This window comes from Planctomycetia bacterium (assembly GCA_021413845.1).
Lineage (GTDB): Bacteria > Planctomycetota > Planctomycetia > Pirellulales > PNKZ01 > PNKZ01.
This window is the reverse complement of sequence record JAIOPP010000094.1, coordinates 1-115,343: the sequence shown is the minus strand read 5'-3', so window position 1 is coordinate 115,343 and position 115,343 is coordinate 1. Positions and strand designations below refer to the sequence as shown.

Annotated in this window: 95 protein-coding genes, 2 tRNA genes and 1 pseudogene (1 of these 98 running past the window's edge); 49 read left to right on the top strand and 49 right to left on the bottom strand. The window is 60.0% G+C overall.

Features of this window, described 5'->3' with window-relative positions:
* A protein-coding gene (locus K8U03_17355; GenBank protein MCE9606659.1) for a DUF309 domain-containing protein crosses the window boundary here: on the top strand, positions 1–224 show its 3' portion. Its footprint begins 190 nt before the window's first position; 224 of the gene's 414 nt are visible here — the last part of the coding sequence; its start codon lies off the left edge, out of view; its stop codon occupies positions 222–224.
* Positions 225–256: 32 nt separating this feature from the next.
* On the top strand, positions 257–967 hold the full coding sequence (locus K8U03_17350) for an LON peptidase substrate-binding domain-containing protein (GenBank protein MCE9606658.1): 711 nt from the start codon (positions 257–259) through the stop codon (positions 965–967).
* Between the two features lie 41 nt (positions 968–1,008).
* On the opposite strand, the gene K8U03_17345 is transcribed toward K8U03_17350, so the two are convergent.
* The 18 genes and pseudogenes from K8U03_17345 to fliG form a co-directional block, all read right to left on the bottom strand.
* Positions 1,009–1,464, bottom strand: a complete 456-nt coding sequence (locus K8U03_17345) for a flagellar protein FliS (protein ID MCE9606657.1) — start codon at positions 1,462–1,464, stop codon at positions 1,009–1,011.
* 40 nt (positions 1,465–1,504) lie between these two features.
* Positions 1,505–4,162 (bottom strand): flagellar filament capping protein FliD, encoded by a 2,658-nt coding sequence (gene fliD, locus K8U03_17340; GenBank protein ID MCE9606656.1) that lies wholly within the window; start codon positions 4,160–4,162, stop codon positions 1,505–1,507.
* Positions 4,163–6,895: 2,733 nt separating this feature from the next.
* Positions 6,896–7,269, bottom strand: a pseudogene (locus tag K8U03_17335) (flagellin).
* Between the two features lie 687 nt (positions 7,270–7,956).
* The gene (gene csrA / locus K8U03_17330) at positions 7,957–8,184 is read right to left on the bottom strand and encodes a carbon storage regulator CsrA (protein MCE9606655.1); all 228 of its coding nucleotides are present in this window, start codon (positions 8,182–8,184) and stop codon (positions 7,957–7,959) included.
* Positions 8,185–8,327: 143 nt separating this feature from the next.
* The gene (gene fliW / locus K8U03_17325) at positions 8,328–8,768 is read right to left on the bottom strand and encodes a flagellar assembly protein FliW (GenBank protein MCE9606654.1); all 441 of its coding nucleotides are present in this window, start codon (positions 8,766–8,768) and stop codon (positions 8,328–8,330) included.
* A gap of 182 nt (positions 8,769–8,950) precedes the next feature.
* On the bottom strand, positions 8,951–12,280 hold the full coding sequence (locus K8U03_17320; protein ID MCE9606653.1) for a hypothetical protein: 3,330 nt from the start codon (positions 12,278–12,280) through the stop codon (positions 8,951–8,953).
* A 61-nt stretch (positions 12,281–12,341) separates the two neighbouring features.
* Positions 12,342–14,042 (bottom strand): flagellar hook-associated protein FlgK, encoded by a 1,701-nt coding sequence (gene flgK / locus K8U03_17315; GenBank protein ID MCE9606652.1) that lies wholly within the window; start codon positions 14,040–14,042, stop codon positions 12,342–12,344.
* A 131-nt stretch (positions 14,043–14,173) separates the two neighbouring features.
* Positions 14,174–14,665: a flagellar protein FlgN gene (locus K8U03_17310; GenBank protein MCE9606651.1), complete on the bottom strand. Its 492-nt coding sequence runs from the start codon at positions 14,663–14,665 to the stop codon at positions 14,174–14,176.
* Positions 14,666–14,737: 72 nt separating this feature from the next.
* Positions 14,738–15,073 carry a rod-binding protein gene (locus K8U03_17305; protein MCE9606650.1) on the bottom strand — a complete coding sequence of 112 codons (336 nt, stop codon included), beginning with the start codon at positions 15,071–15,073 and terminating at the stop codon, positions 14,738–14,740.
* A gap of 63 nt (positions 15,074–15,136) precedes the next feature.
* Positions 15,137–16,186, bottom strand: coding sequence for a flagellar basal body P-ring protein FlgI (locus tag K8U03_17300; protein ID MCE9606649.1), 1,050 nt, complete (start codon positions 16,184–16,186; stop codon positions 15,137–15,139).
* Positions 16,187–16,243: 57 nt separating this feature from the next.
* Positions 16,244–16,915 (bottom strand): flagellar basal body L-ring protein FlgH, encoded by a 672-nt coding sequence (locus K8U03_17295; GenBank protein ID MCE9606648.1) that lies wholly within the window; start codon positions 16,913–16,915, stop codon positions 16,244–16,246.
* On the bottom strand, positions 16,912–18,015 hold the full coding sequence (gene flgA, locus K8U03_17290; GenBank protein MCE9606647.1) for a flagellar basal body P-ring formation chaperone FlgA: 1,104 nt from the start codon (positions 18,013–18,015) through the stop codon (positions 16,912–16,914). Before flgA ends, K8U03_17295 begins: the two co-directional genes overlap by 4 nt.
* 15 nt (positions 18,016–18,030) lie before the next feature.
* A complete protein-coding gene (gene flgG, locus K8U03_17285; GenBank protein MCE9606646.1) occupies positions 18,031–18,837 on the bottom strand; it encodes a flagellar basal-body rod protein FlgG in 807 nt (268 codons plus the stop codon).
* A gap of 42 nt (positions 18,838–18,879) precedes the next feature.
* Positions 18,880–19,626, bottom strand: a complete 747-nt coding sequence (gene flgF / locus K8U03_17280) for a flagellar basal-body rod protein FlgF (GenBank protein MCE9606645.1) — start codon at positions 19,624–19,626, stop codon at positions 18,880–18,882.
* A 288-nt stretch (positions 19,627–19,914) separates the two neighbouring features.
* Complete coding sequence (gene hemC, locus K8U03_17275) at positions 19,915–20,868, bottom strand: hydroxymethylbilane synthase (GenBank protein MCE9606644.1); 954 nt, start codon at positions 20,866–20,868, stop codon at positions 19,915–19,917.
* 41 nt (positions 20,869–20,909) lie between these two features.
* Positions 20,910–21,716 carry a ComF family protein gene (locus K8U03_17270; GenBank protein ID MCE9606643.1) on the bottom strand — a complete coding sequence of 269 codons (807 nt, stop codon included), beginning with the start codon at positions 21,714–21,716 and terminating at the stop codon, positions 20,910–20,912.
* Positions 21,717–21,723: 7 nt separating this feature from the next.
* Positions 21,724–24,318: a DNA mismatch repair protein MutS gene (gene mutS, locus K8U03_17265; GenBank protein ID MCE9606642.1), complete on the bottom strand. Its 2,595-nt coding sequence runs from the start codon at positions 24,316–24,318 to the stop codon at positions 21,724–21,726.
* A gap of 95 nt (positions 24,319–24,413) precedes the next feature.
* On the bottom strand, positions 24,414–25,409 hold the full coding sequence (gene fliG / locus K8U03_17260) for a flagellar motor switch protein FliG (protein ID MCE9606641.1): 996 nt from the start codon (positions 25,407–25,409) through the stop codon (positions 24,414–24,416).
* A 408-nt stretch (positions 25,410–25,817) separates the two neighbouring features.
* Here fliG and K8U03_17255 point away from each other — a divergent pair, with 408 nt between their 5' ends.
* Positions 25,818–26,888 carry a PilZ domain-containing protein gene (locus K8U03_17255; GenBank protein MCE9606640.1) on the top strand — a complete coding sequence of 357 codons (1,071 nt, stop codon included), beginning with the start codon at positions 25,818–25,820 and terminating at the stop codon, positions 26,886–26,888.
* A 9-nt stretch (positions 26,889–26,897) separates the two neighbouring features.
* Here the strand turns inward: K8U03_17255 and K8U03_17250 are convergent, their stop codons facing one another.
* From K8U03_17250 to K8U03_17240, 3 genes are read right to left on the bottom strand one after another with little or no spacing between them, the layout of a single operon-like run.
* Positions 26,898–27,389 carry a 6-pyruvoyl tetrahydropterin synthase family protein gene (locus K8U03_17250; protein MCE9606639.1) on the bottom strand — a complete coding sequence of 164 codons (492 nt, stop codon included), beginning with the start codon at positions 27,387–27,389 and terminating at the stop codon, positions 26,898–26,900.
* A 19-nt stretch (positions 27,390–27,408) separates the two neighbouring features.
* On the bottom strand, positions 27,409–28,296 hold the full coding sequence (locus K8U03_17245) for a triphosphoribosyl-dephospho-CoA synthase (protein ID MCE9606638.1): 888 nt from the start codon (positions 28,294–28,296) through the stop codon (positions 27,409–27,411).
* Positions 28,297–28,304: 8 nt separating this feature from the next.
* Positions 28,305–29,177 (bottom strand): alpha/beta fold hydrolase, encoded by an 873-nt coding sequence (locus tag K8U03_17240; protein ID MCE9606637.1) that lies wholly within the window; start codon positions 29,175–29,177, stop codon positions 28,305–28,307.
* A gap of 412 nt (positions 29,178–29,589) precedes the next feature.
* On the opposite strand from K8U03_17240, the gene ppk1 reads away from it, so the two are divergent.
* The 9 genes from ppk1 to K8U03_17195 all read left to right on the top strand — a co-directional run bounded on the left by ppk1 (position 29,590) and on the right by K8U03_17195 (position 38,289).
* Positions 29,590–31,761 carry a polyphosphate kinase 1 gene (ppk1, locus tag K8U03_17235; protein ID MCE9606636.1) on the top strand — a complete coding sequence of 724 codons (2,172 nt, stop codon included), beginning with the start codon at positions 29,590–29,592 and terminating at the stop codon, positions 31,759–31,761.
* A gap of 210 nt (positions 31,762–31,971) precedes the next feature.
* Positions 31,972–33,225: a hypothetical protein gene (locus tag K8U03_17230; protein ID MCE9606635.1), complete on the top strand. Its 1,254-nt coding sequence runs from the start codon at positions 31,972–31,974 to the stop codon at positions 33,223–33,225.
* Positions 33,226–33,239: 14 nt separating this feature from the next.
* Entirely contained in the window at positions 33,240–34,001 is a 762-nt protein-coding gene (locus tag K8U03_17225) for a Uma2 family endonuclease (GenBank protein MCE9606634.1), read from the top strand.
* Positions 34,002–34,046: 45 nt separating this feature from the next.
* Positions 34,047–35,105: a TIM barrel protein gene (locus tag K8U03_17220; protein MCE9606633.1), complete on the top strand. Its 1,059-nt coding sequence runs from the start codon at positions 34,047–34,049 to the stop codon at positions 35,103–35,105.
* A 13-nt stretch (positions 35,106–35,118) separates the two neighbouring features.
* Entirely contained in the window at positions 35,119–35,379 is a 261-nt protein-coding gene (locus K8U03_17215) for a DUF4160 domain-containing protein (protein ID MCE9606632.1), read from the top strand.
* Positions 35,380–35,394: 15 nt separating this feature from the next.
* Positions 35,395–35,682, top strand: a complete 288-nt coding sequence (locus K8U03_17210) for a DUF2442 domain-containing protein (GenBank protein MCE9606631.1) — start codon at positions 35,395–35,397, stop codon at positions 35,680–35,682.
* Positions 35,683–35,759: 77 nt separating this feature from the next.
* Positions 35,760–36,608, top strand: a complete 849-nt coding sequence (locus K8U03_17205) for a sugar phosphate isomerase/epimerase (GenBank protein MCE9606630.1) — start codon at positions 35,760–35,762, stop codon at positions 36,606–36,608.
* Positions 36,609–36,656: 48 nt separating this feature from the next.
* Positions 36,657–37,484: an SMC-Scp complex subunit ScpB gene (locus tag K8U03_17200; protein ID MCE9606629.1), complete on the top strand. Its 828-nt coding sequence runs from the start codon at positions 36,657–36,659 to the stop codon at positions 37,482–37,484.
* Positions 37,485–37,908: 424 nt separating this feature from the next.
* A complete protein-coding gene (locus K8U03_17195; protein MCE9606628.1) occupies positions 37,909–38,289 on the top strand; it encodes a gamma-glutamylcyclotransferase in 381 nt (126 codons plus the stop codon).
* On the opposite strand, the gene K8U03_17190 is transcribed toward K8U03_17195, so the two are convergent.
* Both K8U03_17190 and K8U03_17185 read right to left on the bottom strand, forming a co-directional pair.
* Positions 38,282–38,755 (bottom strand): SRPBCC family protein, encoded by a 474-nt coding sequence (locus K8U03_17190; protein ID MCE9606627.1) that lies wholly within the window; start codon positions 38,753–38,755, stop codon positions 38,282–38,284. The genes K8U03_17195 and K8U03_17190 overlap by 8 nt on opposite strands.
* On the bottom strand, positions 38,752–39,678 hold the full coding sequence (locus K8U03_17185; GenBank protein ID MCE9606626.1) for a TIGR01777 family oxidoreductase: 927 nt from the start codon (positions 39,676–39,678) through the stop codon (positions 38,752–38,754). Before K8U03_17185 ends, K8U03_17190 begins: the two co-directional genes overlap by 4 nt.
* Positions 39,679–39,829: 151 nt before the next feature.
* On the opposite strand from K8U03_17185, the gene K8U03_17180 reads away from it, so the two are divergent.
* A complete protein-coding gene (locus K8U03_17180) occupies positions 39,830–40,477 on the top strand; it encodes an isoprenylcysteine carboxylmethyltransferase family protein (GenBank protein MCE9606625.1) in 648 nt (215 codons plus the stop codon).
* Between the two features lie 30 nt (positions 40,478–40,507).
* Here K8U03_17180 and K8U03_17175 read toward each other — a convergent pair whose 3' ends face one another.
* Together K8U03_17175 and K8U03_17170 are read right to left on the bottom strand one after the other, a co-directional pair.
* A complete protein-coding gene (locus tag K8U03_17175) occupies positions 40,508–43,480 on the bottom strand; it encodes a dehydrogenase (GenBank protein ID MCE9606624.1) in 2,973 nt (990 codons plus the stop codon).
* 160 nt (positions 43,481–43,640) lie between these two features.
* Positions 43,641–46,658, bottom strand: a complete 3,018-nt coding sequence (locus tag K8U03_17170; GenBank protein MCE9606623.1) for a c-type cytochrome — start codon at positions 46,656–46,658, stop codon at positions 43,641–43,643.
* Positions 46,659–46,872: 214 nt separating this feature from the next.
* On the opposite strand from K8U03_17170, the gene K8U03_17165 reads away from it, so the two are divergent.
* Entirely contained in the window at positions 46,873–48,072 is a 1,200-nt protein-coding gene (locus tag K8U03_17165; protein ID MCE9606622.1) for an aldose 1-epimerase family protein, read from the top strand.
* Positions 48,073–48,299: 227 nt separating this feature from the next.
* Complete coding sequence (locus tag K8U03_17160; protein MCE9606621.1) at positions 48,300–49,568, top strand: DegT/DnrJ/EryC1/StrS family aminotransferase; 1,269 nt, start codon at positions 48,300–48,302, stop codon at positions 49,566–49,568.
* A gap of 81 nt (positions 49,569–49,649) precedes the next feature.
* Here the strand turns inward: K8U03_17160 and K8U03_17155 are convergent, their stop codons facing one another.
* The 6 genes from K8U03_17155 to K8U03_17130 all read right to left on the bottom strand — a co-directional run bounded on the left by K8U03_17155 (position 49,650) and on the right by K8U03_17130 (position 54,737).
* Complete coding sequence (locus K8U03_17155) at positions 49,650–49,919, bottom strand: hypothetical protein (protein MCE9606620.1); 270 nt, start codon at positions 49,917–49,919, stop codon at positions 49,650–49,652.
* A gap of 46 nt (positions 49,920–49,965) precedes the next feature.
* Positions 49,966–50,490 (bottom strand): HYExAFE family protein, encoded by a 525-nt coding sequence (locus tag K8U03_17150; GenBank protein MCE9606619.1) that lies wholly within the window; start codon positions 50,488–50,490, stop codon positions 49,966–49,968.
* A 41-nt stretch (positions 50,491–50,531) separates the two neighbouring features.
* Positions 50,532–51,863, bottom strand: coding sequence for a histidine--tRNA ligase (gene hisS / locus K8U03_17145; GenBank protein ID MCE9606618.1), 1,332 nt, complete (start codon positions 51,861–51,863; stop codon positions 50,532–50,534).
* A gap of 63 nt (positions 51,864–51,926) precedes the next feature.
* A complete protein-coding gene (locus K8U03_17140) occupies positions 51,927–52,403 on the bottom strand; it encodes a YkgJ family cysteine cluster protein (protein MCE9606617.1) in 477 nt (158 codons plus the stop codon).
* Positions 52,404–52,552: 149 nt separating this feature from the next.
* On the bottom strand, positions 52,553–53,818 hold the full coding sequence (locus tag K8U03_17135; GenBank protein ID MCE9606616.1) for a beta-ketoacyl-[acyl-carrier-protein] synthase family protein: 1,266 nt from the start codon (positions 53,816–53,818) through the stop codon (positions 52,553–52,555).
* A gap of 37 nt (positions 53,819–53,855) precedes the next feature.
* Positions 53,856–54,737, bottom strand: coding sequence for a fatty acid desaturase (locus K8U03_17130; GenBank protein MCE9606615.1), 882 nt, complete (start codon positions 54,735–54,737; stop codon positions 53,856–53,858).
* A gap of 784 nt (positions 54,738–55,521) precedes the next feature.
* Between K8U03_17130 and K8U03_17125 the strand changes: the two genes are divergently transcribed.
* Positions 55,522–56,379 carry a formyltetrahydrofolate deformylase gene (locus K8U03_17125; GenBank protein MCE9606614.1) on the top strand — a complete coding sequence of 286 codons (858 nt, stop codon included), beginning with the start codon at positions 55,522–55,524 and terminating at the stop codon, positions 56,377–56,379.
* Positions 56,380–56,405: 26 nt separating this feature from the next.
* Here the strand turns inward: K8U03_17125 and K8U03_17120 are convergent, their stop codons facing one another.
* The gene (locus tag K8U03_17120) at positions 56,406–56,879 is read right to left on the bottom strand and encodes a peroxiredoxin (protein ID MCE9606613.1); all 474 of its coding nucleotides are present in this window, start codon (positions 56,877–56,879) and stop codon (positions 56,406–56,408) included.
* Between the two features lie 386 nt (positions 56,880–57,265).
* On the opposite strand from K8U03_17120, the gene K8U03_17115 reads away from it, so the two are divergent.
* From K8U03_17115 to K8U03_17070, 10 genes are all read left to right on the top strand, one after another.
* The gene (locus K8U03_17115; GenBank protein MCE9606612.1) at positions 57,266–58,540 is read left to right on the top strand and encodes a DUF1552 domain-containing protein; all 1,275 of its coding nucleotides are present in this window, start codon (positions 57,266–57,268) and stop codon (positions 58,538–58,540) included.
* Positions 58,541–58,617: 77 nt separating this feature from the next.
* Positions 58,618–61,098: a DUF1592 domain-containing protein gene (locus K8U03_17110; protein MCE9606611.1), complete on the top strand. Its 2,481-nt coding sequence runs from the start codon at positions 58,618–58,620 to the stop codon at positions 61,096–61,098.
* A gap of 38 nt (positions 61,099–61,136) precedes the next feature.
* On the top strand, positions 61,137–62,192 hold the full coding sequence (locus K8U03_17105) for a class I SAM-dependent methyltransferase (GenBank protein MCE9606610.1): 1,056 nt from the start codon (positions 61,137–61,139) through the stop codon (positions 62,190–62,192).
* A gap of 414 nt (positions 62,193–62,606) precedes the next feature.
* A complete protein-coding gene (locus tag K8U03_17100; GenBank protein ID MCE9606609.1) occupies positions 62,607–64,247 on the top strand; it encodes a tetratricopeptide repeat protein in 1,641 nt (546 codons plus the stop codon).
* Positions 64,248–64,486: 239 nt separating this feature from the next.
* Positions 64,487–65,344: a carbon-nitrogen hydrolase family protein gene (locus K8U03_17095; GenBank protein MCE9606608.1), complete on the top strand. Its 858-nt coding sequence runs from the start codon at positions 64,487–64,489 to the stop codon at positions 65,342–65,344.
* Between the two features lie 703 nt (positions 65,345–66,047).
* Positions 66,048–67,088, top strand: a complete 1,041-nt coding sequence (gene folK, locus K8U03_17090) for a 2-amino-4-hydroxy-6-hydroxymethyldihydropteridine diphosphokinase (protein MCE9606607.1) — start codon at positions 66,048–66,050, stop codon at positions 67,086–67,088.
* A 26-nt stretch (positions 67,089–67,114) separates the two neighbouring features.
* Positions 67,115–67,984 (top strand): pantoate--beta-alanine ligase, encoded by an 870-nt coding sequence (gene panC / locus K8U03_17085; protein ID MCE9606606.1) that lies wholly within the window; start codon positions 67,115–67,117, stop codon positions 67,982–67,984.
* 62 nt (positions 67,985–68,046) lie between these two features.
* The gene (locus tag K8U03_17080) at positions 68,047–69,363 is read left to right on the top strand and encodes a prolipoprotein diacylglyceryl transferase (GenBank protein ID MCE9606605.1); all 1,317 of its coding nucleotides are present in this window, start codon (positions 68,047–68,049) and stop codon (positions 69,361–69,363) included.
* Positions 69,364–69,544: 181 nt separating this feature from the next.
* A complete protein-coding gene (locus K8U03_17075; protein MCE9606604.1) occupies positions 69,545–70,099 on the top strand; it encodes a sigma-70 family RNA polymerase sigma factor in 555 nt (184 codons plus the stop codon).
* 110 nt (positions 70,100–70,209) lie between these two features.
* Positions 70,210–72,855, top strand: a complete 2,646-nt coding sequence (locus K8U03_17070) for a hypothetical protein (GenBank protein MCE9606603.1) — start codon at positions 70,210–70,212, stop codon at positions 72,853–72,855.
* Positions 72,856–72,888: 33 nt separating this feature from the next.
* On the opposite strand, the gene K8U03_17065 is transcribed toward K8U03_17070, so the two are convergent.
* The 3 genes from K8U03_17065 to K8U03_17055 all read right to left on the bottom strand — a co-directional run bounded on the left by K8U03_17065 (position 72,889) and on the right by K8U03_17055 (position 74,987).
* Positions 72,889–73,449 carry a hypothetical protein gene (locus tag K8U03_17065; protein MCE9606602.1) on the bottom strand — a complete coding sequence of 187 codons (561 nt, stop codon included), beginning with the start codon at positions 73,447–73,449 and terminating at the stop codon, positions 72,889–72,891.
* A gap of 156 nt (positions 73,450–73,605) precedes the next feature.
* Positions 73,606–74,145 carry a hypothetical protein gene (locus tag K8U03_17060; protein MCE9606601.1) on the bottom strand — a complete coding sequence of 180 codons (540 nt, stop codon included), beginning with the start codon at positions 74,143–74,145 and terminating at the stop codon, positions 73,606–73,608.
* A complete protein-coding gene (locus K8U03_17055) occupies positions 74,142–74,987 on the bottom strand; it encodes a PCRF domain-containing protein (protein ID MCE9606600.1) in 846 nt (281 codons plus the stop codon). Before K8U03_17055 ends, K8U03_17060 begins: the two co-directional genes overlap by 4 nt.
* Positions 74,988–75,398: 411 nt before the next feature.
* On the opposite strand from K8U03_17055, the gene K8U03_17050 reads away from it, so the two are divergent.
* From K8U03_17050 to floA, 3 genes are all read left to right on the top strand, one after another.
* Positions 75,399–78,899, top strand: coding sequence for a hypothetical protein (locus tag K8U03_17050; GenBank protein MCE9606599.1), 3,501 nt, complete (start codon positions 75,399–75,401; stop codon positions 78,897–78,899).
* 93 nt (positions 78,900–78,992) lie between these two features.
* Positions 78,993–80,135: a tRNA 2-thiouridine(34) synthase MnmA gene (gene mnmA / locus K8U03_17045; protein ID MCE9606598.1), complete on the top strand. Its 1,143-nt coding sequence runs from the start codon at positions 78,993–78,995 to the stop codon at positions 80,133–80,135.
* Between the two features lie 147 nt (positions 80,136–80,282).
* Positions 80,283–81,290: a flotillin-like protein FloA gene (gene floA, locus K8U03_17040; protein MCE9606597.1), complete on the top strand. Its 1,008-nt coding sequence runs from the start codon at positions 80,283–80,285 to the stop codon at positions 81,288–81,290.
* Here the strand turns inward: floA and K8U03_17035 are convergent.
* Positions 81,287–82,081, bottom strand: coding sequence for a DUF3050 domain-containing protein (locus K8U03_17035; GenBank protein ID MCE9606596.1), 795 nt, complete (start codon positions 82,079–82,081; stop codon positions 81,287–81,289). The genes floA and K8U03_17035 overlap by 4 nt on opposite strands.
* A 122-nt stretch (positions 82,082–82,203) precedes the next feature.
* Positions 82,204–83,904: a glycoside hydrolase family 88 protein gene (locus K8U03_17030; GenBank protein ID MCE9606595.1), complete on the bottom strand. Its 1,701-nt coding sequence runs from the start codon at positions 83,902–83,904 to the stop codon at positions 82,204–82,206.
* Positions 83,905–84,274: 370 nt separating this feature from the next.
* Here K8U03_17030 and K8U03_17025 point away from each other — a divergent pair, with 370 nt between their 5' ends.
* Positions 84,275–84,565, top strand: a complete 291-nt coding sequence (locus K8U03_17025) for a hypothetical protein (protein ID MCE9606594.1) — start codon at positions 84,275–84,277, stop codon at positions 84,563–84,565.
* Between the two features lie 147 nt (positions 84,566–84,712).
* On the opposite strand, the gene K8U03_17020 is transcribed toward K8U03_17025, so the two are convergent.
* Entirely contained in the window at positions 84,713–85,300 is a 588-nt protein-coding gene (locus tag K8U03_17020; GenBank protein MCE9606593.1) for a redoxin family protein, read from the bottom strand.
* Between the two features lie 167 nt (positions 85,301–85,467).
* On the opposite strand from K8U03_17020, the gene K8U03_17015 reads away from it, so the two are divergent.
* Both K8U03_17015 and K8U03_17010 read left to right on the top strand, forming a co-directional pair.
* Positions 85,468–85,541: transfer RNA gene (locus K8U03_17015), tRNA-Arg, on the top strand.
* Between the two features lie 115 nt (positions 85,542–85,656).
* Entirely contained in the window at positions 85,657–86,505 is an 849-nt protein-coding gene (locus tag K8U03_17010; GenBank protein ID MCE9606592.1) for an aldo/keto reductase, read from the top strand.
* A 283-nt stretch (positions 86,506–86,788) separates the two neighbouring features.
* Here the strand turns inward: K8U03_17010 and K8U03_17005 are convergent, their stop codons facing one another.
* Positions 86,789–87,421, bottom strand: coding sequence for a hypothetical protein (locus K8U03_17005; protein ID MCE9606591.1), 633 nt, complete (start codon positions 87,419–87,421; stop codon positions 86,789–86,791).
* A gap of 326 nt (positions 87,422–87,747) precedes the next feature.
* Between K8U03_17005 and K8U03_17000 the strand changes: the two genes are divergently transcribed.
* Entirely contained in the window at positions 87,748–88,401 is a 654-nt protein-coding gene (locus tag K8U03_17000) for an SOS response-associated peptidase (GenBank protein ID MCE9606590.1), read from the top strand.
* Between the two features lie 11 nt (positions 88,402–88,412).
* Here the strand turns inward: K8U03_17000 and K8U03_16995 are convergent, their stop codons facing one another.
* Positions 88,413–89,234 carry an NYN domain-containing protein gene (locus K8U03_16995; GenBank protein MCE9606589.1) on the bottom strand — a complete coding sequence of 274 codons (822 nt, stop codon included), beginning with the start codon at positions 89,232–89,234 and terminating at the stop codon, positions 88,413–88,415.
* A gap of 97 nt (positions 89,235–89,331) precedes the next feature.
* Positions 89,332–89,559, bottom strand: a complete 228-nt coding sequence (csrA, locus tag K8U03_16990) for a carbon storage regulator CsrA (protein ID MCE9606588.1) — start codon at positions 89,557–89,559, stop codon at positions 89,332–89,334.
* Between the two features lie 295 nt (positions 89,560–89,854).
* Between csrA (K8U03_16990) and K8U03_16985 the strand changes: the two genes are divergently transcribed.
* From K8U03_16985 to K8U03_16970, 4 genes are read left to right on the top strand one after another with little or no spacing between them, the layout of a single operon-like run.
* On the top strand, positions 89,855–90,253 hold the full coding sequence (locus K8U03_16985) for a hypothetical protein (GenBank protein ID MCE9606587.1): 399 nt from the start codon (positions 89,855–89,857) through the stop codon (positions 90,251–90,253).
* A 40-nt stretch (positions 90,254–90,293) separates the two neighbouring features.
* Positions 90,294–90,623, top strand: a complete 330-nt coding sequence (locus K8U03_16980; GenBank protein MCE9606586.1) for a DUF3817 domain-containing protein — start codon at positions 90,294–90,296, stop codon at positions 90,621–90,623.
* 15 nt (positions 90,624–90,638) lie between these two features.
* Positions 90,639–91,316, top strand: a complete 678-nt coding sequence (locus tag K8U03_16975; GenBank protein MCE9606585.1) for an adenine nucleotide alpha hydrolase — start codon at positions 90,639–90,641, stop codon at positions 91,314–91,316.
* Positions 91,313–91,642: a TfoX/Sxy family protein gene (locus tag K8U03_16970; protein MCE9606584.1), complete on the top strand. Its 330-nt coding sequence runs from the start codon at positions 91,313–91,315 to the stop codon at positions 91,640–91,642. The genes K8U03_16975 and K8U03_16970 overlap by 4 nt, the downstream gene beginning before the upstream one ends.
* 12 nt (positions 91,643–91,654) lie before the next feature.
* Here the strand turns inward: K8U03_16970 and K8U03_16965 are convergent, their stop codons facing one another.
* Together K8U03_16965 and K8U03_16960 are read right to left on the bottom strand one after the other, a co-directional pair.
* Positions 91,655–92,650, bottom strand: a complete 996-nt coding sequence (locus K8U03_16965) for a S8/S53 family peptidase (GenBank protein MCE9606583.1) — start codon at positions 92,648–92,650, stop codon at positions 91,655–91,657.
* A 70-nt stretch (positions 92,651–92,720) separates the two neighbouring features.
* Positions 92,721–94,172 carry a DUF1501 domain-containing protein gene (locus tag K8U03_16960; GenBank protein MCE9606582.1) on the bottom strand — a complete coding sequence of 484 codons (1,452 nt, stop codon included), beginning with the start codon at positions 94,170–94,172 and terminating at the stop codon, positions 92,721–92,723.
* 303 nt (positions 94,173–94,475) lie between these two features.
* Between K8U03_16960 and K8U03_16955 the strand changes: the two genes are divergently transcribed.
* The 3 genes from K8U03_16955 to K8U03_16945 all read left to right on the top strand — a co-directional run bounded on the left by K8U03_16955 (position 94,476) and on the right by K8U03_16945 (position 97,571).
* Positions 94,476–95,267, top strand: a complete 792-nt coding sequence (locus tag K8U03_16955) for a helix-turn-helix transcriptional regulator (protein MCE9606581.1) — start codon at positions 94,476–94,478, stop codon at positions 95,265–95,267.
* A gap of 247 nt (positions 95,268–95,514) precedes the next feature.
* The gene (locus K8U03_16950; GenBank protein MCE9606580.1) at positions 95,515–95,823 is read left to right on the top strand and encodes a hypothetical protein; all 309 of its coding nucleotides are present in this window, start codon (positions 95,515–95,517) and stop codon (positions 95,821–95,823) included.
* Between the two features lie 245 nt (positions 95,824–96,068).
* On the top strand, positions 96,069–97,571 hold the full coding sequence (locus K8U03_16945; protein MCE9606579.1) for a DUF1501 domain-containing protein: 1,503 nt from the start codon (positions 96,069–96,071) through the stop codon (positions 97,569–97,571).
* Between the two features lie 30 nt (positions 97,572–97,601).
* Here the strand turns inward: K8U03_16945 and K8U03_16940 are convergent, their stop codons facing one another.
* Positions 97,602–99,860 carry a serine/threonine protein kinase gene (locus K8U03_16940; GenBank protein ID MCE9606578.1) on the bottom strand — a complete coding sequence of 753 codons (2,259 nt, stop codon included), beginning with the start codon at positions 99,858–99,860 and terminating at the stop codon, positions 97,602–97,604.
* A 126-nt stretch (positions 99,861–99,986) separates the two neighbouring features.
* Here K8U03_16940 and K8U03_16935 point away from each other — a divergent pair, with 126 nt between their 5' ends.
* Positions 99,987–100,592 carry a sigma-70 family RNA polymerase sigma factor gene (locus K8U03_16935; GenBank protein MCE9606577.1) on the top strand — a complete coding sequence of 202 codons (606 nt, stop codon included), beginning with the start codon at positions 99,987–99,989 and terminating at the stop codon, positions 100,590–100,592.
* A gap of 17 nt (positions 100,593–100,609) precedes the next feature.
* On the opposite strand, the gene K8U03_16930 is transcribed toward K8U03_16935, so the two are convergent.
* Positions 100,610–101,470, bottom strand: coding sequence for a hypothetical protein (locus tag K8U03_16930; GenBank protein ID MCE9606576.1), 861 nt, complete (start codon positions 101,468–101,470; stop codon positions 100,610–100,612).
* A 161-nt stretch (positions 101,471–101,631) separates the two neighbouring features.
* Here K8U03_16930 and K8U03_16925 point away from each other — a divergent pair.
* The 3 genes from K8U03_16925 (at position 101,632) to K8U03_16915 (ending at position 104,173) form a co-directional block, all read left to right on the top strand.
* Positions 101,632–101,704, top strand: a tRNA-Val gene (locus K8U03_16925).
* Between the two features lie 323 nt (positions 101,705–102,027).
* Positions 102,028–102,525, top strand: a complete 498-nt coding sequence (locus K8U03_16920) for a GAF domain-containing protein (protein ID MCE9606575.1) — start codon at positions 102,028–102,030, stop codon at positions 102,523–102,525.
* A 247-nt stretch (positions 102,526–102,772) separates the two neighbouring features.
* Entirely contained in the window at positions 102,773–104,173 is a 1,401-nt protein-coding gene (locus K8U03_16915) for a DUF1501 domain-containing protein (GenBank protein ID MCE9606574.1), read from the top strand.
* A gap of 116 nt (positions 104,174–104,289) precedes the next feature.
* Here the strand turns inward: K8U03_16915 and K8U03_16910 are convergent, their stop codons facing one another.
* Positions 104,290–104,799, bottom strand: a complete 510-nt coding sequence (locus tag K8U03_16910; protein MCE9606573.1) for a hypothetical protein — start codon at positions 104,797–104,799, stop codon at positions 104,290–104,292.
* A 43-nt stretch (positions 104,800–104,842) separates the two neighbouring features.
* The gene (locus tag K8U03_16905) at positions 104,843–105,448 is read right to left on the bottom strand and encodes a hypothetical protein (GenBank protein ID MCE9606572.1); all 606 of its coding nucleotides are present in this window, start codon (positions 105,446–105,448) and stop codon (positions 104,843–104,845) included.
* Positions 105,449–105,702: 254 nt separating this feature from the next.
* Between K8U03_16905 and K8U03_16900 the strand changes: the two genes are divergently transcribed.
* Both K8U03_16900 and K8U03_16895 read left to right on the top strand, forming a co-directional pair.
* A complete protein-coding gene (locus tag K8U03_16900; protein ID MCE9606571.1) occupies positions 105,703–106,968 on the top strand; it encodes a CinA family nicotinamide mononucleotide deamidase-related protein in 1,266 nt (421 codons plus the stop codon).
* A gap of 358 nt (positions 106,969–107,326) precedes the next feature.
* The gene (locus K8U03_16895) at positions 107,327–108,748 is read left to right on the top strand and encodes a cytochrome B6 (GenBank protein ID MCE9606570.1); all 1,422 of its coding nucleotides are present in this window, start codon (positions 107,327–107,329) and stop codon (positions 108,746–108,748) included.
* Between the two features lie 9 nt (positions 108,749–108,757).
* Here the strand turns inward: K8U03_16895 and K8U03_16890 are convergent, their stop codons facing one another.
* Positions 108,758–109,171: a hypothetical protein gene (locus tag K8U03_16890; GenBank protein MCE9606569.1), complete on the bottom strand. Its 414-nt coding sequence runs from the start codon at positions 109,169–109,171 to the stop codon at positions 108,758–108,760.
* A gap of 160 nt (positions 109,172–109,331) precedes the next feature.
* Between K8U03_16890 and K8U03_16885 the strand changes: the two genes are divergently transcribed.
* Both K8U03_16885 and K8U03_16880 read left to right on the top strand, forming a co-directional pair.
* On the top strand, positions 109,332–109,751 hold the full coding sequence (locus tag K8U03_16885) for a methionine-R-sulfoxide reductase (GenBank protein MCE9606568.1): 420 nt from the start codon (positions 109,332–109,334) through the stop codon (positions 109,749–109,751).
* A 52-nt stretch (positions 109,752–109,803) separates the two neighbouring features.
* Positions 109,804–110,760, top strand: coding sequence for an RluA family pseudouridine synthase (locus tag K8U03_16880; protein MCE9606567.1), 957 nt, complete (start codon positions 109,804–109,806; stop codon positions 110,758–110,760).
* Positions 110,761–110,764: 4 nt separating this feature from the next.
* Here K8U03_16880 and K8U03_16875 read toward each other — a convergent pair whose 3' ends face one another.
* Entirely contained in the window at positions 110,765–112,387 is a 1,623-nt protein-coding gene (locus K8U03_16875; GenBank protein ID MCE9606566.1) for a sialate O-acetylesterase, read from the bottom strand.
* A gap of 283 nt (positions 112,388–112,670) precedes the next feature.
* Here K8U03_16875 and K8U03_16870 point away from each other — a divergent pair, with 283 nt between their 5' ends.
* The gene (locus tag K8U03_16870; protein ID MCE9606565.1) at positions 112,671–115,331 is read left to right on the top strand and encodes a LamG domain-containing protein; all 2,661 of its coding nucleotides are present in this window, start codon (positions 112,671–112,673) and stop codon (positions 115,329–115,331) included.
* Positions 115,332–115,343: the final 12 nt, after the last annotated feature.

The following is a 115,343-nucleotide window of genomic DNA, read 5'->3' as shown; positions in this document are numbered from 1 at the left end:
GCGCTAAGAAGGTTTTTTACGGAAGTTGCGGGTATCTCGAACCGTATCGCCCAACTTACCTGGGGCTCGATGTCGATAAATTCGTTACTCAGTTGAAGACTTGCTTCGCTCCCATCGTGGCGAGCACCGAAGAGTTTCCGAAAGTCGAGATCGATCCCGAGCTGATTCCCGAGATTCATCTCGATCCGCCGCCAGTCGTAGCCGAAACGGAAGAAGCCTCTTAGACCGACGATCGTATCCGAGGCGACGAGCCACCATGTCCGACGACGCCATGTCGTTTCACGCCGAAACCTTCGCCGGAAAGGTGAGGCTGTTTCCGTTGCCGAACTTGGTGATGTTCCCGCACGTCTTGCAACCGTTGCACATCTTCGAGCCCCGCTATCGGGCCTTGCTCGAAGAAGCCCTCGAAGACGACCGGCTCATTGCGATGGCGGTTTTATCTCCCGGGTGGGAGAAGCATTACGAAGGCCGACCGAAGCTCCGACAGACGGCATGCCTCGGCCGGGTGCTTACGCATCAGCGCGTCGAGGGCGATCGATACAACATCCTGCTGGCCGGCTTGCGGCGCGTGCGGATCGTTCGCGAGCTGCCCCCGGAGAAGATGTTTCGCGAAGCCGACGTGGAACTGCTCGACGACGCTTATCCGGCCGAGTTCGCCTCGGAACGCCCCGCGGCTCAGCATCGGCTGCTCGAGCAATTTCGCCGCTTGCTGCCGAACATGCCCGAGGTGCATCAGCAACTCGAAGAACTGCTCTGTACGGACGTCTCGCTCGGGATGCTGACCGATTTGATTTCCTACACGATGCAACTCCCGATCGAAACGAAAGAGCTGCTGCTGCGAGAAGCGAACGTCGATCGACGCTGCGAGATGCTCTTGAAGCTGATGGCGGAACAGCCGACCGGCAAAGGAAAAGCCGGGGGGTCTAGCCGCGGCTTGCGTTGGCCGCCGGATTTCAGCGCCAATTGATTTCAGCGCGATCAACGAAGCGTGACCGAACGCTTTCGCGACTAGGCCTCGAACGAGAAGCCGCTGGAGACGGCACTCGAATCGAAAGCAAGATGGGGCGCCGGCGCGCTGCTCGGCTTTTTAGCGGCGGCGTTTTCTACCGCCATGCGCCAGGTTTCGTGTTCGACCGCCAGCACGCGAATGGCCCCTTGCAGCGCTCCGAGATCGTCTTTCAGATGCGCATCGGAGAGCGATCGCAAGATGAAGCCGTAAATGGCTTGGCACTTGTCCACCAGCTCCGGCGCCAAATCGCGGCGCATGGCACACAGAATCTCGGCGATGATCGCTTCGGCATGAGCGAGATCCGCGCTGGCTTGAATGGGAGAGTTCTTCAACAGAGACTCTTCCGCACGCCGGGCGTCGCGCAACGCCGCGTCGACGAGCATCCAGTGCAGCTTTTGCGGCGACGCCGTTTGAACCTGGTTTTCGAAATAGGTGTTGCCGGCGGTGTGCGACATAGCTGCTTAAGGTCGAAAGGGAAATATCGAAATCGAGACGTTACGAGCTGGAACTCGAAGAACTGGAGTTGCTGGAGCTACTGGAACTCGTGAGACTCGCCAAGGAGTTTTGTTGCGACTTCAACGTCGCCAGAGTCTTTTCCAACAAGAGAAACTGATTCGCTAAGCGAGTTCGTTTGCTCTCGATGAGCACGTTCAAATCGTCGATCCGCGACTGGAGCGAGGTTTGCTGCGCATCGAGTGCATCGATCTTATGGAACAGAATTCCGTTCGCTGCGTCGACGTAGCTCTTGATCGACTTGCCGACGGCGGCGGCTACACCGGTATCCGTCGAGCCGAAAAAGTCTTTCACGCCGTCAGGGTCGGATGCCAGCTTGGCACGCAACACGGATTCGTCGAACGTGAGCTGCCCCCCGGTAAGCTTGAGGCCGATTTGCGTCAAATTGTTGATGGAGCCGCCGCCGTAGCGCCGGCCCGCGAGATCTTGCAGCATCGAACGCAAGCCGACGGCGACCTGATCTCCTTGGAGCAAGCCGGCCGTGGTCGTCTCCGAATCGAAGCTGGTCTGGTCTTTAAGATTGCTCGAGATCGAGTTGTAGCCGGTCACGAAGTTGTTGATCGCGGCCACGAGCGAGTCGCCGTTCTCCGTAACGTTGACCGTAACGTTCGAGGCCGAAGCGGCCGTGATGTCGATCGACACCCCGGCGACGACCGAGGTAAACGTGTTCGACGACGACGAAAACACGACCGGCGAAGAACCGTTGCCGCTCAATTGCAACACGGCGTCGAGCCCGCTTTGCGACTGCGTGAGGTTGAGCCCCGTCGTTCCGGAGTCGATGACGACCCGTCCGGCCGCTCCCCCCTGCTTCGTACCGACGAGGAGTTTGTAACCTTCGGATCCCCCCGTATTGAAGACGGAGGCTGAGATCGGCGCGCTTCCCGCACCGATCTTTTGCACGACGTCGTTGAGGGTGTCGTCGGCATCGATCGTGATCTTGTCGACGAACGCGCCGTCGATCGTGGGGGTCCCGGTTCCGCGCAGATGCAAGTCGGCCGCGGTCTTGCCGCCCAGCAAATCGGTAACGCTCAGCGATCCGCTGCCGACGGAATTGTCGGTCAAGAGGATTCCGTCGCCGGTTGCGTTCAACGACGCCGTCACATCCGCGGCCCCGGCATTGATGCCGAGGATCACGTCGCCGATCGTCTTATACGAGGTTCCCGAGATATTGAGGACCGTCGAAGTGCCGGACTTGTCCGTGATCTTAAACTGGCCGGCGGAAATTCCCGCGCCGCCGTTAAGACCGGACAGCGCCGTGTTGTCGTTGATGTAGGCGGCATGGAGATCGCCGGTCTTTATACTCGCCAGTGCGACGTCGCCCGCGATATGTAGATCGGTCGCGGAGGTTCCCCCTCCGACATCGGCGATGATTAGGTTGGATGCCGACAAGCCGGTCGTGTCGGAGATCGTGAGGCCGTGCCCTTGGGTATTGATCGCGGCTTTGATTCCTAGGCCTGCGCCGTTGATCGCCGTAACGACTTCGCTCAGGCTCTGGGCCGTCGAGAGAGCGACGGTCGCCGTCGCTCCGCTACGATCGGTGAGCTGAATCGAGCCGGGAGTCGCAACCCCCTGGCCGCCGTTGAGATTCTTGACGAGCACGGAGCCGAGACCGGCGAGCGTGCGGGTTCCCGTAAGCACGCCGCCGGCTTGTTCCGTGCCGAGGATTCCGAGATCGCGCGCGGCCTTGCTGCCGTTTCGTTCGCTTACCGACAGCGTACCCCCACCGCCGGTGTTGTCCGTCAGCACGAGCTTGTCGCCGTCGGCGCTGATCGCAGCGGTCACTTTGCCGGAGTTTTCGCTGTCGCCGTTGATCGCGGTCAGCACATCTTGAATGGTCTTGGTCGTCGAAATGTTGACGTCGACGGTCGTGCCGTCTTTCAACGCGATGCGAAAATCATCTTGGCTGCCGCTACGTCGAACCCCGAGCCCGTCGTTGAGCGTCGAAAGCTTCGTATCGGGCCCGAGCTTGACGATGTCGCTGCCGATTTTTTGCGAAGCATTGAACGAACCGGCGATTCCGAGATCGGTCGCGGTCTTGCCGCCGCCGATTTCTTGGATCGTGAGGTTCGCCGTCGTTTGGCCCGATTGGTCGGTGATGACCAAGGAATCGCCTTGCAATGAAGCGGTGACGGCGGCCACGCCGTTTTCGTTGATCGCCCGCACGACGTCGCCGATCGATTGCGTGGCGCTCAGATCGACGACCGCGGCGATTCCGCTCCGATCGATAATGCGGATCTTTCCGCGTGCGACTCCCGCCCCGCCGTTGAGCGCATCGAGGGAGACGTCCGTATCGACGAAGCCGCCGCGCTTGACCGAGATCGTCCCGGCGCCGACCGCAGCGGTCGTGGCGTCGCTGTAACCGGCCGAAGTGAACCGCTGGCTCTGAGCAAGCCTCACGGGCCGAAAGCTATATGAGCCGACGACCGCCGCCGAGGTCGCGGTGGCTTGGAGCGCCGCCGAGTTGGAGCTCGACGCGACGCGCGAATTCAGCACGCTCGCCTTGCCGAACTGAGCTACCGACAACGAGAGCGAAACCAGGCTCGCCGAGATTCCGGTATAAGCGGCCTGCTGACTTTTGCGGTTCGTAAGATCGCTGGTCAGCAACGTCACCGGCTGCTTCTCGACCGCGATCACACGCATACGAACCGGCCGTGCAATGCTAGCACGCCGTTAGTCTGCGGCGACTCTTCCTTACTTATCGACGGTTCGGACCTACGGGAACAAAAAAACGGCAGGCGAGGAACGAATCCCTCGCCTGCCGCAGTATAAAACGTCGGGTTACGACGAGGCTTAACGTCCGAGCAGCGACAACACGCTTTGCGGAGCTTGGTTCGACAGAGCCAGCACATTAGTACCGGCTTGAACCAAAATCTGCGACCGCGTGAGAGCGGCGGTTTCTTGAGCGAAGTCCGCATCGCGGATGCTGCTCTGAGCCGACGTCACTTGTTCGAGCGACGTTTGCAAGCTGCGGATGTTGCTGTCGATCGCGTTCTTCTGCACCGCACCGAGCTTACCGCGGAGCGTAGCGACTTGGCTGATCGCTTGTTCGACGAGCGAAGCGGCGTCGGACAGATCGGCCTTGTCGAGCGAATCGGTTCCGCCGGTTCGCAAGGACGACAGGCCCTTGTTCCCCGTCGTCGTGTAATCCCGTCCGAGCGTCTCTAGGTCGAGCGAAGTGATGTTGATATTCACTTGGTTCGCGTAGTTGACGGAAGGGCCGATTTGGAACAAGGCACCACCGGTCACATCGAAGCTGTTCGACACGTTCGGGTTCGCACCGGCGACGGTCGCCGTGTAGGTTCCCGAGTTGTTGAACGCGGTCACGTCGGCGGCTTGCGTCGCAGCCGAAGCGATGATGCTCACGGCCCCGCTGCTGCCGGCGGTCGTCGAACTCAACACGATGTCTCCGGTCGCTCCCGTCGTCGTGGCGGTTACACCCGAAGTCGTGCTGCTCTTGTTGATGAGGTCGACCAAGACGCGGCTGTCGCCCTTGAGGGCGGCAGCGTTGACGCCGGTGATCGAGGTCGTAACTTGCGAACCGTTGACGACGCCGGTCAGCGTGAAGCTGATGGTGTCGGTTCCGGTGCCGGTCAAGTTGCCCAAACCACCCGAGCCGGTCGCGGCAAACTTCAACGTCGTCGTCGCGGTGACCGACGGGGTGAGCGTCGGATCGACTTGAGCGTCGAGGCTGATCGAGCTGTCGGTATAGCTGATCTTTTCGCCGATCGCGGTGAAGGAACCGGTCGAAGCCGAGGTCGAGATCGTACCCGCGGCGTCCTTCCCGGCGACGACGGTACGCGATGCCGCATTGTTGAGCAGCGAGATATCGGACGAGTTCGACGCAGCCAAGGCGTTGATCGTCACGACACCGGCACTACCGAACTTGGAAGCACTCAGTTTCACGTCGGCACCGAAACCGGAGCCGGTCGCGGTGAGCCCGGTTTGCGTGCTCACGCTGTTGATCGCGTTCTTCAAGGCCGTCGAATCGTTGATGACGGCATCGTTGTTGAACGTGATCACCGCACGACCGAGGTCGCCGATGAGTTCGAGCGTCGTCGTGTTCGACGTGCCGTCTTGACCGGTGACCGTCGACTTGGTGCCGGCGTTGTTGAGCAACGTTTGATCGGCACCCGAGGCCGCAACCGAAAGGCCGGCGGTCGAAGTGCTGCCGATCCCTTGCGACGTGAGCACCAAGTTACCGGTGTTGCTGACCGTCGCCACGACGCCCGTGCTATCGGTACGGGTGTTGATCAAGTCGGCGAAGGCGGTGATGCCCGCATTGCCGGTGAAGTTGTTGTTGATGATCACGTCGTTACCGGTGAGGCCACCGGCGGAGAGAGCGGCGGTCGAAACCGTCGCGCTGCCCTTGTTGCCGGTGATCGTGAACACGGTGGTCTTCGTGCTCAACGCACCGTTGCTACCGGCGGCGCTGGCCGTCGAACCGCTGATCGCGGCGTTGAATTCCGCGACGTCGGTGTTCGTGCCGGCCGTGTTGGTACCGGTCGAGACACCGGTGCTGAAGATCGTTTGATCGCCCGCAACCGCAGTACCGCCGACGTTGGAGATCGCGATCGCCGTGTTACCGACGGCGCTGTTGGTTAAGCTGATGTCGGCACCCGCACCGCCGGCCGTAGAGGCAGTCACGCCGGTCGAACCGGTCCATGCGTTGATCGCCGTCTGCAAGGCAGTGCTATTGGCCTTCAAAGCGGCGGCCGAGACCGAAATCGAGTGAGTACCGAGGTTACCCGTGATATCGAAGGTAATCGTTTCGGCGGCGGCGGCGGCGATGGCCGTGAAGCCCGAGCCCTCGATCGAAGCGGTCGAGATCGTACCGGCGTAGCTTCCGGCGGTGGCATTCAAAGTGGCAATCGTCGAAGTCGTACCGACACGACTCGTCGTCAAGGTGAGATCGCCACCGGCACCGGAGCCCGACGCGATGACACCCGTTTGGGACGCGACGGCGTTGATCGCCGTGGTCAAGACCGACGTGTCGGCCTTAGCGTCAGCGACGTTGACCGAGATGGATTGCGTGCCGAGGTTGCCCGTGACGTCGAACGTAATGGTGTTCGCACTGGTGCCGTTCAAATCGGCAAAGCCGGTCGCCCCACCTTCGATCACGCGGCTGAACTTCGTCGAACCGGTCGACAGCGAGTTCAAGCTGCTCGTCGCGGTCGAGAGATCGAAGTCGTTCGTGACGACCGTGGTCGTCGTGCGGGTCGAGGTGCCGACCGAGAGGTCGAGCAAGCTGCCTGCGGCGCCGGTGTTGAAGTCGGTGCCCTTGAAGCTGACCGATTTCTTCGTGGCTTCTTGCGTGACGTTCAAGGCAACGTCGTTCGCGGCGCTCGCGGTGTGGAGCGATGGATCGAACGAGTTGATCGTGATGTCGGTCGGGCTGTTGAACGAGCCCAAGCTACCCGAGACCGAGAAGCTCTTCGAGCCGTTGAGCAGTTTCTGCCCGGCGAAGACCGTGGTCTGCGAGATACGAGTGATCGCGTCGAGAGCGTTATCGACTTGAACTTGATTCGCCGCGATTTCGGCTGCGGAGACCGCACCCTTATTCGCCGACGATTGCACGAGCGTACGGACGTCGGAGAGCAGCGAGCTCACTTCGCCCAACGCAGCATCTTACCGCTGTTGATTCGTAAGCCCGTGGAGAGACGCGTCAACGCCGTCCCCAACGAGTCGTTCGCACGCTGCAAACTGTGCTGCGCTGTGAGCGAACTGAGATTCGTGTTAATGCGCGTCATGCCGGACACCCCTAAAATAAAAGAGACTCGGTTTTTTTACTTCAAGCCGATCCGGATGCGGGGAGAGCGCCCATTCGACTTGCTATTTTTGTCGCGTCCTCGACCTCTCAAGGCCGCGACTCACACTTCTGTATCATCGCTTGTCCGCGGGGAGCGATTTTCGCGGCCTGTTGCCGCCGAAACGCTGCCGGGACTTGCATGTCACTGATACCATAGGTCGTGATTTAGCACGGAGTAATTTTCTTTTTCTGCTCGATCTGGCCTAAGCGATACAGCCGGAATAATCGTGAACGCTTAGGAGCCGTCGAGGAACGAACCGCGGTGCATGCGCACGCTAAACAGCAGTAAACCCACGGCAATTTGCATTTTGCCGGCACGCATCCGAGGCCGACGAGAGAGGAGCCGAACCCGCTTCGCACAGTAGCGTGCTTGGTTAAATACTCGTGAACCGCCAAGACGAGTCGGATCGGCTGCCGAGTAGCAACTCGATCGCTAACTACTGGATCGGTCGCCCGCAAGCCACGGCCACGCGGCTCGTGAGAGTGCGACAAGCAAAGACATGTCGCCGAGCCGAAGAATAACTACATCGACCTGCGCGATGATCAAAGTAGCGCGCAGCCAAAGACGAGAACAGGCAAAACGCTTGCGCGTCCCTCTTCATTCACGATCGGTAACGCCGAGGCGGCGCTATTTTACGTCGGTTCGACCGACGTTGCGGGCATCCTTGGGCTCAAGACGACTGGCGCGAAGGTTTTCGCGTTGGATCGCCTCGTAGACCTCTTGCCGATGCACGGTGATCTCGGTCGGCGCGTTGATACCAAGCCGTACCTTATCTCCACGTATATCGACGATCGTGATAACGATGTTATCACCGATGATGATGCTCTCGTCGCGTTGTCTCGAAAGCACAAGCATCGTCGGCTCCTTCCTGGGACATCAACCCATTAAACTTTACGGCTTCGTCGAGCGGCAGAACTTGCCGGCGACGCAAGCGTAGCTCACAGGTCGTGTTCGGCAGAACAATCGTCTTTAGTTAAGGGGGGAGAAAGAATGAGCGATTATGCACTCTTCTTCAAAAGCGACGGCGCTGCGGGCAGTAGGTATTGCAACGGATGATCGTCGTTCGCCACGACCTGGCGACCATGGCGCGTGCGCACATTGATCACGATCGGTGCCTTCAAGTTCAACGTCAAGCTTCCGTCATGCCGCGAGACCGTCACCAACACCTGCGACTCTTCCATGTTGACCAGATCGATCGAGGCCATTTCGCTGCGAAACGTCCGAAATCGGTAGTCGGGTACGAATCGACGCGGGCTCACGACCGCCAAGGCGGTCTCCGAGCGCGTCGTGCATTGCAACCAGCCGAGCGCCTCGTTCGAAGCATCGGCCAAGAGAATCCATTGCCGGCAATCTTCCAGTCCGACGAAGCCGGTCCGAAACGTCAGAATATCTTCCGGTTCCACCGTCAGAGTGCCGAATCGGGTCGTGCGAATTTGCATCATCTCGAGATCCTCCACAACGACGGCGAATGACGGGCGAAATCGAAGCGCCGTACCTCGCTACCTTGTCTTGTTTCGGCCGGCTGCGAACTCTTTCGATAGGAATACCGGTGCGATTGGTCGAGTCATTACAACCACTTCGCAGGCCGACTCGATCGCACCCGACTACTTAAGCGAAAGGCCTAAAGAAAATCCAATAATGTCGACTTGGTCATCGCCGCCGAGACCCGCAACGAAGCTTCGTACGCCGCTTGTCGCGTCGCCATTTCCGAAATCGCGCCGACGACGTCGACTTCGATTTCCGTCGAGACCGCGCTCTTCAGCGAGATGCTCTCGAGCGAAACGCGGCTCTGCAGAGCATCGATCGCTTTCATCCGCGCTCCGAGATCGGCACGCGAATACCCAAGTTTATCGGCCGAAGCATCCAGCACGCCGATCGCACTCTGCAACTGATCGAGGTTGCCGCTTTGGATCGCAGCGCGCAATTGCATCAGCGACGTAAACACGCCGTCGACCTGTTGCAAGTTGCTATCGATGCCCGTGAGAACGTCCGCGGTTCCCCCCGCCAGAATCGCATCGGCGGGCAAGGTTCCCAGCGTGCCGGAGCCGTTGTTGGTCACGCCTCCGTCCGTCGGGGCAAGCGAAGCGCGGAAGCGTGGGTCGCCGGCCAACAGATCGACGATGTCTTGCGCCGTCGTCGTCGCGGGGTCGACGTCGAGCGTGAGGACGCGCGTCGAGGCGTTGTAGCTCGCGGAATTGTTGCCGCTCACGCCGTCGTCCGCAAACCGCACAGTTACGCCGTTGAGCGACGCCCCGCTTTGGGCCGACGAAATAATCAGATTGTTGTTCGAGCCGGCCGACGCGATCGCGATCGATGCCGGAGTGCCGACCACCGCCGAGCTGTTCGTCGTGTCGCTATTGGGGATCAGCCCGAGATCTTGCGCGGCGGAGCTGGTGCCGAGCCGGGTGATCGAAAAGGTCGCTGATCCCAACGGCCCGTCGTTTAAGAGCGAGATCCCATTGCCGAAGTCGGCCAATTTTGCCACGACCGGCGCACTGCTCGCCCGATTGGCGGCGTTGTTGTTGATCAGATCGAGCACGTCGCCGATCGTGCGTGCCACGTCTTTCCCACCGTCGAACGCCACGACGCCCGTAGCGGCAAGGTTCCCGCTCCCGTCGTTCGTATTGTCGCTCGATTTGTCGAGACGGACGGCGAACTGGGCGCTCAAAGTCGCGTTTTGCGACAGCAAGTCGCTCGCTTGTTGGGCCGTGAAGCCGGCCGCGAGATCGACATCGTACCGCAACGTGTTCCCGACGAGTGAGACGGTGTTGCCGCCGCCCGTGCCGCTGTCGACGATCTGGACGCTGAATTGATTTCCGCTCAGACCCGGCGCCACGCGACTAAACAGCAACGCACTATTCGCACCGACTCCTGCGACCCGCCCCGCGGCCGCATTTCCGTTCGTCAGGTTGACGTTGTAGGTCGTGCCATCGCGGCTGGAGATCGCGAAGTCGTCTCCGACCGTGGCGACATCGACCCCTTTGCCGTTGTTCAAGGAGTTGAGCGCCGTCGAAGTGGTCGAGGTACGAACGCCGAGTTGCGTCGCCAGGGTGCCGCCGTTCTCACCGATCGAGAACTTCGAGCCGCTCAGACGCGAACGGATATCGATTCCGGTTCCGGTCGCATTCAACGAAGCCAAGACTTGCGCGCCGGAACCGTTGACGGCGTTCAGCACATCTTCGACGGTCGTCGCATTGCTCAGATCGATCGTGAAGGTTTGCCCGCCGTTCACGATCTGCAAGCCGTGCTGTAAGTCGAGATTCTCACCGGAGCCGCCGCTCATCGTCGCCACGGCCGTGGTATCGCTATAGGAGTCGAGCAACGTTCCCTTGCCGTTTCCTGCTTCGCTCGGATCGGATTTCGCGCTGAACGTTCCCTCGGCGTTGATTGCAGCGGCGGCTTGATTCGCCGTCGTTTTGCCCGCTTGGATATGCACGACCAAAGTCGAGGCATCGCTTGCCGTCGCGTAGGTGTTTCCCGCGCCGCCGGTGTCGGCCGCGGTCAACACATACGAACCGCTGCCGTAGGAAGTGGTCGTCGCCGTGAAGGGGCCGCCGCCGGTGTTAATCGCCGACAACGCCGCCCCGACCGTCGTTCCCGTTTCCACCGAGATCACATAAGTCTTCGCGTTCGCATCGTAAGTCGTTTGCGTGCCGAGACCATCGATCGCACGAACCTGCACCGACGCGGCAACGCCGTTGTATGCGGTTCCGGCCGTCACTGCCGTCAGTTGAATTCCGTTATCGACCCCCGGCCGGCCGGGGAACTTGAGCACCGCGGAAGCGTTCGTCGGCGTCGTCAGATACTGCGCGAACTCGTTACCGGAGGTGATTCCCGGATCGGCCTGGAACCAATTGTCGTCGACGTATTTGACCTTCACGCCGTTGAAGTCGGCACCCGACCGATTGGCTTCGATGAGCAGATCGTTGTTCGCGCCGGTCGCCGTCACATACCCTTGGGCGCGAGTGCCCAAGATATCGCGAACCGGCGTAACGAGAGAAAGGCGCGGGCTCAAATCAGCCCCGACGAACGGACCTGCCCCCGTCCCCAGCGTGCGTTTGATCCCTAACGAAACCGCGGTCGTACCGCCGCCGACTTCATCGATGGTCAGGTTGCCGCCGCTCAACGTAATTTGCAACCCTTCGTTCGTGACGCGTGCCGTCAGGGTTCGGCCGGGAGGAGGATTCGATTCGAGCAAGCGAGCCACGTCTCCCAACGTCGCCGCGCCGGCGATGTTGACGACGCTGGTCTTCGTGCCGTCGGAAACTTTGATGCTTCCGGTTCTCACTCCGGCGCCGCCATTGAGATCGACGAGCCGCGTATCTCGCGTGACCACGGGGTTTAGATCGGCGATGCCGAGCACGGCTTGCGAAAACGCCCCGAAAGCTTGATTTCCCGTCACGTTCGTGGAAAAAAGCTGATTGATGTCGGAGAGGGCCGACAAGCTATTATCGTTGCCGACGTACGCGATGCCGTTCGTGGTTCGCTGAAAGGGCGCCGATAATGCCTGAGAACCTGCGAATAAATAACGATCGCGAAACGTCTGGTTGGCCGTAACCAATAGCCGGCTGACCGCTTGATCGACCTCGGCGAGCGCGGCTTGTCGTTCCTGCGAGCTGACGTTATTGCCCGTTACCGACAGAGCCGTGGCACGCAACTCGCTCAACATATCGGCAACGCTGCCGAGCGCATCGTCCGACGCGCTCAGATACGATTGATTCGTGCTCAGGCTCGACGAAACCGTGTCTTTGCGCTCCAACAAGCTTTGCAGCGTGATCGCGCGGGCAGCGGCTTGCGCATCGTCGCTCGGCGCCAACACCCGACGACCGCTCGCCAACTGCTGCTGAACCGTGAACAGGTTCGCCTGATTCGTCTGGATCTGCGCTAAGATCTGCGCAGAGATGTACGCGTTACTGAGTCGCGAGGTGGGTGTGGAACTGATGGCACACATGGCTTGATCTAACTAGTGCGTAGCGTGACGAGCGTGGTCCGGTTCGAGCGTTCGGGTATTGCTATAAGTTGCTGAGCAGGTTCAACAGGTCGTCGATAGTTTTGATGAAGCGAGCCGAGGCTTGATAAGCACGCTGATAACCGAGCATCGAGATCGTCTCTTCGTCGATATTCACACCGCTCACGGCCAGCTGCTGTCCGCGCAACGTGTCTTCGAACGTCTGAAACCCGGTCGCCACCGATTTCGCGACCGCGGAGCCTTGCGTCACGTCACCGACGAGCTGTTCGTAGTATTGCGAGATCGACCGGCCATTGGCCGAATCGAGCAGTCGATCGCTGAAGTTCGCCAAATCGACGGCGTTTGCCGTGTCGCCGTCGATGCCCGAACGGCTGGCCGCGAACTTCGACGGATCGCTTTTCACCACGGCATTGATGCCGAGCGTAGCGGCACTCGTGCCGGTGAAGAACGTATTGATTCCAAGCGCCGCTAAGACGCCGGAAGTGTCGTCGCCGAACGAGAAATCCGACGTGGGAGACTGGCTCTTCAAGATTAGCTTCCCGTTCGCATCGATCGATGCCGCGATACCGTCGACGCCGTTCAGTTGGACCGCGAGTTTCGTCAGCGTGGTGTCGTCGTCGTCGAGTCCGTTGAGGTCGATGTTGATACGCGTCGTGTGCGTCAGGTTCGTCTGCTTGTCATGCACGAGCACGTTGAACGAGCCGCTGACCGGTCGATACGCCAACCCCGCCGCGTCGAGCGCTACGTCTTTGTTCAAGACCGGTTGGTCGGCGGTAACTTGGCTGTAGCCGCTGAGCCCTTGCCCCGACGAGAACACCTTGTTGAACTCGAACGCCAACGACTTCGTGAAGTCGTTTAATTTGCCGAGAAAGCCCCCGATGATGTTGTCGCGAGCGTCGACCAAGCCGGCCAACTTGCCCGATGCCGATTGGATCGGCGAATCGGTTTCCGTGATCAAGAGCTTGGCGACGTTGAGTCCGTTTTCTTGGGTATTCTCGACTTTGACTTGGCGATGGACCCCTTCGAAGACGAGAAAGTCGCCGCCGGCGAACACGTTGATCGCGCCACTCGGTTGTTCCTGAGTCTGCACGTCGATGAGTTGCGAGAGTTGCTCCAAAGCCTGGCTACGCTGATCGCGCAAACCGACGGCATCGCTCCCGAGCGAGCCCCCTCCTTCCGCGGTCGCGATCTTCACGTTGAAGTCCGCGATGCGGGTCAGCAGCCGGTTCACGTCGGGCGCCAACTCGATCACTTGATCGTTCAAATCGTCGCGCACTTCCGTGGCGCGCGAGGCCAAGCGATTGATATCGCCGGCGAGCGTCTGCCCCTGCAACACCGCGAGATTTCGTACGGAAACCGAAGCCGGCTGACTCAGCACCTGCGAGATCGCGCCGAAAAACGCGTTCATCGACGTGCTGAGATCGGTGTCCGACAGTTCGTTGATGATTCCTTCGAGTTGCGAATACGCCTGCTGTTGCACATCACCGCCGACGCGATCGGCCGAGGCCGATCGGAGGCGCTCGTTCAGATGCTCGTCGATCCGTTGCTTGATCGACTCGACATCGACCCCGAGCCCGAGCAACAGCCGGCCGACTCGCTGCGTGGCCGCAGGAGTAAGATTCAACTCCGCGCGGCTATAGCCGGGCGTGTTGACGTTGGCGATATTCTGGCCGACGACCTGTAGGCCGATCGACTGCGCCTGAAGCGCATTGCTCGCCAGTTGTAAGCTGCTGAATAGCGACATCGGTCTCGTCACCCATGAATGGTGCCGGCGAGCCGACCGCAATGCCGAACGAAATCAAACGGCGCAGCGCACCGTCGATCTCGCAGCATCCTCAAGCGGTCCCTCGCCTGACGAAGAACCGTAAGCGTTTCCTAAACGGCGCGATTTAACAACGCACCACTTACCGCCGCCGGCTCCTCCTTTCCATATGTCGGACGTAACCGGCCGCCGGTCGCGATAATCTCTAACAAATGTGAGAGATGTAAGAGCGCGCGTTGCGTTACTACCCAATTCGTAAGGCTTTGATGTTGTAATAGACGCGACTTCTCTTCGGCTTGCGAAACCTCGGAGATGAGTTGCCGGCGTTGCTTGCCTTGCAACGATCCCGTCAACGACCGCAAGCTGTCCGACGGAAGACCTTGCGCTCCTGCTCGACCGAGCATTTCGCTGCGACGTTGATAGCACGCGTTCAATCGCGCGCTGAGCGCGAGCTCGACCTCGCCGAGTGCTTGCAGGCCCGCCGTGTCGGCAGCGCCGAGCAAGGCCAGCTTACGGTTCAATACACCCAGCAGTTCGTCTTGCGCAACGGAGAGCTCGTTCAGATACTCAGCCAATTCCGCTTCCCACGAGGTATCGAGCGACATGCGGCAAACGTCCTTATTTGCGAAGCGAAACTACTTTCGAGCGGCGGAATTCGAACCAGCGGACGAGTTCTACTAACTACGATTCAGCGAAAACAAATCGAACATCGGGCCGGTGAATTGCGAGGCCGAGGCTTTGCTCATCTGCTCGGAAAACATTTGATCCAGTTGCTTCGTGAAGACTTCTTCCCCGCGACCGCCGTGCATATACGCCGGCTTGCCGACCGTCTTCCGCATGCTCTCCATCATCTGGCCGAAGAACACTTCGCCGACGAACGAATCGAACGCCGTACGCAACTCCGACTTATCGGCGGTCGAAGCCTTTGCGTTAAGCCGCGTCACATCGTTCTTTCCCGCGATGGCGTCGAACGTCGAAGCTTTGCCCCCGAGAGCGCTGATGGCGGACGACATGCGATATTCCTTTTTCAACTCGAACGAATACTAAGTAACGACCAAACCGGTTCGTATAAGTCCCTACTCGACGATCAACCGCCCATGCAGCTTGCCGTTGCGATCGAGTCCTTTGATGATCTCGATGATGTCCGCGTTCGGCACCTTGACCGCTTGCAAAGCCGCGACGAGCGAGCGGAGCTTCGTCGTTTGCGTCCCGGCCGGATCGATCGGAATGAAACGATCGTTCGGCAAGTTGTTTTCCGTTTCGATCACGATGTTCTTATGGCTCACGACGACCGCGCCGATCTCGACGTCGGCTCCGATCACGATGCTTCCCGCCCGTTCGTTGATCACGACTCGCGCTTCGGTAGCAGGCTCCGACATCGTTAGGCTCATGATCTGACTCACGAACAAGACATAGTCGTCTCGATACTGCGCCGGCACGTTGACGACGATGTTCTGCGAGTTCAACGCTTTCGCCGGGGTCGGCTCGCCCGATTGGATGCTCAATTGGCTATTGATGACTTCGGCTACTTCTTGCGCCACTTCGAAGTCGGCATGGTTCCGATCGAGCACGAGCGTCATCCGGTCGTGATCGATGAACGGATTGAAGAAGTCTTCTTCCAAACGGCAGCCGTCGCGGATCCGACCGACCGTCGGGACTTGCGGATCGTCGATATGAATCAACCCTTCCGCAAAGGCGTAAATTCGCGGGCTATCGATGTCGGGCCCTTGCAACGCGGCGAGGAACAGCCGGCCCCCGACCAAGCTCTTCGCCGCACCGATCGAGCTGACTTGGCAATCGAGTTGGTCTCCTTGCCGTGCCCCACCGGCGGGAACCGTCGCCGTGACCATTACCAGCGCCACGTTCGACGCATCGCGCAACTCGCCGGGCCCTTCCAGCAACGGGCTGCGCATGTATTGCATCACGGTCGCAAGGCTGCGAATCGTCGGGAGATACTTACCTCCGTCGCCGGTGCCTTTGAGGCCGATGACCAATCCCAGGCCTTGCAGCGAGTTCGTTTCTTGCCCTTTCACGCGAGCGACGTCCTTCAATCGAACCGCCGCATGCAAGTCGCTTGGTGCGACGGCGAGAGCGGCGACGATCAGGAGAGCGATTACTTTAGACATCGCGAGGACCTTACTTATGTTCGACGTGAAGAACAAAACCAGACGGAGCGACCTTCTTTAGAACGGCTTAAAGGCGTCGTAGGCTCGCAAAGCCCAGCCACGCTTATAGGCATCGCGAATATGTCCCGTCTCTCGCTTGTGAACGCTCAACTCGGCGATCTTCTCGCTGAAGACCGTGTTGTCGGGCTGAACGTCTTGCCGACGCACGATGCCCGAAAGCGATGCTTCCCAGACTTCGTTGTTATCTTTAACGGAGCCGTGTGCTTCCAGCACGAGGTTGCCGTTGGGGCGAATGTCGACGACGGTCGCCGTGATGTTGAATTGGATGAACGATGCCGTCTCCAATTCCGCATTCGTGCGGAGTGTGCTGTCGAGAGAAGCACGGGCCCGAGGATCGCCGGCCGTTTGCGGAGCGAGCTTGATTCCGAGGCCGTCGAGTTGCACCCAATCGCGCAATCGCGCGTCGATACCGGATTGTTGGATCCGATTCACCTGACCTTCGCTCTGCGATTGTTGCTTCTGCTTGACGAGCACCGTGATCAGATCGTTGACCTGAATCTCGCGCGCCGGGGGCATTTGCACGTAGAGCCAAGAATTCCCTTCGAGCGTCAACGGCCGGCCGGCGACTTGCTGCTGATACAAGCTCGCACGCTGCGCTTGGGCGACTTTTCCGCCGCCGAGAACGGCGAACATCGATAGGGCGACTATGCTCATCACTCGATAAATCATCGGACCTCTCCTCGGAAACCAGGACGACCGGCGATCGCCGCACGCGGCTCCGGCGTGGCCGCACCTTGCGGCACCGCACCTGCCGGATCGGCCGATACTTCCGCTTCTTGAACTCCCGTCACGCGAGCGTAAAACGGTTCGCGATTGCCTAGGGCTTCCACCGTGATCAAGTCGCCGACGCTGCCGTCTTCGCGGGCTCGCACGGTCGTGCGCACTCGCAGGCCCGCGCTCCGAGCGTAGAGCGTCACGGCGTCGCCGCGTCGTACGACTTGCGGTCGGCGGATGCCGTTTCGTCCGAGAATCGTTCCCACAGGAATCGACCATGTCGTCTCATGTCCGATGACGTCTTCCAAGTTATAGAAGGGCTGCGCTCCTTCGTTCACGGAAGTCACAGGCTTCAACGCCACGTCGCCGGCATGAATGATCGATCCGGCAGGTAGGCTCTTCAGCGCCACGACCACGCCCGGCGGCAGCCCGACTTCCGCGTCGACGTCGAAGCGAATCTGCTTGGCTCCTTCTTCGGTCGCCAAAGTAAATCGTTGCTTGCCGGTCCAAGGTTGCATTCCTCCGGCGACTTGCAAGCGACTCCCGTACGTGAGCACCGTGTCGACTTGCTCGTCGCTCAAGGTTGCGGTCACGGTATAAGGTTCGCGGCCGGTCGTTTGCGTGCGGAGGTAACGCAGGACGAACTCGCTCACCGTTTTCTCGGCCCGTTCGCGTTGCGTGCTGCTTGGACGAAACGTCGGCTTATCGACGGCGGCGACCGCTTCGCCGGGCCCGGTGACTTCGATTCGATCGGCTCCGCTGATTTGGTGCGACGAGAGATTGATGCCGCGCATCCACAGAGCGTCTTGCACTTCACGCGCTCGAATAAAGCGCCGGCCGCCGGTCGAAGGAGCCGGGCCGAGTTCGATGGCCCGCAATTGTTCGGTTTGCCAAGCTTCGGCCGCGAATACTTCGGCGATGTCGCCGAGCAACACGACGCCGGTGCGGCAGCGGGCTTGGGCCTTTAAGCGAACTTCGGCTCCGTCCGCTGCGCAAGCGAAGATCGCGAGCGAAGCGAAGAGGAAGGCCGCGAGCGTCGTAGTTCGATTGGTCATTTAATAGGCTGCTTTCTAGAACCGGCGAAGATTCGCTACGAGTTGCAACACTTGATCGCCGGCTTGCACGGCCTGCGAATTCAATTCGAACGAACGCTGCGTCGTGATCAGGTCGATCAATTCGCGGACCGGTTCGACGTTTGATTGCTCCAAAGCACCTTGCCGCATCACGCCGGCTCCTTGTTGCCCGGGGTTCACGAGATTGGCCGAGCCCGACGACTGCGACTCGAGGTAGATCCCTTCCCCTTGCTTGATCAAGCCTTCAGGGTTGATGAACGTCGCGAGTTGCAGCTGGCCCGCTTGTTGGAACTGCGGGTTGCCGACTTGGTTGTACGACACGACCCCTTCCGGGCTGATCACGACGTTCAAGGCATCCTGCGGAATCGTGATCTGCGGCTGCACCGTGCGGCCGGTCTGAGCGGAGCCGGTGACGAGCACTCCTTGCGAATTGAGCGAGAAGTTGCCGGCGCGCGTGTAGACGTTCTGGCCCGTCGATGGATCTTGCACCATAAAGAAGCCGCGACCTTCGATCGCGATGTCGAGCGGGGCGTTCGTCGTGGCGAAGGCTCCTTGCGAGAAGTCGGTCTGCGTGCTTTCCACGCGCGTACCGAGCCCGACCGCGATGCCCGTCGGCGTGAAGTTGCCTTGCGCGTCTTGCGCACCGGGGAGCTTGATTTGGCGATAGAACAGGTCTTCGAAGTTCGCGCGGGCCTTCTTAAACGCCGTCGTATTGATGTTCGCCAGATTATTGGCGACGACGTCGAGCTTCGTCTCCATGGCCTGCATGCCGGTCGCGGCGGTGTACAACGATTGAACGCTCATGTCTTAGCTCACGTCTCGAAGAGAGAGAGAAATCCGTTTCTACTAGCCGACCTTCAGGACACGACTGATCAGAGTGCCGAACATCGAGTCGTGGTTCTTGATCATGTTGACGTTGGCTTCATAGGCCCGCGTCGTTTCGATCATCTCGACCATTTCCTTCACGGCCGTGGTGCCGGAACCTTCAAGCATGCCTTGCGCGACCGAACGAAATTCGTTCGCCAAGGCGGCAACCGGGCCGAGCGGGCGAAACAGGTTCTCGCCGGTTTTTACCAAGTCGCCGAGCGAAGCCGGTTCGGCGATTGCCATCCGTGCCACGCCGTTTTCCGAAGTGATCGTGCCGTCTTCGCTGAACTGCCAAGGGCCCGCGATCACGATCGGCTCTCCTTCTTCGGTGAGAACCGGATAGCCGTCGTTCGTAGCCAGAGTGCCGTCGGGCAACGGCTGAAAGCCTCCTGCGCGGGTCAGCATCTTCTCGCCGTCTTTCTCGACGACAAAGAAGCCGCGACCTTTGATCGCGAAATCGGTCGGAATGTTCGTGCTCTTCAACGGGCCTTGCGAGAAGTCGGTTTGGTTTTGCTTGACCATCACACCGCCGCCGACGTCGTTGACGGTGCCGGCGTGCGGCTGGGCAAGACCTTGATCGATCGCCTCGGCATTGCGCGCTTGGAAGATGGCGAGATCGCGCTTGAAGCCTGCGGTGTCGGCGTTCGCGATATTGTTCGTGATCGTCTCGAGCCGGGTTTGTTGCGCGAGCGCACCCTCGGCCGAGATGTACATTCCGTATGCCATGCTAAATCCGACGACGCTGGTCGTTGCAGGTTGCCCCCCTGCGCGACGACCGACATTTAGCAAGGCTCATGCCGCGAAATGCATTGCGAAAAAGAAATGCCGAAGATCGACACGGGAAGTCGTGATTTCCGGCGTATTCCAAGGTGCGATGCGTCCGGTCGCGATTCCTTCGCACGATGCCGATCGAGCCGGTTCGCAATGCCTGCGGCGAGTTCGGCGTGTCGCGGTGCGCAATATCGGCTGCCGGCAGTCGCAGCACTTCGCTGACGAACGGGCTCGTCGAGAGTGTTATTTCGCTGGTGCGACGTGCCCCATCGCCCCCTCGCGCGAGCCGGCGATGAGCCGCGCTGCACCGTGTGCCAGCAGTTCGTCGGCGACTCGTTGCCCGAGTTCCAGTGCCGCGTTCGGCTCGGACGATTGATGGGCGAAGAGCCGCTCCGAACCATCCGAACGCAACACTACGGCGCTAAGATGCAGGCGGCCGTCCGGCTCGACGCGCCCCCAGGCCCCGATGGGAGCCAAGCAACCGCCGCGCAGCGAATGCAACAGATGCCGCTCCGCGACAACCGCGCGATGCGTATCGACGTCGTCGAGCCGAGCCAGGGCCGCGCGCGTCGCCGGGTCGTCTTCGCGCGATTCCATGCCGAGAGCCCCCTGCCCGACGGCCGAGATCATGACATGTCTTGGAAGCACCTGCGCAATATGCTCGCCGAGCTTGAGCCGAATCAGCCCCGCTTCGGCCAAGACGATCGCGGCGTACTGCCCTTCATGGAGTTTTCGGAGTCGCGTATCGACGTTGCCGCGGACATCTTCCATCTTCAGATCGGGCCTGACATGCAACAGCTGCGACCTTCGACGCAGGCTGCCGGTGCCGACGACGGCCCCCTGCGGCAACTCATCCAACGACCGATACTTCGCCGACACGATGCAATCACCCAACGGACCGCGCGCCGGAACCGAGGTCAGGCAAAGTCCGGGAGTCGGCTCCGTCGGCAGATCCTTGAGGCTATGCACGGCGAAGTCGATCGCATGGTCCAGTAGCGCGCGCTGAAGCTCCTTCGTGAAGACTCCTTGCACACCAAGACCGCCGATCGAAGTGGTTTGTTCCCGGTCGCCGCTGGTCGTGATCGGCACGAGTTCGACGTCGTAACCGAGGCGGCGCAATTCCCCCGCGGTCCAATCCGCTTGCCAGCGGGCCAACGGACTTCCACGGGTTCCGAGTCGTAGTTTGGTTTTGCTCATGCACCTAGTATATCTCAGCGACGAACTCTCGAAAGCCGGAGTTAAACCTCGCCTTGCGCTCGTCCGACGACGACGACGGCGACATTCTTCGCTCCGGCCTTTTTCAAGATGCGGGCCGCTTCGGAACAAGTCGCGCCGGTCGTAAGAATGTCGTCGACGAGGAGTACCCGAGCGCCGTCGACGCGGTAGCCGCGACGAACTCCGAACGCATTGCGGACATTGCTGAGCCGCTCGTTGGGCGAAAGCCCTGCCTGCGGACGGGTGCGCCGATTGCGAACCAACAGCCGCGGATAGTCGTCGACTTGGAGACGTGCGGCCCAAAACGAAGCCGCGAGGTCGGGCCCGTTGTGCCCCTGCATGGCACGCCGTAGCCAATGCATCGGCACCGGCACGACGAGATCGGCCCCGGCCGCACGCACCGCTTCGGCGTTCCGTTCCCAAGAGATATCCGCGAGCGCCGTGGAAAGCGATTCCTGATTCGCATGCTTGAGCCGGAGGACGGCGTCGCGCAGCTCATCGCGATAAGTGCCGAGGGTGAAAGCGCGATCGAAGCGCAAGTCGCGATGGCGACACCAAGGACAATCGGCACCTTGAAAAGTCGGTGCGACGGCAGCGGCGCACTTCACGCAGCGATGCGCTCGCTCTTGCGCCAGCGTCGTGCGACAGCCGGCGCAAAGCCTGCGATCCGCGTCGACCTTCGCACCCGGTTCTTCTTCGAGGTCGACTTCGCAAAACGAGCAAATCGACGGCAACACCAAGCCGCGCAGCGAATCCAGACCGGCGATGGAATGCGTCGAGAGGCCTTGTCGCAAACGCCGCAGCCAGTCGATCAGACGTCGCGACGGCATGGGATGCTCAGCGTGAACTATCTAAAGATTTCTGCCAATCGCGCAGCAAGTTCAACGCGGCCATCGGCGAGAGGTTGTCGATGTCGGCTCGGCGGATTTCCTCGACCAACGGATGATCGGCGGCGGCGAAAAGCGTGAGTTGGAGATCTCCCTTACGAACTTTCGCTCGGTTGCGCTTCGAGAGTTTCGACTTCCCTTCTTCGTCCACATGCTCCTGTTCTAGATGCGATAAGATTTGCTTGGCCCGATCGAGGACTTGCCTAGGAACTCCGGCCAGTCGGGCAACATGAATCCCGTAGCTCTTATCGGCCGCCCCTTCGATGATCTTATGCAGGAACACGACTTCGTCCTGCCATTCACGCACGGCGACATTCAGATTGCGCACATCGGCCAACGACTCGCGCAGGTCGGTCAGCTCGTGATAATGCGTGGCGAACAGCGTGCGGCAACCGATGTTGTCGTGCAAATATTCCACGACGGCCCAAGCAAGCGAGACGCCGTCGTAGGTGCTGGTGCCGCGGCCGATCTCATCGAGAATGACTAAGCTGCGCGCGGTGGCACCGTTCAGTATTCTGGCCGTCTCGGTCATCTCGACCATGAACGTACTTTGGCCGCGCGAAAGCTCGTCGCTCGCTCCGACACGCGCGAAGATCCGGTCGACGATCCCGATCTCGGCCTCGCGCGCCGGCACGAAGCTGCCGATCTGCGCCATCAGCGTTAGTAGCGCGGCCTGCCGGATATACGTGCTCTTGCCCGCCATGTTCGGCCCGGTGATGAGCATCATCAGCCCATCGGCTCCTCCCATCACGACGTCGTTCGGCACGAACTTGCCTTGCGGCAGCGACGCATCCAAGACGGGATGACGCCCCGCGACGATGCGCAACCGAGGTTCTTCCGTGATCTTCGGCCGGCAATAGCCTCGCTCGCGTGCCGTTTGGGCAAGCGAACAGAGGGCGTCGATTTCGGCGAGCACTCCGGCCGTCGCCATGAGCCGGCGCGAGGCACCGGCCGCGGCATCGCGTAGTTTTAGGAACAGCTCGTATTCCAAGTCTTGCGACTGCTGCTCGGCCGTGAGCACCTTCTCTTCATACTCTTTCAGCTCCGGCGTGATGTAACGCTCGGCGTTCTTCACCGTTTGCTTACGGATGTAATTGGCCGGAACTTTTTCGCGATGCGTGTTCGTCACCTCGATGAAGTATCCGAACACGCTATTAAAACCGACCTTCAGGCTCGGAATCTCCGCGCGGGCCGCTTCGTCGGCTTGATAGCGCGCGATCCATTGCTTGCCGCCTCCGGCGAGCTCGCGGAATTCATCCAAGGGAGCATGAAAGCCGGCGCGGATGAAGCCCCCCTCTTTCGCAACCAGCGGGCAATCGTCTTCCAGGGCCCCTTCCAATAGCGCGCGAAGCTCGGCGCAGAGATCGAGCGCCCCTTCCATCGCGTTGAGCAACGCCGACGATCGGGCCGTCAGCTTCGCTTTGATCGTCGGCAGAATTCGGAGCGTCCGGCCGAGAAAACAGAGATCGCGAGGCGTGGCCCGATTGGTGCTGACGCGCGCGAGCAAGCGCTGCACATCGTAAACTTGCTTGAGCAACTCGCGGAGGTCGGTCGTGAGGGCTTCGTGAGCGACGAGTTCGCCGACGGCATCGAGCCTCGCTTGGATCGCATTCAAGTCGACCAAAGGATTGTTCGTCCACTCCCCCAACTGACGCGAGCCCATCGCCGTGACGGCGCGGTCGAGCACCGAGAGCAATGTCCCTTCCCGCTTTCCTTCGCGCATGCTCCGGGTAATCTCAAGACTGCGGCGCGTCGCTTCGTCGAGTTCGAGCGTCGAGGCGGTTCGATACGGGATCAGCTTGTCGATATGGCCGAGCGACGTCTTCTGCGTTTCCGCCAGATAATCGAGGATCGCGCCGGCGGCGCGGATGCCGGCCTTATCGTCGTCGTGGAAGCCGAAGCCCTCGAGCGAGCGAGTCTGAAAATGTTTGCAGAGAGTTTCTTGAGCAGAGTGATGGGCAAAGGCCCACGGCGGCCGGCGCGTGACCGGCACCCGACCATCGGCATAGCCCGGCGGAAGTTCCGCTTCCTCGGCTGCCAGAATTTCAACGGGACCGATCCGCGCCAGTTCGTCGACGAGCCGGCCCGACGGAACATCGGCGGCGTAGAAGCGGCCGGTCGAGAGATCGATCCACGCGACCCCGACCGGTTCGCCGGAGGCGATCGCGACGAGGAAGTTGCTCTCGCGCGGGTCGAGCAGCGCGTCGTCGGTCACGGTGCCGGGGGAGACGATCCGCGTCACCTCGCGTTTGACGATCCCTTTCGCTTGCTTCGGATCTTCCATCTGCTCGCAGACGGCGGCGCGGTAGCCGGCCGCGATCATTTTGCGCAGGTAGCCGTCGAGTTGATGATGGGGGAAGCCCGCCATGGGGACGGGGTTTTCCCCTTTGTCGCGGCTCGTCAGGGCGAGGCCGAGAACCCGCGCGACGAGCTTGGCGTCGTCGTGGAAGAGTTCGTAGAAGTCTCCCATGCGAAAGAACAGCACGGCCCCCGGACAGGCGGCTTTCGCATCGAAATACTGCTGCATCATGGGGGACGTCGACATGGCGTCCGATGCTAGCAGAAAACCGGGGGGGGAGGCCAGGGGGCGGCATTATCCCACCGAGCGCCAGCCACCGCACCCGCTTTGCGCCGCCGGGCTTAAACCATCTCTTCGACTTCCTCGCCGGCGGCGACCGTGATTTCGCCCGCGTCTTCCAAGCGGCGGACGATATCGACGACTTGCTGCTGCATTTGCTCGACGGCCGAGCGCTTGACCGGGCCGAGGTAATCCATTTCCTCTTTGAGCATTTCCGCCGCACGGCTCGACATATTGCCGAGGATCTTCTGCTTGAGCTCTTCGCTCGCGGTTTTGAGCGACAAAGCCCATTGGCCGCTCTCGACGTTCTTGAGGACCGTTTGGATGTCTTTCGTGGCGAACTTCGAGATATCGTCGAAGACGAACATCCGGCGGCGAATTTCTTCGACCAAGTCCGGATCTTCCTGGGCTAGGTTCTCGAGCAAACCACGCTCGGTCGCGCGATCGGTGACGTTGAGGATCTCGGCGACCGATTCCACGCCGCCGGCCGTTTCATACGACTGGCTCGTGATGCTCGACATGCGGTGCTCGAGTCCCCGTTCGACTTCTTGGATGATTTCCGGATTGGTTTGGCCCATCCGCGCAATACGGCGAACGACCGACAATTGGCGATCGCTCGGGAGGCCGGCGATCACCTGAGCGGCTTTTTGCGGCTGCAAATGCGAAAGGATCAGCGCAATCGTTTGCGGATGCTCATCCATAATAAACGTGAGCAGGTGCGTCGCATCGATTTTCTGCACGAAGGCGAACGGCAGGGCTTCGATCTGCTGCCGGACGTTTTCGAGGGTGCTATTGGCGTTTTTTCCGAGCGCCTTTTCGACCAGGCTTTTCGCGAGGTCGAGGCCGCCGGTGCTGGTGCCGAACGATTGCGGATTGACGTCGGCGAACTCACGGATGGCGTTCGACTGCTCTTCGCCGCCGATATGGCCGAGCCGCGCAATCTCGATCGAGACGAGTTCGACTTGCTTAGGATGCAGCTTGGAGAGAAGCAGTGCCGCTTCCTCTTCCGGCATGCTCGCCAATAAGACGGCCGCTTTGCGTACTTCGGTAGATGCCATCGTGCGAGCACTCCCTGCAAGCGGCGACCCGACGCCGGCATGAGCGACGGCCCAGCCTGCGTTTCCGTCAGAGTCGACGTAATCGTCATGAAATACGACGTCCTCGGCAGGCGTATCGACCGGCGGACGCGGGAGACTTGAGCGAATCTAGGATTTCGCAACTCGGACACCTCGAGACTTTATTACCTAGGCCGATATAGCGTCGACGCACGGAGACGAACGCGAAATCGGCTCGCTCGCAACGATCGGGCCGGTTTTGAGGCCTGTTTTCGCAACGGCAAGAAAGCGTCGGAATAGGTTCTCAAATTTTTTCGCTCCCCGCTTGTTGCAAGCTACGTTTCACTACGGACACCGCTCGGCAAGCGTGCGACGGTTCGTGCCTCGTTATTACCCAGATCCGGATTCCCCATGTTTTCCGAACGTCGCAGAAACTTTCGTTCGCCCGTAGCGGGTACACGCGAAGGGACGCTTATCGTAGCCGGCGTGGAATTGCGCGTCCGTCTGATCGATGAATCGGCCGGCGGCATGAACGTGGCGTCGGAATCGATGCCGCAATTCGGCGAAGGGACGGTCGCGGAATTCGAGACCGACGACGGCGACACCTACCGTGTGCAAGTCATGCACATCGTGCAACGCGGCTTGTGCGCTCGGATGGGTTTGAAGCGTTTGGAAACCCTGACGCATGCCGGCAAATCGATTGCGCCGAAGGTCGAACGTCCGTCGCAGAAGATGCTGCGCGTCGCGATCATCGCGGGCATCGGCCTGACGATCGGTTTCGTCGCCCAGGCCGAACCGATTCGCAAGCAGCTCTCGAAAGTGCCGGTACTAGGAAAGCTGTTTCCGGCTGTCGAAGAGAAGAGTTCGGGTGCGGTCGTCACGAAGGTGAGCGCCAGCATTCGCCAGCGTCTTCGTGAAAGCTTCGATATCGATCTCTTCGACGAACCGGAAGTGATCGGCCTCCTGCATTTACGACCGGAACAACAAACGAAGATTCGCAGCGTGATCGCGGCGAAGAATTCGGTGCTTCGCGCCAACGTACCGAAGTCGCAACAAGCGGCGATTCTCTACATCACGCAGATGGCGATGCTCGGCGTGCTGGACACGGAACAAGTGTATCGCTTGGAATCGCTCGTCGAGCACACGATCGGCGCCACCGACTTGCTGCAAAAGCTGGTCATGCAATATTGGCCGACCGCCGATGCCGAAGAACTTTATCGTCGGCTGGGGGCTCCCGCCCTCGCTTTGCCGCAAATGGCCGAACACCTGCGTTTGAACGAACAGCAACTACGGGCGATTCGTCAGATCATCGACGAAGCTCTCGACAAGTCGGAATCGCTCTACCGGCAATCCAAGGGTGGACCGAAGGAAGACGAGCTCTTGACCTCGGCATTCGGCTATCTCGATCATGCGAGAGCGAAATGCATGGCGGTGCTCACGCCTGAGCAACAGCAAATCGTCAACGGTTTCGCCGACAAATAAGGCCGAGCCTTATTCGCAGCGATCGTAGATCCCTTCTTGGCCTTCGCATTCATCGACCGAGATGCGGAGCCTGCCGGGGCGAGTACCCGTGCGAGTCAGCAAGCGATCGGAAAGCGCGCTGCCGATGTGCTTCGCCAATAGCTCCGCTGTCGTTTGAATAAGCGGCAGCAAAACGCAATCTTCGCGCGGAAACGCCCAGCGCCGCTCCTCGAACGTCACCTCGACGCTCTTGGCGTCCGCGACGACTTGGATCGTCGGATGCAACGTCGGCAGCAGCATGTGATGGTCGAGCGACAAGACGATCGCTTTCAGTTCGTCGCGCAAGGCGATGAAGTCGACGACGTATTGGTTTTCATCTAGCGGCCCAAATACTTCCGCCGCGACGCGATAGTTGTGGCCGTGCAGTCGTTCGCAGATGTTGCCGTTGAAGGTAATGAAATGGGCCGCGGAAAAGACGAGTTCCGTCTTCTTCACGCGAACGAAATAGCTTTCCGTCGTCATGCGAACTTCCTTCATGCTCTCAGCACTTGAGGGGCAACGGAACGGAACCTTCACTGAGAACCATGAAGAGCGCCGCGGCCAGCAGGTCGGCCGTAGTGCCGGGGTTCCGGCGATGCCCGTCGCTCCGCAGCCAGAAGTCGAAATCGGCAAGCGCTTCCAAATAATTCTCGTCGTCCGGTTCGCCGACGTTCAAAACCGCGCCCGCATTCACCGCGACTTCTCCCGCCACGGCGCTCCCGCATTTTCGCGCAATGAGCGAATCGGGGATCGCTTGCATCGTCCGGAGATGCGTCCGGATGACGGCATCGCCGAGGCTCCAGCCTCGTGCAAGCCCTGCTCGAAGGTCCGGCACAACGAAGTCGAACAGCTCGGCGAAACCGGTGACGTATTGTCGCGCGATCGTATCGCGCTCGGCGGCCAAGCGCATCGCGTGCAACAAATCGCTCGGCGGAGGCCCGGCGACGTCGGCATCGTCGACGCGTCCTAAGCCGCCGGGAGTGGCGAGGCGAATCGCCTCGTAGACGTCGGCGCAATCGGCAGGCGTCAGGCGGCTCAGTACGTCGGCCACTCCCTGGCGCAGGTCGACTGCTTGCGACGCGCATGCCAAGGGCGCAAGCAGCAGCACGATCCCGAGATTCACGTTCGTAGCGGCGATCGCGCGCGTCGCGCGAATCGCTTCGAGCACGGTCGTGCCGAGCGCAGCCCCCTCCGAGGCCCGTTGCATCGCCGGACCGATCGCTACGCCGGCGGCGACGAAGTCGGTAAACGTGAGGTCTTCGAAATCGGCCCCGCGATGCACGTTGCCGGGCTTAGGAATCGTCGCTTCGAGCAGACATGCCAGCGTGGCACGTTGACCGACCGTAAGTTTCTCGGCGCTCGTCGCGTGCTCGCCGGTCGTGATATGCATCGAATTCGTTACCCTGCCGCGGGATGGCGGGCGATGAAGTCGCCGATGAGGGGCACGATGCGCTCGTGCGCGTCTTCGACCACGTAATGGCCGGCGTCGTCGAAGCGATGCACTTCCGACTGCGGATAGAACTCAAGAAAGCGATCGAGGAACTGCGGCGTAAAGCACCAGTCTTGCATTCCCCAGACGAACATCTTCGGCAAGCCGGCCAGTTGCGGCAGCGACTGCTCGAGATGCGTGAGAGTCGCGTAACTGGGATGCCGTTCGTGGAGCGGAATGTCTTCGACGAATCGCTGCACCGCGACTCGATGGGCATAGCTATCGTACGGAGCCAGATATCCGGCACGAACGAGTTTCGTGAATCGCTCCGGTTTCGCGGTCGCCATCGAAAGCGCGGCGCGAGCGAACAAGTTGAGCCCTCGCACCCCCCAGGCACCGACGATCGGCGTGCGGCAAACGCGAATCCGCCACGGACAGTATGTCGACCGGAACGCCGCGGTGTTGAACAGCACGATTCTCGAAAATCGCGCCGGCTCGGCCACGGCCGCTCCCATGCCGATCGCGCCGCCCCAGTCGTGGGCCAAGAGCGTGATGTTGCGCAGATCGAGTACTTCGATCAGGTGCCGCAGGTTCGCAATGTGGTTGCCGAGCCGATATTCGTACTCTTGCGGCTTGTCGGAAAGGCCGCAACCGAGATGGTCGGGAACGACGACGCGATACCGGTCGCGAAAAGCCTTCGCGAAGTGCCGCCAGTAGAACGACCACGTCGGGTTCCCGTGCACGCAAAGGAGCGTCTCGGCGGGCCTCCCGGCAGGCTGCGAAATCCGATCGCCGGCCGCTTGCCCTTCGTCCAAATAATGGAGCCGATGCCGCCCGATCATCGTGAAATGCGACTCAAACGGATACTCGCGTTTCCAGTCGTCGCTCACTTGCAATGGGTCTCGCACGTCGAAGAATCTGAATAACCGGCCACGATTCGCTAAACCAACCTGACTCGGTTCGCCCCGGCCCGTCGCAACTTTTGCGGAAAACGGACTAATCGAATCGCGCTCGAATCGCAGGTCGAGGAACCAAATCCGGCGTATTCCTCGAAGTATAACGGAGGCAGTCGGATACAGCCAGCAGCACCGGTTGCCGGCGGTCGATCGTCGGCGCAGTTGCCGGCGACCGTACATTCGGATTATTAGGATTCGACAACCTCGCCACGTCGGCCACCCCGATCGCTACTTATCGGGTAGAATTAAGGCTGACTGCCATTCGATGCGAGTACGACGTCCGGCACGTGGGGGTTCTGTGAGCGAGCAAGAGTTTCTTTCCGAGCACTTTCTCAACCGCGAGTTGAGCTGGCTGGAATTCAATCGACGGGTACTCGAGGAAGCGGAATCGACCGAGGTGCCGCTGCTCGAACGGGCCAAGTTCCTCTCGATTTTCAGCGCGAACCTCGACGAGTTCTTCATGGTTCGGGTCTCCGGCCTGCGCGAACAAGCATTTGAAGACGGCGCTCCGCAAGACTACTCGCCCGACGGCGTCCGCCCGTTGCAACAGCTGGAGAAGATCGCGACACGCACGAAAGAGCTCGTCGCCGCGCAGTATCGCTGTTGGAACGAACAGATCGTGCCGCAGTTGGCGGAGCAGCGCATTCGCATTCTCGCGCCGTCGCAACTCACGACCGAACATCACGCGATCCTCGATCGCTTCTTCGCGGAACGAGCCTATCCGATTCTGACTCCGATGGCGGTCGATCCCGCGCATCCGAGTCCCCGGTTCCACAACCGCGGGCTGTACTTAGCCGCGCGTTTGCGCCGGCAGGCGGGTCTGGGGCCGAAGAACCTGTTCGGCGTCGTGCAGTTGCCGCAAGTCTTGCCCCGGCTCGTGGCGCTGAGCCAAGGGGAAGATCAACTCTACATCTTGCTGGAAGATGCGGTGGCGATGCGGCTGGCCGAACTATTCGGCGGTGCCGAGGTCGTGAACCATACATTCTTCCGCATTACGCGCGACAGCGACATCGAGCTGCTCGAGCAAGAGTCGGACGACATGCTGCAAAGCATCGAAGACCGGCTTAAAGCTCGCCAACGCGGGCAAGCTGTCCGGCTCGAAGTTTCGGCCGACGGCGATGAAGAACTGATCCGCGAAATCGTCGAACCGGAAGAAATCCGCGAAGGGCTTTCCGGCTCCGATACTTATAGCGAAGTCTATCGCATCCCGGGCCCGATCGACCTTTCGGCGTTGTCCGAACTCGGCAAAGTCCCCGGTCGCGAACACTTGCGCGATGCTCCGTTTACGCCGCAGCCGCCGCGCGGTCGAGGCCAACGCGGCAAGGAAGATCTTTTCACGGCGATTCGTCGGCACGACATCTTGCTGCACCACCCGTACGACTCGTTCGATCCGGTCGTCGAATTCATCAGTCGCGCAGCGGTCGATCCACATGTACTCGCCATCAAGCAGACTTTGTATCGTACGAGCGGCGACTCGCCCGTCACGCGGGCCTTGATCCAAGCGGCGGAAAACGGCAAGCATGTCACCGCGCTCGTCGAGCTCAAAGCACGCTTCGACGAAGAAAACAACGTCGGTTGGGCGCGCAAGCTCGAACGAGCCGGCGTGCATGTCGTGTTCGGGTTTCTCGACCTCAAGACCCACTGCAAAGTTTCGCTCGTCGTCCGCCAAGAAGGGCAAACGATTCGCCGCTACGTCCACCTAGGGACCGGCAACTACAACCCGACGACGGCGCTCGTCTACACCGACTTGGGCTTGTTCACGGCCGACGAAGACATGACGGCCGACGCCTCGGCGCTTTTCAACTTGCTGACCGGCTACTCGCAAGGGCACAAGTGGCGCAAGATGATCGTCGCCCCGACGGACATGCACCGCCGCACGCTCGAGCTGATCGAAGAGCAAACCAAGCGCGCCAAAGAAGGTCGCCCCTCGCGCATCCTTGCCAAGCTCAACTCGCTCGTCGACTATCGCGTGATCGAGGCGCTTTATCGCGCCGGCCAAGCCGGAGTGCCGATCGACCTGATCATTCGCGGCATTTGCTGCCTCCGGCCGGGCATTCCCGGACTGAGCGAAAACATTCGCGTGCGCAGCATCGTTGATCGATTTCTGGAGCATAGTCGGCTCTACATCTTCGGGCCTGCCGAAGATTGCCGCATTTACCTCGCCAGCGCCGACTGGATGCCGCGCAACTTTTATCGCCGCGTCGAAGTGATGTTCCCGGTCGAAGCGAGCGACCTGCGCGATCGGATCTTAAGCGAAGTGCTGCCCGCATATCTTCACGACAATACCAAGTCGCGCGTGCTGCAACCGGACGGCAACTACTTCCGCATCGGCCGACCCGACGGCGACCCACGCCGCCGCTGCCAAGATGAGTTGCTCTCGGTTCGACCGGGAGTGGTCGTCGTCGAGAAAAACGGCGACGCCGGCTCGGAATTCGAGAACATCTTGGGCACGCCGCTCCTCAGGCACTAAGCCATCGGCTTGAGGTTGGTTTTAGATTCGCTGCCGGCAAGCCGCGCGGAGCGCCAAGTGCATGCTCGCGCGCCGATGCGTCGGCTCGCAGAAGGCAATTCGCTGCTTCGTTGCCCGGAAACGGTTCGCCCGCTTGCGAACCTGTTTTTTAGCGAATAAAACTAACGACCTCTTGTTACTCAAGCCCCTCGCGTAGGTCGTCGTCCTCCCATGAGCATTCCGCTGCCGAAACTCGTCTCGAAAGATAACGTCGGTAAAATCTTGGCCGGAGCGCTCGACGCCGGCGAAGGCCTTTTGCGACTCACGCCGACCTGGGTGCCACGCAGCTTCCTGCATCCCGGCAAGCGCATCAAACTGCATCCCGCCGACTACTACGCCTTCGGAGCCGACCGCGGCGGCATCGACGAGCGCTGGTTCGCGAGCACGACCGAAGCGGCGAACGAAAACCGCACCGTCGATGAAGGTTTGAGCTACGTGCTGCACGAAGGACAACACTTCCAATTGCGTGATGCCGTAAGCGAAGCCGGCGACCGGTTGATCGGCGCGAAGATGCACGGCAAATACAAACGCTGGCCCGTCTACTCGAAATTTTTCGACAACATGGGTCCGATCCCGCATCACATGCATCAAAAGTTCTCCGACGCCAAGCTGGTCGGTCAGGAAGGGAAGCCCGAAAGCTATTACTTCCCTCCGCAATTGAACAACGTCGACAACAACTTTTGCTACACGTTCATGGGCCTGGAGCCGGGCACGACGAAAGATCAACTTCGCAAGTGCTTGGAGAATTGGAACGCCGGCGACAACGGCATTCTCGATCTCTCGAAAGCGTATCGTCTGAAGCGCGGCACCGGCTGGTTGATTCCGCCGGGCGTGCTACATGCCCCCGGTTCGCTTTGCACCTACGAGCCGCAATGGGGAAGCGACGTCTTCGGCATGTATCAATCGATCGTCGAAGGGCGCTACGTGCCGTGGTCGCTCTTGGTGAAGGACATGCCGAAGGAGAAACACCAAGACCTCGACTTCATCATCGGCCAGCTCGACTGGGAAAAGAACGTCGACACGCACTTCAAAGACAACAACTACCTAGAGCCGATCGTCGACGCAGGCCGGAGCGGGCCGGGCTACACCGACAAATGGATCGTCTACGGCACGGTCGACGGCGAGCAACTGTTCACCTCGAAGGAACTGACGCTCGAACCAGGCGCGAAGTGCAAGTTGCAAGATCCCGGCGCCAGCGGCTGGATCACGGTGCAAGGCAAGGGGCGCATGGGCAAGCTGAACCTGCAAACTCCGGCGATGATCCGCTTCGGCCAGACAACGGAAGACGAAGTCTTCATCTCGCACGAAGCAGCGACGCGCGGCGTCGAGATCGAAAACACCGGCAGCGAACCGCTGGTCGGCCTCCGCTACTTCGGTCCGGATGTGCATCCGAGCATTCCGAAGGTCGGGGATTATAAGAAGTAGAAAGCGAGTTTGTTATGTGTGCCGCGACATCCGCCTCGGACGATACGATCGTGCTCAACGGCATAGATCGAGACACCTTTGCGAATATCGCAGCGGCGTTCGGCGAATGTCATCCACGCTTGACTTTCGATCACGGCAGATTGGAAATGTGGGCCGTGATCCCTGGGCTTTCGTGGGAGAATTATCTCCGATTCCTCGAGGCGATCGGCGACATTTCGTTGCGACACACATATGTGGAAGGAGTTTTGGAAATGATGTCGCCGCGAAAGGACCACGATTGGATCAAGCGGATCATCGGCCGTTTCATTGAAGCGATGACTTTAGACCTGAACATTCTCATTCAAAGCATCGGCTCGACGACTCTCGCGTCCGACGATTTCGAGTGCAGCCTGCAACCCGATGAAGCCTATTACGTTCGGAATGAGTCGCGGGTGCGAGGAAAGCTCGAATACTCTCCGCAGAATGATCCACCGCCGGACTTGGTCGTAGAAGTCGATGTGACTAGTTCCTCCGTCAAGCGGCTTCCTTCCTATTGGGCGATCGGCGTCGAAGAGGTTTGGCGGCACGACGGCAAGCGATTGTTTTTCCTGCGCCGGACGGACGATTCGTCGTATGTCGAAATTTCCAACAGCCTTGCGTTCCCATTCCTCAGTTCCGACGACGTTAACGCCGCCATGCAAGAAGTAACGAAGGTCAACGAAAACGAACTCGTCCGAGCATTCGTCGGAAACGCACGCATCCGTTGGGCCGAATTTCAAAAGAAGTCGGCCGAATAGCGTCGGTATCTTATTCATCACGTTCGAATTGATTTAGGAAACGGCATGTCTTCATCGCACACCAACAACTTCCCCAAACTTCACAACGCCGCGTGGCCAGGGGTCGTCGGCAAAGGCTCCGAAGGGGGCGAGCCGTTCATCGGGCTCGACACGATGCTCGACCTCACGGCCGCGGCGGAAGTCGACGGCATGAAGTTCGACGGCGTCGATCTGTTTCTCTTCGCGCCGCATGTCGATATCGATAGCTCCGACGACGACTTGAAACGGCTCGCCGAAAAAGTCGCCCAGCGGAATCTCAAGATCGGTACGGTCGTGGCGCCGGTCTGGGGCCCGACCGGTGGTGGCTCGGCATTCGGCGGCGAGGCCGATCGGATGCAGTTCGTCGAACAGGTTCGCAAAGGCTGCCGCATCGCCTTGAAGCTCCGCGAGCTAGGGATTCGTCCTTACGGTGCCGTGCGGATCGATACTGCCGGCGGCGCCGGAGATTGGCTAGCCGATCCGGAAGGAAATCAAAAGAAAGCCGCCGCCACGTTTCGAGCCGCGGCCGATGTCGCTTCCGATCACGGCGAACGACTCGCAGCGGAAGGAGAGATTTGCTGGGGCGGCATGCACTCTTGGCGGCGGATGGTGCAACTGCTCGAAATGACCGATCGGCCCGGCCTCGTCGGTTTTCAAGCCGATATGGCGCACACGCTTCTCTACACGCTCGGCTACAACGCTCCGGAAGATCGGATCCTTCCCGAAAATTGGAACTGGAGCGATCCGGCCAAGCTCGACGATGCCTTACGAACGCTCACCGCGGCGCTCCGCCCCTGGACGATCGACTTCCACATCGCTCAAAACGATGCGACGGTAAAAGGCTCCGGCTCGCACGACAAGACCGGCCGACACTGTCTTGCGACCGATCCCAACGGCAAGCTCGACATTCCGCGCCACGCCGGCTTCTGGATGCGCGACTCCTACGGCAACGTCCTGCAAAAATTCCGCCACCTCTGCTGGGACGGCTGCATGTTCCCGAACGAAGTGATGATGAAGTCGGGAACGTGGAACGACATCCTGCGAGCCATGATCGCCGTCCGCGACGCACACGGCTGGCGCGAGTAACAAGGCTCCGTCCATGCCGTGCATCAGCGAGTTTTTCGGGATTTCGGTCTACATGTATTACAATGACCATAATCCCCCGCACTTCCATGCGAAATTTGCGGAGCACGAAATTCAATTGTCGATCGATCGGCTGGAAACACTCAAGGGAACTCTGCCCCGCCCTGCCCGTGGCTTAGTGTTGGAATGGGCGAGCGAACACAGGGATGCTTTGATGCAAAATTGGGAACTCGCTCGGCAGGGTGCTCGACTACTCTCCATCGAGCCGTTGAAATAGGTTTTTATGAGCATCATGATTCGTATCATCGAAGTCGCGCCGATTCACGACTTCGTCGTGCAACTCCGCTTTACAGATGGTTCGGCGAAAGAAGTCGACCTGGAGCGATTCTTGCACGGTCCGATCTTCGAACCGCTCCGCACCGATCGCAACGAGTTTCTAAAGATTCATGTCGATCCAAAAGCCGGCACGATCGCCTGGCCTAACGGAGCCGACATCGATCCCGACGTGCTTTTCTATGGGCTGCAGCCGGCTTGGTCGGATGATGCCGCGCTTTCTCATGCTGACTCGCGCCACACTTAAGCGTTCAGTCCGATTCGTATTCGTCTCAATTTCCTGACATCACTTTTCGATCACATCAGTAACGGAACGACGCTCTCATGAAATTCGGCTTCAATATGTTGCTTTGGACGGCGGGTGTTACGGAAGAACACCGCCCGTTGCTTGAGAAACTCAAAAAGATCGGCTACGACGGCGTCGAACTGCCGATTTTCGACCTCGATCTTCAGCACCACGCCAAAGTCGGCAAGTGGCTCGACGATCTCGGCCTCGAACGGACCGCCGTTACGTGCCGCGGCGTCGACGATAATCCCGCCTCGCCCGACGCGAAAGTTCGGGCACTCGGCGTCGAGAACAACAAACGGGTTCTCGATTGCTGCCAAGCGGTCGGTGCCACTCTCGTGGCCGGTCCCTACCACTCCGCGCTCGGCTACTTTACCGGCACCGGCCCGACGAAGAGCGAATGGAACTGGGCGGTCGAAAGCATGCGCGCCGTCGCCGAACACGCCGCCAAGGTGAACGTGAAGCTGGCGGTCGAGTATCTCAATCGCTTCGAGTGCTACTTGCTCAACAGCGCCGTCGACACGGCTCGCTTTTGCAAAGACGTCGGCCATCCGAGTTGCCGCATGATGTACGACACGTTCCACGCCAACATCGAAGAGAAGAGCGCAGCCCAGGCCATTCGCGACTGCAAAGACTATACGATCCACGTCCACATCTCGGAGAACGATCGCAGCACGCCGGGGCGCGGCAACATTGGTTGGGCCGAGACGTTCGATACGCTCAAAGAAACCGGCTACGAAGGCTGGTTCACGGTCGAAGCGTTCGGCGGGGCGCTTCCGGCATTGGCCGCCGCTACGAAGATTTGGCGGCAAATGTTCGAGAGCGAAGAACAACTCGCGACCGACGGCTTGAAGTTCATGAAGACCGAATGGGCGAAGCGGAAGTAAAATCCGAGCTTGCCGCCCCACGACCGACGGTCGTATAGTGCAGGCGTTATGGCCAAGCGCAAGCCGAAGCAAACGCCCGACGACCGCCTTAAGCAATCGGATCCATCCACCTCGGATGAATCCGCAACCGTGGCTTCGTCGCTCGGAATGCCGGCGACGAAGCCCGCCGAAGCCGACGACGAAGGCTTGTCGCTCGATTCGCTGAGCGCGGCCTTTGCAGAAATGCTCGGCAAAGGGAGCGATCCCTATGAAGAAGCCGCGGAGCCTCCACCTCCGGCCGACGATCCGGTCGCCGCCTTAGCCGAGGAGTTGCCGCGCGCCGCAGCCACTGACCAAGACGACCGTTGCGAGATTTCGCCGCGCACGATCCTCGAAGCGATGCTCTTCGTCGGCGATCCCGACAACGTGCCGATCTCGCCGCAATGGCTCGCGGGCCTGATGCGCGGGGTGCGCGTCGCCGAGATCGAAGCGGCCGTTCGCGAGCTGAACGAGAAGTATCTCGAACGTAATGCCCCTTATGAAATCATCTCCGAGGGGTCGGGCTATCGGCTCGTGCTTCGCGCCGAGCTGCGGTCGGTTCGCGATAAAACCTTCAGCCGCAATCGCGCCGCAAAGCTCAGCCAAGCCGCGATCGAGACGTTGTCGGTCGTCGCTTATAAGGGGGCTTTAACGGCGGAAGAGGTAAGCAACCTGCGCGGTCATCCGAGCTCGGCGATTCTCAATCAGCTCCTCCGTCGACAATTGCTCCGGATGGAACGCCCCGAAGGAACCTCGCGCAAAGAGGCTAAATTCGTCACGACGAAGCGTTTCCTCGAACTCTTCGGGCTCGAAAGCCTCGACGACCTTCCGCGCGGGCAAGATGTAGCGGGAGGTTGACGGAAAGATGGGTTATTTCCGTTCTCCGAGCCCTTACCCGGCTTGCTTGTCGCCGACCCCATTTGTTACACTTGTGCCTCGTTCATGTCGACCGCAAGCGTCGACGGCGCTTTCATTTGCGCCGTCCGGCCCGAAGCGTTCGACCCCGTCCATCAAACGCGTTGCCGGAGGTTTTTGCCGTGGGTGTCAAGAAGACAGGAAAGGGACGACGCAAAGTCGGCCGAAAGAAGCGCCGTATGCGAGCCCGTATTCGTCATCGTAAGGGCTAGTCGGAAGCGTCCGCTTTCCAAACCGCGCGCCTTCGCAGATTCATCGCCAGACACGAACCGCGACGCACGAGAATCGACCGCTCCCGCACTCCGGGAGCCGTTTCTCGCGCGTCGCGGTTGTTTTGCGCGCCTAAAACCACAGGAGCGTCGCCACGATGCTCACCGATCTTTTGTTCGTCTACGGTACGTTGAAGCGCGGCGGTCGTAACCACGGACTTCTGTCGACGGCCGAGTTTCTCGGCGAAGCGAAAACCGAGTCACGGTTCCGCTTGATCGATTGCGGCGACTATCCCGCGATGCTCGAACATCTCGCGGCTCCGCTCGAGATCGAAGGGGAACTGTATCGCATCGTCGAAGCGTTGCTTCCGACGCTCGACCGGCTGGAAGACGAAGGAACGTTGTATAGGCGCGTCGCGGTTGCCGTCTTGCCGCTTGAGGGTTCCGCGCCACGCCCGACCACGGCATGGACCTATCTCTGGCTAGGTCGGACCGAACGGTTTCCGCTCGTTCCCGGTTCCGTTTGGAATGTCAGATAAGCTCGACGATCTTCTTGGCGCGATAGTCGAAGATCCGCTCAAGCGTTCGCCGCACGAAAAGCCGCTCTGCTATCGGCCCGAGAAGCGCCGGTCGAATCGCGTAGCGCACGGTATCGATCATTTCCGTCGATAGGGCGCCCGTCTCAGGATCGGCGAGCGATCGGAATTCATGCGTGTGATGCCATAGCGCGTAAGGTCCGGAAATTTGTCGATCGACAAATCGCCGCGGCGCGTCGAACGCTTCGATCTCGGTGCGCCAACCGAACGGAATGCCGAACAGTTGCAAGCGATACTCGATCAACGCCCCGGCGCGCATCTCGATCGGCACCGGCGAGACGATGCGAAACTTCAGAAACGGCGGCGTGATCGCTTCGAGGTTTCCCGCGTCGGCGAAGAAGGCGAACGTGCGCTCGATCGGCAGCGGTAATCTCTGCAGGCGGCGCAGCGTATACTCGCGCCCCGTCATCGAACGAACCCCGCCGGCTTCGACGTGCCGGCAACCGCCGCGGCCAGCGCTTCGTCGAGCGTCGGGTACTGGAAGCGATAACCTGCGTCGAGCATTCGCTTGGGAACGCAACGTTGCGAGCCGAGCGGCACTTCGGCGAACTCGCCGAACGCTAAGCGGAGCGCAAATACCGGAGCCGGTAAGATCGTCGGTCGATGCACTGCGCGACCCAAAGCCTTCGTGAAATCGATATTCGTCGCCGGCTTCGGTCCCACCGCATTAAACGGGCCTCGCACTCCTTCCTCGCGCGCTGCATACAGAAACATGCCGACGACATCGTCGACATGAACCCAAGACATCCATTGCCGGCCGTCGCCGAGGCGACCACCCAGTCCCAGCTTAAACGGCAGGAGCATCTTCTTCAGCGCGCCCCCGTCGCCGAGCACGAGGCCTATGCGCCCCATCGCCGTGCGCACTCCGAGTTGCTTCGCCGCCGCGGCTTCTCGCTCCCAGGCAACGCACGCCTCGGCCAGAAAACCTTCGCTCGCCGCAGCGGCTTCGTCAAGCGTTTCGTCGCCGCGCGAGCCGTAGTACCCGATCGCCGAGGCCGAGACGAGCACACGCGGTTTCGACTCCGCCGCTGCGATCCCACGCACCAAGTTCGCCGTGCCGATGACGCGGCTGTCGCGAATGCGTCGTTTCTTTTCTTCGTTCCAGCGCCCTTCGGCCACCGGATCGCCGGCGAGATGAAAGACCGTGTCGACGCCGGCAAACGCCTCGCGCGGCGCGGCTTCCGACATCGGATCCCACGACAGCACTCGCGTTCGGTCGCCGAGCACGCGCTTCGCCGATTCCGCGTTGCGTGATAGCACGACCGGTTCGTCGAGGAACTGCAACAGCCTTTTGCCCACGAATCCCGTCGCACCGGTTACTAAAGCTCGCATCGTCAGGCCCTCCTCCGAGAGTTGAAGCTACGAGAGTACTATAGGCGCACGGCGCCGGTTCGGCCGGCTCGTATTGAGCCGTTCGAGCGCTCGAATTACAATCCCGGCCCGAAGTGACGAGTGGCGACCCCCGACCGGAAACGAGCTTCCGATGAGCACCGAGACGCTTCGCTATATCGAATCGCGCGGGTTCCACATGCGGGGTCTCGCCGGAGGAGCGGCGCTCGGCCTCTGCGGCGCGGCCGTGGCCTGCTCGTCGCCGTTGGTTACGTTCGATGCCGCCTTGGGAGCGGCATTATCGTCTTGCGGGTGGATGGCTTTCGCGCTCGGCATCGGGATGCGCTTCTGGGCGACACTCTATGTCGGCGGACGCAAAGTCGGCGGCCGGCGCGACGCGACTCTCACGGTCGACGGCCCGTATTCGATCGTGCGTAACCCGCTGTACGTCGGTTCGCTCTTGATCGGCTTGTCGGCACCCCTTTGCCTGCACAGCGCGACGCTGCTGATCGCCGTACTCGCGGCGGCGCTGCACTATGCGTTCGTAACCGTGCCGGCAGAAGAAACGTTTCTGCGCGAGCTCGTAGGCTCGGATACATTCGACGCCTACTGCCGGCGCACGCCGCGGTTCATACCGAACTTCCGCCTCTATCGCACGTCGGCCGAGATCACGATCTACGCCAAGGCCCTGCGGAACGAGACGAGGCGAGCTCTGCGGCTGTTAGTCGTGCCCGCGGGGCTGACGCTGCTTGCCGTCGCGCGCGGCGCGGAGTGGTGGCCGGCGTTCTTCCGATTGCCGTAACGTTTTCGTCCTGCACCATTTTTTGCTGCGCTATTTCTTAATACGCGGCGCTTCGCGAAGCTCGCCGAAATTCGGAAGCGGCTTCGCCAGGGGATCGGTCGGCGGCTTATCGAGCTTAAGAAACGCGAACAAGTCGATCAACTCTTGCGGCTTGAACTGCACTTCGACCCCTTCGGGCATCAGCGACAACTTACTGATCTCGATTTCATCGACGTCTGCGCGAGCGATCGTTTCGAGCTTCCCCCCTTGCAGCTTCAAGACGACGCGCTGCGGACTCTCTTCCACCGGCAGGCCCGTCATTACGCGGCCATCCGATATCACGACCGTTCGGGCTCGATAGGCGTTGCCGATCACAAGGCTCGGATCGAAGACGTTCGATAAAAGCTGCTCGAACGACGAACGACCGTTCACCGTGATATCCGGCCCGACCTCTTGGCCCGTGCCGTGAATCTTGTGGCACTGGCCGCAAACCTTCGAGAAGACGATTTGGCCGGCAAGCGGATCACCGGCGGAGTTGCGCAACAGATCGCGCATCTTGTTCACCACCTGCTCGCGCTGTGGGTTGCGATCGGTTCGTAGCGCGCCCCACGTCTCTTCGACGCGTTTCGCTAAGTCCTTATCGCCCGACTTGATGAGCTTGCGGATCTGATTGACGTTGACGGCGTCTTTCGAAAGCTTGCCGGCTTTAATCCCGTCGATCAGTTCGTTGCTCCAAGAAACACGACTCGTCAGCAACTCGACGGCGGCGGGCTTAAGATCGTCTTCGAGTTGCGGATAGACGGCGAGCGTATTCGCAGCAACCGCCGGATCTTCGTAGCGCGTCAAGGCCTCGAGCACGCGGCGGCGGAGCGGTTGCGGATGCACATCGCTCGGCGGTAGCAATTTCGGTATCGCGGTTACCAGCGACGGATCGCCCGACGAGGCCCAGGCGTCGACCGCTTCCAGCCGATGCTTCAATTGATAATCCTTCGTCGCGACGACCCCCTGCATCAGTTGGATTGCGGTCGGGTGCTTCCAATGGCAAAGGACGGCCGTGGCGGCGAATTGCTTTTCGGCTTCCGACGTTTCCCCCGCCATGCGGACAAGCGGCTCTTCCAAATGCTTGCGCAGCACGGCATCGGCGGCCGGGCCGAGTTCGCCGCTTTGCAGACGATCGGCCAAAATTTCGAGGCACAGTAACGTCGTATGCGGGTGCTTCGTATCGAGCGCGAGCTTCGCAACGTCGGCGGCGCCGGATTCTCCTTGAGCGAGCAACCAGGCGGCTAGTCGCGGCATCAACTCCGAAAAGGCCGGGTGTTTCGCGTCTTCGCGAGCGAGGAACTCGGCGACGATCTCCGCACGCTTGGTCGACAACTGCGGCAGCAGGTTCTGCCAGACGATCGACGGCAATACCGGATCGAGCACCGTAGTCTGCAGCGCGTCGAACAGCGCCGGATACGACTTGTCGCCGAGTAGTTTGGGCGCCGCGACCACGGCTTGCAGCCGGACGTCGGGCGAGGCGTCGCGGGTCAACGCGACGACTTGTCGCACGGCCTCGGCGTCGCCGGTTTGCTTCGCGTTGCCGAGGGCCCGAGCCGACCAGGAACGCAAGACATGGTCGCTGTGACCACTCAGCTTCGCTGCGAAAGCGGCTTCGAGCGGCCCCATGCCAACGACCGACCACAAGGCGTGCATTCGCGCTTTTCGCGCAACCGATTCATCAAGCACAAGCGATTCCAGCTTCTTACGCGTGGTCGGGTCGTGGCGTTCCCACAAGAGCCGCTGCGCGATATCGCGAAAGAAAACGTTCGGACTATGCAGCCGAGCGATGAGTTGGTCGTCGGTCTCTTTCGCGAGATCGAACTTCGGGGCACGCGGCGAGTTTTGGTAGCGCACGCGATACAAGCGCCCCTTGAGTCGATCGATTCCTTTAGGATCGCGATTCGCGTCTTGATAACAGTGGTACCGGTCGTACCAATCAAGCACGTAGAGGCAACCATCGGGCCCGGTCTTCTGCACGACGGGCATAAACCAAGCGTCGTTCGCGGTGAGGAAATCTTCGTCTTTGTTGCCGCGGTAGGTCGCGCCGTTGCGTTCGATACGGTCGACGTTCAAGCAGCCGCCGTGGATGTTGCCCATATAGAGCTTCTCACGATACTCGGCCGGATAGGCCTCGCTATCGAACCAATGGATGCCGCAATAGGCCGCCATCTGGTGCCGATAGTTGACGATCGATTGCAGCTTCCAAACATGCGGCGGGTACGCGCCTCCCTGGCGATGGTAGTAGGCCGTCTCGATGAGGTGCCACAGATGGTCGATCACACAAGCGCTGATGAAGGCATCGCCGTCGCCGTTGAACGCGACTCCCCAAGGGTTGCTCGTCCCTTCGCAAAACAGCTCGAAGTCGCGCGTGCGCGGATGGATCCGAAACAGCGCACAAGTGAAGTCGAACGACTTGCCGCGATATTTAATACGAGAAGGATTGAAGACGCCGTTGAGGCCGTAGAGCCAACCGTCGGGGCCCCACGTAAGCGAGTTCGGCAACTCATGCGTATCGTCGCGGCCGAAGCCCGTCACGACGACTTCGGTCTTATCGCAACGATCGTCGCCGTCGGTATCTTGCAAGAACAGCAGGTCAGGCGCGTTCGCCACCCACACCCCTCCAGCCCCGACGGCGATGCCCGAGGGGATATTGAACCCATCGGCAAAGACGGTCGTTTTGTCGGTCCGGCCGTCGCCGTCGGTGTCTTCGAGAATCTTGATCCGGTCGCGCCCTTTGCCCGGCGCGCGGCGCGGGTATTCGACACTCTCCGTGATCCAGATTCTCCCCCGCTCGTCGAACGTCATCGATACCGGGTTGACGACGTCGGGCTCGGCCGCCACGACTTCGACCGTGAAGCCGGGGGGCACCGTCATCTTCTTCGCGGCCTCTTCGGCCGAGCGAGGCTCGTTCGGCGGCTTCGTCTGACGATGAGGAATAACCGGTTCGGCAGCGAACGCCGGGCAGGACCATCCTCCGATCATCGCCCAAGCCACGACGAAACGAAGTCCGCGACGAACCGGCGACGGAGATGTGTGCATTGCGAATTGACTACCGATAAAGGGGAGAACGAAGCGCGCAGCAGCTCCGCGCCGTCGATCGGTGCTGGACGAGAACGCCTGACGATCGCAGAGGGAAGTCGGGTTACTTGAGCGTCATCAAATACGCGAGCAAGTCGGCGGCATCTTGCGCCGTCACTTCACGCAGCACCAACTCCGGCATCATGCTCTTCGGCGATGCGGTGAGCGATTCGATGTTCTTCGCGTCGATCTTGATTTGCTTATCCTCGGCCGTGCGCACCGTGATCGTCTTCGCTTCCTTGTCGGCTACGAACCCGGTATACGATTGGCCGTCGGCCGTTTCGACGACGTAGGTGACGTACTCGTGCGAGATAGCCTTCGAGGGATCCATGATCGTTTCCAGCAGCGCGGCCTTCTCGTACTTCTTGCCGATCTGCGTGAGGTTCGGACCGAGATTCTTGCCGATGCCGCGAATCGTGTGACAGTTCTTACACTGTGCCGCCGAACTTTGATTGTAAACCTGCTCGCCTCGCGAGGGATTTCCGGTGAGCTTCAGGATGTCTTCGGCTTTCATCGTGGCTCCGAGGCGCTGCGGACGTTGCCCTTCGGGCACGAAACGTTCGTACAACACTCGGATGTTGGCATCGGGATGGTTGATCGCCTTGGCGACCGCGAGCTTCCGACCTTCCGTGTCGAGCCCTTCGGCATCGATCCATTTCAAGTACGCCAGCGCGCCACCTGTCGTGCTCATCATCCGATTGACGACGTTTTCGACCTGCGACTTCGGTGCGCCGGTAGCGACGAGCGACTTCAAAGCGTTCCATTGCTGCATGTCGACCAACGCGTTGAGGGCCGCTTCGCGCAGCTTCGGTTCTTTATTATTCGAGAGCGTTTTCAAGAGCGCTTCGCCGGCACCTTTCGGACGAAGAGCCGAGGCGGCGTAAATCGCATGGTTCGCCAACTGTGGATTCGAGGAATCGATCAACGGCAAAACTTCCGCACCGACTTCCGGGAGGTTTGCGGAGACGACGAGGTTCAATACGCCCCCTTGGTCGTCCGACTTCCGCAAGATCCGCTTCGCGCACTCGACGAGTTGCTCACGCGCCTTCTTGGGATCGGCCGTTTCATGCTTCGTCCAAGCGGTTACCGCACCGTCGGCAGGACCGATAATGCCGGCCCATAGACCGGTTTGAGGATGGCAGTTGGCTTGCAGAATATGAACCGCGGTCTTTCGCAAGCTCGGCTCTGCGTCATTATTGCCGGCTAGCGCCACAACTGCGGCAAATGCCGAGTCGTCGAGAGCGACCGCCAAACGATTCAGCGCCTGCAAACGTGCATCGGAAGCGGCCGACGCATCGTTCAGCAAAGCGATGACCGCCGGAAGACCTCGCTTAGGATCAAGCAGCGAAAGCGTTTCCCAATTCGTCGAGCCGGCGCTCACGAGCGCGTCGTACACGGCGGCTTCGCGCCCTCGCGCGGCGATGCCGATCGTTTCCAACGCATAACGATCGCCGCCGGCATACTTCATCGCCAAAGCAGCGATCGCCTTCTCGGCTTGCGGACCTTTTTGCTTCGCCAAGAACAACAGCAACTCGCGACCGATTTCATCGAGCTTGTGATAACCGGCGGCCTTCTTATAGAGTCGAGCGGTGATCGCGGAGTCGTCGCCATGACGACGCAAAATGCGTACGGCTAAGGCTTCGAGCGCAGGATCTTCGCATTCCAACAGCTTCACCACTTGGTCGCGCGCCGCGCCGCCGATGCGGTCGAGCACCCACATGGCGCGAGCGCAATTCGTCGTGTTCGACTTCATGAGTTCGACGAGCGCCGGAACCGCAGCTTGTCCTTCGGCCAGCAATTTCTCACGCGCTAAGTATTGCGTTGCCAAGTTCGGGCTCTGAAGGCCGACGATCGCGTCTGCGAGCGAGGTATACGGCCCCGGCTTTTCCACACGGGCCGGCTTCGCACCCTTGGGGCTTAAGCGGAAGATGCGACCTTGATCCGGGTTGTTGTACGCGTGTCCGCCGACGCCGCCGTCGTACCAATCGGCAAGATACAGCGTGCCGTCCGGAGCGGTGCAGATGTCGTCGGGACGAAAGTAATCGTCTCCCTTGCTCGTAACGATATTACGTTGCGTCGCCTCGAAACCTGCGCCGGATTTTTGATGCGGATAGGCGCGCACTTCGCGTGGGCCGGCGTCGCAATGGAGCGGCGTGTTTTTGAGCGAAGGAATCGCCGAGCCTTCGTAGTAGCACATCCCGCACGGTGAACCGAAGCCGGTTACGACCGTGCTCGGAACGAAACCGGGGATTGCACCGCGGAAGTGCCAGGTGTTGGCGAAAGGGACGCCGGACGAGAACTTAGGGCCCGGTCGTTTGTACCAACCGTAGTTACCCCCTTCGAGAATCCAACAGATGCGCACGCTCACGTTGCCGTCGTTGTCGTTGTCGCTGCAAAACGATTCGCCGAAACTGCTGACTGCGATCTCGTACGGATTGCGAAAGTTCGTCGCGATGTTTTCGAGCTTCGTGCCGTCGAGTTCGCCGCGGATCATACCGCCGGCCGGAAACTCGATCTTCGACCCATCGACGCCGGTCACGTTGTAACCGGTGTCGCCGTGGGCCATCCACCATTTGTGGTCGGGCCCCAGCACGAGGCTATGAGCGCCGTGATCGTGGTTCAAGCCGCCGAAGCCGGTCAACACTTTCTTCGGCGGGCCGTCGGCCTTGAGGTCGCCGTCTTTGTCTTCGTACATCCAAAGGTCGGGGCTGGTGGCAACGAAGATCTTGTCGCCGGCCACGCAGATGCTCATCGGCGCGAACACCGTATCGGCAAAGACCGTGCTCTTGTCGGCTTTGCCGTCGCCGTCGGTATCTTCAAGCACCTTGATTTGATCGGCACCTGGGGTCTTCGCAGCCCGACGATACCACTGAATCTCGGCCACCCAAACCCGGCCCTTCGTGTCGATATCGATCGCCGAAGGATTCGTGATCATCGGCTCCGAGGCGAAGAGCTTGATCTCCATGTCGTCGGGCACGACGAGCGCCTTCAACTCTTCCTCAGGCGGCTTCTGCGCCAGGGCAGGCAAGACCAGCGATGAGAAGATCGTCAACGACGCGAACAAGCAGCGGATACGAAGCATCACGGAGAGTCCTTGAAGCGGGCAAAGTGCTGGCGGGATAAGGTCAGGCGAGCGGTGCCTACGAACGGTCGGCCCATTGTAACTTCGAGGCCTCGCGCTTCGCAATCATCCGAGACGGCGAAAGCGGCCGCCGATTGTCGGGAATCCGGCGAAGAGATATTCTGCTTGACGCTCGCTTTCCCGCTCCGACCGTTCCCTCGTTTGGATTCACTTCATGCCGAACCATTCGCCCGCGCTCGACTTGCGGACTCTCACCGACGTCGGACGCGACCTCTTCGTAGAGTCGTGCCTCCTCGGGCCTCACGATTTTGCTGCGAACGCCGAGCAGGCGAACTCAATGCCGTTTTCGATCGGAAAACGAGTGCTTCGCGGCGGTCTGCGCGAGGGGGTCGACGTCGTCGAAATCGACAACGGCAGGCTACGGCTCACGATCGTGCCGACGCGGGGCATGGGGATCCACCAAGCCGAATGCGGCGGAGTGCGGCTCGGTTGGCAGTCGCCCGTGCATGGGCCTGTGAATCCGCGGAACGTGCCGGTCGACGAGGCCTCGGGCATCGGTTGGCTCAGCGGCTTCGATGAGTTTCTCGTGCGCTGCGGCTTGGAATGGTGCGGTGCGCCGGAATGGGATCCGGCGGGCAAGCTCGTGCATCCGTTGCACGGACGGATCGCGAACTTGCCGGTCCATCGCTTGGAGGTCGGCTTCGACTCCGCGACGAGCGAGATCGTGGTGATCGGCACTGTCGACGAGGCGCGCTTGTTTTCCAATAAGCTCCGGCTGACATCGACCCTGCGCACGAAGCTCGGCTCGGCTGAGTTTTCGATCAGGGATGAGATCACCAACATTTCGACTCTGGCCGGCGAGTTGCAATTGCTCTACCACATTAATCAAGGAACGCCGCTCGTCGGCGAAGGGGCGACTTTTCATGCCCCCGTAAAGACGCTGATCCCTAAGGATGCTCATGCGGCCCACGAACTCGCGGCTTGGCAAACGTATCCTGCGCCGCGGCACGGACCGGAGAGCGTCTTCTTCTTCGAGTTGCTCGCCGGCGACGATGGCTGGACTCAAACGATGCTGAGTTCGCCGACCGGTGAGCAAGGCTTGGCCGTCGGTTTCGATCGGACTCAGTTTCCGCTCTTTACGCTTTGGAAAAATCCGCTACCGACGGCCGACGGTTACGTGACCGGCCTGGAACCCTGCATCAACTTGCCGAACACGAAAAGTTTCGAGAAGTCGCAAGGGAGAGTAGCCACGCTTCTACCCGGCGAAATACGACGCTTCGACTTGCGGCTGGAAGTTCTCACTTCGGCCGGCGAAGTGGCGCGAACGCGCGAGAAGATCGATGCCCTGCAGCGACAGGCCGTGCCGACGATCCACGGCGAACCGCAAATCGGTTGGTCGCCGCTGTCGTTCTAAGATTGGCTTTTACGAACGCCGGCAATAAGCGGACAGCGACCGCGAAACCGCAAGCGGTGCCGGCAGGCGTTTAGCGAGCGATTGCATCGATGACGACGATGCTTTCTTAGGCTCGTCTTGACCCCTTGCGGGCGAATTTCTACAGTCGGCCCTCGCTTCCGTCACTTCCGTTTTTCGCCTCGTACCCGCATGGCGAAATCTCACACATAGCTTATCGTCGAGACCCTATGAACGCTCCGCAGAACCCGTCCGCCGCCGCCTCGGCTTCCACGCTTAAGCCGGTTCCGCTGTTCGATATTTCGCGGCAGCATCAGGTGCTCGAACAAGAGATCGCGGACGCGATGCAAAAGGTTTGCAGTTCGGGCAAATTCATTCTCGGGCCCGACTGCGTGGAATTGGAAACGGCGACCGCTAAGTATTGCCAGGCGAAGCATGCCGTGTCGTGTGCCTCGGGGAGCGATGCTTTATTGCTCGCCTTGATGGCGTTCGATATCGGACCCGGCGATGAAGTGATCTGCCCGAGCTATACGTTCTTCGCGACCGCCTCGGCCGTCACGCGGCTCGGCGCGACCCCCGTTTTCGTCGACATCGAACCGGAATCGTTCAACATCGACGTCGCGGCGATCGAAGCCAAGCTCACGCCGCGCACGAAAGTGATTCTACCGGTCCATCTCTACGGACAATGCGTGGACATGGCTCCGCTGAACGCGCTGGCGAAGAAACACGGCTTGCGAGTCATCGAAGACTCTTGCCAAGCGATCGGCGCCGAATATCGCGGCAAGCGCACAGGCGCGCTCGGCGACATCGCCTGCTTCAGCTACTATCCGACGAAGAACCTCGGTGCCTACGGCGACGGCGGCATGCTCACGACCGACGACGATGCCTTGGCCGACAAGCTTCGCCTGCTGCGCGGTCATGGCATGCAGCCCCGTTACTATCATCAACTCATCGGCATCAACAGCCGGCTCGATTCGTTGCAAGCCGCGGTACTGAACATCAAGCTGCCGCACTTGGATACTTGGACGGAAGCGCGCCAAGAACGAGCCCAACGCTATACGGAAGCGTTCACGCAGGCAGGCCTCACCGAAGTGCTCGACCTACCTGTCGTGCAAGCGGAACGCCGCCATGTTTGGAATCAGTACATCGTGCGCGTTCGCGGCGGAAACCGTGATGCGCTCCGGGCGTATTTGGCCGAACGTAAAGTCGGAACCGAGATCTATTATCCGGTTCCGCTTCATCAGCAAACCTGCTTCGCTTACCTCGGCTGCAAGCTCGGCAGCCTGCCGCAGACGGAACGGGCCGCGACCGAAACTTTGGCCCTGCCGATCTTCCCGGAACTCACGATCGACGAGCAGCGAACGGTCGTGCAACAGATCGGCGCGTATTTCGGTCGCACGATCAAGCCGACATCGGCACCGTCGACGTCGAAGACCGGCTTAAGCGGTCCAAACTTTTTGCGCATTCACGACGGCGCGAAGAGCAGCGAGCCTCGGTAGCGGGGCGACCGCGAAATCGCAAGCGAACCGCAGTACGGTAGGCGCGCCGCTTAAGACGCGCGTCTCGTGAAAGTAAAAGGCTTAGTCGTCTTCGTCTTTGGGAATTTCCCACAGGCGAAGCGTAGGCAAGCAGAGCGGGATCACGACCAGCAACACCGCCACGCCGCTGAAAAAGTACGGCAGCGTATAGCTCTTGATAACCTGCTCGGGCTCCGGCGCCGGCTTGCCCCGCTGAGCAAGTGCCGGATTCGTCTGAAATGTGATCGCGAGTAGGACGACGAACGACGCCGCGATGCGAGCGACAAAGCCGCGTCGGAAGAAACGATCGTCGGTGTTTCGAGTCGGAACCATCGAGTTGTTTCCTGAGGTACGCTACGTGCTTCCTGTCGGCCGCACTCTACAACAAATCGTCCATCGGCTGAGCCCAGCGGCGAAACTCCGCGGTCGGCATCGCTAAGGTTTCCCATTTCGGCGAAATCAACTTCGCGTAAGCCGAGTAATGTTCTAAGCGAACGCCGAGGAAAGCATACCTCGCGTCGCGAAACTCGAACAGTTGCTCGGCAGGAAGCGGAGACGATTCACCTACGATATTGTACGCAAAGACGAATAGACTCTGGAAGCGCCCGCCGAAGAGATTTTGCCAACGATTCATGCTCACGATATCGTCGCGCGTCGACCAATTCTTCCAGAAGCGCTTTTGAGCGCCGGAAGGAAACCGGCGGCCTTTCACATCGGCGAGCCAAGTGATGCCGAGCGACGACGTGACCAGAAAATCCAGGCTTTTCAACGAGCCGGCGGCATCTTCGGGCAAGTCGAACGGGATCAGACTGCGGCGAGACTCGTCGATCGCGACGTACGGCGCACGCTTAGTCCGCAAGTATTCCTCGAACGCCGCTTCGTAGTGATTCGAGCGTTTCGACATCGAGCGAACCACCCCGAGCTACGACGACTTCGGGACGAAATCTAAGGCGCAGCGAGCAGCGAACTCAACTTCGACAAGAAGTCGTCGCCGGCGAGCTTGACCGTTGCGCTCTCGCCCGACTTGAGATCTTTGATCTTCACATCGCCGGAAGCGAACTCATCGTCGCCGGCGACCACTGCCAAGCGAAAACCCCGCTTGTCGGCATATTGAAGCTGCTTGCCGATCTTCTTCGCTTCCGGGTAGACCTCGCAGCCGATCCCCGCAGCGCGGATGCGAGCCGCGAGCTTCAGATAGTCATGCAGTCGGTTCTCTACGAAATAGACGATGAAGACCGGGGCCGGGGTCGAGACCTTTTCGATGAGATTCAACTGGTGCATCGCTTCCAGCAACCGATCGAGACCCAAGGAAGCGCCGACGCCGGGCAACTCTTGCTTCGTATACAGATCGGCGAGGTTGTCGTAACGCCCGCCGGAGCAGACGCTACCGATCTTCGGCAGCGCGCCGAGAAAGGTCTCGAAGATCACGCCGGTGTAGTAATCGAGACCGCGCGCGATCGAGACATCGAGCTTTAAGCGTTTCTCGACGACTCCGGCAGCGGTCGCCGCGGCGAGCAGGTCGCGCAGTTTCTGAACGCCGGCCTCCCCTTTTTCACTACCGCGAACCAGCGGGTCGACTTGCCGCAACACTTCGTCGTTCGAGCCTTCGAGACCGGCGAACTTGAGAACGTCGCGAGCTTGCTCGGCACCGGCACCGGCCGTGGTTGCCATCTCTTCTATAACCTTCTCCGGGCCGATCTTCGCGAGTTTATCGAGCGCGCGAAGGACCGGCACCGAGCGGTCGGCGAGCCCGAGCTTTTCGAGCAGACCGTTGAGAAGCAAGCGATTGTTCAGGCGGATCGTGAAGTCGTCGAAGCCGAGCGCGAGAAATAAGTCGTTGATGACGAGCGCCGTTTCGATATCGGCCGTCGGCGACAAGGTGCCGATCGTGTCGAAGTCGCATTGCATGAACTCGCGGAATCGGCCGGCTTGCGTATTCTCGCCGCGCCAGACCGAAGCGATATGATACCGCTTCCATGGCGTGCCGAGCACGTTGATGTGCTGAGCGGCGAAGCGCGCGAGCGGAACCGTCAGGTCGAAACGCAGGCCGACCCAGCGATCGCCGTGGTCTTGAAACTTATAAAGTTGCTTGTCGGTCTCTTCGCTCCCCTTGCCCGTGAGGATTTCCAAATACTCAAGCGCCGGAGTGTCGATCGGCGAGAAGCCGTAAGAACGATAGACACGGCGCGCCGTTTCGATCAGCCGTTCACGCGGAATCATCGCCTCGGGCAGATAGTCGCGAAAGCCTTTCAGCGTTCGAGGCTCGATTCGTTTCACGTCGCTCAAAATACACCGACCGAAAATAGGAAAGGCAAGAAGGCCTAATCAACAGCAGTTCACTCAACCCAGAATCGGCAACAGCGCCGGCTTGCGGCTGCGAATCGACTTGCGACTCTTATCCGGCACGACGACTTCCATGTATTCGTCGACCTGCTCGGGGGTCTCGAAATACTTTTCGTAAACGTAATGGTCGTCGAACTCGCAATCGTTCGTCGAGTAGGTACGGCAGATTTCCGGGCGCGTTTCATAAATGCCGCAACGATTGTCGTGCTGCAAATGCTTACAGGTCGTGTGGACGAGAACATACCAGTCGTCGTCTTCGACGAAGAACGTGGTCTGCGTGTGCAGCATCGCCCAGCGAACGTAGTCGAAGTCGCCACGTTCGGTCGGCCGCTCGATCGGCCACGCGAAATACTTGCAGCACTTCGCCGAACAATGATCGCAAAGCGATTGTCCTTCGGCCAACGTCGGGCGAGGTCGGCGAGGATCGAACGGCGGCGCCACGGCGGCACCGTTGGCGAGCGTGACCGGCAACATCGAGTTATGCGGCATGGAAGAGGGCATCGTAGAGTCGGACATCGTCGGCTCGGAGTTCCGGTGGTCAACCAAATGAGAACGACACGCGCATCGGCACCAGAGTTCGCAACCGGGCCAAGGTAGCAAAGTGGCCGCTCATTGAACAGCGTTTACCGTTTCGCGAGGACCAAGGCCGCGGCTTGGCCCGCGAGCGTGTAGGTCACCAAGACGCAGGTTCGGGCGAATGTCGTCAGGGGCCGGCCGTGGATGACTGAAATAGGGCAACTCGGGTCGGGCCGATCGCAATGCAGCGTCGGCGGCACGTGCCCGTGGTCGAGCGCGAGGACCGCCACGGCTGCTTCGACGGCTCCATCGGCCGGGCCGAGGCCGCCCATATAGCCTTTCATTCCCAACACCGGTCGACCGGGAAGCACTTCGGCCAAAGCCGTCGCTTCGATGAAATCTCCGGCGCGCGTTGCGAGCCCATGCGCGACGACGAAGCCGATCTCTTGCGGACTCAGCTTTGCGTCATTAAGCGCCCGTCGAACCGCGGCGCGAATGCTCGTGCCGTCGAAAGGTCGGCTCGGGGTGACCGCTTCTCCGGCGGTGCCTACGCCGAGTACTTCGGCGAGAATCGGTGCGCCGCGTTGTTCGGCATGCACTCGATTTTCCAGCAAGAGCGCGGCGGCCCCTTCCCCCATCAGTTGCCCGTTGCGGTCGATATCGAACGGACGGCAGGCTCGTTCGGGATCATCGCAGTCCGTCACCTCTTCGGTGAGCTGCAAGCGGACTAAGTCGTAGGCATTGGCCCGCGACGATGCTCCGCCGCCGATCATTACGTCGGCTTGCCCGCGCTGAATGACGCGCATCGCTTCGCCGATCGCCACAAGCCCCGAGGCGTTGCCTTGGCAGATCGTGTTGTTCGGGCCACGCGCATCGTGCATGATCGAAATATGGCATGCCAACATGTTCGGCAAGAGCTTGAGCATGCCGAGCGGGAAACAAGTGGCGAGCCCGTCGGTGCCCCAGCGCGAGAAGTCGTAGCCCTGGTCGTCGGTGCAAGCGGCATACGGTCCCGCGACTTCCGCAAGCGGCGAACGAATCACACCGCCGCCGAACAAAACTCCGAAGCGATCGGGATCGACATCGTCGGCGCCGAGGTTCGCATGCTCGCGAGCCATGCCCGCAGCTGCGATCGTGAGTTGCGCATCGCGGGCCATCACCTTGAGCGATTTACGGGGCTTTACGAACTCGGCCGGATCGAAGTCTACGATCTCGCCGGCAAGCTTCGAGCGAAGATTGACGGGATCGAATTCCGTAATGCGGCGCAACCCGGTTCGGCCGGCAAGTAGGGCGTCCCAGGAGGCTTGATAGCCGATGCCGAGCGGAGAAACGACGCCGAGGCCGGTAATAACTACGCTTGCTTCGGCGCTCATGCTTGGGCTTGTCCGTCCGCTCTCTTCCGCACCGTCGTTAGGAGGACGTGTTGCTTAGTTTGACGTTATCCAATCGGTGGCTCGGCTCGACCACACTCTTCGCGAGCCCGACCGCCGAGAGGAACTTGATGGTCAACCAAGTGACGTCGAGCTCCCACCACTTGTGCCCATGCTTCGCACTGCGCTGATCGGCATGGTGATTGTTGTGCCACCCTTCGCCGTTGCTGACAAGGCCGACGAACCAATTGTTGCGGCTATTTTCATCGGTCTCGTAGTTGCGATACCCCCAAACATGCGCCAGCGAATTGACGCTCCAAGTAACATGCCAGACAAGGACCGTTCGAACGAATGCCCCCCAGATCAACACGCTCCAGCCGAACTGCACGGCCGAAGAAACATTACGCGACAGGGCATATTCAACGAGAAAGCCACCCAAAAAGAAGACGCCCCAACTGGCGATGTTGACCCAGACCCACATCAGCTTGCGCTCCAGCGCGAAATAGAACGGGTCTTTCAATACGTCGCGGGCATACTTTTCATAGTGGTTCAGATTGTTGATCTGCACATTGTCGACGAGCAGCCAGCCCATGTGGCCCCAAAAGAGATTGACGAGCGGGCTATGCGGATCGGGTTGTTCATCGGAATGTTGGTGGTGCAAGCGATGGATCGCGACCCATTTGGCCGGCGTATCTTGTACGCAACAAACACCCAAAATCGCGAGCGTATGCTCCAGCCACTTCGGAACGATCAGGCCTTGATGCGTGAGCAAACGATGAAAGCAAAGGTTGATGCCGAGCGTGCCGAAGACGTACATCCCGGCGACGGCGAGCGCGACGCCCGTCCAACTGAAAAAGTAGGGAAAGAACGCGAGCAACGAGACGGCGTGAAACACGATGAACGAGAGCGTGTAGTCCCACATGATCGACTTCGTGCGAACCGAAGCCGGCTTCGGTAGTCGGCCGCCGGCGTCGAGTCGGGCATGCCAACGAGCGTCGTTCGGAGAGTCTGCCGTGATCGTACCGGTCGGCACTTCCGCGGCAGCCGTCTCTGCGGAGTACATCTTGGTGAGCACGTGTTCCGAATTTTGGATCATTGATTACTTTCCCTGTTTCGGACTCTTCCGCGCGTACACGAACCTGCCCCGATGCGGTGGCATTCGTGTGGGAGCGCGTGGCCGCCGGCAATCCTTCGCCGTTTCGCGGCCGATTGGGGGCACATTCCCGAAAGTGCTTCCACATTTGCTAGAAGCACCCATCTTGACAAGTAGAGGCTTTAAGTCAACACCAGTCGACCCGATATGGGGTTTGCGCCGCCTCGCATGCGATCGCCCCAAGTACATACCAGCAAATGCGTTGCGACTGAAACAAACGACAATCTCAACGGCATCCGCCTAACGTTACGGGCAACCGATTCGTCCGTATCTTAGGCGCCGTGGCGAGTGTCCACCTGAGAGCTAAAGCTACTACTCAGCAAGATTGCATCTAAATCACTACGCCTACAGCAACTTACAGCGATTCAATCGGCAGCAAACTCAGACTCGAAGATCGAGCCTGTGCGACCGAATTCGAGGTAGGATTACCCAACACTCCGCGAGGCAAAGACAAAGCCGACCGGCTTTTGCTATCGTCTATACCTTCCGGTGTCGTGCCGCCTGCGCTTCCGTTAGATCGCTCCGTTTCCGTTCTAGGACTTGCCGTTCCATGATGCAGATCGTCGTTACCGCCGTCGGGCCCGACCACAAAGGGCTCGCCGATCCGATCATCCACTTCGTCACGGATCAAGGGGCGAACATCGCCGAGATTCAGATGTACGACCACGACGAAGAACGGGTCTTCGCGATGCTCTGTCGGGCACAAATGGAAGTCGCCGATTTTCCGGCCCTGCGCAATGCCCTGACGGAGATCGGCCGCGAGAAAGGGCTTTCGGTTCGCGTTTGGTCGCCCGATCTTCGACCGTCGCGGCCGAGGATCGCGATCTGCGCCACGTATCGCCAGGAGCCGCCTCTCGCGCTGTTGCGTGCGATTCGCGACGGCGAGATTCGGGCCGAAGCGGCGTTGATGATCGGCAATCGTCCGAATTGCCGCGCGTTGGCCGAACAGTTCGATGTCCCGTGGGAATCGATCGGCGACGACAAAGGGCTCGCCGACGACGATCGAATGATCGAGCTTTGCGACGAACACGACATCGATTACATCATTCTGGCGCGCTACATGCGCATCCTTCCCGCTGCCAGTTGCTGGAAATATGCTGGCGGCCGGATCATCAACTTACACCACGGCTTGCTGCCGAGCTTCAAGGGCATTCGTCCGTATCACGATGCGTATGCCGCGCGCATGCTGACGTTCGGTGCGACCTGCCACTTCATCGTGCCGGAGCTCGATGCCGGAAATCAGATCATCCAGCAATCGACGTTTACCGTTCCGCCGGGAACTCCGCTTCCCGAAATCATGCGGCTCGGCCAGGAAGACAACGAACCGCGCTGCTTGGTCGAAGGGGTGAAGCGCGTCGTGAATCGAGAAGTGCTGCTGCACTACCATCGCGTGATCGCGCGCAAGAAGTAGAATCCGACGACGGCCCGACTCTCGCTCTATTTTTCCAGTTCGAGCTGTTTGACGATCGCCAACGCTTCGGCGACGTGCTTGTCGGAAGTGAATAGCGAATTAAAGACGTGGCGCACGACGCCGTGACGATCGATCACGTACGTCACGCGGCCGGGAATGAGCCACAGCGTGGTCGGCACGCCGAACAGCTTGCGAAGTTTGCCGTCGGCATCGCTGACGAGCGTAAACGGCAATCGCTCTTTCGCCGCGAACTCGCGGTGCCGCTCCAGCGTGTCGGCGCTGATGCCGATCACGGCGGCTCCCGCCTTCGTAAAATCTTCGAACGAGTCTCGAAATGCACACGCTTCGGCCGTGCAGATCTTCGTCCCATCTTTGGGATAGAAATAGACGACGACCACCTGCTTGCCGACGAAATCGGCTAGCGAGAAGCGGCGACCGTCGTGAGTTTCGACGGTGAAACTCGGAGCGCGATCACCGACGCCGATCGATTGATTTGCCATTGTCGATATTCGCCTGGTTCCACGATCGTCCGAATAAAGTACCGTCGATCCACAGCTGATTGTATTCGATCACCATGCTTTGAGTCTTCTGAAATACGAAGGCACTTACCCAATCTCGTGGGCTCAATTACGAGTTCGTTGCGGACTGAGAAAAGTAGCAGGCACGTTCCACGTGCCGTAGCCACGGCGGACTCGAAACAACCCGATCCGACTCCATCTCCGAACGACGCAAGTGGCGGACGGCACGTGGAACGTGCCTGCTACTTTGGGTTCGGTTTCGCATATACTTTCGACGTTTCGCTGCTGCTAGATTATACTTTCACCACATCGTTGCCCGCATCGTGCGACGATCGCTCCCTTGAGTTTCCGCCCGCTAAGGTCTTTGCATGTTCGACTCGACATTCCGCGCTCCGATTCAACCTTCGCGCCGGCAATTTCTGCAGGCTGGTTCGGCGCTGCTGACGCTGCCTTGGTTGGAAAGTTTGTGCGCTGCGGGCGAAACGGCACCGCCGCAACGGATCGTGAGCATTTGCACCGGCTTCGGCTTGTACGGCGAGTCGTTTTTTCCCAAGACTTCCGGCACGGGTTACGAACCGAGCGAATATTTGAAGGTGCTCGGCGATCTGCGGAACAACTTCACCGTGTTCTCCGGAATTTCGCATCCCGACATCGGCGGCGACCACGCCTCGGAGGCATGCTTCCTCACGAGCGCCAAGCATCCGACCGCCGGTGGATTCCGGAACACCGTCTCGCTCGATTATCTGGCCGCAAAGCATGTGGGCAACGCCACGCGGTTTCCGCTCCTGTCGCTGGCGACGATCGAAGGAGGTAGCTCGCTCACCTACACGACCAGCGGCGCCGCCGTTCCGGCCTTGCACAAGCCCTCGGAAATCTTCGCGCGCATGTTCTTGGCGGGCAACGCGAAGGATGTCGAGAACGAACTCGCTCGGCTCAAGCGAGGGCAGAGCATTCTCGATCGGATGGGCGATCGCTTCGAGGCGCTCAAACCGAAGCTCAGCAATCGCGATCAGCAACAAGTTACCGACTACGCCGAGGCCGTGCGCGATATGGAGCGGCAATTGCTGGCCGACGAGGCCTGGGTCGTCCGGCCGAAACCCAAAGTCGCCGATCCGGCCCCTTCCGATGCGATCGACCGCGCCGACACGATCGGCCGCGCACGCCTTATGTTCGGCCTCGCTAAGCTCGCGCTGCAAACCGACTCGACGCGCGTCGTTTCGATCTTCATTCGCGGCATGGATCTGAAGCCGCCGATCTCCGGCGTGAGCGAAGACCATCACGGCCTCTCGCACCACGGCCGCAATCCGGCGAAGATCGAACAACTGCGGATCATCGAACGAACCGAATGCGAAGCGTTCCGCGATTTCCTCCTCTCGCTACGCAATACGAAAGAAGAGTCGGGCACGCTGCTGGACAATACGCAGGTGCTCATCGGCAGCAACCTGGGCGATGCCAGCGGCCACGGCACAAGCAACTTGCCGATCTTGCTCGCCGGGGGCAAGTACAAACACGGTCGCCACATCGCCGGCGACGTGAAGCACAACACGCCGCTCGGAAAGCTGTTTGTCAGCATGCTGCAAAAGTTCGGCGTCGAGGCCGACAAATTCGGCTCGGGCTCGGGGACGATCGACGGCTTGATCTAACCGCTGCGCCGAAACGTCGAACAGCGCAATGCTCATATCTTGTTTTCGTAGTTAATTCCGTCCGGAGAGTCGTCGGCATGCATCGTGTTCTGATTCTGTTTTGCTTCATCGTTGCCGATTCTGTCGTCGCAAGGGCCGAGGATGCGGCGACTTCGTTTCGCGCAGGCGTTCACTCCGTCTTGCAAGCGCATTGCGCGAAGTGCCACGGCGACAAGGTCGCGGAAGCGAAGCTCCGTCTCGACGCTCCTCGCTCGCTCGAGCAACTGGCCGAAGAGCGACAACTTTGGTTTCGCGTGCTCGGCCAGATCGAGTCGGGCGCCATGCCCCCCGATGGCGAAACGCCGCTTACCGCGGCGGAACGCAAAGCGATCGTCGACTGGATCCGCGGCGACTTCACGACGCTGCTCGTCGCGAAACAAGCGACGGAAGGACGAAGCAAGCTTCGCCGCCTGAGCCGCACGGAATATGCAAACACGATCTACGACCTGTTCGGCGTCCGGCCGACCGTCGGGTTGAATCTTCCGGAAGACGGCCGAACCGATGGGTTCGATAAAGTGAGCACCGCGCTCCCCCTTTCGGCTTCCGGAGCGGCCGGTTATCTGAAGATGACCGACGATGTTTTAAGTTGGATGTTGAAATACGTCCCGAAAGCTCCGAAGCCGACCGATCCGCCGCACATGCAGGCGGTGGTTCGTTCCGTGGCGCGCGAAAGCGAACAGTCGAAAGGGCACATTCTCGAACTCGACGACGGCTGGAAAGTCTCGTTCAATTCCGACACGGCTTCCGGCCCGAACCGCGGCTTCTCCGCCTCGCGCCCCGGCATGCACAAGCTGCGCATCGCGGTCTACGGCTATCAGACCGATAAGCCGATGGCGTTCGGCGTCTATGCGGGTCACACCGGTGCGTATCCTCAGATCATCGATCTGCTCACGATCTTGGAAGCGCCGCCGGGAAAACCGGCCGTGATCGAAACCGAGGTCTATTTGCGCACCCGCGATTTGAACGATCGCTCCCCGGTCGGCGATGCACTCCGTGTTATCCCGTTCGGGCTCGGCGTTCAGGTGCCGAAGAATTCGCAGGCGTCGCAATGCAAAGGCCCGGGCTTGGCACTGCAATACATCGATGTCGAACAACCGACATTACCGCTCGCCGGCGATCTCTGGTTGACCGCCGATTTCCCGCCGGCGTTGATCGAAGAGTTGCGCGCGCAGCGTAAAGTCATCGCGAATGCGACCGGCCCGAAACATTTACAGGCGAAATCGATCGACCGCGAGCAGTTTCTAGCCGTGATGAAAACGACCTTCCAGCGAATCGGCGCGCGTTTCTTTCGTCGCCCGCTGACGGACTCGGAGCTGACGGCGATCGTCGACACGCTTGCGAAGCAACTCGACGACGGCATCACGCTCGATCGCGTGTTTCTCGATCAAGTTTCCGCGTTGATGACGTCGCCCGAGTTTTTCTGCGTGATCGAACAACCCGGCCGCCTCGACGACTTTGCGCTTGCTTCGCGGTTGTCGTATTTCCTTTGGAACTCGACGCCCGACGACAAGCTGCTCGAACTCGCAGGAGCGGGCAAGCTTCGCGATCCGCAAGTGCTGCGCGAGCAAACCGAGCGTCTGCTCCATGATCCGAAGTCGTCGCGATTCGTGAACGACTTCCTGAATCAATGGCTCGGCTTGCGAGCGATCGACGACACTTCGCCCGATGCCAATCTCTATCCCGAGTACGGGAAGAACAACCTGCTCAAGCCTTCGAGCATTCTGGAAACACAAGCTTACTTTCGCCGGTTGATCGATGAAAATCTCAGCGTGACTTACTTCGTCGATTCGCCGTGGGTGCTCGTGAATGAAGCCCTCGCCAAGCATTACAGTTTGCCCCCCGTGCAAGGTCATCAGCTTCGCCAAGTGGCGTTGCCCGCGTCGTCGCCGTTCGGAGGGCTGTGGACGCAGCCCTCGGTATTGAAGGTAACGGCCAACGGCACGAACACGTCGCCGGTCAAGCGCGGCGTGTGGGTCGCCGAGCGATTGCTCGGTACGCCGATTCCGCCTCCGCCGCCGAATATCAATCCGATCGAGCCCGACGTGCGCGGCGCGAAGACATTGCGCGAACAATTGACGCTGCATCGAGGAACGGGCTCCTGCGCGGCTTGCCATGCGAAATTCGATCCCTACGGATTCGCGCTCGAAAGCTTCGACGTCGCCGGAGGCTATCGCACGAAGTACCGCGAGATCGACGCCGAGGTGATGGCGCTGCCATACCAAAAACGCCAAGGACTCCCAACGTGGCGCGACGGCCTTCCGGTAGATTGCAGCGGCCAAACTCCGGACGGTCGCCCCTTCGCCGACATCGGCGAATTACGCAAGATGCTCATTGCACAGCCCGAGCGATTGGCGCAAGGCATCACGCGTCATCTCGTCACCTATTCCACGGGCGCTCCGGCAACCGGCTTGGATCAGCCGGCCATCGAGCGCATCGTGCAAGCCGCCGCGAAAAGCGGTTACGGCTTGCGATCGATCGTGCATGAGTTGGTGCAGAGCGAATTATTCCAATCGAAGTGACACATCCCATAGACCTCATCCATCGGTAACCTAGCACGATGCGCGCTCTTCGTTTTTTCTTCGATACGCTGATCTACGGCACCGGCTACGGCGTTCTCAACTACTTGATTCACAATCCCGAGCGGCTCGATGAAGAGCGCGTGTGGCGATTCATCACGGGTCCGGAATCGTCCGCAAGGCGTTGGATTCGCGAAGCTTGGCCGCCATCGTTTCTGCGCCGACTTATTCTACGCGGCAAGCAATTCCAAGACGCGGCGCTCGGCATCGAGGAACACTACGACGTCTCGAATGAGTTCTACAAGCTCTTTCTCGATCCGAAGTTCATGTTCTACACCTGCGCCGACCACCTGCGCGGCGACGAGACTCTGATCGAAGCGCAGACGAACAAAGCCAACCACATTCTGAAACTGCTCGACCCTAAGCCCGGCGAGAAGATCGCCGAGCTCGGCTGCGGTTGGGCCTCGATGCTCCGCCATATCGAGCGACACACCGGCGACCGCGAAGGCCTGACAGGCTACACCCTCTCGAAGGAGCAGCTCGCGTTCATTCAAGAGAACTACGGCTATCGCGTGTTGCTCGAAAACTTCGTGACCACGCAGTATCCGCGCGAATACTACGATAAGATCTACAGCATCGGCGCCTGGGAAGCAGTCCGCCCGCAAGAGAATCCGATCGTGCTGAAGAAGCTGTTCGATGCGCTGAAGCCCGGCGGCAAATTCGTGTTGCACTTCTTCTGCCGGCTCACGCCCAAGCTCCCGGCGGCGATTACCGTGGCGCAGCTTTTCTTTCCGGGCCACGTACCGGCTTCGTATCCCGAACTCTCGAAGGAGTTCGAGAAGGCGGGCTTCCGCGTAACGCACACTTCTTGCCACGACTATCGCAAGACGCTGCGGCAATGGTTCGAGGGCTTAGTGTCGAAGCGTGACGAAGCGCTGAAGATCGTCGACGTGAAAACCTACAACCGTTACGTGGTCTTCTTCGCCGCGTCGTATAAATACTTCGACGAACGAACCGGAGTGCTCTTCCGTTTCGTGTTGAGCAAGCCGCCGATCACGGCCTCGATCGAAGCCCCGCCGCCCGCAACGGCAAAGTAACCCAGCGGCGGTAGATCTTCACACGCCGCAACTCTGCGATTTGTTCGACTACGGAAAACCGCCGTCGCGTGCCTTGCCGTGTGAATGCGAAATCTACGCAAGAAGTAGGGCGTGCTCGTTCCTTGAACAGAGCGGCTAAGCCTTGCAATGCACAAACTGTGACAGAACGAGCCCAGGCTTAGCATTTCCTTAATGCTTGTAAGGAATTACGAAACGGATATCTCGAACAAGCGCCGTCAATTGCGCGTATTATCTAGTAAGGGGACCGGGCAATGGTTCGGGATGAAGTGAATTCGGAAATCAGCACTGCGTCTTACCGCTCATGATGAGAAGGTACGCCGACTCGACGAGTCGACCGGCACAGCGCCTCGCCGTGCTCCGATGCTTCATTCCTCAATTGCTAGGGGAAGCGATATGCGAAATACATGGTTCGGATCGGCCGTTGCCATCGCAACGGCGTTGATGATGGTGCCAGGCGCACTGGCCGCTCATGGTCATGGTGGAGGAGGCGGCGGACATCACGGCGGCGGCGGAGGTGGGCATCATGGAGGCGGCGGGGGAGGACATCACAGCAGCGGCTTCAGCGGGGGTCATCACAGCGGTGGCTATAGCGGCGGCCACCATAGCTCCGGTGGAAGCCAAAGCTTCAGCGGAAGCATGCACCACGGCAGCAGCGGAAGCCGTTCTTACGGCGGCAGCTCGTTCGGAGGCAGTTCGCTAGGCCGACAATCGTTCGGCGCGCAGTCGTTCGGCGGCGGTCATCACAACTCCGGCGGCGGGCAGTCGTTCAATTCGCGACATCACGTCGGCACCTCGCTCGGCGCGTCGGGTTTCTCCGGCAACGGCGGCGGCCAGCGTGGAGGTGGAGTCAACGGCGGAGGTTCTAATTTCGCTACGCGACATGCCTCGGGCATGAACGGCTCGGGCATGCACAACCACGGCGGTGGAGTGCAACGAACCTCGGGCAGCATCGGCGGAGCGAATTTTTCCAACGGCGCGAGCTTTCATGCTCGGCATGCCGTCGGAACCGGTTCGCAGAACGGAGCCGCTTTTGCCGGGGGCTATCGACATGGAACCGGCACGGGTGGCTACGGCGGTAACGGCTATGGAGGCAACGGTTACAACAACGGCTACCGACACGGCGGCAACTACGGCAGCTATGGAAACTACGGCGGCGGCAATCGCTATGGATACGGCAACTACGGCTACAACCGTTACGGCTATGGCGGCGGATATGGTCGTGGTGGTTATGGATATGGCTTAGGCGGTTATGGCTTAGGCTACGGTGGATATGGCGGCTACTACGGCTATGGCTACGGCAATCCGTGGGGCTATTTGCTCTCGAGCGCGATCTACGGCATCCGTCCGCTGCTGGGTTACGGCTACGGCGGTTATGGTGGATACGGATACGGTGGCTATGGTGGGTACGGCGGTTATGGGAATGGGTATGGCTACGGCAATAACTATGGGTACGGCAACGGATCCTATGCCAACTACGCACCCATAGCGGGCAACCAAGCCGTGCCGGTACAAGCGACCGCTCCGACTCTCGCAGCAGGCGTCGGCGACTTCGCGGCTCAAGGGGAAAACGATTTCCGCACCGGCAACTACGAAGCTGCCGTCCGTGATTGGCAACATGCTTTAGTCGATGATCCGAACAACGCCACGCTCGTCATGATGATGAGCCAAGGCTTGTTCGCAACCGGGAAGTACGATGAAGCGGCGGGCGCTTTGCAAGCCGCGCTGCAAGGGGTTCCGCAAGACAAGTGGAACGCCGTCGTCGGCAACTATCGCGAACTCTACGGCAACATCCAGGACTACACGAACCAGCTTCGTGCTCTGGAAGCCGCCTCGGAGAAAACCGAATCGCCGGCGATGCAATTTCTGCTCGGCTACCACTACGGCTTCCTCGGGTTTCCGAAAGAGGCCGTTCGAGAACTCGACAAAGGCTTGAAACTCGCACCGCAAGACGTCTTGGCGAAGCAGCTGCGCGACATGTTCGCCGCGAAGCTCAGCCCTGCCGCCGTGACGGCTCCTCCGGTGCCGAAAACCTAACGCCGAAATTCGACGTTACGAAAGCTCGCTTCCAATGCACACGGCCTCCGATGAAAATCGGGGGCCGTGTCGTTTTCCGGAAAGCTATGCATCGGCAGCCGGCTTTCTCCGCACCGATGGGTCGACGGCTTGCATCAAGTCATTCTAAAATAGAATCGTTGCCTGCTAGTTGCTTGGCTTTCTAGTTGCTCGCTTCGACCGACCTTCGAGTCCGACCGCCACTCTTTTTCTATTTCACTATGCAATCCGATCTCATCGTCGCCGCCGTTCAGATGAACTCCGGAGAATCGAAACCGGCGAACTATGCAAAGGCGGAGTCGTTGGTTCGGCAAGCGGTCGAAGCCGGCGCACGGATCGTCGTGTTGCCGGAGTATTTCAATTCCCTCGGCGATCGTCGGAGCATGCTTGCCGAAGCGGAAGACATTCCCGGCCCGACCTCGACGTGGCTCGCCGAGCTTGCGCGTGAGCTCCGCATCGTGCTGGTCGGCGGTACGTTTTGCGAGCGCTCGCCCGACGCCGCCCGCGCTTATAACACGAGCCTCACCTTCGATGCGACCGGCGAATGCATTGCTCGTTATCGCAAGCTGCACCTCTTCGACGTCGATCTGCCGGGCCGTCTCACCTATTGCGAAACCTCTTGGCTCGCGCCGGGCGAAGACGTGGTCGTGCGCGACTTTGCGATTCCCGCCAAGCACCGCGACGAAGCCCAGTCGGCGGCGGACGAACATTCGATTCGTAGCGCGCTGGCGATCTGCTACGACCTTCGGTTCCCGGAACTTTTTCGGCGATTCGCCGACGCGGCGGCGGAGCTGATCGTGGTGCCGGCGGCGTTTACGAAGACGACGGGGCGCGATCATTGGGAGTTGCTTTGCCGCGTGCGAGCCCTGGAAAACCAGTGTTTTCTCATCGCCTCGAATCAGACTGGAAAGCATGCGGCCCTGGAGACCTACGGACATTCGATGATCGTCGATCCTTGGGGAGTCGTGCTGGCGCAGGCCGAGGACGAAGAAGGAATCGCGTCGGCCGTGATCTCGCGTACGCGGCTTGAAGAAGTGCGCGCCCAGCTTCCGGCGTTAAAACATCGCCGCACTTTCTAGCTTATTTTTTTCTCATAGGCGAACGTCTTCGGCGAGGTCGCGCGCACGCCCGTTCGCAATTTACGGAGCGGAGCGAAGCTCTCGAAAATTGCAAGCATTCTTCACCGAACTACCGAATAGTTTTTTATTATTAGCAAGCTTGACAAGCGACCGACCGCCACCACAATACCCTCTTCATCTACGGGTAGCTGATCTCACGATCGGAAACTCATAGCTGACTAAGTTCGACATCTTGACCATTTGCCGACGACGAGTTTCCTCGCTGATTCACCCGAACCTTGCGGCTTCGCTTCGAAGGATCGATGCGAAACGAAAGGGGCGACGAATCCGACGAAATATCATCGCACTGCTCTGCAGGGAATTCGCAGCGGCAGGCGTTCGCTCGTCAGCAAAACCTTTCGAGTTCGCCGAGGCGGTGCGATCGACTCCGAGTTTCGGGGAACGATACGGCTTCGGGGAACGGTACGAAATTGTTTGGGGGGCGTGACTGACGGAGCGATTTCGGCGACTATGTCGCGGCCTGGATGCCCCTCCCAACTATTTTCCGCTGCGGTTTGTGCTTCACTGCAAATGGATTCCTGCTCGCATCGATGAAATAGGCCCTTGAGTCGACGTCTTTTTTTCAAGACGATGACTCCAGGGCCTTTTTTCACGACGTCGTAATTTCTTCACGACGACGAAGCACGTAGCGCGAGCGAATCGGATGCCGACGGCGATCGTCAGTTTGGGCTCGAACCTCGGCGATCGCGCTGCAACTCTCGATAGCGGGCTCGCAGCCCTGCATGCGACCAACGGCGTTCGGGTCGTCCGGCGAAGCACTTGGTACGAAACGAGCCCGATCGGCGGACCGGAGTATCAAGAACCGTTTCTCAACGGTGCCGCACTCTTAGAGACGACGCTCCCCCCGACGGCGCTGCTGAACGTGCTCCAGCACATCGAGAACGAGCATGGTCGCGTGCGCGAAACGCATTGGGGACCACGCACGCTCGATCTCGACCTGCTCATCTACGACGATCTCGTTCAAGCAACGTCGCGGCTCGTCGTGCCGCATCCTCGCTTGAGCTTTCGCAAGTTCGTTCTGCAAGGAGTCGTCGAGGTCGCCCCCACGGCGAGCCATCCGATTCTCCATCGCACGTTCGTGGAGTTACAGCGACACCTCGACGTTGCGCCGAACTACGTGGCCTTCGTCGGAATGAGTCCCGGCTTCCGAAGTCAAATCGCGGCGGAAGCCGCCGACTGCGCAGCGGCGAAGCTCGTCGAAGCCACGGCTGCCGACGTGCCGGCATTCGCCGAACTCATGGCGCCCGACAGTTCGCAGGACGCGACTGGTCTGCGAGCAAGCGCCGCGATAAAATTTCTACATGCACGAATCGACGCGATTCGCGCATCGCTCGCCGAGGCCGGCGACAAGTGGATCGTCGACGACGGTTGGATCATAGCGGAAGTCGCGGAACTGGCGTGGCGGCTCGAAGAGAAAGAGCGTGCGATCTTGCTCTCGGAATGGAAATCCGTTTGCCAAGACGCGGATGCGTCGACATTCGGAACGACGCATGTCGGCACGTCGTTGCAACCGAAACTACTAGCGTCGCTTCGAACGAAAGACGAACTTCCTATGATTTCCGTCGAAACGCTTCGCCGAGCTTCGCCGTTCGAAATTGAGTTCTTGCCGACGGTCGACTTAGACACTTCCGATCGTGAACGAGCGTTGCTGGAATTCGTCGCGGCTTTGGATGCGTCTCGTTAATCGAATCGATAGGCGGCAACGAACGGATGATTGAAACCAAACAACCTCGCATCGTTCACGACGTCGCCGATTTGCGACGCGCCGTGCAAGAGGCGCGCGCCGCGGGCCGGTCGATCGGGCTGGTGCCGACGATGGGAGCCTTGCATCCCGGCCACGTGAGTCTCGTCGATGAATCGGCACGCACATGCGGCTTCACGATCGTGACGATCTTCGTCAACCCGACGCAGTTCGGCCCCAAGGAAGACTTCAGCAAGTATCCGCGTACGCTCGAGGCCGACGTCGCGCTGGTCTCCGCACATGGAGCGGATCTGATTTTCGCCCCGGCGACCGAAGTCGTTTATCCCCCGGGTCATGCGACGTTCGTCGAAATGCACGGCATTACGGAGCCGTTGGAGGGGGAGTGTCGGCCCGGCCATTTCCGCGGCGTCGCAACCGTGGTCTTGAAGCTGTTCAATATGGCTGCGCCCGACGTTGCGTTCTTCGGTCGGAAAGATTTCCAGCAGACGCTCGTCATCAAGCAACTCGTGCGCGATTTCGATTTGCCGATCGAGATTCGAGTCTGCCCGACGCTGCGCGAAGCAGACGGCTTGGCTATGAGCAGCCGGAATATTTACCTCAGCAACGAGGAGCGGCAGCAGGCGTTGTCGCTGAGTCGGGCATTGCGGAAAGCCGAGCAGATTGCGAAGGCCGGCGAGCGCGATGTTTGGAAAATTCGAGATGTGCTGCAAACCGAGCTTGCGGCAACCCCGGCAATTCGTGTGCAATACGCGGTAGTCGCCGATGCCGAGACGCTCCGCGAACCTGCCACGCTGGATCGACCCTGTGTTGCGTTGATCGCCGCTTTCGTCGGCAAGACACGACTCATCGACAATTGCCTGTTCGAACCGTCGGCATAGGCCGACGCCTCGAAAATACCTGCTCCGGCCCATAGCGTCATCGACTCGACACGCGGATATTCATGCTACAAACGCTGTTCGTTATTCCCCCGTCCATCGGCGGCGTTCCACTCTTCGGCTTCGGGATCTTCGCCGCTCTCTGGGCCGTCTGGTGTGTCGTCTACGCGATTCTCTTTTCGCGCAAGCAAGGCTGGAGCGCCGAACTGGTCAGTTCGCTCGGTGTGATGGCGCTGATCGAAATGATGCTGATCTACGTCGTGCCGCGGATCATGCTTCGCAACGAAGTGGGCGAGTTGATCGGCATCGCCGTGCGCGGCTACGGCGTGATGCTGTTGACCGGCATTATCGCCGGTGTCGCGCTCTCGGTGTATCGCGGAACGCGCGTGGGAATGCCGGCCGACTTGATCTACTCGCTCGCACTTTGGATCTTCGTGGCAGGCATGGTCGGCGCTCGTTCGTTTTACGTCATCGAATACTGGAAAAGCTTCCAGCGCGATTCGCTCCAAGAAACGATCGGGGCGGTCTTGAACATGACCGAAGGGGGCCTCGTCGTCTTCGGCGGCCTCATCGGCGCGCTCGGCGCGATCCTCTTCTTCGCCCGTAAGCACAAGCTTCCGCTATTGCCATTGGCCGATATGGCGGCACCGGGCATGATGCTCGGCCTCGCGTTCGGTCGCATCGGTTGCTTCTGCAACGGCTGCTGCTTCGGCGACGTTTGCGAAGCCCCTTGGGCCGTCGAGTTTCCGGCCGGCACGCCGCCGCATATTCGGCAAGTGGAACAAGGCCGCGCATTCGGCTTCATGGTCGCTGGTCGTCCGCTGGGCGGGGAGGAATCCGCCATGCTCGTGCCGACGATCACGGTCGTCGATCCCGAATCCTCCGCTGCGCGAGCGGGACTTAAGGTCGGCGAGGTTGTGAAGAGCATCGACGGTCATCCGGTAGACAGCGTCGAAAAGGCTCGAACGGCCCTCTACTTCGGTTATGCCGAGCGGCATCTTCCTGTGCGAATCTCGACCGATCGAGGCGAGTATTCGATCGAGCCTTTGCCGGGCTTGTTGGAACACAGCAGACCGATCCATCCCGCACAGTTATATGCTTCATTCGATGCCTTCTTAGCGACCTTGCTGCTCCTCGCCTTCACTCCCCTAAGTCGGCGCGACGGGGAAACGTTTGCCCTTTTCCTTACCGTGCATCCGATTTCTCGCTTCCTGTTGGAAGAAATTCGGATCGACGAACCGGGAATGTTCGGTACTCAACTCAGTATTTCGCAACATATCAGCATCGTTCTATTGGGGTTGGCGGTTTGCCTCTGGCTGTACATCGAACGGCGTCCGGCAGGCTTCGCTTGGCCTCGAACGCAAGCGAAGCCCACTCCCTAACTCATGCTCCGGTAAGTGTTTGACATTTCCCTTCCCCTTCGGGATGATGTCCGTAGCACAAGGGCAATCGGGCCGAAATCCCGAGGCGGATTCGGCTCGGCGGTACCCGAAGCGAACGGAAAAGCCGAGCCGTGTGGAACTTCCGCGTCCGTCGCCGCGTCGAAACGGTGTGTGAATAAACGTGACTGATGACCAACTTATCGACGAAGCTCTCAGCGGACGTTCGGCCTCATTCGGGCAATTGGTTTCCAAGTATCAAGATCGCCTTTATACGGCACTTGTGCATGTAACCGGCTCGATGGACGACGCTCGCGATGCTGCGCAGGATGCGTTTGTGCAAGCTTTCGTGAAACTCAACTCGTTTCATCGTGAAAGTGCGTTCTATACGTGGCTCTACCGCATCGCCTTTAACACGGCTATCAGCTCGGCACGACGTAAGAAAACCCACGCCTCGATCGACCAGTTTCGCGAGTCGAGCGGAATCGAACCTCTCGGCCGCGACGACGGCCCGAACGAGGGACTGGAGCGAGAAGAACGAGCTTGCCAAGTCCGCTCGGCGTTGGCGGCGCTGCCGCACGATTACCGCGTGGTGGTCGTGCTGCGCGAGATCGATGGTTGCGATTACGAACAAATATCCGAGATCCTCGATGTGCCGGTCGGCACGGTTCGCAGCCGCCTGCATCGAGCGAGATTGCAATTAAAAGACCACTTAAAGACCGCGATGCAAATGGAGTGACGACATGCAGAGCTTCGTGATACCGCAAGCGACCTTGCGTCACGACTCGACGAACGAGATTCGATGGAACGATTCACTACCGACAACCGACCACTGACGACTTCCGCCCCATGTCCTCGATTCCCGACGACGAACTGATCAGCGCCTATCTCGACGACGAATTGTCGCGCGAGGAGCGATTGCGAGCCGAGCAACTGCTGCTCGATCGCCCCGACTTACGGCGGCTGTTCGAGGAACTGCGCGGCCTGCGTGAGGGGCTGAAGTCGCTACCGAAGTTTTCGCTCGGCGATGAATTCGTTCCCGCGGTCTTGCGCAACGCCGAACGGAGCGTCTTACGGGGCGAAGATGGACTACGAGGCGTTGCCGCCGGCGTTCAACCTGATGAAGCGACGAAAAGTGTTTCGAACGGACCAACGCCGTTGCCTGCTCCTGCGGCACCCGCTCCGATCGTCGAACGTGCCGTTCCGATTGCGACTGCGGCTTCAATTGCGGCTCCGTTCGATCGACGACGTTTATTGCGTCCAATCGTGTGGTCGATCGCGGCCGTTGCGGCAGCCTTGGCGTTGATGTTCGCCGAGCAACGAGGCTTCGCACCGCTCGACGAGAAACAATTGGCGATGAACCAGGCACCCGCCAAGCCGCAGTCGCCTGAGATCGGAAACGCGAGAGACGGAACTGCGAGAGACAAGGGGGATGCCTTTTCCGTAAAGCCGGCGCTCAGCAAATCGGGAACGGGAAAAGTCGCCGATGCCGTGACGTCGGCCGATGCCAACGGAGGCTTCGCGGCTTCCGCTCCGGCTGTCACTTCGGTTCCCGCGTCGGCTTCGCAGGCGGCCGTTTCGCAAGCAGCCGTTTCACAGGCGACCGCTTCGCAGCCGACCAAGATGGGGGCAACCGCGGGAGGAATGTTCAGCGTGTTTAATGGCACGGTTCCTCACGCGGCAAAGGCCGGAGACGGTACCGGCGGGGCAAGAACTCCCACCGGCCCGATGGACGCAGTCAGTCAAATAAACGTGGCACCGGCACCTGATTCCGTGGAAGGAATCGTCAGACAAGATTTCGAGCGCGCCCAGTCGTTGGTCAGCAACTATCGTATGTTGCAAACCGAACGGCCCGATGGCCGGCTCGACGCCGGTCAACTCCAGCGACTCGGTGCCGTAGATCGGGCGGGGCGCGGCGCAACGACGGACTTGGCCCTGACGGAGAACGACGCAAGACAGCGGAAACAAGCTCTGGGTCATGCCCAAGCGACGACGAACTCCGACAACGGCTTACTGATCGTCCGTTGCGATGTGACGCCGGAAGCGCTCGACATGGCGTTTACGCCGGTGCTGCGCCAACAACAGATCGTCGACTACACGCAGAATTGGGGTGCCGAGTCGGCTAAGCTCCAAAGCGACGGCTTGCGCTCGCAGGCCGACGCCAAAGCGAAAGATGAGTCGCGCGGCATGGAATCGCAAACAGGTGAAAACGCAGCGGGCCTCGGCCTAGCCGCCAAGAATACAACTGCCCGACGCGAAAGCGGCTCGGAAGCAAAACTCGCAGGCGACCAGCCGATGGTTAAAGGGGAGAACGCGGCCGCGCCGGCGAAAACAGGAGACCGGTTCAACGATCGCGAGAGCGAAGAGGTCGAATACGTCTACGTCGTCGCGAATCGTGAGCAACTGGAATCGACCCTGAAGACGCTCCGTGCGGAGCCGAATTACTTTCTGAATATCAGCGTCGAGCCCGCCACGGCGGCAGCCGAAGAGACGGCGAAGTGGCAGGAATACAATCGGGGTGGGCATCTCGCCGAGATCGCCAAACAGCCGGCCACGCCGTTAGCGAAACCCGCAGCCATCACCGACGGAGATTCTCTTTCCGGCACGAATGCACGGCCGACGCCTGCTGCTTCTACGACGCTTCCGAAAGCGGCACCGCTGCCACCCGCTTCGGCCGTGGCTGTTCCGGCCGGGACCGCTCCGACCGTGGCTGCGGCGGGCATCAGCGCTCCGCCGGGAGCCGTGCCGAGCGAAAGCAAGCCGATCGCCGCCGCTTCGCTCATAAACGCTCCGACTGCCGCGAAGGTTGCCGGTGCTCCGGCCTCTCGTGCGCTCGCCGAAACGAATGCTGCGAATAACGAGCTACAACAACGCCGGGGCTACTCCTTAAGCCGCTCCCAGCGCTTTAACGGCGGACAGATCGCAGCGAAAGATTCGCAGTCGTATGCTTCCGATAAAAACCCGGCCGGCGAAAAACGGAACAACGATTACGGTGGCTACGCGGCTCCCGTTCCGTCGGACGTCGCAAAGAAGGAAAATGCCCTCGGAGGAGGCAAAGGAATCGCCGTGAATGGAGCTACGCAGGCGAAATCGCAAACGTCCGAAAAAGAACGGATTGACGTCGCTAAACTCAAAGAAGCGTTACCGAAGGAAGCACCTCGATTGAACGCGAAGACTTCCGCCACGCTTCCGACCGGGAATGTCGCGGGAGGCAGTTTGCCCGGCGCATCGGCTTCGCAAATGCTGCGAACCCCTTCCGACGCCCCGGAACAGGTGCTCGGCGCGATCGCAGGCGTTCAACAGCCGCCGCCTCTCATGCAGCAAGCGGAGCCGACGATCGAACCGAATAGCATTCGAGGAATCGCACAAGCGGAGACGGAATTGCCGGCCGACTATCGCGAGGCGCTCTTCATTTTTCGCGTCGTCAAGCGTTCGGCCGGCGCACCCACGGAGCCCCCTGCCGCAGCGACTCCGAAGCCGCCGATCGGCAAGTAGCGCGATCTAGCGTAAAAGTTCGGCGTTCGGGCTCTACGGCTTCTTCTTCAACGCCGCGAGAATCTCGGCGGTGGAAAGCTTTTTCTTTTCGCCGGCCGGAGCTTCCGCCTTCTTTTCAACGGGCTTTTCGGCAACCGGTTTCACCACGGGTTCCTCGGCGACGGGGGCTGCTTCGACTTTCGGAGCAGATTGCGCGGCGGCCGGTGCCGCTCCGCCGGCTTTCGCGGCGGCTTGAGCCCGCAACATTTCCGCTACCGACGGCTTCTTATCGCCGGCCGCCGGAGCAGCGGGCTTCGGCGCGGCAGCGGCCGGTGCTTCGGCCGGCTTGGCCGCAGCCGCCGCTTTCGGCTTGGCGTGCTTCTCTTCTTCGGGCTTCGGTTCCGGCTTCGGCACGACTTTCAAAAAGTCGAGGCCGATGTCGTACCAGCCGATGTTGTTGTCGGCATCGAAACGAACCAGCGCGCGACCGCTCATATTGACGGTCTTGATAAGACCGGTCATTCCTCGAAAGCGATGCAGTTCAGGCCGACCTTCATCGACCACGACGTACTTGTCGGTAAACTCGCGCTTCAGCTTCTCGATTTGCTCGAACATGTTGGGCCCGACTCGACTGAGAACAAGGACGAACTGCGCCTGCCGTAAGAAGCGCCTATTGTGCCGCGAAAGGGGCGGAAAATCAAGGACGAGGATCCCGGCTGTTTTGCCGGCTTCGACGGAGTGTGCGCATCGATTATTTTCGATTTTTAACGATCAATCGACGTCGCGCAGGCCCAACGAATACTTCCAGCAAATCGTGGCCGGAGGAGGCGACTTTTCGATCGACGCCGGACCAAGCGTGAACCCGCTGCCGATTTCAGTACCACTTTCGCCTGCGACGACGAGCCTACCGGCGGCAGCCGAAGCGCAAATCGCGTAAGCGGTCCCGAGTTGCTCGGGAACGGCTTGAATTCTGACTGCGACATCGAACTTCAGGACTTTGCGCACTTCGCAAACTTCCACCGCCGCCGACCAATGCGACCTGCCGGCCATGCCGACCAGCAGCACGACGTCGCCGGCGGCCCGTTTCTCGACGTGCAACTGTTGAAACGGCGGACTCGGCGGCCAAGGCTCTTCGTCGCTTCCTTCGCGCGATTCCAGCGCGATCGACCAGCCGTTTTCTCGCGAATCCCACACCTCGATGCGATGCGCATACCGATCGTTGCGACGCAAAAAAACGACGCGTAATCCGCTCGTTTCCAAAACGGCGGTCGGCTTCTCGCCCGTGGCATCGTATCCTACGGTCGCGATCATTCTTGCACCACTTCCTTGCCGGCGCGCCATTGCAACACGGCGTCGAGAAAGCCCTGAATGTCCCCGTCGAGCACGCTTTGAAAGTGCGACGCCGAGTAGCCCGTGCGCGAATCTTTGACCCGTTGGTCGGGATGTTGAAAGTAGTTGCGAATCTGAGAGATGCCGCTCGGGAAATGCGTGATTCGGACGGCGCTGGCGGTCTTATTCACATGCTGTCCGCCGGCACCGCTCGAGCAGAACTTATCGATCCGCACGTCGTCGTCTTTGATTTCGATCTCGGCGTCGTCAGGCACTTCCGGCGAAACATCCACGGCCGCGAAACTGGTCATCCGTTTCCCTTCCGAATTGAAGGGGCTGATGCGCACCAAGCGATGCATGCCGCTTTCGCCGCGAAGATATCCGTAGGCCATCGGTCCGCGCACGGCGATCGTGGCGTTGGAGATGCCGGCTTGTTCGTTATCGGCGCGGTCGATGATTTCGACGTCGAACTCCTGCTTTTTCGCCCACTGGATGTACATGCGCAGCAGCATCTCGGCCCAATCGTTCGCGTCGATTCCGCCGTCGCGAGCGTTGATCGTCATGATCGCGTTGTGCGCGTCGTAAGGGCCGTTGAGCAGGCCCTTCAATTCAAGATCGGCGAGTACGTGGTCGAGCCGGTCGAGCTCGGCCGGTACTTCCGCCGCGAACTCCGGGTCTTCTTCGGCCATCTCAAGCATCGTATCCAGATCGGCCAACGACTGTTCGAGGTCCTTGATCGGCTTCACGATCGCGCTCAGGCCCTTCAATTCGCCGACGGTCGCTTGAGCGCGTTCCTGCACGTTCCAAAAATCGGGCTGCGACATTCGGCTCTCGATCTCCGCGACGCGAGCCCATTTGGAGTCGTAGTCAAAGAGAGTCTCGGAGCTGAATCACGCGGCGACGAATCGTTTCGGCACGATCAACGAGAGAGTTATCCATGGAGTTCGTGCTTCGCAGTCCTTAGTTCGTGGTTGCCGTCGGAGACGGGCATCGTCTATCGCGCTGTTGCGCAGGCATCGCCGGCACCCGAGCGCCCGGAGCCCGTCGCTGGGAATTATATCGTATCGCCTCCTCTTGGCGAGGGAGGGGAAGCGGTTCAAGTTCTCGGACTAGTGCGACCGATACCTTCGGAATAGATCACCTATCCGGTTTTCTCGGCGTGCCGATCGGGGGGCGCGTGGTATTCAACCGGTATCACATTCGACGTCCGCACGGCGTCGGGGGGAGTTCGGTCGATGCATGCATTGAAAAGCTTTTTGGCTTCGCTGTTGCGAGGCGGACATGGGCCACGCCATATTTTTACCGCGATCGTGCTTGGATTTACCGCCGGCGCCGTCGGCGGGTGGAATCTGACGTTCGCGGCGTTCCTTTGCGCCGCTGTCTTGCTTAACTGCTCGACATCGATCCTGATCGTCGCAGGAGCGTGCGGCTATCTCGCGGCCTTCGTCGGTTCCGGCTTTACCCGCTCCATCGGGGTGATGCTCTTAGACCAACTCGGCCTGAGCGTACATCTCGCCAAGCTCGGAACCGGCCCCTTTTCGGCACTCTTCGGGCTCGACGATTACGCCACCTTGGGTTCACTTGCCGCAGGGCTGGCGATCTCGATTCCGCTAGCACAAGTGTTCAGCCGCTTCGCGACGCACCGCCGGAGCTTACTCAACCTGACCGTAGCTCAGATGAGCGTGCGGCGCGAACCGATCGTGCGTCCGCTCGGATGGGCAGCCGCCTGCTCTTGCGCCATGGCAGCCGCGATGCTGGTGCAAATGCAAACGCCGCGATTGGTAGGCCGTAGCCTGCTGGAACATTTGTCCGCAGCACTTCAAACCGATGTCACCGCCGACGTCGTCGCGTATGACCTCTGGAACGGTGATCTTCAGGTTACGAATCTTCGCATCGCCGATCCCGAGCATCCTTCCGACGTGGCGCTCGTCGTCGAAGAAGTTTCCGCTCGCGTGGAGCCCGGGCTGATGCTGCGTGGTCGCTTCGCTTGCAACGACATGAACGTCGCCGGCATCTTCTGCGACCCGACCAAGCTCTCGCAAGCCGCCCCGGTCGGAATGTTCAGCCGCGGACCGACTTTGCTCAAAGAAGATCGCCCACAACCTTCGCACAACGAAGATCCGTTGCGAGCGGTGGAAATTCAGGGCCTCGTGCGCAACTGGTCCGGCGTCTGCGATCGACTGCTCTTCGTGCAACGCATCGTCGGTTTCGTCGAACGAATCGCCGATCTGGAAACGTCGACCGTTACGAGCCAGGCCTTCAAAGACTGCGTCGGCCGTCGCCGAGCGCAACGAGATAAAGTCTCCGGAACTTCGGTTCCGCTGGTGCAAGTCCGACAGATCAAAGTCGATCGCTTGCCGTCGAGTTGGAAGCTCGGCACGAAAAGCGGACTTTCGTTGACCGATCTTTCGAGTTGCCCATCGTTGGCATCGCGCCCTGCAAAACTGACGTTCAAAGACGAAGACCGTCAACTTGCATTAAATGCGACGTTCCAACTGACCACCACGGAACGACGACACGACGTTACCTTGGAAGCTCAAGATCTGTCGTTGGAATCCGTGCTCACCAACTCCGCGACGCGCAGCGCTCTCGAACCGCAGCGCACCGGCACGACGTCGCTTGCCGGACACGGCTGGATTTCGCGAGAGCTGCTCGACGTTGGTTTGACGAGCAAGCTGGAAGGCCTGCAAGTGGCTTCGACGTCCGGCCCCTTAGCCGGAATCGATGCCGGCATCTGGCGTCAAGGATTGGAACGGCTCGGGGAATTGCAAATCGATACGAACGTCGCAGGACGTTGGTCGAATCCGAAGCTAACGCTCGTTCCCGGGGAAGTCGTCCAGCAATTTAAGAAGCACCTTCAAACTGCCGGAGCTCGTGAGTTGGTGCTCGCGTTCGACACGAATAAGGCGAGCACCACGGCCACGGCGTCGCTGCCGAAGGCCGTCGTAAAGGAAGAGTCCACACCGGAATTGAAGCCGACGGTTCCTCCTTATTCTACGACGCAGGCCCCGCAACCGGCTCCGGCTCTCTCCGGAACCACGACCGGCAAACAGCTTTCGTCGGGAGTCGCCAACAAACCCGCCGCCTTAACGACGGCTGCGAACACCCCTTCGCCCCCGATGCAGCCGTTTACAATTCAGCCGACGATGATGACGCGCACCTCGGCGATGCCGACGAACATTCCAACGCCAGCCGACAAGCCTACCGTTGCAGCGACGACGAGTCCTGCCGTCGCTAGTCAACCGGCCCCTGCAAAAGCCACGGTCGAAGCACCTGCCGTCGCTGCCTTGAAGGCAGCGCCGACCGCACCACCTGCGACTGCCGTTGCGCCGCCGGCCACGACCGCCGCGCAAACGCCTGTCGAGCCGATCAAGACTCTTCCTTCGCAAACCTTCGCAGTCGCGACGGGGCAGCCCTGGAAAGAGCCCTCCGTAGTGCTCGGCAACGCCACTCCGGTCGTGCAACGCCCGCTTCCGCCTAAGGTGGCGCAAGCGAATCGTTCGGAACTCGGAACCGCTTCCGATGATACAGCTGCTGCGAAGTCGGCCGAAGCAGCGAAGCCGGCGGTCGCCGCTCCGCAAGAAATCGCTTCCCAAACGTTCACGACAACGGGCCTTCCTCAAGCACCGGCTAAGCCCAAGGGTGTAGAACTTCCGACCGCTACCGCGATCCCCACTTCCGCAGACGTCACGGCAGGCCTGCGTCAACCACGAAGCGTTCTCGATCCGAGTGCCGCACCCGGCCCGATCAATCTGACCGTGGGCTACGACTCGGATCGGGTCCTCACCGACCCAGCGGAAGGCGCGCCGAAGAAACCGAATCAACCATCCGCCGCGAGCACGCTCTCTGGTGCTGAAAGCAAACCGAACTTACGAAATGAGAACGTATCGATTCCTCCTTCGGGTCGACCGCTCACGCAAGACTTAAGTCGCGAACGCACGACCGGCCACGAACAATTCGCTGCGAAGTCGCCGAACACGGCCGCACGACCGCCGATCGTGGATGACTACCGAAGCGATGATTCGCGATACGGCGTCGAGCCGAACGAACAGGCACCGAAAGAGAAGAAGTCGATTCTCACGAACGTGACTGGTTGGTTCGGAATCGGACCTAAGCCGGAGCGGACCGACAGTGTCGAATCTACGATTCCCGATTCGGATCGCGCAGATCGCTACTCCGAACAACAACCGTCGCCGAAGTCGGCTCCGGCAAAAGCCGCACCGGCGAAGAAAATGTTCCCGCGACTGCGAGCCATGTTCGGCGAAGAGGTGGAAACGCTACCGGCCGACGACGCCGAAGTTTCCGTCGATCGCGGCGTCGTTCCAAGCAATGCCTTAGAAAGCGACGCGCCGGCCAAGGTGCGCCCTTCCAGCTTCGATGCTTCGCAAGAATTGAAGCGTGTCGATGCCGCACCGGCGGACTTCACCTCCACCGATTCGGAGCGAGAACGTGCGAAATCGACGTCGACGACCGCGGAGCCGCGAGCGTTGAATATTCCGCGCACGAACACGCCGAACAAGAACGAAGCGAAACCGCTGCCGGAGTCTGTCGATTATCTCTTGAACGCCCCAAGACCTAAGGCGGTCTTGCCACGACCGACCCAGCCGACGCTCGAAGAAACTTCGGATGCAGAGGCGGCGAGGAAAAATGCCCCGTTGCCGACGGCCAAACCTGCGACGAGGCCCACGGAACGAATGTCGGCCGGAGAGTCTTTTTATAATCGCACGGTGCGTTAAGGCCGTATGCGACCGTACGTTGCCTTGCCGCTCGGCGCATGCATGTCTAAACTACAACGGTAGTTTTCCGGGAATGCAGCGAGTGGAATCGTCATGGCAAAGGTCGTTTTAGCGATGTCGGGCGGGGTCGACAGCAGTGTCGCCGCGCACCTCTTGCGCCGCGACGGCCACGACGTCATCGGGCTTTTCATGCGGCACGGCGAGGCCGAGCCGACGGAGTGTGCGATCGGTTCGGACGCCGGCACGACGAAGAAAGCCGGAGCGCCGCTGTTCAATATCCTGCCGTCGACGCCCGGTCATAAGCAGGGCTGCTGTAGCGCGAGCGATGCAGCCGACGCGCGACGTGTCGCCGATCGGCTCGACATTCCGTTCTACGCTCTCGACTTCCACGACGACTTCGGACGAATCCAAGATTATTTCGTCGAAGAATACACGTCGGGACGGACGCCCAACCCGTGCGTCATGTGCAACAACTGGTTGAAGTTCGGCAAGCTTTGCGAGTATGCCGACGGGGTCGGAGCCGACTTCGTCGCGACGGGGCACTATGCCCGCTTGCAGCATCTCGACGGCCCCGACGCTCCGCCGGCGCTCATGCGCGGCGTCGACGACTCTAAGGATCAGACCTACGTGCTCTTCGGCATCGAGCGCGAGGTGCTGAAGCGGGTTCTATTTCCTGTAGGCGAGTTCCACAAAGATCAGATTCGCGAGATGGCCCGCGAAGTCGGCCTGCGCGTCGCCGACAAGAAAGACAGCCAGGAAATCTGCTTCGTCCCGAACAACGACTATGCTTCGTTCGTGCGCGGCCGGCTCGGCGACGACTTCGATCTATCGGGCGAGATCGTCACGACCGACGGCCGCTCCGTCGGGCGACACGGCGGCATCGAAAACTTTACCATCGGCCAGCGCAAGGGCTTGAACCTAGCTTTCGGCGAACCGCGCTACGTCGTCCGCATCGAAGCCGACACGAAGCGCGTCGTCATCGGCACGCAAGCAGAACTGCTTCGGACCGAGCTCACGGCACGGGCCGCGAATTGGCTGATCGAAGAGCCGCAGGGCCCGATCGAGTGCCAAGTGAAAATTCGTTATAAGAATCAACCGGCCCAGGCGACGGTTACGCCCCTGCCCCAGGGCCGCATGCAGATTCAAATGCATGAGCCGCGCGCGGGAGTCGCTCCCGGTCAGGCCGTGGTTTGTTACGCCGGCGATCGGGTTCTCGGCGGCGGATGGATCGAATAGGCCGCGCCCGTTAATCTTGCAGGCGCTCGCTTTCCGGCGGCAAACCGCTATTCTATGGGGACGACTTCGGACCCATTTCGCCACGCGCGAGACTTCGGGAGCGTCGTCGCTTTCGGATCCAGCTTTCCCAACGCGAGTTGCACAACGATGCATTCCATCTTCTGTTCGCTCATGCTCTTCGCTCAAGCGCGACCTAAAGTCGTGGAAGAATCGGGCGTGAACTTCATCGCCCTGGCGGGCATCGCCATTCTCGGCTTTTTCGCCATCGTGTTTTTGCTGGTGATGATGAGCTACGGCAGCCTGTGGTTTCAAGCGTACATGTCGAACGCGCGGGTCAGCATTTTCAGCCTGATCGGCATGACGTTGCGCCAAGTAAACGCGCGCGGCATCGTGCAAGCGAAGATCATGGGAATGCAAGCCGCCGTGGGAGACGACCCGACGACCGGCATCACGACTCGCCGCCTAGAAGCCCATTATCTCGCCGGCGGTAATGTCCTCGGCGTGATCCGCGCCATCATCGCTGCGCATCGCGCGGGTATCGATCTCGATTTCGATCGAGCGGCCGCGATCGATCTTGCCGGCCGCGACGTGCTCGACGCCGTGCAGACGAGCGTTAACCCGAAGGTAATCGATTGCCCCAGCCAAGGTTCGGGCAAAACATTCCTTTCGGCGATCGCGAAGAACGGCGTTGAATTGAAGGTACGCGCTCGCGTGACGGTGCGGACCAACATCATGCAACTCATCGGCGGCGCCACGGAAGAAACGATCATCGCCCGCGTCGGCGAAGGGATCATCACCTCGATCGGCTCGGCCGAAAGCCATTTGGAAGTGATGGAGAATCCGAACCTGATTTCCAAAGCAGTGCTACATCGTGGGCTCGATGCGCAGACGGCGTTCGAGATCGTTTCGATCGACATCGCCGATATCGATGTCGGCGAAAACATCGGGGCTCGCCTGCAAGCCGACCAAGCCGAGGCCGACACACGCGTCGCTCGCGCTAAAGCGGAAGAGCGCCGAGCCAACGCGATCGCCAAAGAGCAAGAGATGAAGGCCGGCGTGGTACGCAATCGGGCCCGAGTCGTCGAGGCGGAAGCTGCCGTACCGGCGGCGATGGCCGCGGCGTTCGAAGCCGGGCGATTCCAGGCCAACGCTTAAGCGACGGGGCTGCGCGAGCGTACGGCAGCGAGCACGCCGTCCCAGAGTACGATTCGCGAGCGAATGGCATCGGCGGCCGTCGCTTGAGCCTCGCGCCACTTGGCGTCGTCATCGCCGCAGAGCATTGCGAGCATTTCCAACGCCATCGGACCGTGCGTTCCTTCATCGACTTCGATGTGCCGATCGAGGTAGTAGCTGAAGCGCGTCAAACCGGACGACGGCGTAGCAGCCAAGCCGGAGACGATCCGCCGAAACATCTCGGGGACCAAATCTTCTCGTCCGAGCGTAAACGCCGCGGCTACTGCACAAAGCGAACCCTGCTCCGCTACGTCCAACGTCGCCGTGGTGAATTGCCTGGCAGTGTCGGGCACGTTCGCTTCTACCAGGGCCATGCGCGGCGCGACTCCTTGCCGCAGCAACGCGATGAAGCGGCGGATAGGGCCGACATCGGCACCGGTCTCAGTCATCGCTGCCGTGTAGAGCTCGAAGTGGCTGGAATAGCCGCCGAGCCCATCGGCATCGCTTTCTTCGCCGAGCACGATTTCGTTAATCAACCGGCTCGCCTTGCCGTGGTCGCTCGGAAGCCAAGGGACATCGATGCACGTGAGCTTGCGTTGCAAGGCCTTCAAGAGCGACATGAAGTCCCAAACCGCGAAGATGTGCTGCTCCATGAACGCGTGCAAGCGAGGGAGCGAATCGACTGCTTGGTAAATCGGGTGCGCGAAAAGTTGCCGTCGCAACGGATCTAAAGCAAGTTGCAAGTTCGAAAGGCGAGCGGCGGACGAGGGCATAGCGCAGTTTCTTCAAACGAATAAACGATTTAAGCGAGCGACGAATTCGTGGATCGGTAACGCCATTCTAGCTGCGAACTAGAAATGAGCGAGCCCGCCGGGTTTCGCGAAACGAGCCGAAATCAGCGACCGAGCGCTCTCAGATAGAGCTCCATCTCGGTCGTCACCATCAAAGCCATCGCTCCGCCGCGATCGTCCCGGCCGAGAATCGCGGTCCGGTCATAATAGTCGCGCAGGCTTTTCATCTTGCCGGTGCCGGTGCAAACGTCGACCAGTCCTCCATCGGTTCCGATGCGAGCTCGCAAAGCATCCCAACCTCGCTTGATCGCAGCGTCGTACTTTTCCGACTTCAGCCAACCGAGTCGGACGCCGCGCGCCAGCGCAAACGTCGTCATCGCGGTACAAGTGAACTCGCGGTAGCTTTCCGGATGGTCGATCACTTGATGCCAGCAACCGCTCGCGTCTTGGTGCGGCAGCACTGCGTCCATGTGATTGCGAAAGGCGTCGAGCATTTCGGCTCGTCCGGCGTACGACTCCGGGATCTCCGCAAGCGACCACGCAAGCCCAAGCGCAGGGAAGCCGTTGCCGCGTCCCCATGCCGATTCATCAAGCGGCGAATGTCGATAGAGACCGTCTTTGCGGAGGCAAAGCTTCTGCATGAATCGCAAATTGCGGAGGCAAGCGTCGAAGTATCTGTCGTCGCCGGTCAGCTTCCCCGCCTGCGCCAAGATCGGGCAACCCATGAACACCGCGTCGCTCATTTCGCTATGGGCCGGCATCGCTTCGCGCGGCTTGTCGTCGGAGTCGAATGCTTGATCGGCCGCCGCTTTCACCAACTCGACGTAACGCTTCTCGCCGATGATCGCAGCAAGCTCTCCGAACAGCAAGTTGCCCGCCGTGCCCGACCCTCCGGCTTTCGGAGCGAGCGTGGGCTTCGCGCTGGACAGATACGGTTCGACGGCGGCTAAGACGATCGGCGATACAGGAGCGTCCTTTTGTTCTCTGCTCAGCTCATGTCGCAACCGGCCGACGAGCGCGAGCGCCGGAATATATTGCACCGAGCTCAGTTGCTTCCCGTAAACCTCGAGCAATTGCGCAGCGACTTGCTCGGGCGTGCGAGCGAGTCGCTTTTGGATTTCGATGCGCGCCGAAGATGGGGGCAACTTACTTTCCGTCAGCGCTCGCTTCAACGTATTCCAATAAGCATCCGTTTTCGCGACGACTCGCATCGCCGGAACGATCCCCACGGCACAAGGCGAGGTTTCATTCAGGCATGTCAGAGGTTCGTCCGAAAAGGGGCGCACTTGCAGATTGGGCAAGTGGGTCGAAAGCGTTTTTAATCGCGGGAAGCTCGAAGCGGGCAAGTGGAACTCTTCCGCATCGCCGGTCACCACCTCGACAACCAAATCCGGCGCATGCATACCGATCCAACGCCACAAATACTGAGCTTCGACTTGAGTCGGGCTTTGATAGAAGTCGCCGCTCGGAGGAAACTGATGCGTGCCGGGCTTCGCATCGCTCGCGGCGTTGCGATCGAGCGATACGGTCGAGATCGAAAGCTCGCCGTCGACGCCGGCCTTCGGCAGCAACCCCGACGCGTTCCTGCCGGTCAGACCCGAGACAAGCAAAACGCGAATCTTCTTACTCTCGTAGCCGTTCGGCTCGGCGATATAAGCTTCGATCGGGTTCCCTTCTCTCGTTACGCCGATCGCGGTCGGTTTCACGGAGTCCGTCGTAGCGTTGGGCTCCGCGCCTGCCACGGTCGCCGCGGCCGCACCAAGTTGCATCACAATGCACACGAAACCTCGCAAATACGGCTTCATCCGAGCGACTCCGAAAGATAGGCAGACTTTAACGCCGACCAGATTGTAGCGTGATACAACTCGGAGCTTACTAGGGGCCCCGGATTCGCTTTCGCCGAAAATGCGCGACTCCGCGGTAATACCGAAAGTACCGATTTTCTGAATTCTCCCGTTTGTACGGGACGATAAGCCATTAGGAACAGGTCTTGGTTCCCGCGACCACGCCTGTGCCGCTCGGAGACGGTCGCACGAACGCAAAGTTCAAGTACCCGCGTGCCCTCACACGTCGGAGTTCTTCCGCTTTCGCGATCCAGCTTCGACATTCCGTCCAAATCCAATTTCGTTCGTCAAGCGCCAGAGCTTCGCCGAACGCACCAGGGGGAAGAGAACGATGAACCGATTTCTGATCGCGAGCTTCGCGCTCGTCATGATGATCGCCGGCAGTGGCTGCGCCAATGATTGCCAACAATGCAACGGAGGCCGGAGCGGCCTGTTTTCGAACCACGGCTCCGACGCCTGCCGACAAGGCCTCTGCAACCGAAACGGCGGCGGCGGCGGTGGAGGTGGTGCGGGGGGCATGGGCGCAGGAGGGCCGGGAGGCGCCGCGGTCGCTTACCCTTACTACACGGTTCGCGCACCGCGCGATTTCTTGTCGGCCAACCCGCGCGGCATCGGCCCCTGATTCGCATACCGATCCGATTACGATACGAACGACTTCGCTGCGCAGGATGCGACACCGAAGCACGTTCGTGCAGCACGACCGGCCGAAGGCAAGGATGCCCGAGGCCGGCGTCGTTTCATCGCTTTGAAGAAGCGATCTGGCCGCACTTTATTTTCCGAGCCGGGTCGTAGGGAGAGGGCAACCGAACGTCGGTGCTTCGCGCACGGCCGGCTCTCGGCCCGCGACCACGGCTTCGATCGCGGCGCGCAGCTCGCGCGTTCGGGGCACGTCGCGCCGCTTCCCTTCGGGCGACCAACGATCGTCGATCCGACCTCGATAAACGATTTTGCTTGAAGGATCGAGCACGATCGCCGTTGGAATGCGTTTCACATCGGCTTGCTTCGCCAGTCGCTGATCGCCGTCGAGGACGCGTGGGAAGGTGAAGCCGTATTCCTTGCCGTGCGTTCGGGCATCTTCGAGCGTAACGCTGGGATCGGAATAAACACCGAGCACCGCAACGCCGCTGCTCTTACCGCTCTCGTAGATCCGCTGGATTTCGGGAGCATAGCCGTTTGAGACCGGGCAATCGGTGCCGAGAAAAATCAGTACGGTCGCCTTACGGTTTTTCCACTCGGCCGAATCGTGGCTCTGCCCGTCGATATCGACCAGCTTCGACTCGGCAATCGCGCCCAGTTCTTCGGCAGCGACGAACGACGATATGAGGCCGAACGAAAGACAGAGCAGATAACGCAACATCCCGCTTCTCCTGAACGATCTCATTGTCCTGGGTTTCGATCCCTTTTATGTCACCTGATCTTCCCGCTTCGGTCCATGGCAAACGAGGGGAAATCTTGTAGAATAGCGAGCCATCCAGGCCGCTTGACCGTCGACGATCGTTTGTCGGCGAGCAACGAGGCTCTTCCGCACCCGTGGCACAATTGGATAGCGCGTCGCCCTCCGAAGGCGAAGGTTACAGGTTCGAACCCTGTCGGGTGTACTTTTTTCGACGTTTGCCGGAGCCGAAGTAGTTGATCGTCAACTACTTCGGGTTTTTTATGCGCTTCGCTGCTTCGCAGCAAAACCTCGCAGCGAAACGAAACATCGTGGTTCCGATGACGAGTCGAACTCTCGAAATCCAAGGCAGAACGGTTCCACGATTCCTTTACGGCACGGCGTGGAAGGAAGCGGAGACGAAACGTCTCGTCGCGCTCGCCTTGCAACAAGGCTTTCGAGGGATCGACACGGCGAATCAAAGGAAACATTACCACGAAGCGGCGGTCGGCGAAGCGATTGCGGAGGCGATCGCCGCCGGATTGATCACGCGTGACGATTTATTTCTGCAAACGAAGTTCACTTTCCAAGCCGGCCAAGATCATCGTCTGCCGTACGATCCCGCCGCCTCGGTTGTCGCACAGGTCGCGCAGTCGTTCGAGAGTTCATTGAAGCATCTCGGCTTAGAGAAGATCGACTCCTACGTGCTGCATGGTCCCAGCAAGCGCGTCGGGCTTGCCGCTCCCGACTGGGAAGCGTGGCGGGCGATGGAAGCACTGCATGCCGATGGTCGCGCAGGCCTACTGGGAATCAGCAACGTCTCTGCGGCTCAGCTCAAGTTGCTTTGCGAGAAGGCGAAGGTACGGCCGAGCTTCGTGCAAAACCGTTGCTTCGCCGTGCAAGGTTGGGACCGCGACATACGGAAGTTTTGTCGAGCGAACGAGATCGTCTACCAAGGGTTCTCGCTGCTGACGGCCAATCGCGAAGCGCTCGCACATCCCGAGCTTTTGCATCTCGCGCAACGACACGGCCGCACGGTCGCCCAAATCGTGTTTCGTTTCGCGTTGGACGTCGACATGGTTCCGTTGACCGGTACGACCAACGCAGCGCACATGCAGGCGGATCTCGACGCGTTGAACTTTCGCTTATCGCCGGAAGAAATCGAGCGGATTGAAAGCATCGCCGAGTAGCCGCCGCGGAACCACCTCGAAAGAATATCTTTGAGCATCCAGTCGCTTTGCTACGCATGCGCCCAGCTTAAGGAAGTCGTCTCGGCGAAGGGCTCGCGATTCATCCTTTGCCGGCTATCGCAGAGCGATCGGCGATTTCCAAAGTATCCGCCGCAGCCCATAGTTCGCTGCAGCGGCTATTCCGAGCGAACGGAAGGTCATCGCGAGCAAGACGATCGTTCGACGCTGGAAGATGGTTCAGCGATGGAAGATCGTTAATCCATCGAGCCTGGCACGATCGCAATCAAACTTTCTTCTTGCTCGGCCGTTTCACGGGCTTCTTTGCCGATTTCTCGGACGGAGCGCTTTTCGGCAAGCTCTTAGCGCTCTTCTTTTTCACGATAGCGCTCGTCGCACTCTTCTTCCCGACGGCAGTCTTCTTCGCGGCCGTTTTCTTTTTGACCGACTTACCGTTGCTTTCCGCCAGTTCGTTTGTGGGCTGCTCCGCTGGAGAATCCTCTGTCGAATCCACCACAACCGCGGGCTCCGCAGACTTCTCGATCGTCGGAAGTTCGCTGCTCGACTTCGTTTCGTTCCGCTTCACGGCGGGAGTCGCGCTCGTGGTCGAAACGGCTGCTGCAGCCGGTGATGCGGGAGTCGGCATCGCGGCTGGAATGCTCAACGGACGATCCGTGAGCAAGCGTACTTCAATATCCGCGGTCCCGTTCCAGCTTCGATTGCCGTCTTCGGGATTGGTCTGGGACTTGTAACGGAAAAAGCACGAATTCGCCGCCTTATTCACCTGCGGCATATTCGCGACGACCAGCGTCTCGTGATGATCTTTCGTGCCGGAAAGGGGCGAACTTTCGGACCGAAACGAAACGAACTCGAACTGATCGCCGGCTTTTAACAGCGCTACGGAAAGAAGCTTACTCATCGGATCCATTTAAGCATTAATACAGGGGGCCGAACTTCGTCGTTCGGATCAAGAGAGTCGGCGAATCGATCGCCGAGCGAGCAATCCGGCTTTCATACCGCAAGGAGCGGCGACCTCGGATGCCGTCGCTATTCTAGCATCCGTCGTCGAGGAGGGGATGCGACTTATCCTAGATTCATCGCAATTCTTGCCGCACTTTCGACGACTCCGCAAGAAATTGCACGCAATCCTCACGGATTCCGTTGTCGCGCTCCCTACAATAACGGCGGCCGAAAACGGAACGAACCGACCACGCCTCCTTCCTCACTTGTCCGAAGAACGACGTCATGTGCGGACGCTTTACATTGCGGAGCCAGCTCAAAGATCTCATCGCGGAATTCGCGTTCGAGCCGCCTACGAAATTGGTTTGGGCCCCGCGATTCAATGTCGCTCCGACGCAAAACATCGCGATCGTCAAAGAGGGGCGACTCTCTTATGCCCGCTGGGGGCTCATCCCTTCTTGGGCCGACGATCCGAAAGTCGGCAGCACGTTGATTAACGCCAAAGCGGAAGAGGTTGCGGAGAAACCGACGTTTCGTTCGTCGTTTCGCCGAGGCCGTTGCTTGATACTCGCCGACGGCTTCTATGAATGGAAACAAGAAGGCAAAGTCAAACAGCCGTACTATATCCGCATGGCCGACGACCGCCCGTTTGCCTTCGCCGGGCTGGCAGATCATTGGGAGCGAGACGATCGCGCGATTGACTCGGCGACGATTCTTACGACCGAGGCCAGCCCGATGATGTCTGAGATTCATGACCGCATGCCGGTCATTCTGCCGAAGGAGGCGTACGAACTGTGGCTCGATCCGCAATTCCCGGGCAAGGAAGCCTTGCTCGGAATCTTGAAGCCGTATTCGAGCGACGACTTGCTCGCCACGCCGGTCGGCAGCTTTGTGAATAGCCCGCGTAACGACGACCCGTGGTGCATCAACCCGCTTTAAAACTGCGGAAACTACCGCGCTGGTTTCGGTGCCGCGGTTTTGGTCGGCGGTCGGCCGGTGGTTTCTCTGACAGGCCACACCTTGTAGTTCTTCTTGCTTTCATCGTATTCGAGTTCGATCAGTCCTTTATCGTCGATCGCTTCGAGTAGTTCCGAGAAGCTGTTGTAGCCGTAATAGCCTTCGTTGAAGCCCGGGAACACCCGGCGAATCGCCTGCTTCAGCGTCGAACCCCAGAGCGGATCGAAGTCTTGCTCGATCGAGTGCAATACTTCCAGCACCCGTTCGATCGCTTCTTGCAGCTTGTCGGGCTTCGAGCTTCCTTCCTTCGTCGTTCTGACTTCTTTGACAGGCACTTTTTTCGCTACGCGAATTAAATCGTCGTAGTAAATAAACTCGTCGCAATTCGCGATCAGCAAGTCGGAGGTCGAACTTTTCACGCCGCAACCGAGCACGCGACGATTGTTTTCCTTGAGCTTCGAGACGAGCGGCGAGAAGTCGCTGTCGCCGGAGATCAAAGCGAAGATATCGATGTGCTGCTTCGCGTAGCAGAGATCCATCGCATCGACGACCATGCGAATATCGGCGCTGTTCTTGCCGCTCATTTTGCTTTGCGGAATGTCGATCAGCTCGATGCCGTGGGTATGAAATTCCCGCACGGCATCGCGATAGTTGCTCCAATCGCAATAGGCTCGCTTGTAGACGATGCGCCCTTTTTCGAGCAACCGCTTCAAGATGAGAGGAATCTGAAACTGCCCGGCGTTGTTCATGTGCCGCACGCCGATCGCGAGGTTCTCGAAATCGATGAACACGGCGATCAAAGGTTCGTCGGACATGTCGCAGCTCGGCCTTACGAGGAAATCGAACGTTCGAAGCAGCGAGCATTATCGCGCGATCGGGCCGAGTCACAAGTCCTTTCGACGAATCCTCGTTTCATACCGCGCAATGATTCGCGGCACACGGCGCAGCAACGCTGGAATAGGCAAGGTCGTGAACTTGGATTTCGCGCGTCGGTTCGCAAATCTCGCTGCGAAGAATCGAGACGTTTTTCGGCGCTTCGATGCCGAGGCGGACCATGTTGCCTCGAATTGAGATGATCCGGACTTCAATCTCGCCTCCGATGACGATCGATTCTTGGCTCTTCCGGGAAAGTACGAGCATGGCCGCATCCTCCGTGACTTAATAAGTAGTAAAAGCGCCGTCTCCGGCGATGTCTTCCGATGACACTCCGACTTTAGCCGCAGTAGTGTACGCATGTCAACTTCTCTTATGAAGAAATTTTCTGTCGTCGTTTTGCCCTAAAAACAAGCGATTTCATACCGAACGGCCTCGCTAGCGGTCGTAAGCGAGCGACTCGATCACTAGAATCGGACCTCCACACAAGGATGCCCTCCATCTTGGAATGCAGGGCATCCTTGGCTTTGATATCCGGTTCTATTCGACGCGAGCGAACATGATGAGCGACGCAGCTGCCTCAGACGACGGTTCCGATCCCTTGCGAGCCGGTCGTACGGGGCATAAAGCGCTCTCGCCCGAGGTGAGCGAACAGATGGAAGTCGTCTACGGCGTCATCGGCCCCTACCTCGACATGACGCTCGAAGAGCTTGAAATCGACCTGATGAGCGACGCCGAGCCGGAAGACGAAGCGATCGTGTGGATCGGGATCACGGCCGCTTGGGACTCTTATCATCAGCAATATCTCGACGATGAAGTTCTCGACGACGAAGAGGAAAAGAAAATCGTCGCGGCGTTGATCGCCATCTCGGCGGGTGAGAAAGACATTGCCGCGTTGCCGGTCGTGGCGGAAGTCGGCAAGAAGCTGCTCGCTTGCTACGAAGGTCTCGCCGACGATTGAACGACAAGCTGAGGATGCGCCGCCGATGGTTCGAGTGCCGCTGTTGAGTACGCCGATTCGCCGCCTGTGCTTCATCGGCGTCGTCGAAGGAATTTCCTATCTCTTGCTGCTCGGCGTGGCGATGCCGCTGAAGTATCTGGCGGGCTATCCGTCGGCAGTTCGGATCGTCGGCTCGGCGCATGGCGCGCTGTTCATTCTGTTTTTTGCTTCGGTTCTGGAAGTCTCGATTCGACGTCCGTGGTGGTCGGGCCGGTTCTGGAAGTATGCGTTCGTCGCTTCGCTCCTTCCTTTCGGCACGTTTTGGTTCGACGCCTGGCTCAAGAAAGTCGAAGCGGCCGATGCCGTCGGTGCGCCGATCGAGAACATTTGACCGAGCTCGAATGCCATGCGCGAGAAAGCGATCGTCTTTTGGAGCGGCGGCAAAGATTGTGCGTTCGCGCTGTATGAAGTGCGCCGCGAGTTCGAGATCGTCGCACTGCTTACGACCGTGACTGCCGACTACGACCGCATCAGCATGCACGGCGTGCGTCGAACCCTGCTGGAAAAACAAGCCACCGCGCTCGGTTACCCTTTGCAAACGATCGAAATCTCGATCGGTTGCGGTAACGACGAGTACGAAAGAAAAACGCGTGCGGCGCTCGACGAGCATGTCGCTCGCGGCGTCACCGTGGCCATCTGCGGCGATCTGTTTCTCGAAGAGGTGCGGAAGTATCGCGAAGAGCGACTTTTCCCACCCGGCATGCGCGGCGTCTTTCCGCTTTGGGGCCGGCCGACCCCGCACCTCGCGCGTGAATTCATCGGACTTGGATTTCGGGCCGTGCTCTGTTGCGTCGACACGCATGTATTGCACGAAAGTTTTGCGGGCCGCGACTACGATGAACGCTTATTGACGGAACTTCCCGCCGAGATCGATCCTTGCGGCGAAAACGGCGAGTTCCATACCTTCGTCGTCGACGGCCCGAACTTCGCCGCACCGGTGCCTTGCGAGGTCGGAATGCGAACTCTGCGCGACGCGCGATTTTGCTTTTGCGACTTGGCCGGTCCCGCGGACGACGCACCATGACGTACAGCTTGTCTCTTGCCGACCGTGTTCGCCATGCGCTGCGAGCTCACCACGGCATTGCCGAAAAAAAGATGTTCGGCGGGCTTTGTTTCCTTCTCGGCGGCAACATGCTCGTCGGCATCATGCGCTCATCGCTGATCGTGCGACTAGGTGCGGAAGCGGCGGCCGACGCTTTGAAACAAGAGCACGTCGGCGAATTCGACGCGACCGGGCGACCGATGAAAGGCTGGATCGTCGTCGATGGGGAGGGCTTGGAAAGCGACCGCCGGCTGGCAAGCTGGATCGATCAGGCCTGTGCGTTCGTCGAAACATTGCCGGTTAAATAAACGTCGCGGACATTAAGGGGCCTTCGGTTTTACGCTCAGCGGCTTCTTTCCCTTACCGGCGACATGATCTACGGCCGCAAGGAGATCGAGCCGGCTATACGTGCGACCGCTCCCTTTATCGACGACTTGCTTCCCGGTCTTTTGCATCACCGCGAGCATCGCTTCCGGCAACGTCGGACCGTCGGCCGACCAATCGTATTCGCTCTTTTCGATCGCCTCGCGCAAAATCATCGCCGCTCCGCACGCGATCGCGTTCGAGGAGCTGGTCGCCGCGGCGGGCACGACGAGCACCACTTTTTCATGTCGGTCAAGGTAAACCGCATCACCGCCGACGGTCACCGCTCCCACGGCGATACAATTCGGCTGGCAAGCCGGCCAAGAAATCCCCTTGGTAAAATTATGATTGCCGGCCGGTGCGCTTACCCAAACACCGGCGCGTCGTAGCTCGGCGAGCTTCGCATCGATGTCGGTCGGCACCGGCTCTCCATGCTCTTTGTCGTCGACCGGCGCAAGATTGACCGTCGTAATGCGGTATTTCTTATGATTCTCCAGGACCCATTGCAATGCTTTCGCCAAGGTTCCTCCTTCGGCGATTTTACAATGGCAAGACTCGACGCCGCGAACGATCGCGACTTGATTGTTGAACGCGACCCCGCGCTTCCCTTGATAGTTGAGCGACGACGGCATTCCGATCGTCGAACCGTGGTAGCCGCTCTTGCCATGCGCCGGGTTGTCGTCGCCGTCGATACTGTCGTACGACGCGAGCACCTTCGCCACGCCGTCGACCGGGGTCGTCCACTCTGGCATTCCCGGCTTGCAACCATCGTCGACCAAAGCGAGAGTCTGGCCGCTCCCGAACGTCAACACATCGCCATACTTCGTCCACACATCGAGGATGCGGGCCTGAGCGAAGCCCCCTTCTTGAACCGGCTCAGCCGCTCGCGCCGAAACAACGAGAGCGAGAGCGAAAGCGAAGACGACGACGGACGCAAAGCGATAAGCATGCATGAAACGAACCCTAGAAGCACGAACGGAGGAAGCGGAGTAATAAGCGATGGAAAAGGTCGACCGGCTTCTCTTAGCCGAAGATCGGTAGCGGTTTGCCGTTGTCGACCAAAGCAACCGGCCTTCCTTGAGGATCGAAGATCCGTTGCTCCGGATCGATGCCGAGCGCCGTGAAGATCGTCGCGGCGAGATCTTCCGGCGACGTCGGATTCTCGTCCGCATAAGCTGCGTTTTTGTCGGTTCGACCATACACCGCTCCGCCGCGCACTCCGGCCCCGGCCAAGACCGCGGGAAACAGCATGCTCCAATGACCGCGCCCCCAACCGGCATTCGCCTTCGGAGTGCGACCCATCTCGCCGCAACAGACGACGAGCGTTTCGTCGAGCAAGCCGCGGTCGTGAAGATCGGCGAGCAATGCCGAAAGCGTTTGGTCGAGGCCCGGCAATAGGTGGTCGCGCTGTTCGTTCGACGATATATGCGAGTCCCAGCCGTAGCCGCTGGGGGTGTCCCAATTGACGGTCACGAAGCGGGAACCGGCTTCGACCAAGCGACGCGCCACGAGTACCGACTGGCCGAACAAATGCCGGCCGTAGCGGTCGCGGACGGCCGCGGTTTCTTGTTTGACATCCAACGCGTTGCGGGTGCGCGGCGATGTGACTAGCGCTAACGCCCGGTTACGAAATTTATCGTAAGCGACGGTGCTTTGTGCCGAGCCCGGCTGAGCGACGTCGAGCTCGCGCCGGGCATCGTCGAATCGTTCGAGCAACGACTTCCGTCCGTCAAGCCGATCGAGCGAGACATCCCCTTCGCTGGCAAGCCCCTTGATGCGATACTCGAGTTCGTCGTCGGTGCAATTGCGAATGAAAGGGTTGTCGTCGGGATCTCGTTTTTGAATATCGGTCGCCAGCGGATCGTAGCCACGACCGAGCCAGCCGCCGTAGCCGCCGGGACGGGTCAACAACGTCGAAAACTTTTGCAGATGGCCGAGCAGGTTCGGCAAGTATGCGTAGTTCGGCACTCCGCTCGCGCCGCCGGAGCGACGCTGCTCCATGTACTCGACGATCGAGCCCATCGACGGCCAGTCTTTCGGCGTGGCATTGAAACCCGCCCCGATCGGAATATGCCAAGGATGCCCGGTTTGAATGTAGTGCCCGGCGGTGCTGTGGTCGTTGTACGAGTGTGAGACCGTACGCACGACGCAGAACTTGTCGGAAGATGTCGCGAGCTTCGGCAGATGCTCGCAGATGCGCAAGCCGGGCGTGCGCGAAGCGATCGGCTTGAACGGCCCGCGCAAAGTGTCGGGCGCGTCGGGCTTCATATCGAAGGTTTCTAGTTGGCTCGGCCCGCCGTAGAGCAGCAGAAAGATCACGCTTTTCGCTCTCGGCCGCAACGGCCTCGCCGCTTCTTCCGCCGCTAAGAGCTTCGGCAGCGTAAGGCCGAAGAGCCCTGCTCCGCCGGCTTGCAGAAGTCGACGCCGGCTCAGGCCTGAGCAATTGCGGTGGTAGCCGCCGAGCGCGGTAAGCATGACGACACCCTTTGCCGTAGTGAGAGACCCGACCGAAGCCGGGCTGCGAGGTAGGCCTACGAACAAACTCCGACGATTCCATCAGTCGCTGTTGATGATACCGACGCCTCACGGCTGCGGCAAGTTGATTCCGAGTCGCTCCCAACCGCGAAGCAATTCACTCGAAGTAATATCAGCGACCAAAAAATGTTCTCGAAGCTCGTTCTTTAGTCGGATAGCTGCACGCCGACGACGTTGCGGTGTATAAGGTTGACTTAATGAAGCGCAAGATGTGTTTCTTCTCAGGCTAGGAACTCGCCGCTGATGACGCAAACGCTCGACTTTACGGACATCGAACGGATCGTGAAGTTGCTGAATGAGTCGACCGATCCTTTGCTCGGATTGAGCGTGCCCGATCGCCGGCGAGTATTGATCGAAGGTCTCGCACGCCTCGTCGATGCCGACGTCTACATTTGGTCGAGCACGGCCATTAACCACGACCTGCCCGGCGACTTCATGACGACTTGCGTCATCGACGGAGGCTGGAAATCGGAAGCAGAGCAATTTGCCGTGTACACGGTCATCAGCTCTCCCGAGTTCGGACGCCAGGGTTTGCAAAAGGCCTACGACTGCATGGTCGAGGGGCGTCGCACGACGTTCTCCGAGGGAGAAATCTTTCCGCCTGAAGATCGAGAGCGTTTGATGGAGATATGGAAGCAGACCGGCTTTGAATTCTTCCTGCTTTCCCTATATCCGTTGAACGAAAACTTTTCGAGCAACCTCGGGCTGCATCGTCGGCGCGGCAAGCCGAATTTCAGTTTGCGCGAGAAGACGATCGTGCAAACCGTCTTCAGCCAAGTAGATTGGCTCCACAAATACGGCATGAACGAAGAGGCGCGCGAAGTCTCGCTCGGCCTGTCGCCGCGCGAGCGTCAGACGTTGATCTTCTTGCTCTCCGGTTATAGCCACAAGAATATCGCGTCGCGCATGAACATCAGCCAGCACACGGTCAACGACTACGTCAAGCAATTGCATAAGCAGTTCGGCGTGAACACCCGCGCCGAGTTGCAAGCTTTTTTCTTCGTCGGAGTGGGCGCGGATCCTAACGCCGCGTAATCAAGCCTCGCGAAACCTGCCGCCGCTCCCAACCAGAGCGCAGACTCGCGTCTCGATTCGAGTCGCATTCGTCATCAATTCGACGACGAACCGGTGTTCCGGAGGTTAGAAGCTCTTGAACGCGCTCCCGCTTTTGCGGGCTCGATTCACATCAATCGCGAACGGTACGGCGGTTGCACCCTACCTCTGTAGCCAAGCGTGGTACGGCTTTGGATCGATGAGTGGCTATGAAATAAAGGAGTTCCCCATGAAACGCTTCCTGTCGTTACTTTTAGTCGTCGGCAGCCTAGTGAGCATCGGTGCGGCCCCCGCCGCAGCAGGTTATCCACATCGGTATCACAACGGATATCGAGCTTATCCGCCGGGTATTTCGGCCGCTTACGGCTACTACCCCTCAGGTATCAACTACGGCGTCGGCTATGGGGGCGGTTACGGCACTTACGTGCCTCGCTACAGTCCGTACGGCTATTACCCCACGGTTTACGGAAACCCCGCAGCTTCGTTTGCCAGCCCGGCCGCGTTTGGGTTCGGCCCTCAAGCGATTTTCGGCTACTAAGCATCCGACTAACGCTGAATCTCAGCAGCCTTAGCGGCGATGGAATGATCGAAGGAAAACGAGCGGAAGGGCGAAAAGTCTTTACCGGCGAGGGGGCTAATGATACGATAATCATCGCATCAGCCCACCCTTATCTACCTTTCACGACGCTAGCGTTCGCGCTGTTGCGTTGCGATCGGGCCGAGTAAGCTCGACCCGGCCGGTATTCTTTTCCGTCCTCCCGTTTCGGCCATTGAGGCGACGTCATGCTGCGAGTGCTCGGTTCGACGCGCAAGCTTTGCGACGGCTATTCGCGGCGCGACATGCTTCGCATCGGCGGACTCGGCATGGCCGGGGCAAGCCTGCCGCAGCTGTTGCAGTTGCAAGCCGCTTCCGCTGCGGCCGACGTGGCACGCCCTCGCAGCTTCGGCAAGGCGAAGGGGATCATCCTGATCCACCTTTACGGATCGCCGAGCCAATTGGAAACGGTCGACCCGAAGCCGGATGCCCCGCTGGAGATCCGCGGCGAATTCGGCTGCATTCCTTCCAGCCTGCCGGGCTGCAACGTCAGCGAGTTGCTGCCGAACTTGTCGAAGGTGATGGACCGCACGACCGTGATGCGTTCGATGACGCATCCTTATCCGCTCCACGGCGTCGCCTACGCCACGACCGGCGTCCCTGTCATCGACGTCGCGATGGAGTTGAGCCCTCGCGATCCCAAGCACTGGCCCTACTTCGGCTCGGTCGTCGACTACATCGAGTCGCAAAGGCAAAAGGGGACCGCTCCCCATTCGGTTCCGCAAAACATCGCTCTGCCGTTTCCATTCAGCTCGCGCCGTGTGGGCGAGGTGCCCCGTGCAGGCCCTTATGCGGCGTTCTTAGGCTCGGAATACAATCCGATTTGGACCGACTTCGTCGGCAGCGCCACGAAGGGGTATATCAAAACGCTCCAGGATATGAAGTTCACCGATAACGATCCGTATATCGGTTGCACGCCCGACTCGTATTTCACGGTCCCTTCGGCGACGAGCCTGCAAAACGACGTCACCCTCGATCGGCTCGACACGCGGCGCACGCTGATTCAGCAACTCGACGAAGCCCGTCGCGACTTAAAACAAACCACAGCCGGTCAATCGCTCGATCGCTATCGCTCGATGACGTATGCGATGCTTAACAGCGACACGCTGCGAACTGCGCTCGACGTGCGCAAAGAAAAGACGGAAACGCTCGACCTCTACGGACAGACGATCTTCGGCAAGTCGCTGATCGCGGCCCGCCGCTTGATCGAGGCCGGCACGAAAGTCGTCAGCGTATTCTGGGACGAGTTCGGTCTCGCCGGCACCGGTTGGGACACGCACCACGATCACTTCGCGCGAATGAAAAAGGAGTTGTGTCCCGGCCTCGACCTCGGCTGGCACGGCTTAATCACCGATCTCGATCGGCGCGGCTTGCTCGACGATATTCTCGTCGTTTGCACAAGCGAACACGGCCGAACGCCGACCATCAACAAAGCCAAGGGGGGCGGGCGGGACCACTGGTCGCGCGTCTATTCGACGATGCTCGCCGGAGCCGGAATCAAGCGTGGAGCGGTGCTCGGAGCCAGCGACAAACACGGCAGCGACGTCGCTCGCGATCCGATCAGCCCGAAAGATATGCTGGCGACGATGTACCATCTGTTGGGAATCGATCACCACACCTGGATCCACGACGCCCTCGGGCGCCCGTTGCCGCTCGTCGAAGGCAAAGTGATCCACGACGCATTGTCGTAAGTGCGAATAGAGCCCGGCTAGGGCCGCTTCTTATCTCAACGTTTCGTCGAACGTAGCAGGCTTACGGATCTGGCCTTTGCGCGTCGTGACGACGAGCGCCTCGTAGTCGGCTTGAAACACGCGCAGCCCGACGAGCGCAGCGAGGAAGCCGATGATGCCGCCGACGGCCATGATCACGAGCGCGAGTTGCAATCGTGAACCGATTAAGGCAAGCGTCGCCACGGACAACATCGGCACGAGTGCGGCGAGACCGAGATACGTCCAGGCGAACCGCCGCATTCGTTCGAGATGCGTTCGATCGACGGACGACATCGATTCCAAACGGACGAACGCCGGATAGTAGTGATGTAGCGAAACGAACGTGATCAACAGAAACGGATACGCCGCAGCGATCGATCCGCACAACAGCAGCGACGTAAAAAAATGCATGTACACGGTCATCGGCACGTCGCCGAGCCCGAGATGCATGCCGATCGGATAGAGCACCCCGGCGACGACCCACATCGAGACGCCGATCATCGAAGCTTCATGGCCGATGAAAAGACACCGGCGTCTTAAGTCGGCCGCTCCGTTGTCATCGAGACCGTCGCGAGCTTTCGCGTTGCTCAAAAACTTGGCGATGGTCGACACACGATACGCACCGTACATCGCTCCCAACGGGAAGAACACCAAGTTGATGATCGTCTGCACTTGCTCGAATACCGCTTCGGCATTCGGCAGCTTCAAAATGATTTCTTGCTTGTTGTAAAGATAATTCAACGCTCCCGCGACCCCGTTCGGCAAGAGCGTGAGGCCGACGATCGTGAGAATCGGATGCCGGCAAACGAAGGAATGCCACCGGTCGTCGCGCGGCATGAGCAACCGCTGCGTCTGCGGCAAGAGACAAAGATCGAAATGCCTCGCCATCTCCGTGCCCGAAGAAAATCGGCCCTCGACATCCGACGCCAAACAACGAGCGAAGACGAGATGCAGGCCGGGTGCCTTATCGCGTACCAAGCGTTCGAGTAGGTGCGTCGGTGCGCCGCGTCGCCGACGATCGGTCATCTGCGCGAGCGTCAGCCCCCAAGAGCGTTCCATCTGTTCGTCATCGAAAGGGCGCAGACCGGTAAGGAGCTCCCACAGCATCACGCCGAGCGAATACAGATCGCTCCGTCCATCGAGTTCCTCCGGCGTCCGGTCATGGGCCGGGTTGCAGGCCTCGAGTTGCTCGGGCGACATATACGCCAAGCTGCCGCCGAAGTAAGCGGCAGGCGTGGCTCCATCGAGCTTCGAGCTGAAACTAATATTAAAATCGGCCAGCTTCGGCGAGCCCTCGGCGGTGAGCAACACGTTCGCAGGCTTCACGTCACGATGGAGCACACCGACATGGTGGGCGTAATCCAATGCCCGCGACAATTGAGCCGCGAGCCAGCAGATCACTTCCGGCCAGGCCATCGCCGCAAGACGATTCCGCAACAACGATTCATGAGGCGGCTCTTCACCTCGTTTATGCACGACAGCATCGACGGCCCGAATGTAGTCGGCCCCGGTTCGTTCGTTCGGAGGTATCGGTCGCAGGCGCTCGATCACGGCGTCCAAGGTCCCGCCGGCGGCATACTGCATATACATCAGCCGAATACCGCGCTCCGGCAATCGCCGCTGATCGTAGACCCGCACGATATGCTCGTGGTCGAGCTGCGCAAGCGTTTGCGGCTCGCTACCACGATCAGCGGTCACCTTCAGCGCCACGATGCGCTGCATGCTTCGCTGCCGAGCGAGAAACACATCGCCGAACGCCCCTTCGCCGAGCTTCGCGATGAGGTCGAAGTCGTCGACGGTCTCACCGGCAACAAGCCCGAGGCCTTTGCGCGGACCTGGCTTTACGAGCGTCGTGCTTTTCAACGCCACGCCCGCCCCGATCAGACGTTGGAGTTCTTCGGCCTGTTCGGGAAAGCGCCGAAAAAGAGAATCGCCCGGCACGACGGTCTCGCCCGACTGGCGCCGAACGTGATACTCCTCATACAACAAGTCGACGGGAATGTCTTCGTTGAGAAAAGGAAACTCGGCGAGGTATTCTTCGATCCGTCGCGGGAGCCTCACGCGCACCCAACGATACTCCAAGTCGACTTTAATCAACTCGATCGCCGTCATCCGGCGCACTGCGGGAGTCAGATCCGTGAGATACGCGCTGATCGCCGGCGGATCCTGGGCCGCTTCCCAAGCTTCGACGAATCGCTCGACGCGCGCAGACAACTCCACCCACACCTGCGACGCCGCGTCGATCTTCATGTCATCCGCAGCAGTGGGCACGACCATTCTCCGACTTTTCGCCGCGCTACGGTCAGCTCGCATCCTACTCCTTGGGGCTATTCCGGTCCAGCGCCGCACGTTAGCATCAAAGGAGGCGAAACCGCCGCGTGAGCGCGAGAGCGAACGATGTCTGAAATTTCCGATGAGCTTTTGCAACGAGTCCGAAGCGGCGAACCGAACGCCGTCGCCGAACTCGCCGAAGTGCGACGACCGCAATTGCTCGTCTATGTCGCACGTCAGCTCGGTTACGCTCTGCGCGCCAAGGTCGAACCGGACGATATCGTACAAGACGCGGTCATTCGCGCCGTGCGCCATCCGCATCTTTTCGCTTCGGCCGATCGGGACCCGTTCGGCGTGTTGTGCCACTTGGCGCAAGAGAGCATCGTCGACGCCCATCGGCGATTCATCGAAGCTCAAAAACGAGACGCCGGACGAGAAGTCCCCTTGCAAGGTTCACCGGTTTCCACCGATGGCGGCGGCGGACTCCTCGGGCTATTGGTCGCGAGCATCACGACGCCGAGCAAGGCTTTCTCGCGCGATGAGCGTGAAATTCGAATGTGGGAAGCGCTCGGCACCCTGCCCGAAGACCAGCGCGAAGCGCTGCGGTTACGCTACGTCGACGGACTGCCGACTAAAGACATAGCGCAAAAGCTGCGCAAGACCGACGGTGCCGTGCGCGTGATGCTTACGCGTTCGCTTGATAAATTGCAGCAGCTTCTCGGCGAGCGATAGTAATCGAACGTTCGGCTTTAAGGCAGATCGAACGTGATCCCGCGCGGTAGATGAAACAAGCCGCGTACGTTGAGCCGCTCGATCGTGTCCCAAGCCACGACGGTCATCGTCACCGCGCCGTTCGGTTCACCGACCGTGAACAGCCCGTGGCTCAGGCCCGCCGATTCGACGGCGAAACCACTCGGAACGAGCACGCGTCCTTCGCCGAGGTGCAATTCGATCGCGCAACCCTGAGCGCGATATTTCCAAAGCTGTAGAAATAATGCGCCGAGTCCGCGCGGCGCGCCTTCTTCGGAATTGTCGCCGAACGAGAATCCCTCCGGTGCCGCAGCCGAGGCCAAAAGCTGATCGAGATGAATTTCAGGTTCTTGCTCTTCGACCAATTCTTCAGGGCCGGGCACGATGAACTTCACATGACAAATCGGGCATTCCCCCGGTTGATCGACAAGCGTGGCGGGACCGCAAAGGTGATGCCCCTCGGGACACATGAACACGACTTCATCGTCACCGGGCTCGGCATCGCCGGCGGAGTCGATGCTTCGAATCGGCGATGCTTCCGGTTCCGGTTCGGCGACTGCCGCGACGACGGGAGCCGGCGCAGCCGCAGGTTCCGCGGCCGGTTGCACGGTCGCCACTGCTTCGACGGCCTTAGGCGCCGGTGCCGCGGCTGGAGCCGCAGTCGCTGCCGGCTTCGGTTTTGCTTTCGGCCTCGTCATCGAAATGACCGGCATGCCCGCACCGATGGCCGGAGTCGTAGGTGGAGTCGGTTCCGGGATGCGAAACTTGGCTCCGCAATGCGGACACTTTCCTGCTTTGCCTGCCAGCGAATCAGGACACGTCAGCTTATGGCCGTTCGGACAAAGAATCGTGATAGGCATCGGTTGTCGCGTCGCGGTGCAAATGAAAGTCGAAGAAACGGCCTTCATGCTACCTTTGAAGTCGATGCGAAACAATGAAAACCCTCGGGCGACGAACGCCACGCTGCCGCCGCCCGATTGACATAGGCATCAGGCGCTCGTTACCATCGCAGCAGACCGTCGGGCGGTTAGCTCAGTTGGTAGAGCGCCATGCTTACACCGTGGATGTCGTGGGTTCGAGCCCCTCACCGCCCATTAACACACTATTTACATTCTGCCTGGAATGGTCGGCAACGATCCTTAGCGCTCTATCGCGACTTCTTCGCTTGAGAGCCGGAACAATCCGGAACGCCGCTGACAGCGTCTAAGTGCAGCGCCCAGGCACAGCGCATCGGCAGCGTTCTTCTTGCCGGGCATCTTCGTGCCATCGGTCGTTAGCCCGGCCACGTTGACTGTAACTTACGTCGCCAGGCAAAAGGCGCCGAATATGGATCGTAGTCGCTCAGTATGTGGTCGCTCGGTATAGTGTTCTCGGTCGCCATGACCGAGTTAAAGCGATTTCACCCGGCAGGTGCGGAATGCGTTCCACTACGAGCGAAGACGATTATCCGGTCGAGAAACCAGCGTTGTACGGCCGACTGCTTTCCGAGTTGAAATCGCTCACGGAAGGGGAACGCAACTTTCTGGCGAATGCAGCCAATTGCGCTGCGCTGCTCTATGGAGCCCTGCCGAACGTCAATTGGGCGGGGTTCTATTTCGTGAACGGGCAGGACTTGGTCCTCGGGCCGTTCCAAGGTAAGCCGGCCTGCGTACGAATCGCACCAGGACGCGGAGTCTGCGGCACAGCGGCGGCACAACGGCAGACCATCGTCGTGGCGGACGTTCACCGATTTCCCGGCCACATCGCGTGCGATGCGGCATCCAACTCGGAGATCGTCGTCCCTGTGGTCAAGGGAGAACGTCTCATCGGAGTGCTGGACATCGACAGCCCGCTGCTCGGCCGCTTCGATCAAGACGATGCCGAAGGCTTGCTTGCGATCGTCGAAGCTCTTTTAGCCGCATCGGAAACTTCCTAGTAATTCAATGCCGGCGCCCGAATTATTGAGAATATGCTGGAATAGGCTTGCAAATGTCAAGCAGCCTGCCGGCCGATTGTGCCGAACCTAACTTTGCAACGTCCTAAGCAATCCCGTAGACTCATCAACATGGCCGAATGAGTCGACATCGAATAAAGTAGTCGTAGGCATACCCGCATACCCGAGCTTGGATTGCTCCACGCTCGGCCCAGCGAATAATTGTCGGTTTAACGTAGTTAGGTAATTTATGGACGCAGAACTGAATCGTCGGCAGGCCCTCATCGTGGGCGGCATGGGCGCGCTATCGCTCGGCATGCCGGGCATGGTGATGGGAAGCGACAAGATGGACGCGAGCGGCAAAGCCGTGCCCGCGGAAAAGTCGTGCATCTTCGTGCTGCTCTGCGGCGGACCGAGTCATCTCGATACTTGGGATATGAAGCCCAACGCCCCGACGTCGATCCGCGGACCGTATGTCCCCATCGCCACCAAAGTGCCGGGCATGCGCATCAACGAGATGCACACGGAGTTGGCCAAAGTGACCGACCAGTTCACGCTCATCAACTCGATGACGCATCAAGGTGCCATCAGCAACCACTTCGATGCGATGCACAATTTGCTCAGCGGCCAATCCGACAAACGCGTCGCCCAGGGGGTGGCGGACGACCTGCCTTACATCGGCTCATACGTTGCGAAGTACAACCCGAGCAAGCGGAACATCGTCTCCAACGCGTGGCTGATCAAGTGCGTCGGCGATTCGGTTTTCTGTGCGCCGAATATCGGCATCGGCGGCTACATCGGCTCGGCCTATGCGCCGGTGTTCGTAGGCTCGGCGCAAAATCATCCTGCGATGGATACTTTTACGGCTCCGGAAATTTACGATTCCGTCGACCGGAATCGGCTCGACAAGCGCCGTGAGTTGCTCTCCGACATCGAGAGCGATGTGATGACCAAAGACGCTCGCGGCATCGACTGGGCACACTTGCGCGAGAAAGGCTACGATGCCTTAACGCGTGTCGAGGGTCGAGATGCGTTCAAGCTCGATCGCGAGCCGGCAAAAGTCCGCGACCGTTACGGCCGCCATCCGCTGGGTCAGAACCTGCTGCTTGCTCGGCGCATGGTCGAAGCCGGCGTCCGGTTCGTCACCGTCAACGGCTGGGCCGGCCAAGCGCCGCATGAGAACGCAGGCCCACCTAGCAGCAGTTGGGACATGCACGGCGGAAACATGGGGATGGGCAACGCTTTCGGCAACGGCTCGTACGGTATGGGCTTTTGCCTGCCGCGGCTCGACCAAGCGCTGTCCGCGCTCCTCTCCGACCTGAAAGAGCGCGGCATGCTGGAGAACACGCTCGTCGTCGCGACCGGAGAGTTCGGCCGCACACCGAATGTGCTGACTCAAATTCCTCCCGGACGCCAGCACTGGCCCAGTTGCTTTTCGTCCATCCTGGCCGGAGCGGGGATCGCCGGCGGCGCTGTCTACGGCAAGTCGGACAAACACGGCGCGTACGTCTCGAACAATCCCGTTCGCCCCGAGGAATTCGCGGCGACCATCTACCACGCACTCGGCGTTCCGCTCAACGAACCGCAGAACAACAGCGGCATTTCGCGCCCGATCACCACGGGAAAACCGCTGATGGAACTGTTCGGATAACATCGATGTGCGGCAAAGCCTCACGAAGCGCGCGATCAAGTCCGCCCGACTTCCCTCGAAATACGAGTAAAGATTGACGATGCCTTCCGACGTACGCAGGTCGCAAAGTCCGTGCGTTACTCGACCTTGAGGAATATCGCTCCCTCAGCGAACTTCGCTGTCGGAATGTCGACGCGCGTCCGCCCGCCGGGCAGCGTCGTTCCCGGCAGCGGCTTGCCGGCGCGAAGATCGGCCATCGTATAGACGAGGTTCGCCTTCTTGTTCACGAGCAGCGTTTGTCCATGCTCGGGTCCGCGGCGCAAGGCGAAACCCATGCGAGGATCGAACTCTTTGAACGCTCCCTGATCCACGAGCTCCCAATCGCCGTATTCCGGAATCGCATTGGCGCCGAACAGGCTTTGATAATCGCTCACTCCTTGAGCGTTGATCGGCGGCAACCAGTTCCAGATTTGCTCATCGCGAGCGGCCCGCTCGGCCGGGGTGAACTTCATTGCCTGGTCGGCTTCGTAGGCCCGAATTTTATTATAAAGCGAGTCGAACTCTTCGGCTGTTGTGAGTACGCGCTTGGTCTTGATCGGGCGGCGTTCGGTGCCTGCGAGCACGTCGTCGAGCGTGATGTTATGCACCAGCGGCTCGACTTCGCTTCCGGCGTCGACCCAGAGTTCCGCTTCATAGCGTCGCCGCTCGGGTGCATGAAAGAAGATTTCGGCAATCGGGTAGAACGTCCGTCGCGGCGCAACAAACGCGGTACTGATTCGTCTCGCCGCGAAGGCCGTCGTTCACCCGCAACGCAACGTAGAGCGGCACGTAGGGCGACTTCATCTTCGCCGTTTCGGCGGCGGCAACGACGCGAATCGCATAGAGTCCGTGGCCGAGTTCGCCGAGATCGAGCTTGAACACCGGGGCTTTGATCTTGCAGCGCACAACGTCGACAAGCCCGATCGTCTCGCGCGTCTTGCCGACCTTTTTACGTTTGCCGAGAAATTGCTCGAGCGCGAGCCCTTCGCTTCCCGGAATGTTCGGCACGGTCCAGTTTTTCAGCTGCGTTTGCTTGTCGAACATCCCGTAGTGGAAGTCCATTCCACCGACGTTCATGCGAAACCGTTCGACGGCGTCGGGATAGAGTTCGACTTCCGGATCGCCGACGCTCGGCAACTGAATGCCTGCCAGCGGACCACCGATGAGAAAGTCATCTGCTTTCTCCGCAGCGACGACCGGTCCTACACAAACGATCGCGATGAGAATCAACGACAAGTAGCGTGCTGCATAACACATATGGCGTTCGATTCTTCGGCGAGGGTGGGGGTATTGCCGGCGGGGGTCGAGCCTGAAATCGACTAGGTCTACGACGGTTCCACTCTAACAACGCCCACCGCGCCGCGAATCATCCCGGATTATATTTTCTCCGCATGCGTCTCGACGACGACTTCTCCACCGCTGCCGAAAACGACGCTTTGCCCATCTTGAAAGAGAAAGAGTAAGATGACCCGTTCATTTATTCAGGTTCTATTCGTGCGGAGCGTTTTTCGATGCGTGCGGAAGTGATCTCGATCGGGGATGAGCTAACGAGCGGCCAGCGGCTGGATACGAATTGCCAATGGCTCAGCTTGCGGCTCGCCGAGTTGGGAGTCGAGACGGCGTTTCACACGACCGTCGCCGACGACGAAGCGGCGAACATCGACGTGTTTCGCAACGCGCTCGACCGTGCCGACATCGTGGTCTCGACCGGCGGACTCGGCCCGACCGCCGACGATCTGACGCGCGAAGTCTTGGCTAAGTCCGTCGGCAAAGGACTGGTGCTCGACGAAGCCGCCTTACGACACGTCGAAGGTTTGTTCGCACGGCGCGGCCGACCGATGCCGGAGCGAAATAAGATCCAAGCCTATTTTCCGGAGGGGAGCCGCGTCGTTCCGAATCCGCAAGGGACCGCGCCGGGCATCGATATCGACGTGCCGCGCACAGGCCGAAATCCATGCCGAGCGTTCGCGCTGCCGGGCGTTCCGGCCGAGATGAAAGAGATGTGGCAAGCGACCGTCGAACCGGCGATTCGCGCGATGCTGCCTGAGGCACGCGTGATTCGTCATCGGCGGATCAAATGCTTCGGCGTCGGCGAAAGCGATCTCGAGCAGATGTTGCCCGACTTGATTCGGCGCGGCCGAGTGCCGAGCGTCGGCATCACGGTTCACGAAGCGACGATTACTTTGCGCATCACCGCCTCGGGCCGCGATGAAGCGGAGTGCCGCGAAGCGATGGAGCCGACGGCCCGAACGATTTACGAATGCCTCGGCGAGTTGGTGTTCGGAGAAGAAGACGACGAGTTGCAGCACGCCGTCGTGCGACTGCTGAAGCAACGCGATCTGACGCTCGCCATCACCGAATGGGGGACCGGCGGCGTGCTCGCGCGCTGGTTGGCCGAAGCGGGTGCCGAGGGATATTTCTCGGGGAGCACGCTCGTCACCAGCGACATGACCGCGATCAAATGGCTGGAGACGTCTCCCGATGTGCGCGCGGCGGAAACGCTCGCGCAAGACGATGCCTGCCTGAGCCGCACGACGGCGTTACTCGCGGAAGCCGCCCGTTCTCGTTTCGGAGCCGACATCGGGCTCGCCGCAGGACGTGCGCCGGCGATTCTCGCCGATGCCCCGACACCGCCGAAGATTTGCTTCGCGCTTGCCGATCGCAACGGAACGGTCGTGAAGCCGATGCCGTTCGCAGGCCATTCGGCCATCTTAGTGCCGCGGGCCGCAAAGCAGGCGCTCAACCTGCTACGGTTGGAGTTGTCGAAACCGAAATAACCAATGCCTCGCATCGGCAACGGTCTCGCGGCGTGGCTCCATCGATCCGCCATGTGGCAGGTCGTGGATCATCGATGCACCGACTGACCGTTCTTTGTACACAGTCGAAGGTGCGAGCTTATAAATCGGCACCGGAACGCCGAGTTATCGCCCGATCCTCCGAATGGTATAGGTTTTGCGATTCGTGTTTCATCGCGATTCGCAATTGCCGCCCCCCGCATTCGGAGACTTCACCATGTTCGCCCCCATCCGGCTCTTCTGCTTGTCGTTGGGAATCGCCGTCGTTGCGATCGCGGTCTATGGGAATCAAGTTCCTAATCCACCCGCCGCTGCGAAACCGGCGGCGCCGGCCGATGCGATTCAGAATGCACAAACGCCCGCAGCGGTCGAAGTGAAGCGTATCGAGCAACAGCCCACGGAGCAGGATCGTTCCGATAAGTTCTCGGCTGCGAATGCGCCGGCCTCGTCGGATGTGTTGAACGCTCAACCCGAGCAAGGGCAAATCAAGGGCTTCGACTTCGTGCGCGATCCTTTGAACGCCAAGGTTCCGCTAACGACCTTCGAGCAAAGCTACGAAGCCGATGTGGCGGCGAAGGGGAAGGTGATGGCCGATCAACGTGCGCTGCTGGAATCGCGCTACGATCTTCAACCTCGGCTGGATCCCGAAGCGAAGATGAGCCGCGGCAAGCCGCTCGCAGTCGGCCCGACGGCCCGCTTGCGCGAGGGAAACACTTGGGACTCGCTCGCCAAACTGTCGGCCGATGAAATTCGCAAAGCCAGCACGTTCCCTTATCCCTCGTTGCCGCACCCGAAGCATACTCCGGGGGGACAAGTTTTTCCGCAAATGCAGATCGAGATGTTTCCCCGACTGCAACGCTTCGACGTGGACTTCGATCTGCCCGAGGCGTTCGTACCGGAATTTCCGCCGGCGATCTTCCTGCAAAATCGTACGGAACTCGGCGACGTCTCGCGCGGCGAAGTCGTGTCGATCAACAACTATTACCGGCTCTTCAAAGATCTCATTACGCCCGTCCAACTCGACGGCCTGCGGCTCTTGCTGACGCCGTTCCCCCAAGAAGAATTCAACCCGACCGATGATCGAAAATCGCTCCAGCCGAGCTTAGGAGTTACCTGCTTCGATTGCCATGTTAACGGTCATACGACCGGACAGTTTCATCTCAATCCCGACAATCGTCCGCAGCAGCGCCGCTTTCGCTTGGATACGGTCAGCCTGCGTGGCTTAAATCAGCAGCAGATTCACGGCTCGAAGCGGAGCTTGCGTTCCGTCGAAGACTTTACCGAGTTCGAGCAGCGAACCGCGTACTTCAATGGCGACCCGATCCATGCGATGAAAAAAGGATTTATGATTCTCGATCGCGTGCCGGTGAGCCACATGGCCCAGTTCCAAAACATGCTCGATTTTCCGCCGGCTCCCAAGCTCGATCCGGAAGGGCGCTTAATGCCGGAGGTTGCCACGGAAAGCGAATTGCGCGGCGAGAAACTATTTGTCGGCAAAGCGCGCTGCGCGAGTTGCCATCCCGCGCCGTTTTTCCTGGATCATCAGATGCACGATCTGAAGCTGGAGCGATTCATCAATGAAGCGCCGACCGGACAGATCAAAACCTTCACGCTCCGCGGCATCAAAGATTCGCCGCCGTATCTGCACGACGGTCGCTGCCTGACGTTGGAAGACACGGTCGAGTTCTTCAATCTCGTCCTCAAGCTCGACTTGAACGCGCAAGAGAAACAAGATCTCGTCGCCTACATGCGCCAGCTATAAGACGCGATCTCAGCGGCCGTCGGTGGGGCGACGAAAGCCCCAACTGGCGGCCAACGCGTCGGCGGCTTCTTCGCGATCGGTGATCTCGCCCCAGCCGCCGTTGCGTAGAAACGCATGCGCGAATTCGTGGGCGATCACATAATGGGCGAACGCCGTCGAACTGGAACCGAGGCGCGCGCGGAGCAGCACGCAACGGCTGACGCTTCCCGTCGCACCGGGGCTCTCCATCCAATGGGTCCAGCCTTTGCCGGGAACGAACGTTTCCTTCGCGATGCGAAAGCGAGGGTCGTCGAGAAAGTCGCGCTGAACTTCCGCCGGGAGCGCCGTGAGAACGTCGAGCACGCGCGCACGAAGCGTTTCGTCGTCGGCGAAGGCTTCTAAATGCGAGGTAAAAATAAAACGTGCCTCGTTTGCTTTTCGCAGCGGGATATTCGAGAGCATTCGTTCTATTCCGGCGACCGGAACGGCGTCAAGCGGGCGACGGGCTCCCCGAAATTCAGCTTCGTCCACGGTTCGCCGAGACGGGAGGGATACGCTAAAATAGTCTCTACACGAAATAATCAGCTTGCTAGGAGAGGGCACTATGGCTGCCGAGAAATCCGCTACCCCGTTCAATCCACTAACGGCGGCCGAGTCGCACGTGATCGTCAACAAAGGAACTGAGCGTCCTTTCGTTGGAGAATATACCGACCTGCACGATGCCGGAACTTTCATTTGCCGACAATGCAACGCCCCCCTCTATCGGTCGAAAGATAAGTTCGACAGCCATTGCGGCTGGCCGAGCTTCGACGACGAGATCGTCGGCGCGGTCGAGCGGCATTTCGATCCCGATGGCCGGCGAACCGAGATCGTCTGCCGGAATTGCGGCGGGCACTTGGGCCATGTGTTTCTCGGCGAACGAATGACCCCGAAGAACACAAGGCATTGCGTCAATTCGATCTCGATGCGGTTCACGGCCGAAGGCCAAGAGTTGCCTCCGATGATCAAGGCCGCGGGGTCGTAGTCGTTCGTGATTGGAATCGCCGTTTTTTTCGGGAGAGAAAGCCATCGCCGTTTTGCGTAAAGTTACCGTCCCTCGTGCCGAGCCCCTCTTGGCGTATTTGCTCGATTCGCTCGGGCTTAAACGAACCGTCGTCAAGAACCTGCTGAAGTTCGGCGCGGTCGCGGTGAACGGTGAAGTCGTGCGGCAGTTCGACCATCTTCTCGCACCAGGCGACGACGTCGCCGTGAGCGATTTGCGCACGGCCTCGGCGGTCGAGCGACTGGCCTCGGCCCGCATTCAGTTCGTCTACGAAGACGACGCGGTCATCGTCATCGATAAACCGTCGGGCCTGCTGACCGTCGCCACGGAGAACGACAAGCGCGACACTCTTTTTTATCGTCTGAACGAATACTTGCGCCGACGAGATCTTAAGCAGCCGACGCGTGCAGTCGTCGTCCATCGCCTCGATCAAGGCACTTCGGGGCTCGTCCTGTTTGCCAAGAACAACCTGGTGAAGAAGACGCTCCAAGATGCTTGGTCGACCGTGACGAAGCGGTATCTGGCCGTCGTGGAAGGACGCCCGAGCTCGGCCGCGGGAACGATCAGCAGCTACATCACCGAAAGCACGGCGTTGAAGTCGTATAGCAGTCGCGATCCAGCAGAAGACAATTCGCGACAAGCGACGACCCACTATCGCGTCTTGCAAACGAAAGACGATTGGTCGCTCGTCGAGGCCCGATTGGAGACGGGGCGCAAGCATCAGATTCGGGTGCATTTCGCCGGGATCGGCTGTCCCGTCGCGGGAGATCGCCTGTACGAAGCGACGACCGATCCTTGCGGGCGACTGGCGTTGCACGCCTTCGCGCTCACGTTCGCTCACCCGACGAGCGGCGAGCCGATCAGCTTGAAGTCGCCGCTGCCGAAGCCGCTGGCGAAGCTATTCCCTGATGAACGGCTCGGCGATGCACCTGCGGGGAAAACCAAACCGGCTGACGCTTCTCGAAAGAATCCGCGCGAGAAAAAGCGCTAGTCGTCTAGCGTCGACCGATCGGCGCCGGAGACGACAACTCCCAATCGTCCGTGCGAAACGGCGAAGCGGGGAGACCGTCGCGATTGAATAGATTACCGGTCGGGTAGTCGGCCCAACCGTAACGCACCGCCACCGGCTCGGCGACTTCGGAACTCGTTACCACGACCGTGTCGCCCCGGATCTCGGCATGTGCGGCGACGAACTTTCGATTGGCGCCGGCAACGGTAAAACCTTGCACTTGAACGGGCGCGTCCGAAGCATCTTCGGCAACGTGCAAGGCGCCACCCGGCCCCGTCCGAGGGTCGGTGCTCACGTCTTCGAGAATCATTCGCTTAGCGACCAAGCCGGCGCCAACATGCTCGAAGCCGAGCACCGCTTCGTTTCCTTTCACATTCAAAGCGGTGAATGTTGGGCCTGAGAAAACGAGCTTTTCGCCGTAGACCAGCGCGCGGGCCAGCAGCGCGAGCCTGTGGCCGACCGGTTTTTTCTGCTTGATATGAATGTCGGTCTCATGCCCCCAATCGGTCACGACGGCCATGCCGGTTCGCTCGACCGTGTGACTGGTCTTGAGCTGCGCTTCGCGGAGCGCCGCCCACTGGCTCGATGCCGGCCCTACGACTATTTTTCCGAATGGCGCGATCTGCACGAAGAGAAACGGGAACTCCCCTTGCTTCCAATCGCGCCGCCAACCGCGAATGAGCGCGGAGAACAGTGCTTCGTAATCTTGCGGCTTGTTGGTATCCGCCTCGCCCTGATACCAAATGACTCCGCGAATCGCGTACGGCAGCAACGGTGCGATCATGCCGTTGTAGAGTTGCGACGTCGTCGGTGCGGCGTGCATGCCGCGCGGCGGCTTAGGAACCGGCGTGCCGTTCTTCTTCGCTTCCGCAAGCGCCGCTTGATAGCGCTCGATTTCCGGTTGTATGCGCAGTCGTGCTTGAGCCGCCGCTTGTTTTTCGCTTGCTCGCGCCGCGCGCAAGGGAGCGAGCTCGGGAGCTTCCGTCATCGCCGAACCGCCGAGCCATTGCTCGACCCCCGAGCCGCCGTAGGAAGCATGTATCAGCCCGATCGGAACCTTCTGAGTTTGCTCGAGTTCACGACCGAAATAATAAGCTGCGGCGGAAAAGTTTAAGAGCGTCGTCGGACCGCACTCCGACCAACTTCCCGCCACTTCGCTCACGGGCTCGTCGAGCAATCGCTGCGGCACGGTGAACAAGCGAATCCGCGGGTTCTCCGTCCCGAGCAGTTCGCCGGAGCCGGGGCGCGTCGCAACGGGCCAGCCCATGTTCGATTGACCGCTACAGAGCCAAACGTCGCCGACGAAGACGTTCTCGAACCGGATCACGTTCTCGCCGACGATCTTCAACGGAAACGGGCCACCGCCGGCTTGCGCATCGAGTTCGATTCGCCATTTGCCGTCGCTGCCTGCTACGGTCGTAGCGGTCTTGTCGCGAAACTCGACGGTAACTTTCTCGCCGACGGCGGCGGTTCCCCAAAGCCGAGCCGGTTGATCGCGCTGGAGAACCATGCCGTCGGAGATCAGCGCATGCGTGCGGACTTCGGCTCGCGATGTCGTCGCAGTGAGAATCAGTAACGCGAAACTGAAGTAGTGCAGACGAGTGAGCATTGGGGGTTCGCTTCACGAATCAAAGATTTCGGTTTGAGATTCCGTCGTCGCCGACGAAGACACCTCGCCCCATCATCGGATCAACTCACCGACAATTCAAGCAAGCTTGATATGAGCAGCAGCACTCACCCCGGCGAAGCCGAAGCTATCCCTCTGCGCGTAGACAAACTAAGCTAATGGCATCACACTCGCTTAAGCTGAGTGCCTGAATCTCGCCCCTAAAACAAGATTGAACGAAGCCATGCTTAAAGCGATATACCGCCGATCTCTGCTTGCTTGGACCATGCTATTTCTAATGCTCGGCACGAACATAAGCCGGGCCGACGACGTTGACAAATGGACGACCGAACTCTCGGCGACGGTCACGCTGCTCGAAGCCGCTAAGCAGTTTTCGTTCTTCGGCTCTTCCTGGTCGGCTTGGCCTTCGGCCGAATTCGCGGACCAAGGCTACGAGGCGGCAGTTCTGATTCGAGCCGCGGAGCAGAGCGGCTACCGCGTACAACTCTCGCACAAGTATCAAGACGTGGCGCTGGTGAAGTACCCGGAAGGGGGCTACGTGCAAGTCGCCCCCTGCGCGATCGAATTGAAAAAGCCGTACGTGATCGTCGTCAGCGCTCGGGGCTCCGAAATCGTCGTAAGCGTCGACGGCCAAGAAAAGATCCGCTATCGCGATACGTTTCTTCCGCTCACGACCGGCCGCGTCGGCATCGGCGTGAGCAGCGGCGCGCGTGTCGCGTTTGAGAAAGTCGAACTGAAGACAGCGCCGCCGGAGTCTACGACCGTTGCGATGAAACCGGCGCCGAGGAAGTTCGCCTTGCGCACTTGGCTGGGGGGCCGGCCTTGGGTGTTCGACGGCAATGAACCGATCCTGCAACTTCACAACGTGAAAGATCCGAGTTGCTTCGCCAAGCTCAAGCCCGGCTACAAACCGCAGCTCACGTTCGATTCCCATTGGGGGATCGAGAATCAGGGAGCGTTTCCCGAAGGGAAACAGAAGTGGACCGATCCCGTCGTAAGCGGCGGCGGCGAAAGCCTGCAAGCGACTTGGTCGGCCTTAAGCCTCAACAGCCGCTTCACGACGAAGAGCAAGCTCACCGTCGGCTTCGACGCCGATCGAGGGATGTATACCTACGACATCGAGAGCGAGTTGGAAGTGCTTCCCGGCGAGCCGTTTCATTTCCGCTACGGCTTCGACTTCGAGCATCACACGCCGCTCGATCCGTTTCGTTGGCAATATTTGATCGCCAAGCGCAAGGGAGGAGAATTGTATCATCGGCCGTTGTACCCGGTCGATCCCGGCCCGCAATACGACCTAGAAACGTACTATGGTTTGCGTGTGTGGTACGGCCGACACGTCGACCGGCAGCAAGTCGCTCCGACGATCGAATACGATATTTCGCCGGAATGGAACCGTGATCCGAAAGATCCGGCGAAGCCGATGCATCGGAAGCTCGACACGGCCGTCTGCGCGGCGTTCTACGATACGGCCGTGGCATTCGCTACGGAAACGTCCCCCCCGGGCACGAAGGTGCGCGTGAAGTATCGCTACACCGGCTATCCCGTCGAAGAAGCCAAAAAACTCTTCGAGCACTCGAAAGTTTACGACGCGCCGACGCTCGACCCGAAGCATCACTACATCTTCGCCGATGAATGGCCGAAGCTGACGTTCGGTCAGTTCGTGCCGATGAGCGAGACCTGGATCTACGGGCGAACGCCGTTTATGACGGCGCATAACGTGCGCCCCAGCTACGAACTGGAAAAGAACTGCGGGGCGGGCAGCGGCTTTGCGATGAAGCTCGGCCCGGCGTCGTTCGGCAAAGCGAATCTGCCGCTAGCGAGCTCGGCGACGAGCCCGCTGGCGAAAGGGCGCTATGTCGTCACGGCGCTCGTAAAATCCGTAAACGCGCACGGCGAAGGAGGTCGGATCGAAGTCACGGTCTCGCAGGCGAAGACAGGCAAGCCGCTCAGCGAGTTGCGCCACTTCGTCGGCAACGGCAGCTTCGATTGGCAACGACAAGGCTTCGTTTTCGAAGTGCCGGAAGAAGGAGGCTCTCTAGCCGTCGCGTTCGGCAACGCAGGCACCGGCGCGATGCTCGTGACCGATGTCGAGTTTCGCAAGCTCGGCGAGGGCGAACAGCCGGCGAACGACGTCGCTCACGGCCCTAAGCAAGTCCCTCCGGCTTTCTCTGCCGCTCCGGCCGGCGCGATCGCCGACTATCGGATGGAAGAAGGCCAAGGGCTGAATGTCTTGAACTACGCCGCCGGCGCTCCGGTCGGCGGCAGTTCGCTCGGGCATCTCGACTTGGCGAACGTCGACTGGGTCGTCGATGCCGGTCGGCCGGCGCTGCGCTTCGCCGAGAACACGACAGGCCGCAAAGACTATCGCATCGACAGCGGCTTGAATCGCTTCTATCTGAGCAATCCGAGCTACGAAGGAAAGAATACGGTCCCCGCTGCGTTGGCAGGCCATCATGGTGGCGGAGCGCCGCTGAAAGGGGTCACCATTTCCGCTTGGATCAAGCCTGCACCGGCGATGGGGATCAGCACGCATCCCGGCAAGGGAGATATCGTCGGCTTCGGCGGGCGGCGCTTCGTGCTCAGTTTGCAAGGCGACAAAGCCCCCTATCAATTAGCGTCTTACATCAACGTCAGCGACGCTTTCGTTTCCGATACGAAGCTGGAAGCCGATCGTTGGTACCATGTCGCAATGACCGCCGAGCCTTCCGCCATGCAGTGGCACGTGCGCCTCTTCGTAGACGGCAAACAGGCCGGCGAAGGGACGACGAAGAAGTTCTCCTCCGAATCGCCGGTCGTTCCTTCGGTCGTCTTCGGAACCGAGATCTTCTATTTTCACCACGCCTATTACCGCGGACTCATCGGCCGGACGTTGATCTTCGACCGCTGCCTGTCGCCGAGCGAAATCGCGGAGTTCGCGAAACGCTAAAGCCGACGAGCC

Bases quoted from the DNA above. Each gene is read 5' to 3' on its own strand.
- K8U03_17350 (MCE9606658.1), top strand. From the start codon at position 257: ATGTCCGACGACGCCATGTCGTTTCACGCCGAAACCTTCGCCGGAAAG.
- K8U03_17345 (MCE9606657.1), bottom strand. From the start codon at position 1,464: ATGTCGCACACCGCCGGCAACACCTATTTCGAAAACCAGGTTCAAACG.
- fliD (MCE9606656.1), bottom strand. From the start codon at position 4,162: ATGCGTGTGATCGCGGTCGAGAAGCAGCCGGTGACGTTGCTGACCAGC.
- csrA (MCE9606655.1), bottom strand. From the start codon at position 8,184: ATGCTTGTGCTTTCGAGACAACGCGACGAGAGCATCATCATCGGTGAT.
- fliW (MCE9606654.1), bottom strand. From the start codon at position 8,768: ATGCAAATTCGCACGACCCGATTCGGCACTCTGACGGTGGAACCGGAA.
- K8U03_17320 (MCE9606653.1), bottom strand. From the start codon at position 12,280: ATGTGTGCCATCAGTTCCACACCCACCTCGCGACTCAGTAACGCGTAC.
- flgK (MCE9606652.1), bottom strand. From the start codon at position 14,042: ATGTCGCTATTCAGCAGCTTACAACTGGCGAGCAATGCGCTTCAGGCG.
- K8U03_17310 (MCE9606651.1), bottom strand. From the start codon at position 14,665: ATGTCGCTCGATACCTCGTGGGAAGCGGAATTGGCTGAGTATCTGAAC.
- K8U03_17305 (MCE9606650.1), bottom strand. From the start codon at position 15,073: ATGTCGTCCGCCATCAGCGCTCTCGGGGGCAAAGCTTCGACGTTCGAC.
- K8U03_17300 (MCE9606649.1), bottom strand. From the start codon at position 16,186: ATGTCTAAAGTAATCGCTCTCCTGATCGTCGCCGCTCTCGCCGTCGCA.
- K8U03_17295 (MCE9606648.1), bottom strand. From the start codon at position 16,915: ATGATTTATCGAGTGATGAGCATAGTCGCCCTATCGATGTTCGCCGTT.
- flgA (MCE9606647.1), bottom strand. From the start codon at position 18,015: ATGACCAATCGAACTACGACGCTCGCGGCCTTCCTCTTCGCTTCGCTC.
- flgG (MCE9606646.1), bottom strand. From the start codon at position 18,837: ATGAGCGTTCAATCGTTGTACACCGCCGCGACCGGCATGCAGGCCATG.
- flgF (MCE9606645.1), bottom strand. From the start codon at position 19,626: ATGGCATACGGAATGTACATCTCGGCCGAGGGTGCGCTCGCGCAACAA.
- hemC (MCE9606644.1), bottom strand. From the start codon at position 20,868: ATGAGCAAAACCAAACTACGACTCGGAACCCGTGGAAGTCCGTTGGCC.
- K8U03_17270 (MCE9606643.1), bottom strand. From the start codon at position 21,716: ATGCCGTCGCGACGTCTGATCGACTGGCTGCGGCGTTTGCGACAAGGC.
- mutS (MCE9606642.1), bottom strand. From the start codon at position 24,318: ATGTCGACGTCCCCCATGATGCAGCAGTATTTCGATGCGAAAGCCGCC.
- fliG (MCE9606641.1), bottom strand. From the start codon at position 25,409: ATGGCATCTACCGAAGTACGCAAAGCGGCCGTCTTATTGGCGAGCATG.
- K8U03_17255 (MCE9606640.1), top strand. From the start codon at position 25,818: ATGTTTTCCGAACGTCGCAGAAACTTTCGTTCGCCCGTAGCGGGTACA.
- K8U03_17250 (MCE9606639.1), bottom strand. From the start codon at position 27,389: ATGACGACGGAAAGCTATTTCGTTCGCGTGAAGAAGACGGAACTCGTC.
- K8U03_17245 (MCE9606638.1), bottom strand. From the start codon at position 28,296: ATGCATATCACGACCGGCGAGCACGCGACGAGCGCCGAGAAACTTACG.
- K8U03_17240 (MCE9606637.1), bottom strand. From the start codon at position 29,177: ATGATCGGGCGGCATCGGCTCCATTATTTGGACGAAGGGCAAGCGGCC.
- K8U03_17230 (MCE9606635.1), top strand. From the start codon at position 31,972: ATGAGCATTCCGCTGCCGAAACTCGTCTCGAAAGATAACGTCGGTAAA.
- K8U03_17225 (MCE9606634.1), top strand. From the start codon at position 33,240: ATGTGTGCCGCGACATCCGCCTCGGACGATACGATCGTGCTCAACGGC.
- K8U03_17220 (MCE9606633.1), top strand. From the start codon at position 34,047: ATGTCTTCATCGCACACCAACAACTTCCCCAAACTTCACAACGCCGCG.
- K8U03_17215 (MCE9606632.1), top strand. From the start codon at position 35,119: ATGCCGTGCATCAGCGAGTTTTTCGGGATTTCGGTCTACATGTATTAC.
- K8U03_17210 (MCE9606631.1), top strand. From the start codon at position 35,395: ATGATTCGTATCATCGAAGTCGCGCCGATTCACGACTTCGTCGTGCAA.
- K8U03_17205 (MCE9606630.1), top strand. From the start codon at position 35,760: ATGAAATTCGGCTTCAATATGTTGCTTTGGACGGCGGGTGTTACGGAA.
- K8U03_17200 (MCE9606629.1), top strand. From the start codon at position 36,657: ATGGCCAAGCGCAAGCCGAAGCAAACGCCCGACGACCGCCTTAAGCAA.
- K8U03_17195 (MCE9606628.1), top strand. From the start codon at position 37,909: ATGCTCACCGATCTTTTGTTCGTCTACGGTACGTTGAAGCGCGGCGGT.
- K8U03_17190 (MCE9606627.1), bottom strand. From the start codon at position 38,755: ATGACGGGGCGCGAGTATACGCTGCGCCGCCTGCAGAGATTACCGCTG.
- K8U03_17185 (MCE9606626.1), bottom strand. From the start codon at position 39,678: ATGCGAGCTTTAGTAACCGGTGCGACGGGATTCGTGGGCAAAAGGCTG.
- K8U03_17180 (MCE9606625.1), top strand. From the start codon at position 39,830: ATGAGCACCGAGACGCTTCGCTATATCGAATCGCGCGGGTTCCACATG.
- K8U03_17175 (MCE9606624.1), bottom strand. From the start codon at position 43,480: ATGATCGGAGGATGGTCCTGCCCGGCGTTCGCTGCCGAACCGGTTATT.
- K8U03_17170 (MCE9606623.1), bottom strand. From the start codon at position 46,658: ATGCTTCGTATCCGCTGCTTGTTCGCGTCGTTGACGATCTTCTCATCG.
- K8U03_17165 (MCE9606622.1), top strand. From the start codon at position 46,873: ATGCCGAACCATTCGCCCGCGCTCGACTTGCGGACTCTCACCGACGTC.
- K8U03_17160 (MCE9606621.1), top strand. From the start codon at position 48,300: ATGAACGCTCCGCAGAACCCGTCCGCCGCCGCCTCGGCTTCCACGCTT.
- K8U03_17155 (MCE9606620.1), bottom strand. From the start codon at position 49,919: ATGGTTCCGACTCGAAACACCGACGATCGTTTCTTCCGACGCGGCTTT.
- K8U03_17150 (MCE9606619.1), bottom strand. From the start codon at position 50,490: ATGTCGAAACGCTCGAATCACTACGAAGCGGCGTTCGAGGAATACTTG.
- K8U03_17140 (MCE9606617.1), bottom strand. From the start codon at position 52,403: ATGTTGCCGGTCACGCTCGCCAACGGTGCCGCCGTGGCGCCGCCGTTC.
- K8U03_17135 (MCE9606616.1), bottom strand. From the start codon at position 53,818: ATGAGCGCCGAAGCAAGCGTAGTTATTACCGGCCTCGGCGTCGTTTCT.
- K8U03_17130 (MCE9606615.1), bottom strand. From the start codon at position 54,737: ATGTGGGACTACACGCTCTCGTTCATCGTGTTTCACGCCGTCTCGTTG.
- K8U03_17125 (MCE9606614.1), top strand. From the start codon at position 55,522: ATGCAGATCGTCGTTACCGCCGTCGGGCCCGACCACAAAGGGCTCGCC.
- K8U03_17120 (MCE9606613.1), bottom strand. From the start codon at position 56,879: ATGGCAAATCAATCGATCGGCGTCGGTGATCGCGCTCCGAGTTTCACC.
- K8U03_17115 (MCE9606612.1), top strand. From the start codon at position 57,266: ATGTTCGACTCGACATTCCGCGCTCCGATTCAACCTTCGCGCCGGCAA.
- K8U03_17110 (MCE9606611.1), top strand. From the start codon at position 58,618: ATGCATCGTGTTCTGATTCTGTTTTGCTTCATCGTTGCCGATTCTGTC.
- K8U03_17105 (MCE9606610.1), top strand. From the start codon at position 61,137: ATGCGCGCTCTTCGTTTTTTCTTCGATACGCTGATCTACGGCACCGGC.
- K8U03_17100 (MCE9606609.1), top strand. From the start codon at position 62,607: ATGCGAAATACATGGTTCGGATCGGCCGTTGCCATCGCAACGGCGTTG.
- K8U03_17095 (MCE9606608.1), top strand. From the start codon at position 64,487: ATGCAATCCGATCTCATCGTCGCCGCCGTTCAGATGAACTCCGGAGAA.
- folK (MCE9606607.1), top strand. From the start codon at position 66,048: ATGCCGACGGCGATCGTCAGTTTGGGCTCGAACCTCGGCGATCGCGCT.
- panC (MCE9606606.1), top strand. From the start codon at position 67,115: ATGATTGAAACCAAACAACCTCGCATCGTTCACGACGTCGCCGATTTG.
- K8U03_17080 (MCE9606605.1), top strand. From the start codon at position 68,047: ATGCTACAAACGCTGTTCGTTATTCCCCCGTCCATCGGCGGCGTTCCA.
- K8U03_17070 (MCE9606603.1), top strand. From the start codon at position 70,210: ATGTCCTCGATTCCCGACGACGAACTGATCAGCGCCTATCTCGACGAC.
- K8U03_17065 (MCE9606602.1), bottom strand. From the start codon at position 73,449: ATGTTCGAGCAAATCGAGAAGCTGAAGCGCGAGTTTACCGACAAGTAC.
- K8U03_17060 (MCE9606601.1), bottom strand. From the start codon at position 74,145: ATGATCGCGACCGTAGGATACGATGCCACGGGCGAGAAGCCGACCGCC.
- K8U03_17055 (MCE9606600.1), bottom strand. From the start codon at position 74,987: ATGTCGCAGCCCGATTTTTGGAACGTGCAGGAACGCGCTCAAGCGACC.
- K8U03_17050 (MCE9606599.1), top strand. From the start codon at position 75,399: ATGCATGCATTGAAAAGCTTTTTGGCTTCGCTGTTGCGAGGCGGACAT.
- mnmA (MCE9606598.1), top strand. From the start codon at position 78,993: ATGGCAAAGGTCGTTTTAGCGATGTCGGGCGGGGTCGACAGCAGTGTC.
- floA (MCE9606597.1), top strand. From the start codon at position 80,283: ATGCATTCCATCTTCTGTTCGCTCATGCTCTTCGCTCAAGCGCGACCT.
- K8U03_17035 (MCE9606596.1), bottom strand. From the start codon at position 82,081: ATGCCCTCGTCCGCCGCTCGCCTTTCGAACTTGCAACTTGCTTTAGAT.
- K8U03_17030 (MCE9606595.1), bottom strand. From the start codon at position 83,904: ATGAAGCCGTATTTGCGAGGTTTCGTGTGCATTGTGATGCAACTTGGT.
- K8U03_17025 (MCE9606594.1), top strand. From the start codon at position 84,275: ATGAACCGATTTCTGATCGCGAGCTTCGCGCTCGTCATGATGATCGCC.
- K8U03_17020 (MCE9606593.1), bottom strand. From the start codon at position 85,300: ATGTTGCGTTATCTGCTCTGTCTTTCGTTCGGCCTCATATCGTCGTTC.
- K8U03_17010 (MCE9606592.1), top strand. From the start codon at position 85,657: ATGACGAGTCGAACTCTCGAAATCCAAGGCAGAACGGTTCCACGATTC.
- K8U03_17005 (MCE9606591.1), bottom strand. From the start codon at position 87,421: ATGAGTAAGCTTCTTTCCGTAGCGCTGTTAAAAGCCGGCGATCAGTTC.
- K8U03_17000 (MCE9606590.1), top strand. From the start codon at position 87,748: ATGTGCGGACGCTTTACATTGCGGAGCCAGCTCAAAGATCTCATCGCG.
- K8U03_16995 (MCE9606589.1), bottom strand. From the start codon at position 89,234: ATGTCCGACGAACCTTTGATCGCCGTGTTCATCGATTTCGAGAACCTC.
- csrA (MCE9606588.1), bottom strand. From the start codon at position 89,559: ATGCTCGTACTTTCCCGGAAGAGCCAAGAATCGATCGTCATCGGAGGC.
- K8U03_16985 (MCE9606587.1), top strand. From the start codon at position 89,855: ATGAGCGACGCAGCTGCCTCAGACGACGGTTCCGATCCCTTGCGAGCC.
- K8U03_16975 (MCE9606585.1), top strand. From the start codon at position 90,639: ATGCGCGAGAAAGCGATCGTCTTTTGGAGCGGCGGCAAAGATTGTGCG.
- K8U03_16970 (MCE9606584.1), top strand. From the start codon at position 91,313: ATGACGTACAGCTTGTCTCTTGCCGACCGTGTTCGCCATGCGCTGCGA.
- K8U03_16965 (MCE9606583.1), bottom strand. From the start codon at position 92,650: ATGCATGCTTATCGCTTTGCGTCCGTCGTCGTCTTCGCTTTCGCTCTC.
- K8U03_16960 (MCE9606582.1), bottom strand. From the start codon at position 94,172: ATGCTTACCGCGCTCGGCGGCTACCACCGCAATTGCTCAGGCCTGAGC.
- K8U03_16955 (MCE9606581.1), top strand. From the start codon at position 94,476: ATGACGCAAACGCTCGACTTTACGGACATCGAACGGATCGTGAAGTTG.
- K8U03_16950 (MCE9606580.1), top strand. From the start codon at position 95,515: ATGAAACGCTTCCTGTCGTTACTTTTAGTCGTCGGCAGCCTAGTGAGC.
- K8U03_16945 (MCE9606579.1), top strand. From the start codon at position 96,069: ATGCTGCGAGTGCTCGGTTCGACGCGCAAGCTTTGCGACGGCTATTCG.
- K8U03_16935 (MCE9606577.1), top strand. From the start codon at position 99,987: ATGTCTGAAATTTCCGATGAGCTTTTGCAACGAGTCCGAAGCGGCGAA.
- K8U03_16930 (MCE9606576.1), bottom strand. From the start codon at position 101,470: ATGCCTATCACGATTCTTTGTCCGAACGGCCATAAGCTGACGTGTCCT.
- K8U03_16920 (MCE9606575.1), top strand. From the start codon at position 102,028: ATGCGTTCCACTACGAGCGAAGACGATTATCCGGTCGAGAAACCAGCG.
- K8U03_16915 (MCE9606574.1), top strand. From the start codon at position 102,773: ATGGACGCAGAACTGAATCGTCGGCAGGCCCTCATCGTGGGCGGCATG.
- K8U03_16905 (MCE9606572.1), bottom strand. From the start codon at position 105,448: ATGTGTTATGCAGCACGCTACTTGTCGTTGATTCTCATCGCGATCGTT.
- K8U03_16900 (MCE9606571.1), top strand. From the start codon at position 105,703: ATGCGTGCGGAAGTGATCTCGATCGGGGATGAGCTAACGAGCGGCCAG.
- K8U03_16885 (MCE9606568.1), top strand. From the start codon at position 109,332: ATGGCTGCCGAGAAATCCGCTACCCCGTTCAATCCACTAACGGCGGCC.
- K8U03_16875 (MCE9606566.1), bottom strand. From the start codon at position 112,387: ATGCTCACTCGTCTGCACTACTTCAGTTTCGCGTTACTGATTCTCACT.
- K8U03_16870 (MCE9606565.1), top strand. From the start codon at position 112,671: ATGCTATTTCTAATGCTCGGCACGAACATAAGCCGGGCCGACGACGTT.